Source organism: Micromonospora terminaliae (assembly GCF_009671205.1).
GTDB lineage: Bacteria > Actinomycetota > Actinomycetes > Mycobacteriales > Micromonosporaceae > Micromonospora > Micromonospora terminaliae.
In genome coordinates, this window is the sequence record NZ_CP045309.1 from 2,723,998 (window position 1) to 2,839,340 (window position 115,343).

94 protein-coding genes and 1 riboswitch (2 of these 95 only partly in view) are annotated in these 115,343 nt (G+C 74.1%); of the genes, 55 read left to right on the plus strand and 39 right to left on the minus strand.

The window, feature by feature from the left end; translation table 11 throughout:
* Both GCE86_RS12265 and GCE86_RS12270 read left to right on the plus strand, forming a co-directional pair.
* Positions 1–1,183: the 3' portion of an acyl-CoA dehydrogenase family protein gene (locus GCE86_RS12265; RefSeq protein WP_154227069.1), read on the plus strand. Its footprint begins 446 nt before the window's first position; the window shows 1,183 of its 1,629 coding nt (coding positions 447–1,629); its start codon lies off the left edge, out of view; it ends in the stop codon at positions 1,181–1,183.
* Positions 1,184–1,262: 79 nt separating this feature from the next.
* Positions 1,263–2,078, plus strand: coding sequence for a hypothetical protein (locus GCE86_RS12270; RefSeq protein WP_154227070.1), 816 nt, complete (start codon positions 1,263–1,265; stop codon positions 2,076–2,078).
* Here the strand turns inward: GCE86_RS12270 and GCE86_RS12275 are convergent.
* Entirely contained in the window at positions 2,055–2,672 is a 618-nt protein-coding gene (locus GCE86_RS12275; RefSeq protein ID WP_244317277.1) for a TetR/AcrR family transcriptional regulator, read from the minus strand. The two genes, GCE86_RS12270 and GCE86_RS12275, sit on opposite strands and share 24 nt — an antisense overlap.
* A gap of 147 nt (positions 2,673–2,819) precedes the next feature.
* Between GCE86_RS12275 and GCE86_RS12280 the strand changes: the two genes are divergently transcribed.
* From GCE86_RS12280 to GCE86_RS12315, 8 genes are read left to right on the plus strand one after another with little or no spacing between them, the layout of a single operon-like run.
* On the plus strand, positions 2,820–3,584 hold the full coding sequence (locus GCE86_RS12280) for an SDR family oxidoreductase (RefSeq protein WP_154227072.1): 765 nt from the start codon (positions 2,820–2,822) through the stop codon (positions 3,582–3,584).
* Positions 3,584–4,363 carry an SDR family NAD(P)-dependent oxidoreductase gene (locus GCE86_RS12285; RefSeq protein ID WP_154227073.1) on the plus strand — a complete coding sequence of 260 codons (780 nt, stop codon included), beginning with the start codon at positions 3,584–3,586 and terminating at the stop codon, positions 4,361–4,363. Before GCE86_RS12280 ends, GCE86_RS12285 begins: the two co-directional genes overlap by 1 nt.
* On the plus strand, positions 4,360–5,343 hold the full coding sequence (locus tag GCE86_RS12290; protein ID WP_154227074.1) for an NADPH:quinone oxidoreductase family protein: 984 nt from the start codon (positions 4,360–4,362) through the stop codon (positions 5,341–5,343). Before GCE86_RS12285 ends, GCE86_RS12290 begins: the two co-directional genes overlap by 4 nt.
* Before the next feature lie 44 nt (positions 5,344–5,387).
* The gene (fabG, locus tag GCE86_RS12295; RefSeq protein WP_154227075.1) at positions 5,388–6,143 is read left to right on the plus strand and encodes a 3-oxoacyl-ACP reductase FabG; all 756 of its coding nucleotides are present in this window, start codon (positions 5,388–5,390) and stop codon (positions 6,141–6,143) included.
* 15 nt (positions 6,144–6,158) lie between these two features.
* Positions 6,159–6,611, plus strand: a complete 453-nt coding sequence (locus GCE86_RS12300; protein ID WP_154227076.1) for a MaoC family dehydratase — start codon at positions 6,159–6,161, stop codon at positions 6,609–6,611.
* Positions 6,608–7,636 (plus strand): phosphotransferase family protein, encoded by a 1,029-nt coding sequence (locus tag GCE86_RS12305; RefSeq protein WP_154227077.1) that lies wholly within the window; start codon positions 6,608–6,610, stop codon positions 7,634–7,636. Before GCE86_RS12300 ends, GCE86_RS12305 begins: the two co-directional genes overlap by 4 nt.
* On the plus strand, positions 7,636–8,886 hold the full coding sequence (locus GCE86_RS12310) for an acyl-CoA dehydrogenase family protein (RefSeq protein ID WP_154227078.1): 1,251 nt from the start codon (positions 7,636–7,638) through the stop codon (positions 8,884–8,886). The genes GCE86_RS12305 and GCE86_RS12310 overlap by 1 nt, the downstream gene beginning before the upstream one ends.
* Before the next feature lie 10 nt (positions 8,887–8,896).
* Complete coding sequence (locus GCE86_RS12315; protein ID WP_154227079.1) at positions 8,897–10,129, plus strand: MalY/PatB family protein; 1,233 nt, start codon at positions 8,897–8,899, stop codon at positions 10,127–10,129.
* Positions 10,130–10,286: 157 nt separating this feature from the next.
* On the opposite strand, the gene GCE86_RS12320 is transcribed toward GCE86_RS12315, so the two are convergent.
* Positions 10,287–10,649: an STAS domain-containing protein gene (locus GCE86_RS12320; RefSeq protein ID WP_154227080.1), complete on the minus strand. Its 363-nt coding sequence runs from the start codon at positions 10,647–10,649 to the stop codon at positions 10,287–10,289.
* Positions 10,650–10,872: 223 nt separating this feature from the next.
* Here GCE86_RS12320 and GCE86_RS12325 point away from each other — a divergent pair, with 223 nt between their 5' ends.
* On the plus strand, positions 10,873–11,625 hold the full coding sequence (locus GCE86_RS12325) for a GAF and ANTAR domain-containing protein (protein WP_154227081.1): 753 nt from the start codon (positions 10,873–10,875) through the stop codon (positions 11,623–11,625).
* A gap of 66 nt (positions 11,626–11,691) precedes the next feature.
* Here the strand turns inward: GCE86_RS12325 and GCE86_RS12330 are convergent, their stop codons facing one another.
* The gene (locus GCE86_RS12330; RefSeq protein ID WP_154227082.1) at positions 11,692–12,252 is read right to left on the minus strand and encodes an NADPH-dependent FMN reductase; all 561 of its coding nucleotides are present in this window, start codon (positions 12,250–12,252) and stop codon (positions 11,692–11,694) included.
* 138 nt (positions 12,253–12,390) lie between these two features.
* Between GCE86_RS12330 and GCE86_RS12335 the strand changes: the two genes are divergently transcribed.
* Positions 12,391–12,852 (plus strand): MarR family winged helix-turn-helix transcriptional regulator, encoded by a 462-nt coding sequence (locus tag GCE86_RS12335; protein ID WP_154227083.1) that lies wholly within the window; start codon positions 12,391–12,393, stop codon positions 12,850–12,852.
* Positions 12,853–12,921: 69 nt separating this feature from the next.
* Here GCE86_RS12335 and GCE86_RS12340 read toward each other — a convergent pair whose 3' ends face one another.
* Together GCE86_RS12340 and GCE86_RS12345 are read right to left on the minus strand one after the other, a co-directional pair.
* Complete coding sequence (locus GCE86_RS12340) at positions 12,922–13,992, minus strand: LLM class flavin-dependent oxidoreductase (RefSeq protein WP_154227084.1); 1,071 nt, start codon at positions 13,990–13,992, stop codon at positions 12,922–12,924.
* Positions 13,989–14,705, minus strand: coding sequence for an NADPH-dependent F420 reductase (locus GCE86_RS12345; protein WP_154227085.1), 717 nt, complete (start codon positions 14,703–14,705; stop codon positions 13,989–13,991). The genes GCE86_RS12340 and GCE86_RS12345 overlap by 4 nt, the downstream gene beginning before the upstream one ends.
* Before the next feature lie 274 nt (positions 14,706–14,979).
* Between GCE86_RS12345 and GCE86_RS12350 the strand changes: the two genes are divergently transcribed.
* Positions 14,980–20,439, plus strand: coding sequence for an ATP-binding protein (locus GCE86_RS12350; protein WP_154227086.1), 5,460 nt, complete (start codon positions 14,980–14,982; stop codon positions 20,437–20,439).
* A gap of 109 nt (positions 20,440–20,548) precedes the next feature.
* Here the strand turns inward: GCE86_RS12350 and GCE86_RS12355 are convergent, their stop codons facing one another.
* From GCE86_RS12355 to mmsA, 3 genes are read right to left on the minus strand one after another with little or no spacing between them, the layout of a single operon-like run.
* Entirely contained in the window at positions 20,549–21,658 is a 1,110-nt protein-coding gene (locus tag GCE86_RS12355; RefSeq protein WP_154227087.1) for a substrate-binding domain-containing protein, read from the minus strand.
* 54 nt (positions 21,659–21,712) lie between these two features.
* Positions 21,713–23,011, minus strand: a complete 1,299-nt coding sequence (gene mmsB, locus GCE86_RS12360) for a multiple monosaccharide ABC transporter permease (protein ID WP_154227088.1) — start codon at positions 23,009–23,011, stop codon at positions 21,713–21,715.
* A complete protein-coding gene (mmsA, locus tag GCE86_RS12365) occupies positions 23,008–24,555 on the minus strand; it encodes a multiple monosaccharide ABC transporter ATP-binding protein (protein ID WP_154227089.1) in 1,548 nt (515 codons plus the stop codon). The genes mmsB and mmsA overlap by 4 nt, the downstream gene beginning before the upstream one ends.
* A gap of 355 nt (positions 24,556–24,910) precedes the next feature.
* Between mmsA and GCE86_RS12370 the strand changes: the two genes are divergently transcribed.
* The 3 genes from GCE86_RS12370 to GCE86_RS12380 all read left to right on the plus strand — a co-directional run bounded on the left by GCE86_RS12370 (position 24,911) and on the right by GCE86_RS12380 (position 30,130).
* Positions 24,911–25,948, plus strand: coding sequence for a LacI family DNA-binding transcriptional regulator (locus GCE86_RS12370; RefSeq protein ID WP_154227090.1), 1,038 nt, complete (start codon positions 24,911–24,913; stop codon positions 25,946–25,948).
* Positions 25,949–26,141: 193 nt separating this feature from the next.
* Entirely contained in the window at positions 26,142–29,285 is a 3,144-nt protein-coding gene (locus GCE86_RS12375; protein ID WP_154227091.1) for a GH92 family glycosyl hydrolase, read from the plus strand.
* A gap of 101 nt (positions 29,286–29,386) precedes the next feature.
* A complete protein-coding gene (locus GCE86_RS12380; RefSeq protein ID WP_244317278.1) occupies positions 29,387–30,130 on the plus strand; it encodes an amidohydrolase family protein in 744 nt (247 codons plus the stop codon).
* 3 nt (positions 30,131–30,133) lie between these two features.
* Here the strand turns inward: GCE86_RS12380 and GCE86_RS12385 are convergent, their stop codons facing one another.
* Entirely contained in the window at positions 30,134–30,439 is a 306-nt protein-coding gene (locus GCE86_RS12385) for a DUF1330 domain-containing protein (protein ID WP_154227092.1), read from the minus strand.
* A 62-nt stretch (positions 30,440–30,501) separates the two neighbouring features.
* Positions 30,502–31,578 carry a DUF6081 family protein gene (locus GCE86_RS12390; protein ID WP_154227093.1) on the minus strand — a complete coding sequence of 359 codons (1,077 nt, stop codon included), beginning with the start codon at positions 31,576–31,578 and terminating at the stop codon, positions 30,502–30,504.
* 400 nt (positions 31,579–31,978) lie between these two features.
* On the opposite strand from GCE86_RS12390, the gene GCE86_RS12395 reads away from it, so the two are divergent.
* Both GCE86_RS12395 and GCE86_RS12400 read left to right on the plus strand, forming a co-directional pair.
* On the plus strand, positions 31,979–32,866 hold the full coding sequence (locus tag GCE86_RS12395; RefSeq protein WP_244317279.1) for a hypothetical protein: 888 nt from the start codon (positions 31,979–31,981) through the stop codon (positions 32,864–32,866).
* A 45-nt stretch (positions 32,867–32,911) separates the two neighbouring features.
* Positions 32,912–33,244: a putative quinol monooxygenase gene (locus GCE86_RS12400; protein ID WP_154227095.1), complete on the plus strand. Its 333-nt coding sequence runs from the start codon at positions 32,912–32,914 to the stop codon at positions 33,242–33,244.
* Between the two features lie 7 nt (positions 33,245–33,251).
* Here GCE86_RS12400 and GCE86_RS12405 read toward each other — a convergent pair whose 3' ends face one another.
* Positions 33,252–34,886, minus strand: coding sequence for an MFS transporter (locus GCE86_RS12405; RefSeq protein ID WP_244317280.1), 1,635 nt, complete (start codon positions 34,884–34,886; stop codon positions 33,252–33,254).
* Between the two features lie 181 nt (positions 34,887–35,067).
* On the opposite strand from GCE86_RS12405, the gene GCE86_RS12410 reads away from it, so the two are divergent.
* From GCE86_RS12410 to GCE86_RS12420, 3 genes are all read left to right on the plus strand, one after another.
* Positions 35,068–36,048: an SRPBCC family protein gene (locus GCE86_RS12410; protein WP_239542450.1), complete on the plus strand. Its 981-nt coding sequence runs from the start codon at positions 35,068–35,070 to the stop codon at positions 36,046–36,048.
* 9 nt (positions 36,049–36,057) lie between these two features.
* Positions 36,058–37,233 (plus strand): zinc-dependent alcohol dehydrogenase, encoded by a 1,176-nt coding sequence (locus GCE86_RS12415; protein ID WP_154227097.1) that lies wholly within the window; start codon positions 36,058–36,060, stop codon positions 37,231–37,233.
* 465 nt (positions 37,234–37,698) lie between these two features.
* Positions 37,699–39,111 (plus strand): glycoside hydrolase family 10 protein, encoded by a 1,413-nt coding sequence (locus GCE86_RS12420; protein WP_154227098.1) that lies wholly within the window; start codon positions 37,699–37,701, stop codon positions 39,109–39,111.
* Between the two features lie 62 nt (positions 39,112–39,173).
* On the opposite strand, the gene GCE86_RS12425 is transcribed toward GCE86_RS12420, so the two are convergent.
* Complete coding sequence (locus tag GCE86_RS12425; RefSeq protein ID WP_244317281.1) at positions 39,174–40,748, minus strand: Na+/H+ antiporter; 1,575 nt, start codon at positions 40,746–40,748, stop codon at positions 39,174–39,176.
* A 76-nt stretch (positions 40,749–40,824) separates the two neighbouring features.
* Complete coding sequence (locus tag GCE86_RS12430; RefSeq protein WP_154227099.1) at positions 40,825–41,445, minus strand: L-threonylcarbamoyladenylate synthase; 621 nt, start codon at positions 41,443–41,445, stop codon at positions 40,825–40,827.
* A gap of 117 nt (positions 41,446–41,562) precedes the next feature.
* Between GCE86_RS12430 and GCE86_RS32030 the strand changes: the two genes are divergently transcribed.
* Together GCE86_RS32030 and GCE86_RS12440 are read left to right on the plus strand one after the other, a co-directional pair.
* A complete protein-coding gene (locus GCE86_RS32030) occupies positions 41,563–41,907 on the plus strand; it encodes a hypothetical protein (RefSeq protein ID WP_239542448.1) in 345 nt (114 codons plus the stop codon).
* 187 nt (positions 41,908–42,094) lie between these two features.
* A complete protein-coding gene (locus GCE86_RS12440; RefSeq protein ID WP_154227100.1) occupies positions 42,095–43,204 on the plus strand; it encodes a carboxylate-amine ligase in 1,110 nt (369 codons plus the stop codon).
* Between the two features lie 13 nt (positions 43,205–43,217).
* Here GCE86_RS12440 and GCE86_RS12445 read toward each other — a convergent pair whose 3' ends face one another.
* From GCE86_RS12445 to GCE86_RS12455, 3 genes are read right to left on the minus strand one after another with little or no spacing between them, the layout of a single operon-like run.
* The gene (locus tag GCE86_RS12445) at positions 43,218–43,502 is read right to left on the minus strand and encodes a YegP family protein (RefSeq protein WP_154227101.1); all 285 of its coding nucleotides are present in this window, start codon (positions 43,500–43,502) and stop codon (positions 43,218–43,220) included.
* A 43-nt stretch (positions 43,503–43,545) separates the two neighbouring features.
* Positions 43,546–43,926, minus strand: coding sequence for a VOC family protein (locus GCE86_RS12450; protein ID WP_154227102.1), 381 nt, complete (start codon positions 43,924–43,926; stop codon positions 43,546–43,548).
* 37 nt (positions 43,927–43,963) lie between these two features.
* A complete protein-coding gene (locus tag GCE86_RS12455) occupies positions 43,964–44,590 on the minus strand; it encodes an SGNH/GDSL hydrolase family protein (RefSeq protein ID WP_154227103.1) in 627 nt (208 codons plus the stop codon).
* 266 nt (positions 44,591–44,856) lie between these two features.
* Between GCE86_RS12455 and GCE86_RS32350 the strand changes: the two genes are divergently transcribed.
* Genes GCE86_RS32350 through GCE86_RS12480 form a run of 5 tightly spaced genes read left to right on the plus strand, consistent with a single transcriptional unit; the run spans position 44,857 to position 48,647 of the window.
* Positions 44,857–45,996 carry a sensor histidine kinase gene (locus GCE86_RS32350; RefSeq protein ID WP_154227104.1) on the plus strand — a complete coding sequence of 380 codons (1,140 nt, stop codon included), beginning with the start codon at positions 44,857–44,859 and terminating at the stop codon, positions 45,994–45,996.
* Positions 45,996–46,445, plus strand: a complete 450-nt coding sequence (locus GCE86_RS12465; protein ID WP_154227105.1) for a roadblock/LC7 domain-containing protein — start codon at positions 45,996–45,998, stop codon at positions 46,443–46,445. The genes GCE86_RS32350 and GCE86_RS12465 overlap by 1 nt, the downstream gene beginning before the upstream one ends.
* A 20-nt stretch (positions 46,446–46,465) precedes the next feature.
* Positions 46,466–46,807: a DUF742 domain-containing protein gene (locus GCE86_RS12470; protein WP_154227106.1), complete on the plus strand. Its 342-nt coding sequence runs from the start codon at positions 46,466–46,468 to the stop codon at positions 46,805–46,807.
* Positions 46,785–47,390, plus strand: coding sequence for an ATP/GTP-binding protein (locus GCE86_RS12475; RefSeq protein ID WP_204341998.1), 606 nt, complete (start codon positions 46,785–46,787; stop codon positions 47,388–47,390). Before GCE86_RS12470 ends, GCE86_RS12475 begins: the two co-directional genes overlap by 23 nt.
* A gap of 18 nt (positions 47,391–47,408) precedes the next feature.
* Entirely contained in the window at positions 47,409–48,647 is a 1,239-nt protein-coding gene (locus tag GCE86_RS12480) for a styrene monooxygenase/indole monooxygenase family protein (protein ID WP_154227107.1), read from the plus strand.
* An 80-nt stretch (positions 48,648–48,727) separates the two neighbouring features.
* Here GCE86_RS12480 and GCE86_RS12485 read toward each other — a convergent pair whose 3' ends face one another.
* From GCE86_RS12485 to GCE86_RS12500, 4 genes are all read right to left on the minus strand, one after another.
* Positions 48,728–49,594, minus strand: coding sequence for an SDR family NAD(P)-dependent oxidoreductase (locus GCE86_RS12485; RefSeq protein WP_154227108.1), 867 nt, complete (start codon positions 49,592–49,594; stop codon positions 48,728–48,730).
* Between the two features lie 217 nt (positions 49,595–49,811).
* A complete protein-coding gene (locus tag GCE86_RS12490) occupies positions 49,812–50,843 on the minus strand; it encodes a nitronate monooxygenase (protein ID WP_244317282.1) in 1,032 nt (343 codons plus the stop codon).
* A 32-nt stretch (positions 50,844–50,875) separates the two neighbouring features.
* A complete protein-coding gene (locus tag GCE86_RS12495; RefSeq protein ID WP_244317283.1) occupies positions 50,876–51,298 on the minus strand; it encodes a glutaredoxin domain-containing protein in 423 nt (140 codons plus the stop codon).
* 24 nt (positions 51,299–51,322) lie between these two features.
* Positions 51,323–54,115: an FAD-binding and (Fe-S)-binding domain-containing protein gene (locus GCE86_RS12500; protein WP_154227109.1), complete on the minus strand. Its 2,793-nt coding sequence runs from the start codon at positions 54,113–54,115 to the stop codon at positions 51,323–51,325.
* Between the two features lie 189 nt (positions 54,116–54,304).
* Here GCE86_RS12500 and GCE86_RS12505 point away from each other — a divergent pair, with 189 nt between their 5' ends.
* The 6 genes from GCE86_RS12505 to GCE86_RS12530 all read left to right on the plus strand — a co-directional run bounded on the left by GCE86_RS12505 (position 54,305) and on the right by GCE86_RS12530 (position 61,897).
* On the plus strand, positions 54,305–55,162 hold the full coding sequence (locus tag GCE86_RS12505) for a S1 family peptidase (RefSeq protein WP_154227110.1): 858 nt from the start codon (positions 54,305–54,307) through the stop codon (positions 55,160–55,162).
* A 265-nt stretch (positions 55,163–55,427) separates the two neighbouring features.
* Positions 55,428–58,010 carry a class III lanthionine synthetase LanKC gene (gene lanKC, locus GCE86_RS12510; protein WP_154227111.1) on the plus strand — a complete coding sequence of 861 codons (2,583 nt, stop codon included), beginning with the start codon at positions 55,428–55,430 and terminating at the stop codon, positions 58,008–58,010.
* 73 nt (positions 58,011–58,083) lie between these two features.
* Positions 58,084–58,203, plus strand: a complete 120-nt coding sequence (locus GCE86_RS12515; RefSeq protein WP_088961894.1) for a SapB/AmfS family lanthipeptide — start codon at positions 58,084–58,086, stop codon at positions 58,201–58,203.
* Between the two features lie 62 nt (positions 58,204–58,265).
* Positions 58,266–58,385 carry a SapB/AmfS family lanthipeptide gene (locus GCE86_RS12520; protein ID WP_091258469.1) on the plus strand — a complete coding sequence of 40 codons (120 nt, stop codon included), beginning with the start codon at positions 58,266–58,268 and terminating at the stop codon, positions 58,383–58,385.
* Between the two features lie 63 nt (positions 58,386–58,448).
* Positions 58,449–60,116, plus strand: a complete 1,668-nt coding sequence (locus GCE86_RS12525; protein WP_154227112.1) for an ABC transporter ATP-binding protein — start codon at positions 58,449–58,451, stop codon at positions 60,114–60,116.
* Positions 60,113–61,897 (plus strand): ATP-binding cassette domain-containing protein, encoded by a 1,785-nt coding sequence (locus GCE86_RS12530; protein ID WP_154227113.1) that lies wholly within the window; start codon positions 60,113–60,115, stop codon positions 61,895–61,897. The genes GCE86_RS12525 and GCE86_RS12530 overlap by 4 nt, the downstream gene beginning before the upstream one ends.
* Here GCE86_RS12530 and GCE86_RS12535 read toward each other — a convergent pair.
* From GCE86_RS12535 to GCE86_RS12555, 5 genes are all read right to left on the minus strand, one after another.
* Positions 61,827–62,438, minus strand: coding sequence for a response regulator transcription factor (locus GCE86_RS12535; RefSeq protein ID WP_154227114.1), 612 nt, complete (start codon positions 62,436–62,438; stop codon positions 61,827–61,829). The genes GCE86_RS12530 and GCE86_RS12535 overlap by 71 nt on opposite strands.
* A 116-nt stretch (positions 62,439–62,554) precedes the next feature.
* Positions 62,555–63,181, minus strand: a complete 627-nt coding sequence (locus tag GCE86_RS12540; RefSeq protein WP_163636733.1) for a response regulator transcription factor — start codon at positions 63,179–63,181, stop codon at positions 62,555–62,557.
* 102 nt (positions 63,182–63,283) lie between these two features.
* Positions 63,284–64,375 (minus strand): glycoside hydrolase family 18 protein, encoded by a 1,092-nt coding sequence (locus GCE86_RS12545; protein WP_239542444.1) that lies wholly within the window; start codon positions 64,373–64,375, stop codon positions 63,284–63,286.
* Between the two features lie 55 nt (positions 64,376–64,430).
* The gene (locus tag GCE86_RS12550) at positions 64,431–65,204 is read right to left on the minus strand and encodes a nucleotidyltransferase domain-containing protein (protein WP_154227116.1); all 774 of its coding nucleotides are present in this window, start codon (positions 65,202–65,204) and stop codon (positions 64,431–64,433) included.
* A gap of 43 nt (positions 65,205–65,247) precedes the next feature.
* Complete coding sequence (locus GCE86_RS12555) at positions 65,248–66,183, minus strand: diacylglycerol/lipid kinase family protein (RefSeq protein WP_154227117.1); 936 nt, start codon at positions 66,181–66,183, stop codon at positions 65,248–65,250.
* 153 nt (positions 66,184–66,336) lie between these two features.
* On the opposite strand from GCE86_RS12555, the gene GCE86_RS12560 reads away from it, so the two are divergent.
* Entirely contained in the window at positions 66,337–67,533 is a 1,197-nt protein-coding gene (locus GCE86_RS12560) for a hypothetical protein (protein WP_154227118.1), read from the plus strand.
* A 148-nt stretch (positions 67,534–67,681) separates the two neighbouring features.
* Positions 67,682–68,362, plus strand: coding sequence for a hypothetical protein (locus GCE86_RS12565; protein WP_154227119.1), 681 nt, complete (start codon positions 67,682–67,684; stop codon positions 68,360–68,362).
* Between the two features lie 48 nt (positions 68,363–68,410).
* On the opposite strand, the gene GCE86_RS12570 is transcribed toward GCE86_RS12565, so the two are convergent.
* On the minus strand, positions 68,411–69,670 hold the full coding sequence (locus GCE86_RS12570) for a glycoside hydrolase family 6 protein (protein WP_420846457.1): 1,260 nt from the start codon (positions 69,668–69,670) through the stop codon (positions 68,411–68,413).
* Between the two features lie 223 nt (positions 69,671–69,893).
* Here GCE86_RS12570 and GCE86_RS12575 point away from each other — a divergent pair, with 223 nt between their 5' ends.
* Both GCE86_RS12575 and GCE86_RS12580 read left to right on the plus strand, forming a co-directional pair.
* Entirely contained in the window at positions 69,894–72,206 is a 2,313-nt protein-coding gene (locus tag GCE86_RS12575; protein ID WP_154227120.1) for a transglycosylase domain-containing protein, read from the plus strand.
* A 40-nt stretch (positions 72,207–72,246) separates the two neighbouring features.
* Positions 72,247–73,650, plus strand: coding sequence for a CoA transferase (locus GCE86_RS12580; RefSeq protein ID WP_204341997.1), 1,404 nt, complete (start codon positions 72,247–72,249; stop codon positions 73,648–73,650).
* A gap of 57 nt (positions 73,651–73,707) precedes the next feature.
* Here GCE86_RS12580 and GCE86_RS12585 read toward each other — a convergent pair whose 3' ends face one another.
* The 4 genes from GCE86_RS12585 to GCE86_RS12600 all read right to left on the minus strand — a co-directional run bounded on the left by GCE86_RS12585 (position 73,708) and on the right by GCE86_RS12600 (position 77,924).
* Positions 73,708–74,301 (minus strand): TlpA family protein disulfide reductase, encoded by a 594-nt coding sequence (locus GCE86_RS12585; RefSeq protein ID WP_154227121.1) that lies wholly within the window; start codon positions 74,299–74,301, stop codon positions 73,708–73,710.
* Positions 74,298–74,729: a hypothetical protein gene (locus tag GCE86_RS12590; protein WP_154227122.1), complete on the minus strand. Its 432-nt coding sequence runs from the start codon at positions 74,727–74,729 to the stop codon at positions 74,298–74,300. The genes GCE86_RS12585 and GCE86_RS12590 overlap by 4 nt, the downstream gene beginning before the upstream one ends.
* 71 nt (positions 74,730–74,800) lie before the next feature.
* Positions 74,801–76,858: a M6 family metalloprotease domain-containing protein gene (locus GCE86_RS12595; protein ID WP_154227123.1), complete on the minus strand. Its 2,058-nt coding sequence runs from the start codon at positions 76,856–76,858 to the stop codon at positions 74,801–74,803.
* A 163-nt stretch (positions 76,859–77,021) separates the two neighbouring features.
* The gene (locus tag GCE86_RS12600; protein WP_154227124.1) at positions 77,022–77,924 is read right to left on the minus strand and encodes a dihydrodipicolinate synthase family protein; all 903 of its coding nucleotides are present in this window, start codon (positions 77,922–77,924) and stop codon (positions 77,022–77,024) included.
* A gap of 236 nt (positions 77,925–78,160) precedes the next feature.
* On the opposite strand from GCE86_RS12600, the gene GCE86_RS12605 reads away from it, so the two are divergent.
* On the plus strand, positions 78,161–79,387 hold the full coding sequence (locus GCE86_RS12605; protein ID WP_154227125.1) for a PucR family transcriptional regulator: 1,227 nt from the start codon (positions 78,161–78,163) through the stop codon (positions 79,385–79,387).
* 36 nt (positions 79,388–79,423) lie between these two features.
* Here the strand turns inward: GCE86_RS12605 and GCE86_RS12610 are convergent, their stop codons facing one another.
* Positions 79,424–81,340: a Xaa-Pro dipeptidyl-peptidase gene (locus GCE86_RS12610; protein ID WP_154227126.1), complete on the minus strand. Its 1,917-nt coding sequence runs from the start codon at positions 81,338–81,340 to the stop codon at positions 79,424–79,426.
* Between the two features lie 536 nt (positions 81,341–81,876).
* Here GCE86_RS12610 and GCE86_RS12615 point away from each other — a divergent pair.
* On the plus strand, positions 81,877–83,940 hold the full coding sequence (locus tag GCE86_RS12615; protein WP_154227127.1) for a M4 family metallopeptidase: 2,064 nt from the start codon (positions 81,877–81,879) through the stop codon (positions 83,938–83,940).
* A gap of 194 nt (positions 83,941–84,134) precedes the next feature.
* On the opposite strand, the gene GCE86_RS12620 is transcribed toward GCE86_RS12615, so the two are convergent.
* From GCE86_RS12620 to GCE86_RS12630, 3 genes are all read right to left on the minus strand, one after another.
* Complete coding sequence (locus tag GCE86_RS12620; protein ID WP_154227128.1) at positions 84,135–84,593, minus strand: YbaB/EbfC family nucleoid-associated protein; 459 nt, start codon at positions 84,591–84,593, stop codon at positions 84,135–84,137.
* A gap of 117 nt (positions 84,594–84,710) precedes the next feature.
* Positions 84,711–85,367 carry a LysM peptidoglycan-binding domain-containing protein gene (locus tag GCE86_RS12625; RefSeq protein ID WP_154227129.1) on the minus strand — a complete coding sequence of 219 codons (657 nt, stop codon included), beginning with the start codon at positions 85,365–85,367 and terminating at the stop codon, positions 84,711–84,713.
* Between the two features lies 1 nt (position 85,368).
* Positions 85,369–85,538, minus strand: a riboswitch (cyclic di-AMP (ydaO/yuaA leader).
* 144 nt (positions 85,539–85,682) lie between these two features.
* Positions 85,683–87,515, minus strand: a complete 1,833-nt coding sequence (locus GCE86_RS12630) for a glycoside hydrolase family 3 protein (protein WP_244317284.1) — start codon at positions 87,513–87,515, stop codon at positions 85,683–85,685.
* Positions 87,516–87,679: 164 nt separating this feature from the next.
* Between GCE86_RS12630 and GCE86_RS12635 the strand changes: the two genes are divergently transcribed.
* The 4 genes from GCE86_RS12635 to GCE86_RS12650 all read left to right on the plus strand — a co-directional run bounded on the left by GCE86_RS12635 (position 87,680) and on the right by GCE86_RS12650 (position 90,918).
* Positions 87,680–89,248: an LLM class flavin-dependent oxidoreductase gene (locus tag GCE86_RS12635; protein ID WP_154227131.1), complete on the plus strand. Its 1,569-nt coding sequence runs from the start codon at positions 87,680–87,682 to the stop codon at positions 89,246–89,248.
* 75 nt (positions 89,249–89,323) lie between these two features.
* A complete protein-coding gene (locus GCE86_RS12640; protein ID WP_154227132.1) occupies positions 89,324–89,794 on the plus strand; it encodes a winged helix-turn-helix transcriptional regulator in 471 nt (156 codons plus the stop codon).
* 35 nt (positions 89,795–89,829) lie between these two features.
* Positions 89,830–90,528, plus strand: coding sequence for an SDR family oxidoreductase (locus tag GCE86_RS12645; protein WP_154227133.1), 699 nt, complete (start codon positions 89,830–89,832; stop codon positions 90,526–90,528).
* A 30-nt stretch (positions 90,529–90,558) separates the two neighbouring features.
* Positions 90,559–90,918, plus strand: coding sequence for a hypothetical protein (locus GCE86_RS12650; RefSeq protein WP_154227134.1), 360 nt, complete (start codon positions 90,559–90,561; stop codon positions 90,916–90,918).
* Positions 90,919–90,987: 69 nt separating this feature from the next.
* Here GCE86_RS12650 and htpG read toward each other — a convergent pair whose 3' ends face one another.
* Complete coding sequence (htpG, locus tag GCE86_RS12655; RefSeq protein WP_204342111.1) at positions 90,988–92,820, minus strand: molecular chaperone HtpG; 1,833 nt, start codon at positions 92,818–92,820, stop codon at positions 90,988–90,990.
* Between the two features lie 193 nt (positions 92,821–93,013).
* On the opposite strand from htpG, the gene GCE86_RS12660 reads away from it, so the two are divergent.
* From GCE86_RS12660 to GCE86_RS12675, 4 genes are read left to right on the plus strand one after another with little or no spacing between them, the layout of a single operon-like run.
* Complete coding sequence (locus GCE86_RS12660; protein ID WP_154227136.1) at positions 93,014–93,739, plus strand: FadR/GntR family transcriptional regulator; 726 nt, start codon at positions 93,014–93,016, stop codon at positions 93,737–93,739.
* On the plus strand, positions 93,736–94,563 hold the full coding sequence (locus GCE86_RS12665; RefSeq protein ID WP_154227137.1) for a sterol desaturase family protein: 828 nt from the start codon (positions 93,736–93,738) through the stop codon (positions 94,561–94,563). The genes GCE86_RS12660 and GCE86_RS12665 overlap by 4 nt, the downstream gene beginning before the upstream one ends.
* On the plus strand, positions 94,560–95,216 hold the full coding sequence (locus GCE86_RS12670) for a lysoplasmalogenase (RefSeq protein ID WP_154227138.1): 657 nt from the start codon (positions 94,560–94,562) through the stop codon (positions 95,214–95,216). Before GCE86_RS12665 ends, GCE86_RS12670 begins: the two co-directional genes overlap by 4 nt.
* A gap of 40 nt (positions 95,217–95,256) precedes the next feature.
* Complete coding sequence (locus GCE86_RS12675; RefSeq protein ID WP_154227139.1) at positions 95,257–96,498, plus strand: vanadium-dependent haloperoxidase; 1,242 nt, start codon at positions 95,257–95,259, stop codon at positions 96,496–96,498.
* Positions 96,499–96,503: 5 nt separating this feature from the next.
* Here the strand turns inward: GCE86_RS12675 and GCE86_RS12680 are convergent, their stop codons facing one another.
* A complete protein-coding gene (locus GCE86_RS12680) occupies positions 96,504–97,376 on the minus strand; it encodes an NAD(P)-dependent oxidoreductase (protein WP_163636731.1) in 873 nt (290 codons plus the stop codon).
* Positions 97,377–97,557: 181 nt separating this feature from the next.
* Here GCE86_RS12680 and GCE86_RS12685 point away from each other — a divergent pair, with 181 nt between their 5' ends.
* The gene (locus tag GCE86_RS12685) at positions 97,558–99,717 is read left to right on the plus strand and encodes an FUSC family protein (protein ID WP_154227141.1); all 2,160 of its coding nucleotides are present in this window, start codon (positions 97,558–97,560) and stop codon (positions 99,715–99,717) included.
* Here GCE86_RS12685 and GCE86_RS12690 read toward each other — a convergent pair.
* Positions 99,692–100,495: a hypothetical protein gene (locus tag GCE86_RS12690; RefSeq protein ID WP_154227142.1), complete on the minus strand. Its 804-nt coding sequence runs from the start codon at positions 100,493–100,495 to the stop codon at positions 99,692–99,694. The genes GCE86_RS12685 and GCE86_RS12690 overlap by 26 nt on opposite strands.
* A gap of 111 nt (positions 100,496–100,606) precedes the next feature.
* Here GCE86_RS12690 and smpB point away from each other — a divergent pair, with 111 nt between their 5' ends.
* The 3 genes from smpB to GCE86_RS12705 all read left to right on the plus strand — a co-directional run bounded on the left by smpB (position 100,607) and on the right by GCE86_RS12705 (position 103,026).
* Positions 100,607–101,089, plus strand: coding sequence for an SsrA-binding protein SmpB (gene smpB, locus GCE86_RS12695; RefSeq protein WP_154227143.1), 483 nt, complete (start codon positions 100,607–100,609; stop codon positions 101,087–101,089).
* Positions 101,090–101,176: 87 nt separating this feature from the next.
* The gene (locus tag GCE86_RS12700) at positions 101,177–101,752 is read left to right on the plus strand and encodes a winged helix-turn-helix domain-containing protein (protein WP_154227144.1); all 576 of its coding nucleotides are present in this window, start codon (positions 101,177–101,179) and stop codon (positions 101,750–101,752) included.
* The gene (locus GCE86_RS12705) at positions 101,749–103,026 is read left to right on the plus strand and encodes an MFS transporter (RefSeq protein ID WP_154227145.1); all 1,278 of its coding nucleotides are present in this window, start codon (positions 101,749–101,751) and stop codon (positions 103,024–103,026) included. The genes GCE86_RS12700 and GCE86_RS12705 overlap by 4 nt, the downstream gene beginning before the upstream one ends.
* A 258-nt stretch (positions 103,027–103,284) precedes the next feature.
* On the opposite strand, the gene GCE86_RS12710 is transcribed toward GCE86_RS12705, so the two are convergent.
* Positions 103,285–105,921, minus strand: a complete 2,637-nt coding sequence (locus tag GCE86_RS12710) for a glycoside hydrolase family 3 N-terminal domain-containing protein (protein WP_239542442.1) — start codon at positions 105,919–105,921, stop codon at positions 103,285–103,287.
* Positions 105,922–106,144: 223 nt separating this feature from the next.
* On the opposite strand from GCE86_RS12710, the gene GCE86_RS12715 reads away from it, so the two are divergent.
* From GCE86_RS12715 to GCE86_RS12725, 3 genes are all read left to right on the plus strand, one after another.
* The gene (locus GCE86_RS12715; RefSeq protein WP_154227147.1) at positions 106,145–107,389 is read left to right on the plus strand and encodes a glycoside hydrolase family 16 protein; all 1,245 of its coding nucleotides are present in this window, start codon (positions 106,145–106,147) and stop codon (positions 107,387–107,389) included.
* A gap of 163 nt (positions 107,390–107,552) precedes the next feature.
* Positions 107,553–107,981, plus strand: a complete 429-nt coding sequence (locus GCE86_RS12720) for a GNAT family N-acetyltransferase (RefSeq protein WP_239542439.1) — start codon at positions 107,553–107,555, stop codon at positions 107,979–107,981.
* Between the two features lie 16 nt (positions 107,982–107,997).
* Positions 107,998–108,837, plus strand: coding sequence for a PhzF family phenazine biosynthesis protein (locus tag GCE86_RS12725; protein ID WP_154227149.1), 840 nt, complete (start codon positions 107,998–108,000; stop codon positions 108,835–108,837).
* Positions 108,838–108,890: 53 nt separating this feature from the next.
* Here the strand turns inward: GCE86_RS12725 and GCE86_RS12730 are convergent, their stop codons facing one another.
* Positions 108,891–115,343, minus strand: partial view of a calcium-binding protein gene (locus tag GCE86_RS12730; RefSeq protein ID WP_154227150.1) — the 3' portion only. It continues 3,213 nt past the right edge of the window; only the last 6,453 of its 9,666 coding nucleotides appear in the window; the start codon falls outside the window, past its right edge — the gene reads right to left on this strand; the stop codon is at positions 108,891–108,893.

A 115,343-nucleotide genomic window follows, 5' to 3' on the forward strand; every position in this document is an offset into this window, starting at 1 on the left:
GTACGAGCCGCTGCTCGCCGCGAGGGAGTACGACTTCGGCCTGCGCGCGCCGCTCACCAAGCGGGGCCTGCTGGCCGGCATGTCCATGACGGAGAAGCAGGGCGGGTCGGACGTGCGGGCCAACACCACGATCGCCCGGCCCGATCCGGACGGCACCTACCGGCTCGTCGGGCACAAGTGGTTCACCTCGGCGCCGATGTGCGACGTCTTCCTCACCCTCGCCCAGGCGCCGGGCGGGCTCACCTGCTTCCTCGTCCCGCGGGTCCTGCCGGACGGCACGCGCAACCCGCTGCGGCTCATGCGCCTCAAGGACAAGCTCGGCAACCGGTCCAACGCCTCGGCCGAGATCGAGTACGAGCACGCCGTCGCCTGGCGCGTCGGCGACGAGGGCCGCGGCGTGCGCACCATCATCGACATGGTCAACCTGACCCGCCTCGACTGCGTCATCGGAGCGGCGGCCGGGATGCGCCAGGGGCTGATCACCGCCGCCCACCACGCCACCCACCGGCGCACCTTCGGCCGCTACCTCGTCGACCAGCCGCTCATGCGCAACGTGCTCGCCGACCTCGCCGTCGAGTCGGAGGCCGCCACCGTCCTCATGATGCGCCTCGCCGGAGCGACCGACCGGTCCGCGCGCGGCGACGCCGCCGAGACCGCGTTCAAGCGGCTCGCCCTCGCCGTGGGCAAGTACTGGGTGTGCAAGCGCTGGCCGGCGCACTCCGCCGAGGCCCTGGAGTGCCTGGGCGGCAACGGCTACGTCGAGGAGTCGGGCATGCCGCGGCTGTTCCGCGAGTCGCCGCTGAACTCGATCTGGGAGGGTTCCGGCAACGTCGCCGCGCTGGACGTGCTGCGCGCGGTCGCCCGGGAACCCGAGGTCGTGGAGGCGTTCCGGGCCGAGGTGAGCGCCGCCGCCGGCGCCGATCCGCGGCTCGACGCCGCCGTACGCCAGGTGCAGGCCGACCTGTCCGACCACGACGACCTCGAGCTGCGGGCCCGCCGGGTGGTCGAGCGGCTCGCCCTGGTCCTGCAGGGCGCGCTGCTGGTGCGGCACGGGCACCCGGCCGTCGCCGACGCCTTCTGCGCCTCCCGCCTCGGCGGCGACCACGGCCAGGCGTTCGGCACGCTGCCGAGCGGGGTCGACTTCGCGGCGATCATCGCCCGCTCCGTGCCGAAGGTGGGCTGACCGGATCCATCGAAGAACATTACCAGATCGACCTACGACGATGTAGGTTTCCGCCAGGATCCGAGCGGAGGAGCGGCGGATGGCTCGCTGGCGTGGCACGACCCGGTCCGCGATCGTGCTGGCCGCTGTCCTGGCGGTGACCGCCCTGATCGCACCGTCCCCCGCCGCCGCCTGGGGATACGGCGTCAATCGGGTCCAGACGGCGGCCGAGGACTCGTGGGCGCAGACCGGCATGGGCCCGGGCTGGGTGCTGCTGAGCTACAAGGCCAACGGGCCGATGGTCGGCTATCTCTTCGCCCGTGACTTCGTCTTCGCCGACGGCGTCGTCAAGTCCAGCTTCGACCACATGGACATCCGCGACACCGGCGACGCCGCCGCCGGCAACACCGAGGGCATCACGCGCTGGCCGTGGGGCTACGCCGGGGGCAGCTTCGACGGGTGCGCCTACGCCTACGGCACGCGCAAGTTCGCCATCGAGCGCACCGGGTTCATGTCGTCGAGCTGCGCCGGCGGCCCCAACGTCGCCGGCTCCAGCAACGCCGACGGATCCCCGGACCAGCTGCGCTGGTGGCACTCCGAGCAGGTCTTCTGCACCGCCACCGCCGTCGACCCGCTGTGCAGCCTGTACGGCGTGTGGAGCGAGAACAAGGGCGGCGGGCTCAAGGCCACCACCGCCCGCACGGCCTGCAGCGCGTTCGGCAACATCGGGGCCGCCGCGGCGTACGGGTCCGGAGCGGCAATCCCGGTCCACCCGCTCGGCACGGCCCCCGCCGGCGCACAGATCGACATCCGCTACGTCACGAAGGACCGTCAGTGGATCATGGCGAAGTGGCGGGGGAACCGCTTCGCCGCCGGCATCGCCTGGGCGTTCCTACCCCGTTCCTGCGTCTGGTGACCCGGCGCCGACGATCCGCAGCGCCATCTCGGCGTACCGGGCGGCGATGTACTCGGGGCTGAGGTCGCCACCGTCCCGGTACCACCGGCCCACGTCCACGCCGAGGGACAGCAGGGCGGCGGCCGCCATCCGGGGGTCCGGGGTCTGGAACACCCCGGCGCGGACGCCGGCCTCGACGAGCTGCCGGATCGCCTGCTCGATGTGGTGGCGGATCTCGCGGATCTCGGCCAGGTGGGCGGGGCTGAGCGCGGCCAGCTCGTAGTTCACCACCCGGGTGGTGGTGTGGTCGCGGGCGTGGGTCACGACGAAGTCGTGGACGACCCGCAGCAGCGCCGCGGCCGGGTCGGCGGACGACGCGACCGCCTCCCGCACCAGCGCCAGCACGTGCTCGTGCCCGGACCGCGAGATCAGGTAGAGCAGCTCCTCCTTGGAGCGGTGGTGCACGTAGAGCGCGGCGGGGCTCAGCCCGGCCGCGGCCGCGATGTCGCGCGTCGTCGTGCCGTGGAAGCCGCGCTCCGCGAACGCGGTGACGGCGGCGTCGAGCAGCCGGGCGCGCGTCGCGTCGGCGCGGGACTGCTCGGCACTGTCGGCCACCACGTCCATCCTTCCCCCTCCTGACCCTCGGCCGGCATTGATACCACAACCGGCCCGGGCGGACCTGTTGACGACGCCCCGCACGCTGTCGCACACTCGCTCGGACACATTCTAAGCAAGCGCTTAGTAAGTTCGAAGGAGGTGGCCGTGTCGGAGGCCCCGTCGAGCAGGTTCGCCGGCCGGACGGCGATCGTCACCGGCGCCAGCCGCGGCATCGGCCTGGCCGTCGCCCAGCGGCTGGTCGCCGAGGGCGCCCGGGTCGTGGTCACGGGACGGAAGCGGGAGGCGCTGGACGAGGCGGTCGCACGGCTGGGCGAGGGCCACGCGCTCGGCGTCGCCGGCCACGCCGACGACCCCGACCACCAGGCCGAGGTGGTGACCCGGGCGGTCGAGACCTTCGGCAGCGCCGACTTCCTGGTCAACAACACCGGCATCAACCCGGCGTACGGACCGCTGGTCGAGCTGGACCTGGCCGCGGCCCGGAAGGTCTTCGAGGTCAACTGCCTCGCGGCGCTGTCCTGGGTGCAGCAGGTCCACCGCGCCTGGATGGGCGGGCACGGGGGCGCGGTCGTCAACGTCTCCTCGGTGGCCGGTGTCCGGCCCGCGTCCGGCATCGGCTTCTACGGCGCCAGCAAGGCGATGCTCACCCACCTCACCCAGCAGCTCGCCGTGGAACTGGGCCCGGACATCCGGGTGAACGCGGTCGCACCGGCCGTGGTGAAGACGACGTTCGCCACCGCCCTCTACGAGGGCCGCGAGGAGCAGGTCGCCGCCGCGTACCCGCTCCGGCGGCTCGGCGTCCCCACCGACGTCGGCGGCGCCGTCGCGTTCCTGCTCTCCGCGGACGCCGCCTGGATCACCGGCCAGCTGCTCGTCGTCGACGGCGGCCTCACCCTGACCGGAGGTGTCTGATGCCGGTGCGGGACAGGGGCGTCGTCGTCACCGGCGCCGGGCACGGCATCGGCCGCGCGCTGGCCACCCGGCTCGCCGCCGAGGGCGCCAGGGTCGTCGTCAACGACCTCGACGCCGAGGCGGCCGAGCGGGTGGCCGAGGCGATCGGCGGCTTCGCGGCTCCCGGCGACGCCGCCGGCGAGCAGGGCGTCGCCGCGCTGGTCGAGACCGCCCGGGGCCACCTGGGCGACGTCGACATCTGGTTCGGCAACGCCGGCGTCGACCGCGGGCGAGGGCTGGACGCCGGCGAGACCGACTGGGCCGCCAGCCACGAGGTGAACGTCATGGCCCACGTCCGGGCCGCGCGTCTGCTGGTGCCCGCCTGGGTCGAGCGCGGGGCGGGCCGCTTCGTGGTGACCGCGTCGGCGGCCGGGCTGCTCACGACGCTCGGCAACCCGGCGTACGCGGTCAGCAAGCACGGCTGCGTCGCGTTCGCCGAGTGGCTGTCGGCGACCTACCGGCACCGGGGCGTCGTGGTGCAGGCCATCTGCCCCCAGGGCGTACGGACCCGGATGCTCGCCGGGACCGGGCCGCTGCGGGACCTGATCAGCCGCGACGGGGCGCTCACCCCGGAGGACGTGGCCGACGCGACGTGGCAGGCCCTGCACGACGACCGGTTCCTGGTCCTGCCGCACCCGCGGGTGGCCGACTACTACCGGCACCGGGCCACCGACACCGACCGCTGGCTGGACGGCATGAACCGGTTCCAGCGCCAGCTCGAGGACCAGGAGGCCCGGTGAAGGCATGGCAGGTTGCCGCGCTCGGTGAGCCCGTCGACGTGTTGCGGCTCGTCGACGTGGCCGACCCGGAGCCCGGCGCCGGGCAGCTCGTGGTGCGGGTGCTGGCCAGTCCGGCCAACTTCCCCGACGTCCTCATGTGCCGGGGGGAATACCAGGTCCGGCCGGAGCTTCCCTTCACCCCCGGGGTCGAGCTGTGCGGCGAGGTCGTCGCGCTCGGCGCCGGTGTGGACGGGTTCGCCGTCGGCGACCGGGTGCTCGGCGGCGCGGCGCTGCCGCACGGCGGGTTCGCCGAGTTCGCGGTGCTGGACGCGGCGACCACGTTCCCCGCGCCGGCGGCGCTCGACGACGCCGAGGCGGCCGCCCTCTACATCGGCTACCAGACCGGCTGGTTCGGCCTGCACCGGCGGGCCGGGCTGCGGGCCGGCGAGACGCTGCTGGTGCACGCCGCCGCCGGCGGGGTCGGCAGCGCGGCGGTCCAGCTCGGCCGGGCCGCCGGCGCCCGGGTGATCGGCGTGGTGGGCGGCCCGGAGAAGGCGGCGGTGGCGCGCACCCTCGGCGCCGACGTGGTGGTGGACCGGCGCGCCGAGGACTTCGTCGAGGTGGTGAAGACCGAGACCGGTGGCCGGGGCGCCGACGTCGTCTACGACCCGGTGGGCGGGGAGACCTACCAGCGGTCGACGAAGTGTGTCGCCTTCGAGGGCCGGATCCTCGTGGTCGGCTTCGCCGGTGGCCGGATCCAGTCCGCCGCGCTCAACCACGCCCTGGTGAAGAACTACTCGATCGTCGGCCTGCACTGGGGCCTCTACCACCGCCACGACCCGGCCGCCGTCGCCGAGTGCCACCGCGCCCTCACGGCGCTGGCCACCGAGGGCGCCGTACGGCCTCTGGTCAGCGAGCGCCTGCCACTCGGCGAGGTGGCCGACGGGGTGCAGCGGCTCGCCGACGGCTCCACCGTCGGCCGGGTGGTGTACGTCCCGTGACCGTCCACCTGCCCCATCCGTACCCAGCGAGGAGTTGACCTGCCATGACCACCACCCGCACGGCCGTCGTCACCGGAGCGGCCCGCGGCATCGGGGCCGGCGTCGCGAAGCGGCTGGCCCGCGACGGCTTCGCCGTCGCCGTCGTCGACCTGGACGAGGGCGCCGGTGAGCCGGTCGCCGACGAGATCCGGGCCGCCGGGGGCCGGGCCCTGGCCGTGGGCGCCGACGTGGCCGACGAGCCGGCGGTGCGGGCGGCCGTCGACCGGATCGCCGGGGAGCTGGGCGAGCCCACGGTGCTGGTCAACAACGCCGGCATCACCCGGGACAACCTGCTGTTCAAGATGACCGCCGACGACTGGGACGCGGTCGTCAACGTGCACCTGCGGGGCTCGTTCCTCATGACGCGGGCCGTGCAGGGCTTCATGACGGGGGCCGGTTGGGGGCGGATCGTCAACCTGTCCAGCACCTCCGCCCTGGGCAACCGGGGCCAGGCCAACTACGCCGCCGCGAAGGCGGGGCTGCAGGGCTTCACCAAGACCCTCGCCCTCGAACTCGGCAAGTTCGGGGTCACGGCGAACGCGATCGCCCCGGGGTTCATCGAGACCGAGATGACCGCCGCCACCGCGGCCCGGCTCGCCGTGCCGTTCGAGGAGTTCAAGCGGGCCGCCGCGGCGCAGATCCCGGTCGCCCGTACCGGCACGCCGGAGGACATCGCGCACGCCGTGTCGTTCCTGGTCAGCGAGGGCGCCGGCTTCGTGTCGGGCCAGGTGCTGTACGTGGCCGGCGGGCCGAAGGACTGAGTGGAGGGTACGACGATGAAGGTCTTCCAGGGCATCGCGGAGCTGGAGCGGGCGGTCGGCACCCACCTCGGGTACTCGGGCTGGCACCGGATCACCCAGCAGCAGATCGACGCCTTCGCCGACGCCACCGGTGACCACCAGTGGATCCACGTCGACCCGGCGCGGGCGGCGCGGAGCCCGTTCGGCGGCACCATCGCCCACGGCTACCTCACGCTGTCGCTGGTGCCCATGCTGGTCTGGCAGGTCTACCGGGTCGACGGGGTGCGCATGGGGGTGAACTACGGCGCCAACAAGCTGCGTTTCCCCGTCCCGGTCCCCGTCGACTCGGAGGTGCGGGCGGGCGTGGAGCTGCTGTCGCTGGCGCCCGGCGGCGGTGGCCACCAGCTGACCGCGAAGGTGACCGTCGAGGTGGCCGGCGCCGCGAAGCCGGCCTGCGTCGTCGAGACCGTCAGCGTCCTGGTCCCGTGAGCGCCCCCGCACCGGCCGACCCGCCGGGCCTCGACCTGGCCCGGCTCGGCGACTGGTTCGCCGCCAGGGTGCCCGGGGCGGCGCGGCTGACCACCGCCCGCCTGGTCACCGGCGGGAAGTCCAACCTCACCTACGAGGTCGGCGACGGGCGGAGCACCTGGATCGTGCGGCGTCCCCCGCTGGGGCACGTGCTGTCGACGGCCCACGACATGGCCCGGGAGTACCGCGTCATGTCGGCGCTGCGCGCCACCGCCGTGCCGGTGCCGGTGACCTGGGCGCACTGCGCGGACGACGCCGTGCTGGGCGCGCCGTTCTACGTGATGGAGCGGGTCCCCGGCACGGCGTACCGGCACGCGGCCGAGCTGGAACCGCTCGGCCCGGACCGCACCCGGGCCATCGCGACCCGGCTGGTCGACACCCTGGCCACGCTGCACGCGGTCGACCCGGCGGCCGTGGGCCTGGCCGACTTCGGCCGGCCCGCCGGCTTCCTGGGCCGGCAGGTGCGGCGGTGGCGCACGCAGCTCGACGCCTCGTACTGCCGGGAGCTGCCCGCCGCCGACGAGCTGCACGCCCGGCTCGCGGCCGCCGTGCCGGCGGATTCGGCGCCGGGCATCGTGCACGGCGACTACCGGCTGGACAACGTCCTGGTCGACGAGCACGACCGGCTCACCGCCGTGGTCGACTGGGAGATGGCCACCCTCGGCGACCCGCTCACCGATCTGGCGCTGCTGGTGCTCTACCAGCGTCTCGGCCGGCTGGTCGGCCCGGCGGTGGCCGAGGCGTCGTCGGCGCCCGGTTTCCTGACCGAGGACGAGATCCTCGACCGGTACGCGGCGGCGAGCGGCCGCGCCCTGCCGCCGCTGGGCTTCCACCTCGGACTGGCGGCCTTCAAGCTGGCCACCATCCTCGAGGGCATCCACGTCCGCCACCTGCGTGGGCAGACCGTCGGCGCCGGCTTCGACCAGCTCGGCGAGGTCACCGAGCTGCTCCTCGACGCCGGCCTGACCTACCTGAAGGAGCACTGATGGACTTCGCCCTGGACCCGCGGACCGAGGGGCTGCGCGACAACCTGCTGGACTTCATGGACCGGCAGATCCACCCGGCCGAGCCGGTCTTCCACGAGCAGCTCGGTCAGCTCGGCGACCGCTGGGCGTGGGACTCGGTGCCGGTGCTCGCGCGGCTGCGCACGGAGGCCCGGAAGCGGGGGCTGTGGAACCTCTTCCTGCCCGGCGAGCACGGCGCCGGGCTGACCAACCTGCAGTACGCCCCGCTCGCGGAGATCACCGGCCGCAGCCACCTGGCGCCGGCCGTGCTGAACTGCGCCGCCCCGGACACCGGCAACATGGAGGTGCTGGCGATGTTCGGCACCGCGCAGCAGCGCAAGCAGTGGCTGGAACCGCTGCTGGACGGCGAGATCCGGTCGTCGTTCGCCATGACCGAGCCGGACGTGGCCTCGTCGGACGCCACGAACATCGCCACCCGGATCGAGCGGGACGGCGACCACTACGTGATCAACGGCCGGAAGTGGTGGATCACCGGCGCCATGAACCCGAACGCCCGGATCCTCATCGTCATGGGCCGGACCGATCCGCACGCCGAACGGCACCGCCAGCAGTCCATGGTGCTGGTCCCGCGGGACACCCCCGGCCTGGAGGTCGTCCGCGGCATGGCGGTGTTCGGATACGACGACCACGACCACGGCGGGCACGCCGAGCTGGCGTTCCACGACGTCCGCGTGCCGGTGGAGAACCTCATCGGCGGCGAGGGCGACGGCTTCGCCATCGCGCAGGCCCGGCTCGGCCCGGGCCGCATCCACCACTGCATGCGCTCGATCGGCCTGGCCGAGCGGGCCGTCGAGCTGATGTGCGCCCGCGCCGAGCAGCGGGTCGCGTTCGGCCGCCCGCTGGCCGAGCAGGGCGTCATCCGGGAGTGGATCGCCGAGTCCCGGGTGCGGATCGAGCAGCTGCGCCTGCTCGTGCTCAAGACGGCCTGGCTCATGGACACGGTCGGCAACAAGGGCGCGCACACCGAGATCCAGGCCATCAAGATCGCCACCCCGGCGACCGTGCAGTGGATCCTCGACAAGGCCATCCAGGTGCACGGCGCCGCCGGGCTGTCCCAGGACTTCCCGCTGGCGGCCGCGTACGCCGGCATCCGCACGCTGCGGTTCGCCGACGGGCCCGACGAGGTGCACCGCAACGCCCTGGCCCGGCACGAGCTGCGGCGGCAGGCCGCCGCGCGGCAGCGGGTCGGCGGCGAGCGCCCGACGATCTAGGGTGGTGGGCATGGCAGGCCCCACCCCCTCCGCCGCCCGGAATCCGCTCACCGTGCTCACGCTGGACGAGCTGCGGCGGCGCAGCAGCGTGAAGTGGCGGATGCACCCGCCGGACGTGCTTCCCCTCTGGGTCGCCGAGCAGGACGTCCCGCTCGCTCCCCCGGTGGCCGACGTGCTGCGCCGCGCGGTCGACCTCGGCGACACCGGCTACCCGCACGGGACGGCGTACGCCGAGGCGCTCGGCGAGTTCGCCGCCGACCGCTGGGACTGGCCCGGCTTCCGGGTCGACCACACCGCCGTCGTGCCCGACGTGATGATGGGTATCGTCGAGGTGCTCCGGCTGGTGACCGGTCCCGGCGACGCCGTGGTCGTCTGCCCTCCCGTCTACCCGCCCTTCTACGCCTTCGTGAGCCACGCCGACCGGCGGGTGATCGAGGCGCCGCTCGGGCCGGACCTGCGGCTGGACCACGCCGCCCTGGACGAGGCGTTCCGCCGGGCCCGGGCGCTCGGCCGCCGGCCCGCGTTCCTGCTGTGCAACCCGCACAACCCGACCGGCGTGGTCCACCGCCGCGACGAACTCGAGGCCGTCGCCGGCCTGGCCGCCCGGCACGGCGTACGGGTCGTCTCCGACGAGATCCACGCCCCGCTGGCCCTGCCCGGGGCGCGGTTCACCCCGTACCTCACGGTGGCCGGCGCCGAGGACGCGTTCGCCCTGACCTCGGCCTCCAAGGCGTGGAACCTCGCCGGCCTCAAGGCCGCGCTCGCGGTCGCCGGGCCGCGGGCCGCCGCCGACCTGCGTCGCATGCCGGAGGAGGTCAGCCACGGTCCCAGCCACCTGGGCGTTCTCGCGCACACCGCCGCGTTCCGGGCCGGCGGGCCGTGGCTCGACCTCCTCCTCGACGGTCTCGACGCCAACCGCACCCTCCTGGAGAGCCTGCTGGCGAAGCACCTCCCGGCCGTCACCCACCGCCGTCCCGAGGGCACCTACCTGGCCTGGCTGGACTGCACGGCGCTGGGCATCCCCACCGAGGCGCCGGGCGGCGAGCCCGGAGTGGCCAGCGACCTCGCCGGGCCCGCGAGGTTCTTCCTCGACCGGGCGCGCGTCGCGCTCAGCTCGGGGCACGTCTTCGGCACCGGCGGAGCCGGCTTCGTACGCCTCAACTTCGCCACCTCCCCCGCGATCCTCACCGAGGCCGTCACCCGCCTGGGCCGGGCCGTCGACGCGCGCCGCCCGCAGGACTGAACCCCGTTCCGGTCCGGCGGCGAGCGCTGCCGGTGGCCGGGCTCACGGGTGTAGTGCCGTTTCGCGCCGATCCGGGTCGGGTATCTCGGCGCATGCCGGCGGGCCGGAGTCCGATGTGACCGGCGCCGTCCGTCGACAGGCATGAGGGAAAGGCAGGTCACTCGGTGGTGAATTCGTCCGTGAGGCCGACGATGTCGAGGACCGTGACGGTGATCCGGGAGGGCCTGCGCAGCACCAGGGCGCACCCGGCCGAGCCGGCTCGCCGGCGGACCGTCAGCAGCGCGTTGACGCCGGCGGCGCAGAAGAAGCTCACCCGGCTCAGGTCGAGCACCAGCACGGGCGGCGGCTGGCCGGACAGCAGCCGGTTCACGAGGGCCACGAGCGGGTCGACGGTCGACAGGTCGACCGCGCCCCCGACCTCCACCACGACCGCCGGGCCTTCCCGGGCGAGCGCGAGGGACAGTGCGGGTGGCCGGACGGTCTCCCGTGCCGACGGGTGCTGCGCCTGATCGACGGACATGAGCTGCTCCTCGGGGCGAGGGGTTGCCGGACCGGGTCGATGCCCCGGGCTCGCCGTCGGCGGCCCGGCACTGGTCCTGGGCTCATGTCCGAACCCACCTCGACCCTAGCCCCGTTCCGCCCGATTGGCACCCTGCCGAGCGCGGGAAATGTGTGCTCCTTGACAAGGAAAGCCGGTCAGCGCTCCCCCGGGAGGGCCGGCGACTGGACTTCAGGAGGTAGCGGTGTCCGATGCTGCTGACCCCCATCTGGGCTCGGCCTCGGGCCGGCTGCTCACGCTGCTGGCCGACTCGCGTCACGTGGACGTGTTCCTGGACGACATCGTCCGGGTCGCGACCGAGGTGGTCACCCCCGCCGTGGCCTGCGGGCTGACGGTGCGCCGGGACGGCGGGGCCTTCACCGTCGCGAGCAGCGGCCACCTGGCCGCGCAGGGCGACGAGATCCAGTACGGGGCCGACGAGGGCCCCTGTCTCGAGGCGCTCCGCCAGGGGGAGGTCGTCGAGGTGCTGGACCTGCGCGACGACGGGCGGTGGAGCCGCTACCGGGAACACGCGCTCCGCCTGGGCATCATCAGCTCGCTGTCGCTCCCGATGACCGTGGACGGCGAGACCGTCGGGGCGTTGAACCTCTACGCCACGGAGCCGCGCGCGTTCAACGGCCCGGTACGCCGGCAGGCCCTGGCGTTCTGCGACCACGGGTCGGCGGCGCTGGGCGTCATCCTCCGCCAGGCCGACCAGGCTCTCCTGCACGAGCAACTCACCCACGCGATGGCGTCCCGCGGCATCATCGACCAGGCCCTCGGGGTGATCATGGGCCAGCAGCGGTGCACCGCCAGTGAGGCGTTCGCCCTGCTCCGGCGCGCGTCGCAGAACCGCAACCGCAAGCTGCGGGACGTGGCCGCCGAGATCATCACCCAGGTCACCGGCGAGTCACCGGAGCCGGGCTCCGGATTCGTGGCGCCCCGCCAGCAGCCCTGAGCTGGCCGGGACACGGAGACGGCCGCGGAGGATGCCGCGGCCGTCTCCGATGTCCCGGGAGGGTGTTCAGCGGTTGCGCAGCGGGGCGAGCGCCTCGCTCCAGGCCACCACCTGGTCCAGAGTGGCGTTGAGCGCGTCGGCCTGGAACTGGCCGGGCTTGAAGACGCTGAAGTTCTCGAAGTCGGTGAAGAGCGACAGCGCCACCTGCGACCGCACGTCGGCCATCTGCAGCTCGCCGGCGATCAGCCGCAGGTGCTCGACGGCGCGGGCGCCGCCCACGGAACCGTAGCTGACGAACCCGACGGCCTTGTTGTTCCACTCCGCGTAGAGGTAGTCGATGGCGTTCTTCAGGGCACCCGAGGTGGAGTGGTTGTACTCCGGGGTGACCATCACGAAGCCGTCGAACGACGCGATGGTGCTGGCCCAGCGCAGCGTGTGCGGCTGGGTGTACTGGCCCATCGACGGCGGGTACGCCTCGTCCAGGTGCGGCAGCTGGTAGTCGAGGAGGTCGATGAGCTCGTACTGGGCGTCGCCGCGCTGCTTGGCGACGTCGTGCACCCAGCGGGCGACCGCCTCGCCGTTGCGGCCCGGGCGGGTGCTGCCGAGGATGATGCCGATCCTGGTCATGTCGTGGTGCCCTTCCGAAGTACTTGCTCGGTCAAGCACACGCTAGCCAGTTCTTGCTTCGTCAAGCAAACTCCTGCGCTGTGGCGACCACCACCGCGCCGAACCGTCGTTGCTCGGTCAAGCAAGTAGGATGGAGGCATGTCCGCCGCATCGAAACCGCTGCGCCCCCTCGACGCCGAGGAGGAGGCGCTGGTCCGCTCGCTGGGCCGGATCATGCACGTGCTGCCCCGGGCGATCGACGCCGACATGGTGGGCGACCACCAGCTGCCGCTCACCGAGTACACCGCGCTCATGCACCTCTCGGAGGCGCCGGAGCGGCGGATGCGGATGAGCGACCTCGCCTCGGCGTGCCAGCTCTCCCTCAGCGGGATGACGCGCACCATCGCCCGGCTGGAGACGCAGGGTCTCGCCGAGCGGGTCAAGTGCGCCGAGGACGCGCGCGGATGGAACGCCGTCCTCACCGACGCCGGCCTCACCCGGCTCCAGGAGTCCTGGCCGAGCCACCTGGCCAGCGTGCGGCGCCGGTTCCTCGACCACTTCGAGGGCATCGACCTGGTCCAGCTGGCCCGCGCGTTCCAGCGCGTCGGCACGGCCGACTGAGCCGGGCGCGGCCGGAACGACGCGCCGGTCCGGCCGCGCGGGCGGGCGGCCGGCCGGACCGGGAGCGGGTCAGCTCAGCAGTTCCCGGACGCGCGGGATGACCTGCGTGCCGTACAGCTCGATGGCCGACATGAGGGCCCCGTGCGACAGGCCGCCCATCCCGTACTTCATCTCGAAGCGGTTCGCGCCGAGCAGCGGGAGGTTCGCGGCGATCTTCCGGGCGACGGTCTCGGGCGACCCGACGTAGAGCGCGCCGTGCGGCCCGACCTCCCGCAGGAAGGACTCCCGCGTGGGTACGGCGAAGCCGCGGGTGCGGGCCACCCGGCGGATGACCTCCTGGTATCGGGGGAAGAACTCCGCACGGGCCTGCTCGTCGGTGGCGGCGACGTGGCCGGGCGAGTGCACGCCGATGGGCAGGGGATCCCGGCCGAGCTGCGTGCGCGCCTGGTGGAACAGGCGGGAGAACGGGGCGAAGCGGGCCGGTGACCCGCCGATGATCGCGAGCATCAGGGCGTAGTCGTACCGGGCGGCGCGGATCACCGACTGCGGGTTGCCGCCGACGCCGATCCAGGCGGGGAACGGCCCCGACTCGGTGTGCGGCACGACGTCCTGCTCGTGCAGCGGCGCCCGCATCGTGCCCTTCCAGGTCACCGGCCCGCCCTTGCGCAGCTCGGCGAAGAGCTGGGCCTTCTCCTCGAAGAGCTGCTCGTAGTCGGCCAGGTCGTAGCCGAACAGCGGGAAGGAGTCGACGCTGGACCCCCGGCCGAGGATCACCTCGGCCCGGCCGCCGGAGACCGCGTCCAGGGTGGAGTAGCGCTGGAAGACGCGTACCGGGTCGTCGGAGCTGAGGACCGTGACGGCCGACCCGAGGCGGATCCGGCTGGTGCGGGCGGCGATCGCCCCCAGCACGACGTCGGCGGCGGAGAGCGGGAAGTCGTCGGTGTGGTGCTCACCGATGCCGAAGAAGTCCACGCCGACCTGCTCCGCGAGGACGCCCTGCTCGACGATGTCGCGGATCGTGCGGGCGTGCGAGACCGGACGGTCGTCGGCGTCGTGGGTGACGTCGCCGAAGGTGTCCAGGCCGAGCACGAGGGGGAAGGCGGCCGGGCGTACCGGGTCCGCCGACGGTGCTGACGTCATGATGAGCCTCTGTCCGTGTGGTGGGTGCGGGCCAGCGCCCGCGTGAACTCGGTCCGGCCCAGCGGCACGCCGAAGACCGGGCCGCCGGGTTGCAGGAGGCGGCCGGCCCGCAGGCTGTCCAGCCGCACCGCGTCGTAGCCGACGCGCTCGATCAGGTCCGCCACGGTGCCCACCGCGGCCGGGTCGTCGCCGGCGACGCCCAGCGCGCGGCGGTCCGGCGCGCCGGCCGGGCGGCGGTCGTCCTCCAGGTCGTGGTAGCCGATGTGGTTCAACGTCTTCACGACCGTCGACCGGGCGAGCCGGCGCTGGACCATCTCGCTGCTGCCGTGGCGGGGGTCGTCGAACAGCTCCTGGACGCCGTCCACGGGCGGCCAGTAGTTCATGGTGTCCACCACGAGCTTGCCGGCGAGCAGGGCGGGATCGAGGTCCGGGAACCGGTGCAGCGGTATCGCCAGCACGACGATCCCGGCGTCCGCGACGGCGTCGGGCGCCCAGCGCGCCTGCGCACCGGGGGCCAGCACCTCGGTGATGAGGGCGATGTTCGCCGGGTCGCCGGAGGCCGCGATGCTCACCGGATACCCGGCGGCCAGCGCTACCCGGGCGATCACCGGCCCGGTGTGCCCGGCGCCCAGCACGGCCGTCCGCGGCCGGGGCGACAGGGTCCTCGTCGCGGCCGGGGCGTCGGCGCCTGCGGTGCCGTCGTCGTCACCCATTCCTGCCACCCCATTTCCTTGACCGGTCAAGCATATCCCGCCTGCTTGACTGATCAAGGATTGCGCCGGTCACACTCTCGGGATGTGATGGGGTGGAGCCGCGAGGGCCCGGGCGGGGCCGCCAAAAAGTTTTGTGAGTTTCCTACAACCGGCGCCGCTCAGGGTTCGGCGGTTACGACATGGCGCGGGTCGCCGGCAGCGGGAAAGGTGATCACTGCCGGGGGCTCTCGCCTCGCGGCGCGTACATCGTGGGTCCAACGGAGGGGTCGGTCGGGTGTTCAGCCGTATCGCCATCGTCAACCGTGGGGAGGCCGCGATGCGGCTCATCCACGCCGTCCGGGAGCTGGCCGCGGAGACCGGGACCCGGATCGAGACCGTCGCCCTGCACACCGACGTCGACCGCGACGCCACCTTCGTGCGGGAGGCCGACGTCGCCTACGATCTCGGTCCCGCGTCCGCCCGCCCGTACCTGAACCTGGCGGTGCTCGAGCGCGCGCTGGTGGAGACCCGGGCCGACGCGGCCTGGGTCGGCTGGGGCTTCGTGGCCGAGGACCCGGCGTTCGCCGAGCTGTGCGAGAAGATCGCGGTCACCTTCGTCGGGCCGAGCCCCGACGCCATGCGCCAGCTCGGTGACAAGATCGGCGCGAAGCTGATCGCCGAGGAGGTCGGCGTGCCGGTCGCGCCGTGGAGCCGCGGCGCCGTCGAGACCCTGGAGGCCGCCCGGACGGCGGCGGCCCGGATCGGCTACCCGCTGATGTTGAAGGCCACGGCCGGCGGCGGCGGGCGCGGCATCCGCGTGATCACGAACGAGGCCGAGCTGGACGACGCGTACGAGCGCACCAGCCAGGAGGCCGCGCGGGCGTTCGGCAGCGGCATCGTGTTCCTGGAGCGCCTGGTCACCGGCGCCCGGCATGTCGAGGTCCAGGTGATCGCCGACGGCCAGGGCACGGCGTGGGCCCTCGGGGTCCGGGACTGCTCGGTGCAGCGGCGCAACCAGAAGGTGATCGAGGAGTCGGCCTCGCCGGTGCTGAGCCCGGAGCAGGCCGCCGAGCTCAAGGCGTCGGCCGAGCGGCTGGCCGTCGCGGTCGGCTACCGCGGCGCCGCGACCGTCGAGTTCCTCTACCACCCCGGCGACCGGCTGTTCGCGTTCCTCGAGGTCAACACGCGCCTGCAGGTGGAGCACCCGATCACCGAGTCGACCACCGGGTTCGACCTGGTGAAGGCGCAGCTGCACGTGGCCTCGGGTGGCCGCCTCGTCGGCGAGCCGCCGGTGGAGCGGGGGCACGCCATCGAGGCCCGGCTGAACGCCGAGGACCCGGACCGCGACTTCGCGCCCTCCCCCGGTCGCATCGCCCGGCTGGACCTGCCCGCCGGGCCGGGCATCCGGGTGGACACCGGCGTCAGCGAGGGCGACACCATCCCCGCCGACTTCGACTCGATGATCGCGAAGATCATCGCCTACGGCCGCGACCGCGACGAGGCCCTCGGCCGGCTGCGCCGGGCCATGGCCAACACCACGGTGATCATCGAGGGCGGCGCCACGAACAAGAGCTTCGTGCTCGACCTGCTCGACCAGCCCGAGGTGATCGACGCCAGCGCCGACACCGGCTGGATCGACCGGGTCCGCGGCGAGGGCCGCCTCGTCGCGCACCGGCACTCCGCCGTCGCGCTGGCGGCCGCGGCCATCGAGGCGTACGAGGAGGAGGAGCGCGTCGAGCGGCAGCGGCTGCTGTCGACGGCGTTCGGCGGGCGCCCGCAGGTGCAGCACTCCAGCGGCGGGCCGCTGGACCTCAAGCTGCGGGGCGTCGGCTACCGGATGCGCGTGGCGCGGATCGGCGCCGACCGGTTCCGGGTCGGCATCGAGACGGCCGGTGGTGTCCGCACCGCCGACGTCGAGCTGGACCGCTTCGACCGGCACACCGGGCAGATCGTCGTCAACGGCGTCCGGTACCGCCTGCTCACCGACACGTACGGGCCGATCCACCTGGTCGAGGTGGACGGCGTGACCCACCGGGTCAGCCGGGACGAGGGCGGCGTGCTCCGCTCCCCCATGCCCGCCCTGGTCGTCGCCACGCCGCTCGCGGTCGGCGCCGAGGTCGAGGCGGGCGCGCCGGTGCTGGTGCTGGAGGCCATGAAGATGGAGACGGTGCTGCGGGCGCCGTTCCGGGCGCGGCTGAAGGAGTGTGCCGTCTCCGTGGGCAGCCAGGTGGAGGCCGGCGCCCCGCTGCTGCGGCTCGAGCCGGTCGCCGACGAGGGCGCCGAGGCAGCCGACGGCCCGCCCGCGGCCGCCGTCGAGCTGGACCTGCCCGCCGAGCCCGGCGAGGTCCCGGCGCGCACGCGGGTCCGGCGCGGCCAGGAGGACCTGCGCGGCCTGCTGCTGGGCTTCGACGTCGACCCGCACGACGACAGCCGGGTGCTCGACGACTACCTCGCCGCCCGCCGGGCGGCCACCGAGGAGGGGCACCGGCCGCTGGCCGAGGAGCTCGACCTCCTGAACGTCTTCGCCGATCTCGCCGAGCTGAGCCGCAACCGGCCGACGGGCGAGGACGGCGACGGCCACGTCCCGAGCGCCCGCGAGTACTTCCACACCTACCTGCAGAGCCTCGACATCGAGCGGGCCGGACTGCCGGCCGCGTTCCAGGCCAAGCTCGCCAAGGCGCTCGGCCACTACGGTGTCACCGACCTGGAGCGCTCCCCCGCGCTCGAAGCGGCCGTGTTCCGCATCTTCCTGGCCCAGCAGCGGGCCTCCGCCGACGCCGCGGTCGTCGCGACGCTGCTGCGCTCCTGGCTGCGGGAGCCGCCGCCGGACGAGACCCTGCGCGAGCCCGTGGGCCTCGGCCTGGAGCGGCTGGTCGCCGCGACCCAGGTCCGCTTCCCGGTGGTCGCCGACCTGGCCCGCGGCGTGGTGTTCGCGTGGTTCGCCCAGCCGCTGCTGCGCCGCAACCGCGCACGCGTCTACGCCGAGGTCCGCGGCCACCTGCGTCACCTCGACGCGCACCCGGACGCACCGGACCGCGCCGAGCGCGTCGCGGCGATGGTGCGCAGCACCGAACCCCTCGTCCGGCTGCTCGGCCAGCGGCTGGTGCGCGACCACCTCGACAACGCCGTGATGCTGGAGGTGCTGACCCGGCGGTACTACGGGAACAAGGGCCTCACCGGCGTCCACACCCGCGAGGTCGCGGGCTGCACGTTCGTGGTCGCCGAACGCGCGGAGTCGAGCGTGGTCTCCGCCGCGGTGCGCTTCGACGCGCTCGGCGGCGCGCTGGACGGGCTCGCCGAGCTGGCCGGCGGCGCGGACGCCATCGACGCCGACATCTACCTCGCCTGGGAGGACCAGCCCGAGGACTTCGACGCGATGGCCGCCGCGCTGCACGAGGTCGTCCGGGCGCACCCGCTGCCTCCGCAGGTCCGCCGCGTCACCACCACGGTGGCGGGCCGGGCCGGCGCGGTGATGCACCACCACTTCACCTTCCGCCCGTCCGGTGCCGGCATGGCCGAGGAACGGCTGATCCGCGGCCTGCATCCGTACATCGCCCAGCGGATGCAGCTGGAGCGGCTGCACAAGTTCGACCTGACCCGGCTCCCGTCGGCGGACGAGGAGGTCTACCTCTTCCAGTGCGTGGCCCGGGAGAACCCGTCAGACCAGCGCCTGGTGGCGTTCGCGCAGGTGCGCGACCTCACCGAGCTGCGCGAGCACGACGGGCGGCTGGTCGCGCTGCCGACGACCGAGGACACCGTGGCGGCCTGCCTCGACTCGATCCGCCGGGCGCAGTCGCGGCGGCCGGCGAAGACGCGGTTCCAGACCAACCGGATCGTGATCTACGTCTGGCCGCCGAGCGAGCTGACCCGCGAGGAGATGGAGATGATCGCCGGGCGGGTGCGCCCGACGACCGCGGGCGCCGGGCTGGAGGAGATCCTCTTCATCGCGCGCCAGCGCGACCGGCGGACCGGCGAGCTGACCAAGATCGCTGTACGGATCTCGTTCACCGCCACCGGAGTCGCCGAGCTGAGCGTCGGCGAGCCGCCGGTCGAGCCGATCGAACCGCTGGACGACTACCGGCTGAAGGTGCTGCGCGCGAGCAGCCGCAACACGGTCTACCCGTACGAGCTGACCGGGCTGCTCGGCGACTTCGTCGAGCACGACCTCGACGACAAGCACGCGCTGGTGCCCGTCGACCGGCCCCGGGGACGCAACACCGCGGCGATCGTCGCGGGCGTGGTCACCACGCCGACCCCGCGGCACCCGCAGGGAGTCACCCGGGTCGTGCTCCTCGGCGACCCCACGAAGTCGCTCGGCGCGCTGTCGGAGCCGGAGTGCCGCCGCGTGATCGGCGCGCTGGACCTGGCCGAGCGGATGCGGGTGCCGCTGGAGTGGTACGCGCTGTCCGCCGGCGCCCGGATCTCCATGACGTCCGGCACCGAGAACATGGACTGGGTGGCGGCCGCGCTCAAGCGGATCGTGGAGTTCACCCAGGACGGCGGTGAGATCAACATCGTGGTGGCGGGCATCAACGTCGGGGCGCAGCCCTACTGGAACGCCGAGGCGACGATGCTCATGCACACGCGGGGCGTCCTGGTCATGACGCCGGAGTCGGCGATGGTGCTCACCGGCAAGCAGTCGCTCGACTTCTCCGGCGGCGTGTCGGCCGAGGACAACTTCGGCATCGGCGGCTACGACCGGGTCATGGGGCCGAACGGGCAGGCGCAGTACTGGGCGCCGAACCTCCCGGCCGCCCGGGACGTGCTGATGGCGCACTACGAGCACACGTACGTGGCGCCCGGCGAGTCGGCGCCGCGACGGGCCACGACGACCGACCCGGCCGACCGGGACATCTCGTCGTTCCCGCACACCGTGGCCGGCAGCGACTTCACCACCGTCGGCGAGATCTTCTCCGCCACCGCCAACCCGGACCGGAAGAAGCCGTTCGACATCCGTACCGTCATGCGGGCGCTGGCCGACCAGGACCACCCGGTGCTGGAGCGCTGGGCGGGCATGGCCGACGCGGAGACCGCGGTGGTGCAGGACGTGCACCTCGGCGGCATCCCGGTGTGCCTGCTCGGCATCGAGTCCCGGTCGGTGCCGCGCCGCGGCTTCCCGCCCACCGACGGCCCGGACACCTACACGGCGGGCACGCTGTTCCCGCGCTCGTCGAAGAAGGCCGCGCGGGCGATCAACGCGGCCAGCGGCAACCGGCCGCTGGTGGTGCTGGCCAACCTGTCGGGCTTCGACGGCTCGCCCGAGTCGATGCGCAAGCTGCAACTGGAGTACGGCGCCGAGATCGGCCGGGCCATCGTGAACTTCCGCGGGCCCATCGTGTTCTGCGTGATCTCGCGCTACCACGGCGGCGCGTTCGTGGTGTTCTCCAAGGCGCTGAACCCCGACATGACCGTGCTGGCGCTGGAGGGTTCCTTCGCGTCGGTGCTGGGCGGCGCCCCGGCCGCCGCGGTGGTCTTCTCCGGTGACGTCAACGCCCGCACGGCGGCCGACCCGCGGGTACGCGACCTGGAGGCCCGCGTGGCGGCCGCCTCCGGCGCCGACCGGGCCGCGCTGACCGCCGAACTGGACGAGCTGCGCTCGTCGGTGCGCGCGGAGAAGCTGGGCGAGGTGGCCACGGAGTTCGACCGCGTGCACTCCATCCAGCGGGCCGTCGAGGTGGGCTCCGTCGACGCGGTCATCCGCGCGGCGGAACTCCGCCCGCGCGTCATCGAGGCGATCGAGTCCCACCTGCGGTGACCGGCCGGCGCGGCCGGGACGCTCGTCCCGGCCGCGCCGCGACCGATCCACCCGGCACATAGCGAAGGGCCCCGGAGCGAACTCCGGGGCCCTTCGTGGTGCGCGGGGATTACTTGGTGAGCGGGGACAGCTTCGGGTCGTTGGCGTACGCCTCGGCCGCGTTGGCCTTGGTGACGGCCACCGGCGGGAGCAGGTAGGTGTCCACGACCTTGACGCCGTTGTTGTACGACTTGGTGTCGTTCACCTCGGGGGTGTCACCGGCCTGCAGGGACTTCACCATGGCGATGGTCTGCTTGACCAGGTTGCGGGTGTCCTTGTTGATCGTCATGTACTGCTCGCCAGCCATGATCGACTTGACCGACTCGACCTCGGAGTCCTGACCGGTGACGACCGGGACCTTCTTGCCGGCGCCCTTGATCGAGGTGATGATCGCGCGGGCCAGGGTGTCGTTCGGGGAGAGGACGCCGTCCAGCTCCTTGTTGCCGTAGGTCGAAGTCAGCAGCTGGTCCATGCGGGCCTGCGCACCCTCGGCCTTCCAGCCCTGGATGGCGGTCTGCTTCACGTCGGTCTGCTTCGAGGCGACGACGACGTTGCCCTTGTCGATCTCCGGCTTGAGCACGCTCATGGCGCCGTTGAAGAAGACACCGGCGTTGTTGTCGTCCGGCGAGCCGGAGAACAGCTCGATGTTGTACGGGCCGTTCGGCTTCTTGGCCTTCATGCCGTCCAGCAGGGCCTGGCCCTGGAGCTGGCCGACCTTGAAGTTGTCGAACGCGACGTAGTAGTCGAGGTCCGGCGTGTTGGTGATCAGGCGGTCGTACGCGATGACCTTCGCGCCGGCGGCGTGCGCCGCGGCGACCTGGGTCGACAGCTGCGCGGCGTCGGTCGCGCCGATGACGATGACCTTGGCGCCCTTGGTCACCATGGCGGTGATCTGGGCCTGCTGGTCGGCCACGGTGGTCGACGCGCCGGCGTACTGCACGTCGCTCTTGAAGCCGGCCTCCTTGAGGCCGTTGGTGAACAGGTCGCCGGCGAGGACCCAGTTCTCCGAGGTCTTGGACGGCAGGGCGACGCCGATCAGGGAGTCGGCCGCGAAGCCCTTGGTGTCGCCGCCCTTGGCGCCGCCGGTGTCGCCGTCGCGGCCGGAGCCGCAGGCGGTGGCGGTCAGGGCCAGCGCGGCGATGGCGCCGATGGCCATCGACTTGCCGATCAGTTTACGCATGGCTGGTGGTGCCCTTCTGGAGAGGTGATACGGGGTGTGAGGCGGGGTGGAACGTCAGCTCGGCACGGCCGTGCGGGCGGTCTCCCGGTCCGCGTCGGGTGGTGCCGTGGGCGTAGTGGGCGTGTCGCGGCGGAACGAGCGGGTGAGGCTCCCGATGATCGAGAACTTGCCCTGCTTCTTGTTGTAGACGTCGAGCGCGACGGCCAGCAGCAGCACCAGGCCCTTGATGATCTGGACCCGGTCGGTGCCGACGCCGAGCAGCTGCAGGCCGTTGTTCAGCACGGCCATGACCAGACCGCCGACGATCGAGCCGCTGATGGTGCCGATGCCGCCGGAGACGGCCGCGCCACCGATGAAGACCGCCGCGATGGCGTCGAGCTCCCAGCCGTTGCCGTCCTGCGGCCCGGAGGCCGCCGAGCGGGCCACGAAGATCATGCCGGCCAGGGAGGCCAGGACGGCCATGTTCATCATGACGAAGAAGTTGACCCGCTTGAGCTTCACGCCGGAGAGCTCCGCGGCGCGGGAGTTGCCACCGACGGCGTAGATGTGCCGGCCCGCGGCGGTGTTGCGGGTGTAGAAGGAGTACGCCAGCACCAGCGCCACCAGGATGATGCCGGAGACCGGGAAGCTGGTACCGACCCGGCCGCTGGCGAACCGCAGCGACGCGAAGACGATCACGCCGACCATGACGGCCATCCGCAGCACCGAGATCCACATCGGGGCCGGCTCGGCGTCCATCTCGCGGCGGGTCTTGCGGGCCTGGAGCTCGCGCCACACCACGGCCACACAGGCGGCCAGGCCGAGCAGGAGCGTCAGGTTGTTGTAGCCGGTGTTCGGGCCGACCTCGGGCAGGAAGCCCGAGCCGATCACCCGGAAGCCCTCCGGCACGGCGATCGTGTTCGCGTTGCCGATGAACTGGTTGCCGCCCCGGAAGAGCAGCATGCCGGCCAGGGTGACGATGAACGCCGGAACCCCGATGTAGGCGACCCAGAAGCCCTGCCAGGCGCCGATGATCGCGCCGATGGCCAGGCCGAACAGGATGGCGACGGGCCAGGGCAGCGACCACTCCGCCATCGACTTGGCCACCAGGATGCCGGTGAAGGCGGCGATCGAGCCGACCGACAGGTCGATGTGCCCGGCGACGATCACCATCAGCATGCCGATGGCCAGGATGAGGATGTAGGAGTTCTGGTTGAACAGCGCGATCAGGTTGTCCGACCGCAGGGTCAGGCCGTCCGTGAGGATCTGGAACAGGACGACGATCGCCACCAGGGTGAAGATCATCCCGAACTGGCGGGCGTTGGACGTGGTCCCTCCGAAGAGGTTCTTCTGCAGGTCCTTGATTCGGCTCATCGTGTCTGCATCTTCTTCGTCGAGGTCATCTGCTTCATGAGGGTTTCCGGGTCCGCGTCCTCCCGGGCGATCTCCCCGGTGATGGTGCCTTCGAACACGGTGTAGATGCGGTCGCAGAGCCCGATCAGCTCGGGCAGCTCCGAGGAGATGACGACGACGCCCTTCCCCTGGTCGGCGAGCCGCTGGATGATGCCGTAGATCTCGTACTTGGCGCCCACGTCGATGCCGCGGGTCGGCTCGTCGAGGATCAGGAGGTCCGGGTCCGTGAACATCCACTTCGCCAGGACGACCTTCTGCTGGTTGCCGCCCGAGAGCTTCGAGACGCCCTCGTCGACCGTCGGCGCCTTGGTGCGCAGCTCACGGCGGTAGGACTCGGCCGCCTTGTACTCCGCGACCTCGTCGAGGACCCCGTGGCGCGAGATCTTCGACAGCTTGGCGGCGACCGTCGAGGTCTTGATGTCGTCGAGCAGGTTCAGGCCGATCGCCTTGCGGTCCTCGCTGACGTAGGCGAGCCCGTGGGCGATCGCGTCCGCCACCGACTTCAGGACGATCTCCTTGCCGTCCTTGATGATCGTGCCGGACTCGTACACCCCGTAGGAGCGGCCGAAGACGCTCATGGCCAGCTCGGTGCGGCCGGCGCCCATGAGGCCGGCGAAGCCGACGATCTCGCCGCGCCGTACGGTGAAGCTCTCGTTCTTGCAGACCTGCCGCTCGGCGGAGATCGGGTGCCGGACGTTCCAGTTCCGGACCTCGAAGAAGACCTCGCCGATCTTCGGGGTGTGGTCCGGGAACCGGCTGTGCAGCTCCCGGCCGACCATGCCGCGCACGATCCGGTCCTCGTCGACGCCGTCCGCCTTGACGTTCAGCGTCTCGACGGTGCGGCCGTCCCGGATGATCGTGATCTGGTCGGCGATCGCCTCGATCTCGTTGAGCTTGTGCGAGATCATGATCGAGGTGATGCCCCGCGAGCGGAAACCGCGCAGCAGGTCCAGCAGGTGCTGGGAGTCGGCCTCGTTGAGGGCGGCCGTGGGCTCGTCCAGGATGAGCAGCTTGACGTCCTTGGCGAACGCCTTGGCGATCTCCACGAGCTGCTGCTTGCCGACGCCGATGTCCTTGACCAGGGTGTCCGGGTCCTCCCGCAGGCCGACCCGGGCCATCAGGTCCAGCGCCATCCGGTTCGCGGCCTTCCAGTCGATCGCCCCCCGCTTGCGCGGCTCGTTGCCGAGGAAGATGTTCTCGGCGATCGACATGCCCGGGATGAGCGCGAGCTCCTGGTGGATGATCACGATGCCGGCGTTCTCGCTCGCCCGGATGTCGGAGAAGCGGGTCTCGGCGCCCTGGTAGATGATCTGCCCGTCGTAGCTGCCGTACGGGTAGACCCCGCTGAGCACCTTCATGAGCGTCGACTTGCCGGCGCCGTTCTCGCCGACGATGGCGTGGATCTCACCGGCGCGGACCACCAGGTTGACGTCGGCCAGGGCCTTGACGCCGGGGAACTCCTTGGTGATGGAGCGCATCTCCAGGAGGACGGGCAGATCGCTCATCGCTCCCACCTTGCCAACGTCATGGCCGCCTCCGCGGGTTATGACCTTCGCTCACTTTTCGTTGTCGTGGGCAAGGAAATCTCGTCGGAGGCGCTTCCGCAAGTGCCCAGGTCGCTCTTTTGCGTAACAAGTCGGTAATATCGACCGCCACGCTCAGTGACCTTCGCGACGCCCCCACGGCTTGCCGGGAAGCATGGCGAGGGTGCTAGCGACCAACCCATGACAACGTTGACGCCGCATCCTATACCGCTGTTCGCGAACCGCCCTCGTGACTCGGGCGGGACCGGCGCCGCGGCGCCGCGACCACCGGCCCGAGCCTGCGATCTTCCGGCCTCCGGGTGTCATAATTCCCGCCATGACCGCTGACCGGAAGGCTGGTCGACCGAGCCTGGCCCAGGTCGCGGCGCTCTCCGGCGTGTCGGTCAAGACGGCCTCGCGGGCCCTCGGGGGCGAGCCCCGGGTGGCGCCGGAGACCCGGTCGCGGGTGCGTGACGCCGCCGACCAGCTCGGCTACCGGCTGAACGGAGTGGCCCGGGAGCTGCGCCGCGGCGCGAGCACCTCCACGCTGGTCGGCCTGCTCATCGGGGATCTGGCGAACCCGTTCTACTCCCGGCTGGCCGGGGGCCTGGAGCGGGACCTGCGCATGCGGGGCCTCCAGCTGATCACCGCGAGCACCGACGAGGACCCGGAGTGGGAGCGGCGGCTCGCCGACGCCCTGCTGGAACGGCGGGTGCGAGGGCTGGTGATCGCCTCGACCGCGACCGCGCACGCCCACTTCGCGGCCGAACACCGCCACGGCATCCCGTTCGTCTTCGTGGACCGGCCGCCCGTCGAGCTCGCCGCGGACACCGTCCTGCTGGACAACCACCACGGCGCCCGGCAGGCCGGCGCCCACCTGACCGCGGCCGGCCACCGGCGCATCGGGGTGGTGGGCGACCTCTCCCGCCTGAGCACGCACCGTGACCGGCTGGACGGCTTCGCCGCGGCCATGCGCGCGGCCGGCGTGGCGAACTGGGCGGACTACCTGGTCGAGAACGCCCACGACGTCGCGGCCGCCGAACGGGCCGTGCTCGGCCTGCTGGGCCGCACGGCACCGCCGACCGCCCTGTTCACCATGAACAACCGGATCACCCTGGGCGCCCTGCGGGCCCTGCGGGGGCACCCCGCGCCGCCCGCGCTGGTCGGCTTCGACGAGGTGGACCTCGGCGACGTCCTGGGCGTGAGCGTCGTGGCGCACGACCCGGAGGACATGGGCCGGCGGGCCGCCGAACTGCTGCTCGACCGGATCGACGGCCACCGCGGACCGGCCCGGCAGGTGGTCATCCCCACCCGGCTGCTGGCCCGGGGCTCCGGCGAACGGCCGCCACCCCCCGCCGCTACGGCCGGCTCCTAGCGCGGGGCGTCGAGCCGCGTCACGAGCGAGAGGACCGCGCCGGGGCCGTCCTCGGCACCGACCCGCCGCCGTGCACGGTATGCCGGACGCGGTCCCATTGACACGCACCGCCGCGGCCTCTACACAGGACGGTGACACTCGTCGATGACAACGATGTCACGAAGTGTCGTCCGCGCCTAAGGAGGATCGCCTCATGCTCCGATCAGGCCCGTCCCGTCTGCTCGCCCTGGTGGCCACCGTCGTCACCGGAGCGTCCACGCTCGTCGCGGTCGCCTCGCCCGCCGTGGCGGCACCGCTCACCCTCACCCCGTACGTGAACCCGTTCATCGGCACCGACGACAGCAACGCGCCGAACCCCGTCGGCGGGGGCGCCGGCGGCAGCACCGTCCCCGGCCCGGTGCAGCCCTTCGGCATGGTGCAGCTGAGCCCGGACACCCCCACCGCCTCACCGTCCGGCTACCGCTTCAGCGACACCCAGATCGAGGAGTTCAGCCTCACCCACTTCAACGGCGCCGGCTGCCCCAACAACGAGGACCTCGGGATCCTGCCGGTCACCGGCGCGCTCGGCGCCTCACCGGGAACCTCGTGGACCACCTACCGGGCCACCCAGGACAAGGCCCAGGAACAGGCCCGGCCGGGTTTCTACCGGGCGGTGCTCAGCAACTACGGCAACACCCGCGTCGAGGCGTCGGCCACCCGGCGCAGCGCCATCCTGCGGCTGACCTACCCCGCCACCAGCACGGCGCGGGTGCTCGTCAACACCAGTCGCAGCGCCACCGGCAGCCGCGCCGGCTCGATCCAGATCAGCGGCTCGACCGTGACCGGCAGCGTCACGGGCGGTGGTTTCTGCGGCAACAGCCGGACCTACCAGATCTTCTACCGGATGGAGTTCGACCGCGCCCCGAGCGGCGTCGGCACCTGGCTCGGCGGCACCGTCACGGCCGGCTCCACGAGCGCCGGCGGCACCAACTCCGGCGGCTACCTGACCTTCGACACCTCCACCAACCCCGTGGTGCAGGTCAAGGTGGGCATCTCCTTCGTGAGCGCGGCCGGCGCGCAGGCCAACCTCGCCGCCGAGCAGTCGGGCTTCGCCTTCGACACCGTACGCGCCGACGCCGACGCGCAGTGGAACGCGATCCTCAACCGCGTGCAGGTCACCGGCGGCTCGGCCGCCGACCTCCAGAAGTTCTACACCGCGCTGTACCGCGTGTTCATCAACCCCAACCTGGCCAACGACGTCGACGGGCAGTACCGCGGCTTCGACAACGCCGTCCACACCGCGTCCCACCCGGTCTACCAGAACTACTCCGGCTGGGACATCTACCGGTCCTGGGCCGCGCTGATCGCCTTCCTGGCGCCCGCCGAGGCCACCGACATCGCCCGGTCCATGGTGCTCGACGGCCAGCAGGGCGGCCTGCTGCCGAAGTGGTCGCACAACACCAACGAGGCCTTCGTCATGACCGGCGACCCCGGCCCCATCGTCGTCGACAGCCTGTACCAGTTCGGCGCCCGCGGCTTCGACACGGCGGCGGCGCTGGCCCTCATGAAGAAGAGCTCCGCCGGAGGCACCACCCAGGGCAGCCCGATCCGCGGGCGGCAGAGCGGCTACGTCCAACGTCACTACATCGACGGCGACCCGTCCGACTCGCTGGAGTACTCCGCCAGCGACTTCGCCGTGGCCCAGTTCGCCCGGGCCCTGGGCGACACCGCCACGTACGACACGCACATGGCGCGGGCGCAGTGGTGGCGCAACACGTTCAACCCCGAGTCGGGCTACGTCCACCCGCGCAACGCCGACGGCACCTGGCCGTGGCCGCTGGACCCGGCCAGCCAGTCGAACTACGTGGAGGGCAACGCCTCGCAGTACACCTGGATGGTCCCCTACAACCTCGGCGCCCTCATCGACCTCATGGGCGGGCGGCAGACCGCCGTCCAGCGGCTCGACCACCACTTCACCCAGACCAACGGCGGGCAGTCGCAGCCGTACTTCTACATCGGCAACGAGCCGGAGCACGGCGTCCCGTGGGCGTACCACTTCGCGGCGGCCCCGGCCGGCACGAGCGCGGCGGTGCGGCGGATCATGAACGAGTCCTTCACCACCGGCCCCGGCGGCCTGCCCGGCAACGACGACCTGGGCGCCACCTCCGCCTGGTACGTCTGGTCGGCCCTCGGCATGTACCCGCCCACCCCGGGCGCGGACACCCTCGCCCTGCACGGCCCGATCTTCCCGTCGATCCTCGTGGACCGGCCGGCCGGTGACGTCCAGATCACCGCCGCCAACGCCGGCCAGGGCAACCAGTACGTGCAGAGCCTCGCCGTGAACGGGACGGCCAGCCGGCGCACCTGGCTGCGCTACGGCGACCTCGCGGGCGGCGCCACCCTGTCGTACACGATGGGTGGCACGCCGTCAGCGTGGGGCACCGATCCGGCCGACGTGCCGCCGTCGTTCACCGACGGGGCGAGCCCGCCGGCCGCCGCACCGGACCTCGGCGCCAACCTGGCGGCCGGCAGGCCGGCCACCGGATCCGCCGCGTGCAACGCCGCGGAGGGGCCGGAGAAGGCGTTCGACGGACGCCTCGGCAGCGCCAGCAAGTGGTGCTCGCTCGCCTCCGGCACGACGTTCCTCCAGGTCGACCTCGGGGCGAACCGGACCGTCGGTTCCGTCGTCGTCAAGCACGCCGGGCTCGGTGGGGAGAACACCGGCTGGAACACCGGCGCCTTCACCGTCCAGACCAGCACCGACGGCAGCACCTGGACGACCCGCGCCACCGTCTCGGGCAACCGCGCGAGCCGCACCTACCACCCCGTCCCGGCCACCACGGCCCGGTACGTCCGGCTCAGCATCACCACGCCCACCAACAACGGCAACACCGCCGCCCGGATCGACGAGTTCGAGGTGTACGGGACCGCCGGCCCGACGAACCTGGCGCTGAACCGGCCCGCCACCGCCGACTCGCAGTGCGCGAGCACGGAGGGGCCCGAGAAGGCCGTCAACGGCAGCACCTCCGGGGGCAACTCCGACAAGTGGTGCGCGACCGGCGGCACGAGGTCGCTCCGCATCGACCTGGGCGCCACCCACCACCTCCAGTCGATCACCGTGCACCACGCCGCCGCCGGCGGCGAGGATCCGGCCTGGAACACGCGGGACTTCGACCTGCAGGTCTCCGCCGACGGGTCGGCGTGGACGACGGTCGCCCAGGTGCGCGGCAACACGGCGGGAGTGACCAGCCATCCGGTGTCCGCCGACGGCCGGTACGTGCTGGTGAAGGTGCTCACCCCCACCCAGACCACCGATCCGGCCGCCCGGCTCTACGAGGTGGAGGTGTTCGGCACCTGACCGCGGCGTCTCCGGCGTCGGCCGCTGCCCGCGGGCAGCGGCCGACGCCGGAGCGGAAAAGAACATGCGCGCCGGGTGGTGACCGCTCTACCGTGCCCGGCGTGAACCTGGACATCGTGAGCCTGGCCGAGCGCCCCGACCTGGCGCCGCTGCTCGACACCGACTTCGACGGCGCCTGGCCGCAGTTCATGCTGTGGGACCCGATGGGCTCGGTCTACTACAGCGTGGCCCACGACCTCTACCCCGAGTTCGTCTTCGCCGCCGTCGACCCGGCCGAGCCGGGCCGCGCCGTCGCCCGGGCGTACGCCGTGCCGCTGCGCTGGACGGAGGACGAGCTGCCGGACGGCGGCTGGGACCGGATGATCCAGCGGGCCGCGGTCAACCGGCTCACCGGCGCCACCCCGAACCTGGTCTCCGCCCTGGAGATCTGCGTGCGGCCGGACCGGCGCGGGGGCGGGGTGTCCGGGCTGATGCTCGCGGCGATGCGCAGGGCCGTCGCCCAGCACGGCTTCGACACCCTGGTGGCGCCCGTGCGCCCGAACGGCAAGGCCGCCCTCCCCGACCTGCCGATGACCGAGTACGCGGCCCGGGTGCGCCCCGACGGTCTGCCGGTCGACCCGTGGCTGCGGGTGCACGTGCGGGCCGGCGGCGTGATCGAGCGGGTCGCGCCCCGGTCGATGGCGGTCACCGGCACCCTGGCCGACTGGCGGCGGTGGACCGGGCTGCCGTTCGACACCAGCGGGCCGGTGCACGTTCCGGGCGCGCTGGCGCCGGTGCTGGTCGACACGGCCCACGACCACGCCGCCTACGTCGAACCGAACGTCTGGGTGCGGCACCGGCTGTAGCGGTCAGGCCGGCCAGGCGTGACCGATCCCGTCGAGCAGGATGACGACCCCCTCGGTGGCCGCCTCCCGGTCCCGGGAGATCTCCCGGTATTCCGGCGAGGTGGACCACCGCTCGAAGTCCTCCCGGTTGTCGAAGGACATGAGCACGGCCTTCTCGTGCGGCCAGCTCCCCTCGATCACGCGCGGGGACGCGTCGGCGGCGAGCAGCCGCCCGCCGTGCCGGGCCAGGACGGGCAGGAAGGCGGCGACGTACCGGTCGTAGCGCTGCCGGTCGTGGACGGTGATCTGCGCGAGGGCGTAGACGGTCACCGGCCAAGGCTACGCACCGGTACGCGCCGCCGGTGTCCCCCGGCCCGGCAGTGGCGGGCGGCCTACCGGCCGACCGTGCGGACGGTGAAGTTGCGGAACGAGCCGACTGCACCCTGGCCGAAGGCCCGTTCCGCGGGCGGGATGGAGACGCTGTAGGGCGCGTACCGCGGGTCGCAGGCGCCCGGGCCGGTGGCGTCCGGCGGGGTGCAGCCGTACTGGAACGGGAAGGCGTCGAGCAGGCTGAACAGGCCGTGCGCCATCGAGAACGACCGGATCTTCCCGGCGAGCGGTTCGCCGGGGCCCAGGGACGGGTACGTGCCGGTCCAGGCGACACCCTGCCGGTCCAGCGGCACGCCCACCTGGCCGACCCGGGCGACCACGACGCCATCCAGCAGGTACGTCACGCTCGCGTGCCCGCCCGCCTCGCGGTAGCGGATCGCGGCCCGGTGCGGCACTCCGGGAGTGATCGGCACCTCGCGGACGATCTGCGTGTACGCCCGGTCCAGGCCGACCTCGGTGGCGCCCGGGCAGTCCGGGTTGGTGGTGTTGCCGGTGACCGTGCTCGGCAGCCGCTCGATCAGCGGGAAGGCGCGGGTGCCGGAGACGAACCAGTCGAACAGCTGCCCGGTGCAGAAGTCGATCATGTTGAGCACGACGGCCGCCTGCTGTCCCTCCAGGACCGGGCCGGCGTAGGGGCGGGCGGCCGGGCCGGCGACGGCCGCCGAGCCGGGCGGGCCGTACCGCCCGTGCACCACGTGCCCGCCGGTCGCGCCGGGGGTGCGGGCGGTGATGTCCACGGCGAACTCGACCGACCCCTGCCGGGGCACCGGGAAGGTGCGGGTGCTGACCGCCATGTACTTGAGGTGGTCGTAGACGCTGTAGTCCACGCCGGTCTTGAACGGCACGTCGGTCACGGTGAGCACCCCGTCGTCGACGGCGCGGGTCGCGTTGTCCAGCGGGCCGTAGATGTTCGACCACTTCCGCTCGTACTCGGCCAGGTCCGCCGAGTCGTAGTGCACCACCTCGGGCCGCGACCCCGGCGCCGCCGCGGCGGCCGGCGACGCCACTCCCGGACACCCGACCACGACCACCGCCGTCGCCGCGCCCATCACCCGGCGGAACCTGTTCCGTCTGCGCACATCGTCCTCCATGCCTGGTGCCGGGAGCCGCGCGGGCGGTGGCGGCTCCGCCTCGAACCATCGTCGGAGGTGGATGCCGCCGGGACATCCGCCGCACGGCGCGGCCAGCCGACCTGGACGGCGGGCCGCCCTGCCGGTGCGGCCCGGGCCGGGCGACGGCAGGATCCACCATCGTGGACCGTCGGGTCGCGATGCGGCCCGGCGCGGGAGCTGTCAACTACCCGAACCGCCCTGGCCTTCTTGCTCCTGACCTGCGGATACTGGATCCCATGGGCCAGCGGCCGGCTGGGCCGGTTGGGGGGCAGCCAGCATGATCGACGAGCAGACCCAACCCGGGAGCACACCGCAGACCCCGCCTCCGGCACCACCCGCCGGGAGCGGCGGGAGCGGCGGGTCCACGGTGCCCACCGCCGTGTGGCAGGTGCGGGTGCGCACCAAGCTCGACGACCTGCACCAGCAGCTCCGCGGCCTGGCGGCGCGCGACGCCGCGACCGCCGCCCGCGTCCCAGCGCTGCACGCCCAGCTGTCCGGCGTGGAGGCCGTGCTCGGCCGCAGCGGCGTGGTCGAATGGCTGCGCGGCGGCCGGCTGGAGTACGCCTGGCAGACCATCCACGCGGTGGAACGGGCCATGGTGGAGCTGCGGACGCCGGAGGAACTGCTCGGCCTGCTGCCGGCGTACCAGAGCGCGGCCGCGCAGTTCCTGAAGGCCGACGACAAGGTGCTCACCGACTTCGACGCGACGGCCGATGCCAACGCGCCGGCGCGGTTCCGGGCCAAGGCGCAGGCGCTGCTGCTGCGCTACCACTCGGCGTCGGACGAGTTCCACGAGTCGGTGCGCCGGCTGCGCAACCGGATGCTGGGCCTGTCGGTCTTCGCGCTGGTCGCCGAGGCGCTGATGGTGCTCGTGCAGTGGCGCAGCCGGGACGTGCAGCTGCTCAAGCCGCCGACCGACGCGGGCGGCGTGCCGGCCTGGCGGCTGCTCTTCTTCGTGCTCATCGCCGGGGCGCTCGGGGCGTTCATCAGCGCCCTGCCCTCGATGATCACCTCGCGCTCCGGCGGCCTGCCCTACAAGCTGCCCTTCCAGCAGGGCCTGCTGAAGCTGGCGATCGGTCCGCTCGTCGCGGTCGTCGGGATCATGCTGGTGATCGGCGGCCTGGTGGAGACCACGGTGAACAGCACGGCCGCCCTGCTGGGCGTCGCCATCGTCTTCGGCGCCGGCCAGCAGGCGGTCACCGCGTTCGCCGACCGCCGCGCGTCGGAGCTGCTCACCCCGGTCACCAAGGACTGAGCGGCGACGGCCGCACGGCGCCGGAACGTGGGTAGCCTGAAGCGCATGATCTTCATTACCGCGAAGTTCCGGGTCCGGCCCGAGGACGCCGACCGCTGGCCGCAGATCGCCGCCGAGTTCACCGAGGCCACCCGGGCCGAGCCCGGCTGCCTCTGGTTCGACTGGTCCCGCAGCCTGGACGACCCGACCGAGTACGTGCTGGTCGAGGCGTTCCGCGACGACGAGGCCGGCGCGGCGCACGTGCAGTCCGCGCACTTCCGCGAGGCGCAGCGCACCCTCCCGCCGCACCTGGCCGAGACGCCCCGGATCGTCAACGCGACCGTGCCGCAGCAGGACTGGTCGCGGCTCGGCGAGATGGCCGTCCCCGAGGGCGACTGACGCCCCCTCAGCACACCTGCTCGCCGGCCGCCTCGGCCCGGCCGACGTCCGCCGGCAGCAGGTGGCGCACCGCCGGCGTGCCGTCGGACAGTTCCCGCACCCGGTCCTCCGCCTGCCGGTCGGCCTCGGTGAGCCGGCCACCGTGCTGGCGCAGGTGCTCGTCCCAGGACGGCACGAGGTAGACCTCGCTGAACTGGTCCGGCGTCTCGCCGGCGCGGAACAGCCCCCACCGCATCGCCCCGGTTCGCTGCCGCGACCCGCGGACGTTGTTCATGGCGGCCAGGAACTCCGCCTGCCGGTCGGGCCGGACCGTGTAGGTGACCGTCACCAGCACCGGCCCCACCCGGGGATCCGGCTGCAGCGCGAGGGCCAGGGGCGGCCGGTAGGCGGTCGGGTCCCGGGTCAGCCCGCGGAGGTCGGGCAGCGGCCAGATCTGCGAGGTCACCGCGCCGACCAGCATGAGGACGGCCGCGACCCAGAAGGCGGCGACCAGGCCGGCGAGGTCGGCCACCACGCCCCAGAGCAGCGCGCCGACGGCCTGCCCGCCGCCCTGGACCACCTGGTAGACGGCCAGGCCGCGGGCGCGTACCCAGCCGGGGAGGAAGAGCTGGATCTCGGCGTTGACGTTGGAGAGCACGGTCACCCAGGCCACCCCGGCCGGCAGCAGGGCGACCAGGACCACGGGGACGCTCCGGACCGTGCCCACGAGGATCAGCGTCACCCCGTACACCGCGCCGGCCAGCAGCAGGAACTGGTTGGGCTTCATCGCGTTGCGGGTCCACGACAGCAGCAGCCCGCCCAGGATGGCGCCCACCCCCAGGGCGGCCAGCAGCAGGCCGTACCCGCCGGAGCCCAGGCCCAGCCGGCGGTTGGCCACCAGCGGCAGCAGGGCCCACAGGGCGCTGGCGGGGATGATGAACACCAGCGCCCGGCGCAGCAGCCGGCGCACCGTCGGTGAGTGCCGCACGTACCGGCCGCCGGCCCGCAGCGCGGCGGTGAACCGCTCGGGCACCTCGACGGCCCGGGCGCCGCCGGGACGCCAGCGGAATAGCGCCAACGCGAAGATCAGGTACGCCACCGCGTTGAGTCCGAAGACCGGGGCCACGCCCGCCCGGGCGATCAGCACACCGGCCGCGGCCGGCCCGACGGCACGGGCCGCGTTGACGCTGATCGCCCCGAGCGCGGAGGCCGCCCGGAGCTGCTCGCGGGGCACCAGCTCGGGAATGATCGAGGCCCAGGCCGGCAGGGTCAGCGCCTGCCCGACGCCGAAGGCGAAGGTGAGGGTGAGCAGCAGCGCCGGCGGCATGTGCCCGGCCGCCGTGAGCAGCGTCAGCGCCACGGCCACCGCCACCAGGAACAGCTGCACGGAGATCAGCAGGTGCCGGCGGTCGAACGTGTCCGCGAGCGCACCCGACGGCAGCGCGAGCAGCAGCATCGGCAGCAGGCTGGCGGTCTGCACCAGGGCGACCAGGGTGGAGGCGTTGGACTGGTGCACCAGCAGCCACTGCGCGCCGACCGTCTGCATCCACGTGCCGATGTTCGCCGCCAGCAGGGCGAGCCAGAGGTTGCGGTAGACCGCCGTGCGCAGCGGCGACCAGGCCGAGAACGACTGCTCGGCCGTGGCGTCCGTGGTGGCGGTCACCGTCCCATGCCTCTCCCCCGTGTCGCCGCGGGGTTCCCACCGGCGCCGGTTCCACACTCCGGCGGACTGCCCGCGTGTGCGGCCGGGATTAGCGGGAAAGGCATGCCGGCCTGTCGGTACCCGACCTCCCACTCGAGCGGGGACGGTCACCGACACCTTCTCGAACACGGGGTGACGACGTATGACACGAGAGACGACCATGGGGGTCCGCTCGGTGACCGACAATCTCGGGATCCAGCGGGCGACCAAGGACCAGAGGTCGGAGGGTCTGGCCCGCTTCCTGGGCTGGTTCAGCCTCGGCCTCGGCGTGACCGCGCTCGCGGCGGGGTCCCGGGTGGCCCGGGCAGCCGGCGTGGACGACTCGCGCACGGCCCGCACGGTGTTGCGCGCCGCCGGGGTCCGGGAGATCGGCCACGCCGGGGTGCTGCTGGTGCCGCGGCGGGCGGGGCTGGGGACCTGGACCCGGGTGGCGGGCGACGTGCTGGACCTGGTCGCCACCGGCCGCGCGTACCGCAACCGGCGCGGCGAGCGGCGCCGGCGGGCCGGTCTCACCCTCGCCGCCCTCGGTGGGATCACCGCCGTCGACCTCTACGCCTCGGTGCGCGCCACGCGGAACCGGCGGGGCAACCCGGAGGGCTTCGCGCACGGCTCCGTGACGGTCAACCGCACGCGCGAGGAGGTCTACCGCTTCTGGCACGACTTCGAGAACCTGCCGCGGTTCATGTACCACCTGCAGTCGGTGATCACCACCGGCCCCCGGCGATCCCGCTGGTCGGCGAAGGCGCCGGCCGGCCGGACCGTCGAGTGGGAGGCGGAGATCGTGGACGAGCGCCCCAACGAGCTCATCCGCTGGCGCTCCGTCGACGGTTCCCGGGTGCCCAACTCGGGCACCGTCCGGTTCACGCCGGCGGCCGGCGGCAACGGCACCGAGGTGCGGGTGGAACTGGAGTACGCGGTGCCGGGCCGCCGGGTGGGCTCGCTGGTCGCGAAGGCGTTCGGCGAGAACCCGCAGCAGCAGATCTGCGATGACCTGCGGCGGTTCAAGCAGGTCATCGAGACCGGCGAGATCACACGGTCGGACGGGACACCCGACGGCACGAGCATCCAGACCCAGGCGAAGCAGCGTCCGGCCCGCCCGCTGGCGGCCCACCGGACCGCGTGAGGAGGCACCGTGAAGGCCAACTGCTGGATGGCACCGAACCGGGTGGCCGTGGAGGAGGTACCGGACCCGACGGTCCTCAACCCCCGCGACGCGGTCGTCAAGGTCAGCTCGGCGGCGATCTGCGGATCCGACCTGCACCTGCTCGACGGGTTCATCCCGGCCATGAAGCGCGGCGACGTGCTGGGCCACGAGTTCATGGGCGAGATCGTCGAGCTGGGCTCCGGGGCGCGGGACGGGCTGCGCGTCGGCGACCGGGTGGTCGTCGGCTTCCCCATCGCCTGCGGGGACTGCGCCTCGTGCCAACGCGGCCTCTACTCGGTCTGCGAGAACTCCAACCCGAACGCGGCGATCGCGGAGACCGCCATGGGACACGCGCCCGCCGGCATCTTCGGCTACTCGCATCTCCTGGGCGGGTATGCGGGCGGGCAGGCCGAGTACGTCCGGGTTCCGTACGCCGACGTCGGCGCCCTCAAGATCGAAGACGACCTGCCGGACGAGCAGGTGCTGTTCCTGTCCGACGTGCTGCCCACCGGTTACATGGCCGCCGAGATGGGCGACATCAAGCCCGGCGACGTCGTGGCGATCTGGGGCGCGGGCCCGGTCGGCCAGTTCGCCACGGTGAGCGCCTTCCTGCTCGGAGCCGAGCAGGTGGTGGTCATCGACCGGTTCCCGTACCGGCTGCGGATCGCGCGGGACCGGGCCGGCGCGGACACCATCAACTACGAGGAGACCGACGTCCTGGACACGCTGCGCGAGATGACCGCCGGTCGCGGGCCGGACGTCTGCATCGACGCCGTCGGCATGGAGGGGCACCACGCCTCGGCGGCGCTGCACGCGTACGACCGGGCGAAGCAGGCCGTGAAGGCGGAGACCGACCGGCCGCACGCGCTGCGCGAGGCGATCCTGGCCTGCCGCAACGGCGGCACCGTCTCGGCGATCGGGGCGTACGGCGGGTTCATCGACAAGTTCCCGATGGGCTCGTTCATGAACCGGTCGCTGACCCTGCGCTCCGGGCAGGCCCACGTGCAGCGCTACATGCGCCCGCTGCTGGAACGCATCCGCAAGGGCGAGATCGACCCGAGCTTCATCATCACCCACACCATGCGGCTCGACGACACGCCGCACGGCTACGACATCTTCAAGAACAAGCAGGACGACTGCCTGAAGGTGGTGCTCAAGCCCTGAGAATTTCCGCCAATCGATGCCCATCGTATTGAAGATTGACCTGCGCCGGCTGACCGGACGGGCCGGGCGGGGGTGGCGTGCGCACCCCCGCCCGGCGCGTGTCACGGGACGGCGAGCGATCGACGCATCCGCGATGCCTCCTCTATCGTTGTTTGTCGATGCCGGTCCAGCATCCCCGCCGGCCGTCGCCGGTTCAACGTGCCCGGAAGTTTCGGCACCGCCGTCCGGGTCCAGTAGGCACGTCACCGAGCCCCCGCGAACGCGTCACTCGCACATCGACGCGGTTAAGTTTTCGGAACCGTTCCGGTAGTCTCGCCCCAGAGATTCGCTTCGATCAACTCACGGTGGCGGGGAGCATCCTCCCCACCCCGCGCGGCCTCCGGGCGGCCGCGCACGAGCCGACCACCGTGGCGGGCAGTGATCGGGGCGGCCGTCCACACCGAAACGGCTAGGAGAGGCTTCCAGATGGACAAGATGCTCGCCCGCGGCAGCGGGAGCGCGGTGGCCCGGTCGCGCCCGCGTACCGCGGTGGTGTCGATGTTGGCCGGCGTGGCGATGGTGGCCGCGACGGTGGCGCTGGCGACCGGCGCCAGCGCCGGAACGACGCTCGGGGCGTCGGCGGCGGAGAAGGGCCGCTACTTCGGCGCCGCGGTGGCCGCGAACAAGCTGTCGGACGCCACGTACGTCGGCATCCTGAACCGCGAGTTCAACATGGTCACGCCCGAGAACGAGATGAAGTGGGACGCCACCGAGCCGTCCCAGGGCCAGTTCAACTACACCAACGCCGACCGGATCGTCAGCCACGCCCAGGCCAACGGCATGCGGGTCCGTGGCCACGCGCTGGCCTGGCACTCGCAGCAGCCGGGCTGGGCGCAGAACCTGTCCGGCACCGCTCTGCGCCAGGCCATGGTCAACCACATCACCCAGGTCGCCACCCACTACAGGGGCAAGATCTACGCCTGGGACGTGGTGAACGAGGCGTTCGCCGACAGCGGCGGCGGCCGGCGGGACTCCAACCTCCAGCGCACCGGCAACGACTGGATCGAGGTGGCCTTCCGCACCGCCCGGGCCGCCGACCCGGCCGCCAAGCTCTGCTACAACGACTACAACACCGACAACTGGACCTGGGAAAAGACGCAGGCCGTGTACAACATGGTCAAGGACTTCAAGGCACGTGGCGTGCCGATCGACTGCGTCGGCCTGCAGTCGCATTTCAACAGCGGCTCGCCGTACCCGGGCAACTACCGCACCACCCTGCAGAACTTCGCCGCCCTCGGCGTCGACGTGCAGATCACCGAGCTGGACATCGAGGGGTCCGGCACCACCCAGGCCACCACCTACGGCAACGTCGTCAAGGACTGCCTGGCCGTGTCCCGCTGCACCGGCATCACCGTGTGGGGCATCCGGGACAGCGACTCGTGGCGGGCCAGCGGCACCCCGCTGCTCTTCGACGGCAACGGCAACAAGAAGCCGGCGTACACGGCGGTGCTCGACGCGCTGAACTCGGGCGGCACCACCCCGCCGCCCACCACCCCGACGAGCACGCCGCCCACCAGCAACCCGCCGACCACGCCGCCGCCGTCGGGCAACGGCTGCACCGCGTCGTTCACCACCAACCAGTGGCAGGGCGGCTTCGTCACCACCGTCCGGGTCACCGCCGGCGCCTCCCCGCTCAACGGGTGGGCGGTCGGGCTGACGCTGCCGGCCGGCGCGAGCCTGGTCAACACCTGGAACGCCCAGCCGAGCGGCACCAGCGGCGCGCTGACCTTCCGTAACGTCGCCTACAACGGCCAGGTCGGCGCGGGCGGCAGCACCGAGTTCGGTTTCCAGGGTTCGGGCACCGCCCCCTCCGGCGCCCCCACCTGCACCGCGGGCTGACCGGCGCAGGGCCCGGCGCGGCTGCGGCCGCGCCGGGCCACCGCCGCTTCGGCGGCCGGTGTTCAGTCCTCCGGCTCCGGGCCGAGCAGCCGGATCTCCTCGATGTCGATGGCCGCCTGGAGCTGTCGCAGCACCGCGTCGTCGATCTGGTTGCTGTTGCGCAGCCGGGTGATTTCCCGCCGCTTGCGGTCCAGCACGCCGAGCCGCAGCCGCCGGGTCATGTCGCGCTCCTCGTCGGCCTGGTCGGTGCGCGGGGAGCGGACGTCGGCCAGGTGGTCCTGGTAGTCGGCGCGGAGCCGTTCGACGGTGTCCGTGTCGGCGCCCAGTTCGGCGGCGACCTCGGGCAGCGCGTCCAGGGCGGCCTCGGTGGCCCGGATGCGGGCCCAGCGCACCTCGTCCTCCCGCTCCCGATCCCCGGTGAGGCGGGCCCAGCTGACCACGGCCGGCAGGGTGGTGCCCTGCACCAGCATGATCAGCACGATCACCACCACGGTGACGAAGATGATCAGGTCGCGTTCGTGCACCGGGGATCCGTCGTGCGCGGTGACCGGCACGGCCAGCGCGGCGGCGAGCGAGACCGCGCCCCGGAACCCGGCCCAGCCGGCGGCGGTGCGGACCCGGGCGTCGAAGCGGCGGGCGCGGCGGGACTCCCGACGGTCCAGGGCCTGCAACCCGCCCACCGACAGGTGCACCCAGATCATGCGGGTGGCGGCCACGACCAGGACGATCAGCACCGCGATGCCGAACGACTCCAGCGGCGAGTGGCTGGTGATGCTGCGCAGCGACCGGGGCACCTGCGTGCCCAGCAGCACGAAGAGGCTGCCGTTGATCATGAAGGTGGAGAGGTCCCAGAACGCGTACGCGGTGACCCGGGAACGGGCCCGGATCACCCGGGGCCCCGCGTAGGAGAGCACCAGGCCGGCGACCACGACCCCGAGCACCCCGCTCGCGTGCACCGCGTCGGCGAGCAGGAAGGCGACGAACGGGGTGAGAATGCTCAGCCCGCCCTCGCGCATCGGGTCGTCGACGTGCTTGCGGATCAGGACGACCACGACACCGACGAGCAGGCCCGCCAGGACCCCGCCGAGCGCCTTGCCGACGAACTGGCCGCTCAGCTCGAGCGCGTTGGGCACCGCCCCGCCGGCGATCACCCCGACGGCCACCGCGAAGAGGACCAGCGCCGTGCCGTCGTTGACTAGGCTCTCCGTGCGCAGCGTGGTGAGGATGCCGCGGGGCATCCGCTTGGCCAGGCCGGCCACGGCGGCCGCGTCGGTGGGCGCGAGCACCGCGCCGAGCACCCAGGCGGCGGCCGGCTCGACGCCGAGCGCCTGCGCCGTGTACGCGACGGCGACCATCGTGATGATCACCAGTGCGACGGCGAGCAGGGAGATCGCGAGGAGGTTGGCCCGGATCTCGCGGAGGCTGACGACCAGGCTCTCCCGGTAGAGGATCGCCGGGAGGAAGAGCAGCAGCACCACCTCGGGTTCGAGGATCAGGTGGTCGAACATCGGCAGGAGGCCGAGCCCCGCGCCCATGGCGATGAGCAGCACGGGCGGGGCGACGCTGTACCGGCCGCCGATGGTGGTGCCGACGAGCACGGTGGCGCCGAGCACCGTGATCAGCACGAGTGCGCTCACGCCGTACCCCCGTCACCGTTCGCCGGATCCCACGGTGCCGCACGGCCGGGCCGTGGCGGGGTGGAACGGCCGATCGCTACTCGAAGCGGGACAGGTCGCCGGCGCCGCGGCGCAGGATCTCCGGTTCCGGCCCGGACAGGTCGACCACGGTGGTCGGCTCCAGGCCGCAGTCCCCGGCGTCGACCACGGCGTCGACGAGGTGGTCGAGCCGCTCCTTGATCTCCCAGCCCTGGGTCAGCGGCTCCTCCTCCCCGGGGAGAAGCAGGGTGCTGGAGAGCAGCGGCTCGCCGAGTTCGGCCAGCAGCGCCTGGGTCACCGTGTGCTTCGGTACGCGGACCCCGACGGCCCGCCGCCGCGGGTCCTGCAGGCGCCGGGGCACCTCGGGGGTGGCCGGCAGGATGAACGTGTAACTGCCCGGGATGGCGGCCTTCACCTGCCGGAAGACCGCGTTGCTGAGCTTGACGAACTGGCCGAGCTGGGCGAAGTCGCGGCACACCAGGGTGAACGGGTGCCGATCGTCGAGCCGGCGGAGCTCCCGGATCCGCTCGACCCCGGCGCGGTTGCCGAGCTGGCAGCCGAGGGCGTAGCAGGAGTCCGTCGGGTAGGCGATGAGGCCGTCGGCGCGCAGCAGGTCCACGACCTGCCGGAGCACCCGGGGCTGCGGATTGTCGGGGTGCAGGTCGTAGTACCTCGCCACGCCGGTCAGCCTATGCCGCCGGCCGGGCCGGAGGGAATGAGAAAGATCCCCGTGACCAGGTTTGGCGTACGGGCGTTCTGGAAACAGTGGGGCGGCTCGAAGAGGGGGGACCTGATCATGTCCGAAACCAGCACAGACCGCGCCGACCGTCCGGCCGAGGTGACCGATCCGCTGTTGTGGGGGCTGTCCGCGGCGGTCGCCGACGCCCACCAGCCCGACGAGGACCAGATCTGCGTGAGCCCGAGTTGTGTCGGAGCGGCCTGGCCGTGCGCCGCGTGGAACAACGCCCAGGAGGGGCTGCGCGCCGCCCAGGGGGGCCGCACGGCTCCGTCGGCCGGCTCGGCGACCCCGGAGCCGGCCGGGACGACCGCGGAGTCAGGGCGGGACGACCCGTTGACCGGGTGGTCGACGGCCCTGGTGCCCGCCGACCGCGCGGAGCGGCTCGCCGTCACCGCCGCCTGACGGGCCTCCCGGGCCGCGGCTCACCCGGCGGCGGCCAGGAAAAACTGCCACCGGCCGCCCGGACGGGCCGTACCGTCGAAGGGAGGCGGCAGGCGCACCCCGCGGTGCGCCGGTGCCCGTCCTGCCCGAGCGGTACGCCGTGACGCGTCCACCGCGTCGCGTGCCCGCCGCACCCGGAGGTGAGCCCGTGGCGCCCGTCCCGGCGGTCTGCACGCTCGGCGTGGAGGAGGAGTACCTGCTCCTGGACCCCATCACCGGGCAGAGCCTGCCCGTGGCCGACCGGGTGCTCGCCGCGCTGTCCGGCCCCAGCCGGGAACAGAGCCGGCAGGAGTTCCGGCACAGCATGGTCGAGATGGTGACGCCGATCTGCGCCGACCTGGCGGAGCTGCGCGAGCACCTCGTGGTGCTCCGCCGGGCCGCGGCCGAGGCGGCCGGGGCGGCGGGGGCACGGCTCGTGGCGGTCGCGGCGACGCCGGTGTGCGAACCGCACCGCTCCGTGCCGGACAAGGACCGCTACCGCGCCATGTCGCACCGGTTCGGCCCGGTGGCGCACGACCCGGCGGTCTGCGGCTGTCACGTCCACGTCGGGGTGCCGGACCGGGAACTCGCCGTGCAGGTCTGCAACCACCTGCGGCCGTGGCTGCCGGTGGTGCAGGCGCTCACCGCCAACTCTCCCCTGCACGACGGGCGGGACACCGGGCACGCGAGCTGGCGCGCCATCCAGTTCGACCGGTGGCCGAGCGTCGGTCCGACCCCGCACTTCGAGTCCGCCGACGACTACGACCGGACGGTCCGGGACCTCGTCGACGCCGGCATCATGCTGGACCCGCAGATGGTCTACTGGTACGCCCGCCCGTCCGTCGCCTACCCGACCGTGGAAATCCGCGTGGGCGACGTCTGCCCGACGGTGGACGACACCGTGCTGGTCGCCGGCCTGCTGCGGGCGCTGGTCGCCACGGCCGCCGAGGACGTGCGGGCCGGCCGGTCCGCGCCGCGGATCCGGGACTGCCTGGTGGCGGCGGCGCACTGGCGCGCCGCGCACGACGGGGTGGACGGGGACCTGGTCGACCTGCGCGCGGGCGGGTCCCGGCCCGCCTGGGAGCTGATCGACGAGCTGGTCGCCACCGTGGCCCCCGCGCTGGCCGGCTACGGCGACCTGGATCTGGTGACCCACCAGCTCGACCGGCTGCGCCGCGACGGTAACGGGGCGACCCGGCAGCGGCGGATCCTCACCGACACCGACGGGGACGTCCGGGCGGTCCTGGACGAACTGGCCGCCCGGACCCTCGACGCCTGAGCGACCCGGGCGGTCAGACGGGCGGGATGCCCGACCGCCCGATCCGGGCCAGGTCGGGTTCCCCGCGGACCGTCCGGCTGGGCGGCGTCCCGCCCTGCCCGGTCGGCGCAGCCGGTTCGGCCGGCTCGGCGCGCTCCTCGATCTCGGCGCTGCCGATCTCCCGCATCATGTCCGCGACGACGGCGAGCGCGGCGGCCTTGTCGGGGTACTGCCGGCCGGTGGCGATGACCTGGCCCTCGTCGTCCAGCAGGGTGAACCCGTAGGTGCCGGTGTCGGCGGCGGCGATGAGGAACTTCATCCCGGGCGCTTACCCGGAGGACGGGCGGCGACACCGGGCCGGGTCAGTCCCAGCGGGTCGCCGTCGCGGCGAACAGCTCCGGATCGCTGGCCACCGGGATCACGCAGAGCAGGTGACCGCCCGGCGCCCGCAGCACGTGGCAGTCGAGCCAGCGGGAGACCGGGGTGGCGCCGAGGCCGACCAGCCGCGCCACCTCGGCGGCCACGTCGTCGGTCTCGATGTCCAGGTGGTGGCGGGGCGCGTCGTCCACCGACTGCACCGCGGTGACCAGCCCCGGCACCACGTCGACCAGGTCGGTGAACTGGGGCTCGGCCGGGTCGGTGCGGGTCGGCACGCCGAGCGCCGCGGACCAGAACCCGGTCGCCGAGGCGGCGGCGTCGCGGGGCGCGTCGAGGATGAGGGCGTAGAGCCGGGAGCGGTGCATCCGCCGAGCTTAGCCACGACGGGCGTCGATGGCAGGGTCAGGCCGAGGGGCGGACCGCGCGCAGCCAGGCCTGGGCGATCAGGGCGTGGCCGAACGGGGTCGGGTGCACGCCGTCGCGGGTCCACACCCGGCCGTCCACACCGGCGGCCTGGAACAGCTCGTCGACCGCCACCAGGGTCGCCCCGAACTCGGCGGCGAGTTCGCGGACCACCGCGACCTTCGGGCCGAGGTCCTCCCGCCACGCGTGCTGCGCGTCGTCCAGCGGGACGACGAAGGGCTCGACGAGGACCAGCCGGGCGTCCAGCGGCCGGGTGGCCTCGAGCACGTGCCGGTAGTCGCGGGCGAAGTCGGCGGCGCTGGTCGGGTCGTCGCGGGTGTAGCGCCGCCAGGTGTCGTTGATGCCGATCAGCACCGACACCACCTGCGGGGCGAGGGCCAGGCAGTCCGGCTCCCAGCGGGCCCGCAGGTCGCGTACCCGGTCGCCGCTGATCCCGCGGTTGAGGAAGGTCGCCCCGTGGCGGGGGTGGCGGGCCGTGAACCAGGCGGAGGCCATCATGGCGTACCCGGTGCCGAGGTCGTCGCCGCAGGACCGGTCCCGGCCGGCGTCGGTGATGCTGTCGCCGATGAAGAGCACCCGGCCGCCGCGCGGCACCTCCACGGTCATCCGCCCGTCCCCCTCCCCCGTGCCGGATCCTCCGTGATCATGCCGCACGCCGGTCGCGGCCCGAACGGCGGCCGACCCGCCGGGAAGAATCCGCCGTCCGGCTGTTGCGTTTCGCGGCCCGGAACCGATCACACATCCGTGGCAACGCGGCGACCGAGGTGTGACAACCTCACCAAGTTGGCCTGCAACGTTGCAATCGGCGCACAAGCGGTGGTTGACTGCTGCACCATGCCAGAGCCGAAGATCACGGACAGGCCGGTTTTTTCGTGAGAAGCACGGACATCACGCGGCGGACCACCTGGCGGCAGCGGGCGGCCCGCTGGCTGGATCCCACCGTCGCCCGCTGGGACGTCGCGCCGCCGGAGACGCCCGAACCGCCACCGCGGGAGGAGCCCGGGCCGGGCCCGTGGCCCGCTATCTGCGACCAGTTCGCCCTGCGGATCCTGGCCGCGGCGTACCAGATGGGCAGTCACCTGGAGGCCGTCGAGGCCGACGAGCAGGACCCGGAACGCCTGGAGCGGCTCTACCGCATCGACCACGCGAACACCCGGATCCGGCGGCACGCCGAGAACCTCCAGGTGCTGCTGGGCCGCCGGGTCGAGGACGCCGACCCGCAGACCGTCCCCCTGGTCGACGTCGTCCGGGCCGCCGCCTCCGCCGTCGAGCACTACCCGCGCATCCGGGTGGGCCACGTCGTCGAGCTGGCGGTGGTCGAATTCGCGGCCGACGACGTGATCCGGGTGCTCACCGAACTGCTCGACAACGCCACCCGGTTCTCCCCACCCACGGCGGCCGTGACCGTGTCGGCGTTCGTCACCGAGGACGGTGGCGTCCTGCTGCGGGTCGAGGACGCCGGGGTGGGCCTGCACCCCGACCACCTCACCCAGCTCAACGCGCTGCTCAGCGGCCGGCCGGCCACCCCCGTCACCCTCGACCCCGCGGCCCACCTCGGGCTCGCCGTGGTGGCCCACCTGGCCGGCGCCCACCAGCTGCGCGTCGCGCTCACCACCCGGCCCTCCGGTGGGACCACCGCGACCGTCGCCGTACCCGCCGGGCTGCTGTGCGAGATCCCCGCCGCGGCCGCGCCCGCACCGCCGCCGCCGGCCTGGCCACCCGCCCGGACCGGGACCGACCCCTGGAGTACGCCGTTGGCCGCACCCCATGGCGCGGACGGGCCCACCGTCCGGCTCACCACCATCGACGGGCCGGCCGGCGACCCGCCGCCGCCCACCACCGGCCTGCCCCGACGGGTGCCCGGGAGCGTCCGCGACCAGGCCCCGGCGCCCCGGCCCCCGGCCGACCCCGGCGCGGGCTCCCCGCCCGAGGCGTGGCCGGACGAGACGGCGGCCTTCGCGGCCGGCGTCAGCGACGCCCGCACCCCCACCGAGCACGAAGGACGGCAGTGATGACCCACGCGTACCCGGGAAGCGGCACGAGCAACGGGCTGCCCGACTGCGCCTGGCTGATCCGGCAGTTCGTCGAGGACGTGCCCGGGGTCAACCACGCGATGCTGGTGTCGCTGGACGGCCTCCAGCTGGCCGCCTCGCGCGGCGTCGGCCGCGACCTGGGCGACCAGCTCGCCGCGCTGACCGCCGGCCTGCTCAGCATGGCCGACCGCAGCGCCGCCCTGCTGGAGCTGGGCTCCGCCGAGTACCTGACCGTCCGGCTGCCCCGCGGGCACCTGCTGTTCATGCGGGTGGGCGACTCGGCCGGCCTGGCCGTGGCCGCCGCGCCCGGCTGCGACCTGCGGGTCGTGTCCTACCGGATGACGCAGTTCGTGGGAGCCGTGTGGCACGCCCTCACGCCGGCCGTGCGGCACGAGCTGCACCGCATGACGGCCGCCCAGGCCCGCTGACCGGCCGGAGGACGACGATCATGCCGCTGAGGTACTGGAAGGTCCGGCCGTACGTGCTGACCGCCGGCCGCACCCGCACCCGGCAACCGCTGCTGGTGCACACCCTGGTGTCGGTGCCCTACTACGACGCCGTGTTCGCCGCCGGGCTGCTGCCCGAGGCCCGTTCCCTGTACGAGAACGCCCGCCGGGCGGCGCGCTCGGTGGCCGAACTCTCCGCGGTGTGCGGGATCTCGCTGGGGGTCACCCGGGTCGTCGTCGACGACCTGGCCGCCACCGACCGGCTGCTGGTCCACGGCGACCACGACAACGTCGACTTCCGCCTCCTGGAGAGACTGCGCGATGGCCTCCGCAAACTTGCCTGACAGCCCGCTGCTGACCTCGGCGAAGATCGTCATCGCGGGCGGTTTCGGGGTCGGCAAGACCACCTGCGTCGGGGCGATCTCGGAGATCCCGCCGGTCAACACCGAGGCGTGGATGACGGCGGCCAGCGAGACCGTCGACCGGCTCGACCCTGGCATCGACAAGACGACCACGACGGTGGCCATGGACTTCGGCCGGCTCACCATCGGCCCCGACCTGGTGCTCTACCTGTTCGGCACGCCGGGCCAGCCCCGGTTCTGGCCGATGTGGGACGACCTGTGCCGGGGCGCCGTCGGCGCGCTGGTGCTCGCCGACACCCGCGACCTGGCGGCCTCGTTCCCGGCGGTCAACTACTTCGAGCAGGACAGCGACGTGCCGTTCGTCGTCTGCGTGAACCTCTTCGACGGGGTGCTGCACCACCCGCTCGACGACGTCCGCGCCGCGCTCGCGCTGCCGGCCCGCGTACCCCTGACCGCCTGCGACGCCCGCGACCCGTCGTCGGTGGCGCGGGCGTTGCTCACGGTCGTCGAACACGCCATGTCCCGCACCCCCCGGCCCACCGCGGGCGCGCTCGCGGCGCGGTAGCTCAACCCTGGAGGAACCATGCGCAGAATCCTGATCGTCGGGGCCGGACAGTCCGGGCTCCAGCTCGCCCTGAGCCTGCAGGCCGAAGGGTACGACGTCACGGTGATGTCGGCCCGCACGCCCGACGAGATCCGCCGGGGCTGGGTGATGAGCACCCAGGCCATGTTCGGCCCCGCGCTGGCCACCGAGCGCCGGTACGGCCTGGACCGGTGGCAGGACCGGGCGCCCCGGATCGAGGGGCTGCACGTCTCGCTGTCCGCGCCGCCCGGCGAGCGGGCGCTGCGCATCCCCTGCCCCCTGGACGAGCCGGCGCAGAGCACCGACCAGCGGATCAAGATGGCCGACTGGCTGGAACTGTTCGAGCAGCGCGGCGGGACGGTGCTCTACCAGACCGTGACGACCAGCGACCTCGACGGCCTGGCCCGGCTCGGCCGCTACGACCTGACCGTGGTGGCCGCCGGCAAGGGCGATCTGGTCGGCGTCTTCGACCGCGACCCGGCCCGCTCGGTGTACGACGCGCCGCAGCGCGGCCTGGCCGTGGCGTACGTGCACGGGATGACCCCGGACCCGCTGCTGCCCGTGCCGCACGTCAGCTTCAACGCGGTGCCCGGGCTGGGCGAGCTGTTCGTCATCCCCGCCCTGACCCACTCCGGTCCCTGCGAGATCCTGTTCTGGGAGGCGGTGCCCGGTGGGCCCCTGGACCTGTGGACCGAGCGGCGCGACCCGGCCGAGCACCTGAAGCTCACCCTGGACCTGGTCCGCCGCTACACGCCGTGGATCTACGAGCGGTGCGCCGAGGTGGAGCTGACCGACGGGCGCGCCACCCTGTCCGGGCGGTACACCCCGACGGTGCGCCACGCGGTCGCCGAACTGCCCTCGGGCGGGCTGGTGCTGGGCATGGCCGACGTGGTGGTGGCCAACGACCCGATCACCGGCCAGGGCAGCAACACGGCCGCCAAGTGCGCGTACGCGTACCTCGGCGCGATCCTGGAGCACGGCGACGGGCCCTTCGACCGGGACTGGATGACGCGGACCTTCGAGCGCTTCTGGGCCGGGACCGGGGAGGCCGTGACCGGCTGGACGAACGCCATGCTGCAACCGCTGCCGCCGCACGTGCAGCAGGTGCTCGGAGCGGCCGCCGGCAACCCGGCGGTGGCCCGCCGGTTCGCCAACGGGTTCGGCGACCCGAACGACTTCCGGGACTGGTTCCTCACCCCGGAGGCGGCCGAGCGCTACCTGGCCTCGGTCGCCGGCTGACCACATCGTGGCCGGGAGCCGCCGCCCTCGGGGGTGGCTTCCGGCCGCCGCAGCCTCGCCGGACGGGCGTCGAGGGCCGGTCAGGCGGTCACGTGGGCGCTGTCGCCCGCCGTGGCGGCGAACGAGGTCCCGCTGACCATCCGGGCGCCGTCCGACGCGAGGAACACCACGAGCGGCGCGACGTCCTCCGGCTGCACCCACGGCACGCCCAACGGGGTCTTCGCCCGCTGCGCCTCGACCGCGCTCCGCTCGTCGGCGGCCGGATCCCCGGACGGCGTCTTCCCGGCCTCGACGAGGGCCTGCGCGTAGCGGTCCTGGTGCCGGGTCAGGGCGGTGTCGACCAGGCCGGGGATGACCGCGTTCACGGTGATCCCGTGCGCACCCAGTTCCAGCGCCGCCGACTTGACCAGCCCGATGAGGCCCCACTTCGACGCCGAGTAGGCGGCACCGTTCGTCGTGCCGTGCTGTCCCTGCGTGGACGAGGTCACCACGATCCGGCCGCCGCCGCGGCGGACCAGCAACGGGGCGAAGACCCGCAGCACGTTCGCGGTGCCGGTCAGGTTGACGTCGATCTGGTCGTGCCAGTCCGCGTCGGCCATCTCCAGCAGGGGCTTGAACGCCTGGATGCCGGCGTTGGCGAACAGCACGTCGACGCCGCCGTGCTCGCGCTCGACCGCCGCCGCCACCGCGCGCACCGCGGTGATGTCCCGCTGGTCGGCCTGGTGCGCGGACCAGCGCGCCCCGGCCGCGGTGACCCGCCGGCCGGTCTCGGCCAGGTCGTCGGGGCTCGCCGGCGGGAAGTCGAGGATCGGGCTCACCGGCCCGGCCACGTCCATGCCGGCCACGTCCGCGCCGGCCTCGGCGAGCGCCACAGCGGCGGCCCGGCCGATCCCGCGCGCCGCGCCGGTGACCACGGCGACCCGCCCGGACAGCGGCGCTGTGGTCATCGCGCCCACCCCCTGCTCTGCCGGCTCCTCCACTCGCACCGTAGACGGGTCCCACCCCGCCCCGCCGGGGATCGCCGCCTCGGCCGCCTCCCGACCCCGCGAGCTGGGCACACGGCGAGACTGACGCCGGCTCGGCGAGGTGGCGGTTTCCGCGGGGCCCGGACACCGCCACCTCCCGCGAGCTGGTGTTGATCTCGGTCGCGCGACGGTGGCGTGGTCAGAGGGTGCGGGTCAGGTCGGTGAGGATGTCGGCGACCGGCGCGTCCCGGGCGCCGCGCCAGCCGGTGCCCGCCCACAGGTGCAGCCGGTCGGCGTCGCCCGCCTGGGCGGCGGCGACGCGCAGCGGCCGGGTCAGGTGGTGCAGCGCCGGGTAGCCGAGCGGGGCGGCCGCCTCGTGCCGGTCGACGAAGTCGTTGTGCAGCCCGCGTGCCGGTCGGCCGGTGAAGGCGCGGGTGACGACGGTCCGGTCCCGGCCCGGGTCGGCCAGCGCGTCGCGGTGGGTGCGGCCGGTGCCGGCTTCGTCGGCGCGCAGCAGCAGCGTGCCGACCAGGACGCCGGTGGCGCCGGCGGCCAGCGCCGCCCGGACGTCCTGGGGACCGCCGATCCCGCCCGCACCGAGCAGGGGCAGCCCGGTGCGGCCGGCCAGCGACGCGAGCAGGTCGGGCAGCGGGCGCAGCGGCGGCGGGGCGTCCGGGGTGAAGGTGCCCAGGTGCCCGCCGGCGGTGCCGCTCTGCGCCACCAGCCCGTCGACCCCGAGGTCGGCCGCGGCCGCCGCCTCGGCCGGGTCCGTCACCGTGACCAGGACCCGGCTGCCGGCCCGCCGCAGGTCCCGGACCACCGGCGCCGGCGGCAGGCCGAACGTGAAGCTGACGACCGGCACGGGGTCGCCGCGCAGCAGGTCGAGCTTCGCCGCCCAGTGGTCGTCGTCCTCGGTGCGCGCGGCGGCGGCCAGGTCGAGCCCGTAGGCCGTGCCCTCGGGCGCGATCCGGCTCGCGTAGCGGCGGAAGTCCGCCTCCGTCACCGGCACCGGGGTGGGTACGAAGACGTTCACCCCGAACGGCCGCCCGGCGGCGCGCAGCTCGGCGATCTCCCCCGCGACCGCCTCCGGCGTCTTGTAGCCGGCGGCCAGGAACGCGAACGCCCCGGCCGCGCCCACCGCCGTCGCCAGCCCCGTGGTGGTCGGCCCGCCGGCCATCGGCGCCGCGACCACCGGCACGTCCACCCCGAGCAGTTCCCGCAACCCGTCCACGTCCCCAGTCTGCCCGGCCGCAGCCGGCTCCGTCAGGACCGCAGGCGCTCGCGCAGCCAGGCCGGCTCCGGGTTCACCACGGCCTCGTCGCCCAGCACCACGGTCGGGACCGTCTCGTCGCCGTCGGTGACCGCTCGGACCGCCGCCGCCCCGTCCGGGTCGCGCCAAATGTTCACCCAGTGCGCCCGCCCGGCACGGCGACCCAGCCGCAGGCGCAGGCGCAGGCAGTAGCGGCAGCCGGGCCGCCAGTAGACCACCGGCCGCCCGTCGCGCGCGCTGCGCTCGCGCGCCTCGGCGGCGGTCAGCGACCGCGGGAACACCAGCGGCGAGAAGAGCGCCGCCAGGACCGCGAAGACCAGGAGCTCGACGGCAGCCACCACCGGGTGGTACGCCCGGACCGCGGCGACCACCCCGACCACCAGCATGAGGCCGGCCATCCACCAACTACGCAGCACGTCGCGGGATGCTACCCGTCCCGCTCAGGCGGTCGCGTCGGCCAGCAGTTCGAGCAGGTGCCGGTACGGCTGCCCGGTGGCCCGGGCCATGCCGATCTCGCAGGTGCGGTTCACCGAGGCGTACCCGTCGAAGGAACGTCCCGCGACGGCGGCGGCCTCGGCGCGGGTGGCCGACGCGGTCAGCTCCGGATGCAGCAGGCCCCGGTCACCGGCGAACCCGCAGCACTGCCAGCCCTCGGGCACCACCACCTCGTCGGCGACGGCGCGGGCCACGGCGAGCAGCGCGTCGTCCAGGCCGAGCCGGGTCGACGAGCAGGTGGGGTGCAGCGCGAGGGAGCCGAGCCGGCGGCGCACGGTGAGCCGGGGCAGCAGCTCGGTGGCCGCGTACGCGACGGCGTCGACCACCCGCACGTCGCCGGCCTCGGCGAGCAGCTTCGCGAAGCCCTCGGTGCAGGAGGCGGCGTCGCTGACCACGGGCAGGACGCCGTCGCGGCTGGCCGCCCGCAGCGCCGGCGGCACCCGGTCGCGCACCGCCCGGTAGCCGTCGGTGAGGCCCTTGGAGGACCAGGGCGTGCCACAGCACATGCTGCCGATCCCCTCGGGCACGAGCAGGCGTACGCCGGCCCGGTCGGCGAGGGTGAGCAGGGCGGCGGCCACGCCGGAGCCGCCCTGCGCCGGGGCGAAGAGCGTGCCGAGGCAGGACGGGACGAAGACGGCGTCGGGCTCGCCGACCGGGCGGGGCCGGCGCGGGTGGCCGCCCCGGGGCAGGTCCCGCTGCCACTGCGGGACCCGTTCGGCGCCGAGGACGGCGCGGGCGGCCCGGGTGGCCGCCTCGGGCAGCGCGGGCGGCAGGGCGCCGGCCAGGTCCAGCCCACGGGACATGCCCCGGGTGGTGGCGCCCCAGCGGCGCGCGGCGCCCCGCCAGCCGGCCTGCGCGACCCCGCCGTTGCGGCCGGCCCGCAGCCGCTTCACCAGGTCGCCCGTGTTGATGAGGACCGGGCAGGCGGTGGCGCACATGCCGTCCACGGCGCAGGTGTCCACCGCGTCGTAGTCGTAGGCGCGCTCCAGTTCCCCGGCGAGGGCCGGGTCCCCGGCGGCGCGGGCGGCGGCGATCTCCCGGCGCAGCACGATCCGCTGCCGGGGGGTGGTGGTGAGGTCGCGGCTCGGGCAGACCGGCTCGCAGTAGCCGCACTCGACGCAGCGGTCGACCTCCTCCTCCACGGTCGGCACGGTCTTCAGGTGCCGCATGTGGATCTCGGGGTCGTCGCTGAGCAGCACACCCGGGTTGAGCACGCCGTCCGGGTCGCAAAGCGTCTTGACCTCGCGCATCACGGCGTACAGCTCGTCGCCGAACTGGCGGCGCACGTAGGGGGCCATGACCCGGCCGGTGCCGTGCTCCGCCTTCAGCGTGCCGCCGTGGCCGAGCACCAGGTCGACCATCTCCTCGGTGAAGTCCGCGTAGCGGGCCGGGGCGGCGCCGCCGGCGAACCGCTCGTTGAGCATGAAGTGCAGGTTGCCGTCCTTGGCGTGGCCGAAGATGACGCTCTCCTCGTACCGGTGCCGGTCGAAGAGGTCGGCGAGGGCCGCGCAGGTGGCGGCGAGGGCGTCGACCGGGACGGCGACGTCCTCCAGCAGCGCGGTGGTGCCGGACGGGCGGGCGCCGGCCACGGCGGCGTACAGGCCCTTGCGGATGTGCCACAGCGCGGCGCGGGCGGCGGCCTCGCCGCTGAGCCGGGCCGGGGTGGTCAGCGGCAGGTCGGCCAGCACCGGCCGGGCGGCCGCGACGCGCTCGGCCAGCGCCTCCGGGTCGGACTCCTGCCACTCGACCAGCAGCGCCGCGTGGTCGCGGACGGCCAGGCCGCGCAGCGCGGCGTCCGCCCGCGGGTCCCGCTGGGCGACCCGCAGGGCGGCGGCGTCGAGCAGCTCGACCGCCGCCGGCCCGGCGGCCACCAGCGCCGGCATGGCGGCCATCGCCGCGCCCAGGGTGTCGAAGACCAGCAGGCCGGTCGCGGCGTGCCGGTGCACGGGTACGGTGCGGAACGTCGCCGCCGCGACGAAGGCGAGGGTGCCCTCGCTGCCCACCACCAGCCGGGTCAGCAGGTCGGCGGGCTCGTCGTGGTCGAGGAACGCGTTCACGCCGTACCCCATGGTGTTCTTCATGGCGTACTGGGCGCGGATGCGGCGCACCGAGTCGGGGTTGCCCCGGACCCGGTCGCGCAGCCGCAGCAGGCCGGCGTGCAGGTCCGGCTCGGCGGCGCGCAGCCGGGCGTCGGCGTCCGGGGCGCCGGTGTCGAGCACGATGCCGCTGGGCAGTACCAGCAGCAGCGACTCCAGCGTGCGGTAGGTGTTGAACTCGGTGCCGCAGGTCATCCCGCTCGAGTTGTTGGCGACCACCCCGCCGACGGTGCAGGCGGACTCGCTGGCCGGGTCCGGGCCCAGCTTGCGGCCGTAGGGGGCGAGCCGGGCGTTGACCTGCCGCAGCACCACCCCGGGCTGGACCCGCACCCGCCGGCCCTCGTCGAGGACGTCGAGGTCGCGGAAGTGCCGCCGGGTGTCCACGAGCAGCCGGTCGGTGACCGCCTGGCCGCTGAGGCTCGTCCCGCCGGAGCGGAAGGTCAGCGGGGTGCCGGAGCGGCGGCTGTACCGCAGCAGGGCGGCGACCTGGTCGGCGTCGCCCGGGGTGACCACGGCGCTCGGGTGCAGCAGGTAGTGCGACGCGTCGTGAGCCAGCCGGAGCCGGTCCGCCGCCCGGGTGGCCACCCCGCCGGGCACCACCGCCTCCAGTCCCGCCTGCGCGTCGCCGCTCAGCTCCACCATGGTCGCCGCACCTCCCCGAGCCCACCCTAGTCAGAACCGGGCGACGCGCCGCCGGCCCCTTGTCTCCGCATCGATCCGGGTGGATACTCGCCGCTACAGCGTTCGCCGAGGTCACACCCCGAGTCGACCCCGGCGACCCGGCATGGACGCCGACGCAACCGGCGGCCTTCACCGTCCGAGGAGAAGACCGTGAGAATCCGCCGAAGCCGACTCACCCCCCTGCTCGCCGCGACCGTCGGCCTCGTGGCCGCCGGCGCCTTCGCCGTTCCCGGCGCCGCCTCCGCCGCGCCGGGCTTCACCGCCGACCAACTGGCCCGCGCCGACGCCGCCGTCGCGGCCTCCGGCGTGCAGGGCATCGCCTGGCGTGTGGACGCTGGTTCCGGCCGCGTCGTGGTGACCGCGGACGACAGCGTCTCCGCCGCCGAGGTGGCCGCGGTCAAGAAGAGCGCCGGCACCGCGGCGGGCGCCATCCGGATCGACCGGGCCCGGGGCACCTTCCGTCCGCTGCTGTCGGCCGGCAACGCCATCTACGGCGGCGGCTACCGCTGCTCGCTCGGGTTCAACGTGGTGAAGTCCGGGGTCTACTACTTCCTCACTGCCGGGCACTGCGGCAACGTCGCCAAGACCTGGTACACCGACTCGGGGCTCAAGACCCTGATCGGCCCGACCATCAGCTCCAGCTTCCCGGGCAACGACTACGCCCTGGTCCGCTACGACAACGCCGCGCTCAGCCACCCGGGCGGCTACACCGCCGCGAACGCCGTGGTGGGTGAGTCGGTGAAGCGGACCGGGTCGACCACCGGCACCCACAGCGGCACGGTGACCGCGTTGAACGTGACCGTCCGCTACCAGGGCGGCGGCACGGTCCGAGGCATGATCCAGACCACCGTCTGCGCCGAGCCGGGCGACTCGGGCGGCCCGCTCTACGACGGCACCAAGGCGCTGGGCATCACCTCCGGCGGCAGCGGTGACTGCCGCTCCGGCGGCACCACCTTCTACCAGCCGGTCACCGAGGCGGCGAGCGCGTACGGCGTGACTGTCTACTGAGAACGACGCGGCCGGCAGTCGCCGGCCGCACCGGCGACACCAGAGGACCCGCACCGGCTCGGCCGGTGCGGGTCCTCGCTCGTTCCGGCAGGCACCGGCGGCACACACCCGCACTGCTGGCGCGGCATTCGTGATTTCAAACTCCGCCGTTGTCACGATTTCGGGGTGCGAAAATCACGCGCCGGTCATGACTCATCACACTTTGCCCACCCCTCCGCCGTCCGCAGGATTGACCTCACCCGATCAGCCGGTGGAGGCAGACGACATGGACGAACGGTACGACTCGTACTGCGCGGTCGATCCGCTGTTCTACGACTCGCTCGCCAGCTCGGACGTCGAGGCCCCCGGCTACGCGGCGGACCGCCCGCCGGCGCCCGGCTGGGAGCGCGAGGTCAAGGACGACTGGCTGGTCCACGGTCCGGTCGCCGGTTCGCTCCCCTCGCAGGGCTGGAAGATCCACGTCTCGGCCCGGCTGGACAACGCCGAGCGGGTGCTGACCCGGGTGATGGACTACTGCGAGCCCCGCGGCATCCCGTTCAAGCACCTGCGCGGCCCGCGGATGCTGCTCATGCGCAACAGCAAGTACGCCCGCCGGGCCGCCAGCGGCAAGTTCGTCACCGTCTACCCCCGCGACGACGCGGAGCTGGAGCTGACCGCCAAGGAACTGGCCGCGCTGCTCGACGGCGAGACCGGGCCGTACATCCTGAGCGACCTGCGGTACGGCGACGGCCCGGTGTACCTGCGCTACGGCGGATTCGCCGCCCGGTACTGCCTCTCGCCGGAGGGCCAGGTGGTGCCGGCCATCGAGGACCCCACCGGCACGCTGGTGCCCGACCGGCGCGACCCGGTCTTCCACGTGCCCGACTGGGTCACCCTGCCCGACTTCCTCGCCCCGCACCTGGCCGCCCGGAACGCCGCGACCACCACCGACCTGCCCTACCGGATCGAGAAGGTCATCCACTTCTCCAACGGCGGCGGTCTCTACGAGGCGCGGGACACCCGCACCGGGGACCGGGTGGTGCTGAAGGAGGCCCGCCCGCACGCCGGGCTGGACGCCACCGGCGCGGACGCGGTGACCCGGCTGCGCCGGGAGGCCGAGACGCTGCGCCGGCTCGCCGGGGTGCCGCACCTGGTACGCGTGCACGACGAGTTCAGCTTCGGCGGCCACGAGTTCCTGGCGCTGCCGTTCGTCGACGGCCGCCCCCTGAACAAGCTGGTGGTGGAGCGCTACCCGCTGGTCCACCTCGACGCCGACCGGGAGGCGTACACCCGGTGGGCACTGGACCTGCACCGGCAGGTCGCCGAGGCGGTGGACGCCATCCACGCCCACGGCGTGGTCTACGGCGACCTGCACATGTTCAACATCATGGTGGGCGACGACGGGACCGTCACGCTCGTCGACTTCGAGGTCGCGACCCCCGCCGCGGCGGCCGCCCGGCCGGCACTGCGCAACCAGGCCTTCGCCGCGCCCCGCGACCGGACCGGCTTCGACGTGGACCGGTACGCCCTGGCCTGCCTGCGCCTGGCCCTCTTCCTGCCGCTGACCGCGATGCTCCGGCTGGCGCCCGAGAAGGCCGCCCACCTGGCCGAGGTGGTGGCGGAGCACTTCCCCGTCCCCCGCGAGCTGCTCGACGAGTCGGTCGCCGTGATCCTCGGCGAGGCCGCGACCGGGACCGGCCACACGCCCGGCCACCCGGTCGGGCCGCGGACCGACCCGGAGGACTGGCCGGCACTGCGGGACCGGCTCGCCGCCGCGATCGGCGCGAGCGCCACCCCGCACCGCGACGACCGGCTCTTCCCCGGCGACATCCGGCAGTTCGCCGGCGCCGACGGCGGGCTGAACCTGGCCCACGGCGCGGCCGGGGTGCTCTGGGCGCTGCACACCAGCGGCGCCGGCACCGACCCCGGGCACGAGCGATGGCTGATCGACCGGGTGCGGGAACCCGCGTCGGGCAGCCGGCTCGGCTTCTACGACGGGCTGCACGGCGTCGCGTACGTGCTGGACCTGCTCGGGCACCGCGCCGAGGCGCTGCGGCTGCTGGACCGCTGCCTCGACGAGCCGTGGACCGAGCTGGGCGACGACCTGATGAGCGGCCTGTCCGGTGTCGCGCTCAACCTGGCTTACTTCGCCGGGCGCACCGGCGACCGGCGGTACGCCGACGCCGCCCGGCGAGCGGCCGCCGTGGTCGTCGGTCGGCTCGGCGACGTGGAATCGGTCGCCGAGGTCAGCGGCGGCCGCCACCCGTACGCGGGACTGCTCCGGGGTGGCGCCGGCACCGCGCTGATGCTGCTGCGGATGTACGAACTGGACCACGACGAGAGCCTCCTCGACCACGCCGCGACGGCGCTGCGGCAGGACCTGCGCCGGTGCGTCCGGCGCGAGGCCGGCCACCTGGAGGTCAACGAGGGCTGGCGGACCATGCCCTACCTCGCCGAGGGCAGCGTGGGCATCGGCCTGGTGCTCGACCAGTACCTGCGCCACCGCGGCGACGAGGATTTCCGCGGCGCGGCCGAGGACATCCGCCGCTGCGCCGACTTTCCGTTCTACGCCCAGTCCGGGCTGTTCGCCGGCCGCGCCGGGATCGTGACGTACCTGGCCGGACGAGGTGAGCGGGAACCGGCTCGCCGGCAGGCCCGGCTGCTGAGCTGGCACGCCCTGCCCTACCGGGACGGGATCGCCTTCCCCGGCGAGCAGCTGCTGCGGCTGTCCATGGACCTTGCCACCGGCACCGCCGGAGTGCTGAGCGCCCTCGCGGCGACCCGGCCGGCGAGCCCGGGCCGGCTGCCGTTCCTCACGCCACTGCCCGGCGCGGCACCCGCCCGGCCCACCCCACCGGCCGGCGACTGACCGGCCCCACCAGCTCCCCGGGGGCAACCCCGGGGTGGTCCGACCCGACGCGCACCGAAGGAGGTGACACGACATGGCCCTGCTCGACCTCCAGGGGATGGAGCTGCCGGCCGCCGAGCGTACCGGCGGGGGCAGCCAGGCGAGCCTGCTGCTCTGCGGCGACAGCTCGCTGAGCATCACCACCTGCAAGTGACCCGGCCGTCCACCCACGACGGCCACCACCGACACATCCGTCACGACAGAAGGAGAAGGATCATGGCTCTGCTCGACCTCCAGGCGATGGAACTGCCGACGACCGAGAACCACGGCGGGGGCAGCCAGGCGAGCCTGCTGCTCTGCGGCGACAGCTCGCTGAGCGTCACCACCTGCAACTGACGGACAGTTCGCCTGGCCCCGGGCCGGCTCACGCCGGTCCGGGGCCGCGCCCGTGGAGGTGCCATGACCCCGGCCGACCGGCTCCTGTGGCGCGCCGTCGGGTCCGCCGGCTGGTGGACCCCGGTGCTGCTCGGGGCCACCGTGGCCGGGGCGGCGGCCGAGCTGGCGCTGCCCGCGGCGCTGGGCCGCGCGGTCGACGCCGCCGTAGGCGCCACCGCCGGGGAGTCCGCCGGTCGCTGGCTCGCCGCGGTTGGCGCACTGGTCGTCCTCCTGGTCGGCGCGGGCGTGGTGCGGGACTACGGCACCGGCGCGGCGAGCGCCCGTTCCGTCGCCGGCCTGCGCCACACGCTGATCCGCCACATCCTCGCGCTCGATCCCCGCACGGCGGCCCGCCACCCGGTGGGTGACCTGGTCGGTCGCCTGGTGGGCCAGGTGGCCGACGCCGGGCAGGCCGCACCGACCCTCGTGCTGGCCGGCACCGTCCTGCTGCCGCCGGTGGGCAGCCTGGTGGCCCTCACCATGATCGATCCATGGCTCGGCGCGACGTTCGTCGTCGGGCTGGTGCTGCTGGGCGTGCTGTTGCGCGGGTTCGTCGCCGACGCGTCCGCCGCGGTCGCCGGCTACCAGCGGGCCCAGGGGCACCTCGCCGGGCTGATGGTGGAGGCGCTGGCCGGCGCGCGGACCATCGCCGCCGCCGGCACCGCCGGGCGGGAGGTCGACCGCGTCCTGACCCCGGTCCCGGAGCTGCGGCGGCACGGCACGCGGACGTGGACGGTGCTGGCCGGGGCCGCGACCCGGGGCGCCGTGCTCAGTCCGATGCTGCAACTGGCCGTGGTGACCGTGGGCGGGCTCTCCCTGGCCGCCGGGCGGCTGACTCCGGGAGACCTGCTGGCCGCCCTCCAGTACGCCGCGCTCGGCGCCGGCCTCGGCACCGTGGTCAGCGCCCTCAACAAGGCCGTGCGGGTACGCGCCGGCTGCCGTCGCGCGGCCGAGGTGCTCACCGAACCGGTCCGCCGGTACGGCGACCGGACCCTGCCGCCCGGCCCCGGCTGCCTGGAGCTGCGCGGGGTCAGTGTCCGGGCCGACGACGGCCGGCCGCTGCTCGACGGGGTGGACCTGCGGGTGCCGGGGGGCGCCCTGCTCGCCGTCGTCGGCCCGTCCGGCGCCGGCAAGTCCCTGCTCGCCGCCGTCGCCGGCCGGCTGCGCGACCCGGACGCCGGGGAGGTGCGGCTGGACGGGACGCCGCTGCCGGATCTGTCCGCGGCGGCGCTGCACGCGGCGGTCGGCTACGGGTTCGAACGGCCCGTACTGGTCGGCGAGACGGTGGGCGCCGCCGTCGGGTGCGGCGCCGACCCGGTGCCGGTGGCCCGGGCCGCGGCCATCCACGACTTCGTCGAGCGGCTGCCCGACCGGTACGGCACGCCGCTGGCCGAGGTCGCCATGTCGGGCGGGGAACGCCAGCGGCTCGGCCTGGCCCGCGCGCTGCGGGCCGAGCGGCTGCTCGTCCTCGACGACGCCACGTCCAGCCTGGACACGGTGACCGAGTACCGGGTGAACCGCGCGCTGACCGACCGGGCGGACCGGCGTACCCGGGTGGTGGTGAGCCACCGGGTCGGCACGGCCGCCCGGGCCGACCTGGTGGCCTGGGTGGCGGCCGGACGGATCCGCGCGGTCGGCCCGCACGCCGTGCTCTGGGACGACCCCGCCTACCGGGCGGTGTTCCGCTCGTGACCACGGTCGGTGCGGTGACCCGGGCCGCGCTGCGGGTACGGCGGGCCGCGCTGGTGCGGCTGGCCGCGTGGTCGGCGGCCGAGGCGCTGCCGGCGGCGCTCACCGGGCTGTTGACCGCGCGGGCCGTGGACGCCGGCTTCCTGGCCGGGCGCCCGGATGTCGGGCTGCTCTGGCTGGGGCTGCTGGCCGCCGCCGTGCTGGTCGGCGCCGTGGGCACCAACCGGGCGTACGCGTGCCTCGGCGACGTGGTCGAGCCGTTCCGCGACGACCTGCTACGCCGGGTGGTGGCCGGCGCGCTGGCGGGCGCGACGGACGGCCGGGTCGACGACGCGGCGGTGGGCCGCCTGACCCACCAGGTGGAGATCGTCCGGGACACCTGGGCCGGCCTCCTGACGGTGGTCCGCGGCTTCCTGTTCGCCGCGTGCGCCGCGATCGTCGGGCTGTTCTCCCTCGCCGCCCCGGTCGCCCTGCTGGTCACCGTGCCGGTGCTGGCCGGTCTCGGCCTGTTCGCGGCCGCCGTACCTGCGATGATCGCCCGCCAGCGGGAGTACGTGCTCGCCGACGAACGCCTCAGCCGGGTCGCGGTCACCGCGATCGCCGGCCACCGCGACGTGTCGGTGAGCGGCGCGCGCGAGCAGGTCACGCGCTGGGTGGGCCGGCACGTCGACGCGCAGGCGCGGGTGGAACGGCGGCTCGCCGCCATGGCGGTCACCCGTGGCCTGAGCCTGGCCGTCGGTGGCTGGCTGCCGGTGCCGGTGGTCGTGCTCGCCACCCCGTGGCTGGTCCGGCAGGGCCTCGGACCGGGCGCGGTGCTGGGCGCCCTGGTCTACGTCGTCCGGGGGGTGCAACCCGCCCTGCACACCCTCGTCCAGGGCGTGGCCGCCGGGGGGCTGCGGTTCACCGTCACCCTGGACCGGCTCCTGCGGACGGCCGTCCCGGCGCCCGGCGAGGCCGCGCCGGCCGGCGGGGCGCGGCCCGCGCCGCCGGGCCCGCCGGCGCTGTCCCTGCGGGGCGTGACGTTCCGGTACGGGCCGCACGCCGACCCGGTGCTCGACGGCCTCGACCTCGACGTGCCCGACGGCGACCACCTCGTGGTGGTGGGAGCCAGCGGGATCGGCAAGTCCACCCTGGCCGCGGTGATCGCCGGGGTGCTGCCTCCGCAGGCCGGCACGGTCGAGGTGGGCGGGACCCCGGTGGCCGGCGCGACGGCCGCCGAGCTGGCGCGGCGGCGGGTGCTGATCCCGCAGGAGGCGTACGTCTTCACCGGCAGCGTCCGGGACAACCTCCGCTACCTGCGGCCCGACCTGGCGGACCTGGAGATCGCCCGGGCGGCGGCCCGGCTGGGCCTGTCCGAGCTGGTGGACCGGCTCGGCGGGCTGGACGCGACGCTGCGCCCGGCCGGCCTGTCCGCCGGGGAGCGCCAGCAGGTGGCCCTGCTGCGCGCCTGGCTCTCCCCCGCGCCCCTGGTGATCCTGGACGAGGCCACCTGCCACCTCGACCCGGCCACCGAGGCGCGGCTGGAGACCGCGTTCGCCGAGCGGCCCGGCACGCTCGTGGTGATCGCGCACCGGGTCAGTTCGGCGCTGCGCGCCCGCCGGGTGCTGCTGCTCGACGGCGGGCGCGCGCTGCTCGACAGCCACCCGGGGCTGCTGGCCCGGTCGGCCGCGTACCGGGAGCTGGTGGGTTACTGGGAGGCCGGCGCGGAGCCGCTCAGATCCAGCCCGACTCCCGGGCGATCCGCACCGCTTCCAACCGGGTCCGTGCGCCGGTCTTCGCCATGATCCGGGAGAGGTGGTTGCGTACCGTCCCGGCCGACACCGCCAGCTTCTCGGCGATGTCCCGGACCGGATGCCCCTCAGCCGCCACGTCGAGCACCTCCCGCTCGCGGGGCGTCAGCGGGCTGTCGGCCACCTCCAGCGCCGCGACCACCAGCTCGGGATCGAGCACCACCTGACCACGGGCGAGCAGCCGCACGCCCTCGGCGATCCGCTGCGGGGGCACCTCCCGGCTGAGGAAGCCGACCCGTCGCCCGTGCTCGGCGAGCACTGGACGGACCCGGGCGGCGCGGCGCCGTTCCACCAGGACCAGCAGCCGCCCGCCGCCGTCGGGGTCGCCCCCGGCGGCGATCCGGGCGAGCTGGTGCAGGGGTACGAGGTCGGCGTCGACGACGGCGACGTCCGGACGGTCGTCCCGCAACGCCTCACGCAGGGCGTGCGCCGTGGCCGCCTCGCCGACGACATCGATGTCGCCCTCGGCGTCGAGCAGATGGGCGAGGGCCCCCCGAACCAGTCGACCCTTGAGCGCGAGCAGCGTGCGGACCATGGCGACTCCCGGACATGACCCCCCGATCCTGACTTGGCGTGTGCGGCTGATGACGCACCGTCAGGGAATTTAATCGAAGATGACCGTTACGCAACACCCCTGTGATCCGCGTGTCGTCAGATCCAGCACGCGTCCCTGGCCCGCTCGACCGCCTCCCAGCGGTTCCGCGCGCCGGTCTTGCGCAACAGGCTGGACACGTGGTTGCGCACGGTGCCCGGCGCGAGGTGGAGCCGCTTCGCGATCTCCGCGGTCCGGAGCCCCTCCGCCGCCGCCGCGGCCACCTCGCGCTCCCGTTCGCTGAGCGGGTTCACCGCGGCGTCGAGGGCGGCGAGCGCCGTCAACGGGTCGATCATGCGCTGCCCGCGGGCCACCGCCCGCAGCATCTCGACCAGCTCCTCCGGCGGCACGTCCGTGGCGACCACCCCGCGGACCCGGGCGCCGAGGGCCCGGCGCAGCGCCCGGGCGGTGCGGCGGGCGGTCAGCACGACGACGGCGCACCCGTCGGCGTCCGGTCCGGTGACCACAGCGGGGTCGTCCACCGCGTCGAGATCCACCAGCAGCAGGTCGGGACGGCAGGCGGCGAGCAGCGCCGGCACGCTCCCGGCCGGCTCCGTGTCGCCGACCACCGCGAAGCCCGGCGTGGCGGCGAGGACCGCGACCACGGCGGTCCGCAGCAGGCCCGGCTCCGCGACCACCGCCACCCGCACCGGCGCGGAGACCGTCCCGTCCCGTACGTCGCCCACCTGGACCACTGTGCCGGAAGGACCCGCGGATAGTCGAGTTCGCTCGAGGTTGTCCAACATAGGGCGGTCCCGGCGGCACCTGCGGACGTCGGGTTCCGCCGGTCAGCCCTGCCGCAGCGCCGGCATCGGGACCGGCACGGCGAGCGCGGTGGCCCCGGCGCCCGCGCCCTTCTCACACGTGTTCGGCGGCACGGTGCCGATGCCCCGCGTGGCGGGGCGTTCCGCCGCCCAGAACATGAAGCCCAGCATGCCGGCCGTGCTGCCCGCGCCGTGCGGCGCGACGCTCTGCACGTACGGGGCGGCCGCCTTCTGCACGGAGGTGGCGTAGTCGACGCACTCGGGGAGCGGCTTGCCGCCGTAGGCCAGGTAGACCGCGCCGGTGAACTTGGCCGGGGCGAGCGGGGGCACCGGCGGGTTGTACTGCGCCTTGCCGTCGACGTGCTCCTGCCAGTTCGCCTGCGCGGTGCCGGCGGCGACCGGCCGGGCCGTGACCATGGCGTTGGCGTAGTCGAGCACCGGGGCGTCGGTGCGCAGCCAATCCGCGGTGGCCTTGCGGTTGAGGTCGATCAGCCAGCGGTCGCCGGCGGCCACGTCGATGGTGAGCCGGGCCGGCGCGCGGGCGCCCGTGGCGTCGTACGGGTGGACGGCCCGGTAGGCGTCGATGAAGGACTGGAGGCCGGCCAGGTTCGGGCCGGTGTTCTGCTCGTAGTCGATCTCGATGCCGACGCCGAGCCGGGTGGCCACCGCGGCGGCCCGCTGCCCGAGCAGGGTGGGATTCTCCGCGAGCGCCGCGTCCCAGTCGTCGGTGTAGGTGATGCCGCCGATCGAGAGCATCACCCGGACGCCGCGGCTCGTGAAGTACTGCACGATCTCGCTGGTCATGCCGCGCGGCACCCCGTCGAGGGTGGTGGCGTCGGTGGTCTGGCGCAGCAGGTCGAGCGGGTTGACGAAGCTCAGCACCACGAGGTTGACCGAGGGCCGGCCGTCGCCGCGGTCGACCAGCCAGTGGTTCTGACTGTCGAACTGGGTGACGGTGCGGGCCGTGCCCCAGGTGCAGAAGTCGTCGCCGCAGTGCCAGGCGCCGTAGACCTGGACGGGGGCGGCCGCCAGCGGCACGGGCGCGGGCGCGGCGACGGCCGGGCCGGTGGTGGCGAGGACGAGCAGCAGAGCGGCAAGAAGTACCGAGCGTCGCATGGGGACCTCCCCGACTGTTCAGTACGCCTTGTTTACAGTAGGGCGACGACCTGCGTCAATGCGTCGCGGCGATCCGGTCCAGCACGCGTCGCTGGAAGGCGCGGGCCTCCGGGCCGGCCGGCGGGAGGCCGCCCCGGCGGGCCGCGATCGACCGGCGGATCAGCTCGCCGTCCGGGTCGTCGGCCTCGATCCGCCGTCCGGCGTCCACCTTCCCCAGCCAGACGCCGTCGCGGCAGCGGACCAGCGCGCGGCAGGCGCCGAGCACCGCGTCCTCCGCGCCGGGAGCGGGGGCGTCGCCGGCCGGGGTGGGCAGCGCCAGCCACCAGCGCAGCGCCTCGACCAGCAGCCGCCGCAGCTCCGCGGGCCCCGGGTCGGCGAAGACGTCGGCGGCGGGCGGGCCGAGCAGGACCAGCCCGGACTGGCGCAGGATGCTGCGGTCCAGCGCGTACCAGAACCGCCCGTCGGCGGCGGGCCGGTCGGCCGGGTCGTAGGTGGCCCGGAACGGCATGGTGGCGCCCGTGTTCAGCTCGACCTCGAAGCCCGGCTCGGGGGTGCCGGAGGCGGCCACGTCCCGCCGGTAGACCACGAGTTCGAGGCCGCGCGCGGGGCAGGGCAGCGCCTCGTGCCGCAGCCGGTCCACCAGCGCCCGCTTCGCCGGCCCGTCGACCGGCCGGGCGACCACGAGCGCCACGTCCACGTCGCTGCGCCCCGGCTGGTAGACGCCCAGCCCGACCGAGCCCGCCGCGTACGCGCCGACCAGGTCGTCGCCGAGCACGGCCCGGGCCCGCCCGACCAGCTCGTCGAGGTAGCGCCGCACGTCGTCGTCCATGCCGGCATCCTGCCGGTCGGCGCCGCGGCGGTGCGGGGCGGGGTCAGTCCGGCGGGTCGGGGCAGCAGACGGTGAGCGCGCCGGGAACCGTCTTCACCTTCAGCTTCTTCGCCGTGCCCCGCGCACCGCCGTCCAGCTCGTACGTCTTCGGCTCGGCGAAGCGGACGGTGACCCTGCGTCCCCGGGTGATCCGCACGAACGGCGACTCGTCGGAGCGGCCGGCGGCCATCCGGCCCAGCGTGCGGGCCCAGTCCACGGCACCACTGGCGGTGGAGACGCCGATCTCCAGCGCGCCGTCGTCGGGGCGGGCGTCGTCGAAGGCGGGGATGCCGCCGGTGATGGTGCCGACGTTGCCGAAGAGCACGCAGCTCGCCTCGCCGTCGAACCAGTCCGCGCCGTCGACCCGGATCCGGGTCCGTACGCACTCGCCGCGGACGTGCCGCAGCCCGGTCCAGACGTACGCGATCCGGCCGAGCCGGCCCTTCAGCTTGCGGTCGGCGTCGCGGATCAGGTCGCCGTCGAAGCCGGCGCCGGCCATCACCGCGAAGTGCTCCCCGTTGAGCCGGCCCAGGTCCAGCTCCCGCCGCCGGCCGTGCAGGGCGATCCGGAGCGCCTCGGGCAGGTCGGCGGGGATGCCGAGGTTGGTGGCGAAGAGGCTGGCGGTGCCGGCGGGCAGGATGCCCATGGGCACGTCCGATCCGGCCAGGGTGTCGGCACAGCGCTGCACCATGCCGTCGCCGCCCCAGACCAGGACCAGCTCGGCGCCCTTGCCGAGCGCCTTGCGGACCTTCTTCGGCGCCTTGCGGCTCTTCGGCACCTCGTACCAGAGGAGCCGCCCGACCCCGGCGGCGACGAGGCCGGCGCGCAGCTCGTCGAGACCGCCGCCGAAGGTCTTCTTCCGGTGGGCGACGACCGCCACCACGCCGGCCGGCGGTACGCCGGTGTCGGTCGCGGGACGGTCGGCCGTGCTCGTGCTCATGACTCCCGTGGGTACCCCGCCGCCAGTTCTCCCACGCCTGCCGGGCGGGCGACGCGCCCGATTCGGATCAGCCGCATACTGTGATCGACCGACCTCGTTCGGTAGAGTACGGGCGATCGTCGGCGCGGTCCGGCGATCGGAGGGGTGCCCGGGATGACTCGACGCGGCGGACGGCTGACGCGAGCCGCGCTGCGTCTCGGCCTGCTGCTCGGCGGGGTCGCCGTGGCGTGGGGCGCCCACGAGATCGCCAACGCGGCCGCCGCCCACGCCGCCGAGCGCCCGCCCGCCGTCGACCGGCTCACCGACGTGTTGAACCCGGTCCTCGACAGGGTGAAACCGCTCCTCTCGCCCGGTCGGGCCGTCGCCGACCCGCACAGGGCCGGCAGTGCGCCCGCGCCGACCGGACGCGCCGACCGGCCGCGCGAGCGCTCCCGCCCCGACCACCGGGCCGACACCCGACGGGCCGACCGGCGCGCCGCCACACCGCGCGAGCGGTCCCGCCCCCGACCCGGCCACCGGGCCGACCCCCGTAAGGGCGGCCACCGCGCCGCCCCGGCCGCCCGGCCCGGATCGGGCCGGGACGACGGGCGACGGGCCGGGCCGGAGCGCGATCGCGGCGCGCCGCCGGGCGTGGTGGTCACGCCGGTGCGCGCCCGGGTGCTCGAGCCGGTGACGGGCGCCCTCCGACCCGTCATCGGCCGGCTGCGGCACGGGGAGCCCGCCCCCGCCGCCGGCGATGCCCGCCCGGTCGGTCCCGGCGTGCTCACCCCGGTCGGCAGGGTGCTCGCCCCGATCAGCAAGCGGCTTCCCCCGGGGCTCGACCCGGTGTGGCAGGCCCTGAAGCGATTGGGCGAGCCGCTGGGCCACGCGCTGGAGGCGATCAAGCCGGCCAAACCGTCCAAACCGGTGACCGGTGTGCCCGACCCGCCCGCCGGACCGGTGACGGCACCGCCGGCCGCGACGCCTTCGCCGCCCGCCGCCGAGCGGACCACCCCGGACGAGCCGACCGGCCCCGTCGACGAACCTGGACGCACCTGGGCAGGCGCGGTCGGGGCAGACGCGCACGGGTCGGCGGTCCGCCGCCCGGCGGACGCCACCGCCGTGGCGTCGCCCGAGCCGGCCGGCGCCGAGCGACCGCGCCTGCCGCGGCCGGACCGGGACCGCGCGCCGGCCACACCGGTCCCGGCGGGCAACGGCGGGGTCGGGTCGTCCGGTGCCGCCCACGGCGATACCGCCGCCACAAGCGCCACCGTCTGGGTCCCGCCGATCCTGACGGGCCGGCGCTGCCACGCGGCCGACGGTCCGGCGCGGGCCTCCCACTCGCCCCGCCCGGGCACCCGGCCCGCCTGACCGCCCGCGGTAGCGGCGACCGCCCGCACCGCGCCCCGGCTCCCTCCCTCGCCCGACAGTTGCGCGGCCACTCACGGCCGGCGCCGGCCAAGGACCATCCCGGCGCCCTGCGACTTCCGCGATCACTCTGGTGACCAGGAGTTCCCTCATGAGCACAGCCACACCCGTCGTCCGGGCCCGGTGGTGCGACATCGGCCGGATCGCCGATCTCGTCGCCGACGCACTCTCCCCCACCGCCCTCGCGGCGTGGCTCGTCCCCGACACGCAACGCCGCACCGCCGTGCTGGCGGCCGTGGCCCGGATCTGGACCGAACACGCGATGTTGTTCGGCGACGCGTTCCTGCTCCACGACGGCACGGCGGCGACCGTCTGGTTCCATCGCTACCGGCCCATCCCGTCGCCGAGCCGGTACGCCGACCGCCTGGCCGCGGCCGCCGGCCCCGACGAGGAGCGCTTCCTGCGGCTCGACGAGGCGCTCGCTGCCCGCCGACCGGCGGAGGCGCACAACCACCTCGCGCTGCTCGCCGCGCCCGGCCCGGCGGCCGCCCGGCGCGCCGCCGCGGTGCTGGCCGGGGCGCAACGGTGGATGGACACGCTGAGCCTGCCGACCTACGCCGAGGCGTTCACGGAGACCGACCGGGACCTGTTCCGGCGGCACGGGTACGCCGACCGGGAAGCCTTCACCGGGCCGGGCGACACCACCACCCACCCGATGTGGCGCCTCTCGCCGCTCTGGGCCGGCCGGTCCGGGGGCAACGGGCGCTGGCCGGTGCGCCGGATCGGCAGCCCGACCAGCAACGGCCGGGCCACCGGGTGGGCCCTGCGCTGAGCAGGATCCGGGCCGGGGCGGCGGTCATCCGCCCCGGCCCGGGTCGGCTCAGCGCAGCGGCGGGTTGGCGTACCGCACCAGTTCGAGAGCCTGCTGGTCGAACCACGCGCCGGCGGCCGGGTCGGCCATGCCGCCGCGCGCCGGGTCCCGCCCGGTGCCGGTGCCCCGGTCGCACTGCCCGTCGGACTGGCCGGGCGTCTTCACCCAGAGGAACGCGTCGGCGAGCGGGTCACCGGTGGCCGTGGTGGGGCGCAGGCCGAGCCCACGGTCGGGCGGGTTGCACCAGGTCTGCGGGTCCGGCCAGGTCACCCCTGCCGGCGCCGTCCACGGACCCTGCCCGTTGCGGCTGGTGTCCACCACGAAGTGGGCCAGCTGGTCGGCCGGCACGTCGCCGACGTTCTCGGCGTACCAGGCGTCGGTGCGGCCCCAGGTGCTGAAGTCGGCCGGGTCGGCCGGGTAGTACTGGCTGGCGCACCACTCGAAGTGGCCGCGTGCCCACTCGGGGCCCTCGGTGCCGTAGTACACGCACCTGGCGATCCAGTTGCCGTACTTGAGCTGCCGCTCGGTGGTCTCGTAGTTGGAGACGTTCAGGAAGAAACCGTCGGCCCGGCCGACACCGGCCTTGACCAGCCGGTCGGCGGCATCGCCGACGCCCAGCCAGGCGCTGTGCGTCCCGTCGAGGTAGACGCTCGTGCGGGGCAGGGCGGCGAGCTTGTCGACGGCGTAGTTCAGCATGGCGAACCGGTCGGCGGCGGCCGTCGCCGGGTCCGCCTCGGCCGGGCGGCACCAGTCCTGGGTGCCGTTGATCGTGGTGTACCAGGGGATGATGCCGAGGCCGTCGGGCTCCAGCATGACGGCCACCTCGTGGCCGCCGATGCCGCGGGCGAAGGCGTCGATCCACTGCTCGTACTCGGCCACCGAGGTGGCGCCGCCGGCCGAGTACTGCGCGCAGTCGCGGAACGGGATGTTGTAGGCCACCAGCACGGGCACGGTCTTCTTGCCGGCCGCCCGGCGTACCTCGGCGTTCACGGTCCGGGTCACCGCGGCGGCGGAGCCGCCGGTCACCCACACCGCCTGCGGCGTGTGGACCATGGCGCGCACTCCGGCGGCCTCCCGGTAGCGGCCGGCGGCGGTCAGCTCGGCGATCTGGGCCACCGCGCCGTGGTCGGGCCGGGGGGTGTAGAAGCGCACGCCGTCGCGGAGTTCCGCGCCGGCCGGCGCGGGCGAGAAGGGCACGGCCGCGGCGAGGGTCGCGGCGACGGCGGCCAGACCGGTGAGGGTACGCCGCCGGAAGGAAGTCAGGGCCACGTCATTGCTCCTGAAGGGGACGGGGGAACGGGTGATGGGAGCGTTCCCGCAGCTCGTCCGAGCCTGCCCGGCGCAGCCGCGACTGTCAATGTCCCACGCCCGCGGGGACCACCACCGCCGCACCGGATGACGCGGGAGGCCGGTGCCGTCGTCGCAGCTCCGCTAGCCTGCGAGCCGGGCAGGGACACGATTCGGGCGAGGAGTCGGAGGGTAACGAGTGCGGATGCATCAGACCGGTGACTACGACGACGCTTCCGCGACCCCCACTCCGGGGCGCAAGCGCCGACGGCATCGCCTGCTGGTCTTCCTGGCGGTGTTCGCGCTGCTGGCGGGCTCGGGCCTGGTGGCCGGCGGCTACTACTTCGACAGCGTGCCGACCCCCACCGACCTCAAGCTGCCGGAGTCGACCACCGTCTACTACGCCGACGGGCGCACCCCCATGGCGAAGCTGGGCGCGGAGAACCGCACCATCGTCCCGTACGACCAGATGAACGACTCGGCCAAGCAGGCCATCGTGGCGGCCGAGGACCGCACCTTCTGGACCAACAAGGGCGTGGACTTCAAGGGCGTGCTCCGGGCGGCCTGGGCGAACGTCACCGGCGGGCAGCGGCAGGGCGCCTCCACCCTCACCCAGCAGTACGCGCGGGTCGCCGCCGACCTGCGCGGGGTGACCTACTCGCGGAAGCTGCGCGAGGCGGTCGTCGCCTGGAAGCTCGACGACACCTACAGCAAGGAGGAGATCCTCGGCTTCTACCTGAACACCGTCCCGTTCGGGCGGGGCGCCTACGGGATCGAGGCCGCCGCACAGACCTTCTTCGGCAAGACGGTGCGCCGGGACGCCCCGCCGCAGCAGCAGCTCACCCCGGCCGAGGCGATGGTGCTCTGCGCCATGGTGAAGCAGCCGGAGGCGGACCCGGCCGACCCCGAGGGCTCGCCCGGCTACGACCCCCGCCGCAACGCACTCGCCAGGCAGAACTCGATCGACCGCTGGAACTACATCCGCGACGGCATGGTGAAGCTCGGTTACCTCACGCCGGAGCAGGCGGCGAACCTGGCGTACCCGGACTCGGTGCGGCCCATCGACCCGAACGCGGGCCGCTCGGGCCTGGACCGGCCGACCGGCCTGGTGGTCAACCACGTGCTCAGCGAGCTGCGGGAGACCGAGGCGTTCCGCGGCAAGCCCGACGAGGTGATCCGAGACGGCGGCTACAAGATCGTCACCACCATCGACAAGCGGGTGCAGGACGCCGCGGAGGCCGCCGCCGACATCCGCCGGGACAGCGCACCGGAGGCGGTCCGCGGCCAGCCGAAGAACTGGCAGGCCGCGCTCGTCGCCGTGGAGCCCGGCACCGGCCGGGTGCTCGGCTACTACGGCGGCAACAGCGGCTCCGGCGCCGACTACGCCGGCTGGTACCGCGACGAGAACGGCCAGGCCCGCGGGTTCGGCCAGCACCCGCCGGGCTCGTCGTTCAAGGTGTACGACCTGGCCGCCGCCGTCGAGAACGACATCTCCGTGAAGCAGCGGTTCGACTCGCCCGACACCAAGGAGTTCCCGGAGTCGGGCCGGACCAAGGGCAGCGCGGCCGGCCCGATCCGCAACGCCGAGCACGCGCCCTGCCAGCCGAACTGCGCGCTCTGGGAGGCGACCGTCGCCTCGCTGAACGTCACCTACTTCGAGCTGACCGAGAAGCTCGGCACCGCCAAGGTCATCGACATGGCGAAGCGGGCCGGGGTCGAGTCGATGTGGGAGACGGTCAAGGGCAACCCGCAGCCGCAACGTGTGGACCTGCGGAGCGAGCCCGCCGACGAGGTGGCCCGGCGGTTCTCCACCGAGGTCGGCATCGGCCAGTACGGCATCAGCGTCCAGGACCACGCCAACGGGATGGCCACGTTCGCGGCCGGCGGCAAGCGGGCCGACGCGCACTTCGTCCGGTCGGTGACCAAGGGCGACGAGAAGGTCTACGGCGAGCAGCTCAGGACGACCGACCTGGGCCTCGGCCAGGAGGCGCTCAACCAGCTCGACTGGACGCTGCGCCGGGTCAAGGCGGCCAAGCTGGACAACGACTGGGACTCCGCCGGCAAGACCGGCACCTGGCAGGCCGGGCAGAGCACCACCCAGAACGTGCACACGTGGATGGTCGGCTGGACCGGGGCGCTCGCCTCCGCCGTCTGGCTGGGCACCACCGACGGCAAGCCGCTCAAGACGAAGGACGGCAGCTACGAGGTCTACGGCTCCACCGGGCCCGGGCCGATCTGGCGGCAGTTCATGACGGACGCGACCGCGGCGTTGAAGCTCGACCCGGACAAGTACCGGTTCGCCGAGCCGGCGTTCCCGGACGACGCCCCGGAGACCCCGGCCCCGACGACCCCACCGGCGTCCGCCTCGCCCACCCCGTCGGCGTCGCCGACGCCGAGCCCGACCCCGTCGCGCCCGAGCCCCAGCCCGACTGAGCGGCCGACCTCCCGGCCGACCATCTCGCCCTCGCTCACCCCGCTGCCGACCCTGTCACCGTCGAAGACCCGGCGACCCCGGTGACCGCGGGTCGGCCGTGGGCGACGGGTGCGATGATCGGCCGGTGGTGAACCCGACGACGCAGGCGATCCGGTCGGCCTGGGCGGCGCTGGGCGGGGACCCGGCCGCCGCCGCGGCGGTCCGGACGGCCGGTCCCGCCGGGGCGCTGCCGGCCCGGCTGCCGGTCACCGACCTGGCCGTGGCCTGCGTCGCCGCCGCCGGGCTGGCCGGCCTGGAGCTGGCCCGGGCCCGCGGGGCCGCGACGGACGGCCCGCTGACCGTCGACAGCCGTGCGGTGGCGGTCTCCTTCACCAGCGATCGGCACCTGCGGGTGGACGGGCAGGCGTTCAGCGGTTTTGCCCCGCTGTCCCGGTTCTGGCCGACCGCCGACGGCTGGGTGCGTACCCACGCCAACTACCCGCACCACCGGCGGCGGCTGCTGGCCGCGCTCGACCTCGACCCGGCGCGGCCCGACGACGAGGTGCTCGTGGCGGCCGTGGGCGAGCGGATCGGCGCCCGCCCGGCCGTCGAGGTCGAACAGCGGGTCACGGCGGCCCGCGGGCTCGCCATCGCGGCCCGCAGCCCGGAGGAGTGGGACGCCCACCCGCAGGCCGTGGCCGTCGCGGCGGAACCCCTGGTCCGGCTGCGGGCCGACGCGCCGGCGGCGGCCCGTCCGGCGCCACCCGCGCCGCCCGGCCTGCCCGCCACCGGGGTACGCGTGCTCGACCTGACCCGGGTCATCGCCGGCCCGGTGGCCACCCGCTTCCTGGCCCTGCTCGGCGCCGACGTGCTGCGCGTCGACTCCCCCGGGCTGCCCGAGCTGGAGCCGCAGCACCTGGACACCGACGCCGGCAAGCGCTCCACCCTGCTCGACCTGGGCCGGGACGCCGATCGGGCCCGGTTCGCGGCGCTGCTCGCCGACGCCGACGTGGTGGTCACCGGCTACCGGCCGGGAGCGCTGGACCGGTGGGGCCTCTCCCCCGAGGCGCTGCGCCGCCACCACCCCGACCTGGTGGTGGCGCGGCTGTCGGCCTGGGGCGGCGGCCCGTGGGCCGGGCGGCGCAGCTTCGACAGCCTGGTGCAGGCCGCCACCGGGATCGCCGACATCGAGCGGCGGCCGGACGGCGCACCCGGTGTGCTGCCCGCCCAGGCGCTCGACCACGGCACCGGCTACCTGCTCGCGGCTGCGGTGCTGCGGGCGCTGGCCCGGCGCGCCGTCGACGGGGGCGCGTGGACGGCCGAGTTGTCGCTGGCGCGTACCGCCCGGTGGCTGCGGCAGGAGCTGCCGGCCGGGCCGGTCCCGGACGCCGCGCCGCCCGACCCCGACCCCTGGTGCGCCGAGCGGGACTCGCCCGCGGGCCGCCTCCGGTACGCGCTGCCGCCGGTCACCCTGCCCGGCGGCCGGCGGGACTGGGCTAGCCCGCCGACGCGGTGGGGCGGCGACCCGCCGGCCTGGCCGGCCCGCTGAGCGCGGAGCCGCCGCCGGGCGGGACCGGCTCGCCGCCCACCGCCGGACGGACCCGGGTCAGGGGGCGAGCACGAGCCGCCGCAGCTCGCCGTCGAGGGTGGCCGCGTCCACACCGCCCGGCCAGCCGCGCAGCAGCGCGCCACCCTTGGCCACGACCACCACGGCCGGGGGCTCGCGGACCGCGTACGACCGCCAGATCGTGCCGTCGGCGTCGAGCACGACCGGGTAGTCGACGCGGTGTTCCCGCAGGTAGCGCTGGACGTCCTCGGGCCGGTCCTCGGTGGCCACGCCGACGAGGACCACCTCGTCGGAGTGGCGGCGGGCCAGCTCGCTCAGGGCCGCCTGGCGGTCGGCGCAGAGCGTGCACCAGGAGGTGAAGAAGACGAGCACGACCGGACGGTCGGCCCACAGGTCGGCGAGGGCGACCGGGCTGCCGTCGGTGAGCGCGCCGGTGACGGCGGGCGCGCCGGGCGCCCCGGACGGCCCCGGGCGCAGCGCGAGGCCCGCCGGAGGGGGGCCGGGCAACGCGGCGGCCCCACCGGCGACCGGCGCCGGCCGGGCGGGCGGCTCGTCCCCGCCGGAGCAGCCGGTCACGCCGAGCGTCGCGGCCACGGCCACGGCGGCCAGGCGGGCGCCGTACCCCCGGGTCATGACGGCACCACGGCGACCAGCGCCGGCCCCTCGGTGTCGTTCGGGGTGAGGTCGACCGGCGGGTGGCCGTCCACGACCAGCCGGTAGGCGTCCCGCGCGGCCAGGTCGACCGGCACGGCGAACTCGCAGTACGTCGGCACGCGCGTGACCTCCAGGTCCTCGGCGAAGGTCGCCACCGACCGGCCCGGGGACAGCGCGCCCTCGGCGAGGGTCCGGCCCGCGGCGTCGACCACCTGGAACGGCGACCGGTTGTGGAAGTGCGTGTACGGGCCGGTGCCGGCGCACTCGACGCCCGCCGGCCGGATGTTGATGTCCCGGACGAGCACCCGCACGGTCATCGCCGTCCGGGCCTCCTCGGCGTCACCGCACGCGGTGAGCGCGCCGGTGAGCAGCGACGGCAGCACCAGCGCTGCCAGCAGGCGACGCATCGGTCCTCCTGGTCGTCGGGGCGGGTCCGGGGCGGCGCGGCCACGCGGGCCGCACCGCCCCGGTCTCGCGGTCAGCCGAGCTGCGCCCGGGGCCGTTCGACCCGGCACTGGCTGGTCACGGTCCGGCTCGGGTCGCTCTCCGAGGTGGCCGTGAGCGTCACCAGGGTGGTCGCGCTCGCGCCGGAGCCGGCGCCGACCGAGACGGCGACCGGGGTGCTGGCCCCGAACTCGGCCGTGGCCAGCTCGTTCGGCAGTTCCACCCGCCAGCCCTGGCCGCCGACGCTGGCCGAGAGCCGGTAGACGTCGGAGCGCAGGTACGCCCCGGCGTCCTCCGGGTGCGGCTGCCCGCCGGCCACGTACGTCCCGGTGTTGGTCAGGTCGAACGTGCAGGTGGCGCCCTTGCCGGTGGGCTCGCCCCGGGTCACCAGGTGACCCTTGGACAGCGCCACCCCGTGCGTGCTCGGCCCGGCGCCGTCCAGCGACCGGACGGCCACCGTGTACGACAGCACCCCGTCGCCGTCCCGGCGCAGGTTGAGCACGTAGAAGTGCAGCCGGTTGGCCTCGTCCACGTACTCGTACTCGCTGCCGGAGTTGGCCCCGGCGTGGAACAGCGCGTCGGACAGCTGGCGGTAGTCGCCCATGGTGATCTTCTGCGGGGTGCCGTTCGGCTGGTAGAAGTCGACCATGTCGATGTCCTGCGGGTTGGCGTCGACCACCCACACGAACGGCGCGCTGTCGGTGTTCTTGGTCTTGCTGATGAGCACGCCGTTGTCCGGGGTGAACGAGTCCGCGCCCAGCCGGTCGACGACCTCGACGGTGTAGTTGTTGTACCGGCCGCCGTCGCAGAGCGGGTCGGTCGTGACGGTGCACGCCGGCGAGCGGTCGGTGTTCATGGCGATGTTGAGGCCGGTGAGCCCGCCGGGCCCGGCGTCCACGGCCCGGGCCGTCACGTCGGCGACCACCATCCCGGAGGTGGCCAGACCCTCGCGGGACAGCCGCAGCACGTGCTCCTCACCGAGCAGACCGATCTTCAGCTTGTCCCGCAGCATGTGCAGCGAGCCCATCGACCCGCCGTTGACCGGTGGGATCTGCCAGCGGGTGTGCGGCCCGCCCGGCCCGTTGAACGACCCGCGCGACATCATGCTCCAGATGCCGGTGTACGCGCGGCGCAACGGCGTGCCGTACGGGTTGTTGTAGTTGTCCCCGATGCTCAGCAGGTGGCTCAGCTCGTGGGCGTACACGCCCTGGCCGGAGCTCTCCGCCTGGGTGGAGGAGCCACCGCCGGCGTTCGGCCAGATGGTCGCGGCCGCCTTCCACGAGGTCCACTCGACGTACCGGGTCTTCGCGTAGTTGGGCAGGGCGGGGTCGGGCGGGCCCCACGCGTCCGGCACGTCCTCCTTGGTCTGGAACATCATCTGGCCGAACTCCTGCCAGGTCGACGACTCGTCCTGGCCGGCCGAGAGGATGAAGACCAGCTCGAAGCTGTCGGCCACCGCGTCGCCGACGGCCGCGCGCCAGGCGCCCAGCCCGTCGGTGCGGATGTTCTTCGCGCACGCGTCCCCGGCGGGGCAGGCGCCGGGGTTGAAGCCGTTGTCGATGCCGTACTGGTAGGACTTCGCGGGCATCCGGTACGGGCCGAAGCCGCTGAGGTCCACGCCGTACCGGCCGTTGGAGTCCTGCATCCAGTACTCGTGCAGGGTGTGTCCCCGGTTGAGGTCGCCCGGCTTGTTGAGGAAGTCGGTGTAGAACCCCGCGACCCGGTCGCGGGGCACGTTGGCGGCGGTCGCCTGAGGGTTGCCGAAGACCGTCGAGCCGGCGGGCTGCGTGATGACGAACGGCTGGTCCACGTAGTCCAGCGTGACCAGCGCGATGTTGAAGTTGCGGACGGAGCCGCGCACGGTCGGGTCCGCCCAGTTCCGCCCCGGCACCGGCCGGTAGTCGTCCCAGGTCATCGTGTCGGGGTTCTGCCAGCGCTGGGGGTCGAGCGGCTGGAACGGGGCGGGCCCGGCCGGCGGGTCGCCCGGTGCGGCGAGGGCCGGTCCGGCGGAGCCGGTCGCGACCAGAACGGTCGTGACGGCGGCCGCCAGCACCGAGCGCCAGACCGCACGCCTGGTGGGCAGAAGGCGCATCGAGTCACCTCTCAGGTCGGGAGCGGGTGGGGGCGGGGCGATCAGGAGGCACTCGCCGCCCGCATTGATCACGCCCGATACCGACCCTAGGAGCCGGCCGCCGGGGCGGTCACCGTGCAGATGTCGGCAGGTGGACCGGCGACTTCCGACACGTGCAGGACGGTCATGTCGCGGGCACCGGCCCGGTGTCGGCCCCCTCGGCCCGCCGCAGGTCCCGGCACAGCCGCTCCTGCAGATCGGGCGGCAGCGCGGCACGGGGCGGGCGGCACGGACCGCCGTACCGGCCGGCCAGGCCCATGGCCAGCTTCACCGCCTGCACCCCTTCGGTGCGGGCGCCCCAGCCGAGCAGGGGGTGCAACCGGGCGTAGAGCGGCAGCGCGGCGGCCAGGTCGCGGGCCGCGCAGAGCCGGTGCAGGCGCAGGCAGAGCCGGGGCAGGGCGTTGGGGCAGCGCGCGAGCCACCCGGTCGCGCCGCACACGGTCAGCTCCAGCAGCACGTCGTCGGCGCCGGCCAGCACGTCGAGGTGCGGGCAGAGGTCGCGTACCCGGTGCAGCCGGCGGACGTCGTCCTCCCGTACCGCCACCACGCCGTCGGTCTCGGCGATCCGGGCCAGCAGGTCCGGCGTGAGGTCCACGGTGGCCTCGGCCGGATCGCGGCACACCACCACGGGCAGCCCGACGGCGGCCACCTCGCGGTAGTGGGCCACCACCTCGGCGGGGCCCCCCGGGTAGCCGACCGGCGGCGGGGCGAGCACCGCCCCCGCCCCGGCGGCCCGCGCCTGCTCGGCCCACTGGCAGGCCTGCCGGCTGCCGTACCCCCCGACGGCCGGCAGCACCGCGCAGCCCGGCGGCGCGGCCTCCACGGCGGCGCGGACCACGTCGGCGCGCTCCCCTTCGGACAGGGCGGCGTACTCCCCCAGCGGGCCGCACGGCGCCACACCCCGGCAGCCGGCGTCGCCGAGCCACCGCACGTGCTCCTGGAGCCGGTCGTAGTCGACGGAGAGGTCGTTCCGGAACGGCGTGGGGAGGGCGACGACGACACCCTGCCACGGCGTGGTTGCGGCCACGTCGGTGTTCCCTTCTCGGCGGAACCGGCCCCGCACACGTTAGGGGCGTCCCGGCCCGCGGTCTTCCGACAGATGCCGGAAAAGCTCACTGTTACCTGGCACGGCCACCGCGGGTATTGCGCGCCCGGCCAACATCATCGGAGGGTAGGCCCAGGGGTCCGTACCAGCACACATGCGGCCCGCCCCGTGCGGTGACCCCGCCGGGACCCGGGCCGGTCCGGGGGAAGCGCATGCGCATGGAGCTGCAACGCATCGTCGACCGGGTCGCGGCGCGGGTGAAGCGTCCGGCACTCATCGAGGACCGGCGCCAGCGGGTCGTGGTCTACAGCGAACACACCGGGGTGATCGACGGGGTACGCCGCAGCGCGATCCTGCGCCGGCACAACACCCCGGAGGTGATCGCCTGGGCCCGGGAGATCGGCGTCATGGAAGCCCGGCAGCCGGTGCGTACCCCGGCCTGCCCCGACCTGGACCTGCTGCCCCGGGTCTGCGTGCCCATCCGGCACCAAGACCTGCTGCTGGGTTTCGTGTGGTTCATCGACGCGGCGGAGGGAATGTCCGACGAGGACATCTCGGTGGTGACCGAGGCGATGCCGGACCTGTCGCTGGCCCTCTACCGGGAGAACCTGCTCGGCGAGCTGACCTCGCAGCGGGAGGCGGAGGCGACCCGTACGCTCCTCGTGGAGTCCCCCGAGGCCCGGCGGGAGGCGGTACGGTCGCTGCTCACCGACGGCGTGGTGGCCCGCGACGGCCAGGTCACCGCCCTGGTCGCCCAGCTCGCGGCGACCCGGGACGACGTGCTCGACGACAAGGCCCGCATCGCCCTGGAGCACGCGCTGGTGGCCACCCGGCAGTGGGTGGGGTCGCGCGAGACCCTGCACCTGGTCCGGCACGACCACGGGGTGCTGCTGCTGTGCGGCGGGCGGGCCACCGGCCGGGTGGCGGCCGAGGACGCCGCCGCGCACCTCGACCAGGCGCTGCGGGCCGCGACCCGGGGGCTGGCGTCGGTGAGCCGGACGGTGCTGGGCGTCGGTGACGGCCGGCCCCGGCTCTACGACAGCCTGCTGTCCTACCAGGAGGCGTTCCAGGCCGCCCGGGTGGGCGTGCAACTGCCCGCCCTGGGCCCGGTCGTGCCCTGGGCCGACCTGGGCATCTACCGCCTGCTGTCCGGCGTGGACACCCGGCACCTGGACGTCGCGCGGGTCCACCCGGGGCTGGGCCGGCTGCTCGGCGACGAGGCGCACCAGGTGCTGCTGGAGACCCTGGAGGTCTACCTGGACCTGGCCGGCAACGCCCATGCCACCGCCGAACGGCTGCGCCTGCACCGGACCACCCTGTACTACCGGCTCCAGCGGGTGGAGCTGCTCGCCGGCACCGACCTCAAGGACGGCAACGAGCGGCTGTGCCTGCACCTGGCGCTGAAACTGGGCCGGCTCACCGGCGGGTACCAGCCGGGCCGGTGACCGGGGCGGGACGATTACGCCCCGCCCCGGTGTCCCCTAGAGGCCCGCGGCCTCGGCCGCGGTCCGGCCGCCGACGATCGGCAGGGTGAGCCGGCTGCGGTCGAAGTGCACGGTGATGTGCGCCCGGTTCTGCTTGGCCCGGCTGCTGTAGCCCGAGTACGACCCGAGCAGCACCACGCCGATCTGGTGGCCGGCGGCGAAGACGTAGTCCTCGGGGAGCAGGTTCAGGTCGACCGCGGTCTTCTGCCCGGGCACGAGCGGCGTGGACACCGACGGCGAGTCGAGGTTGAGGCCGTCGATGACGCCCTTGGTGACCAGCTCCTGCGGGTTGGTCGCGACGGTCTTCTCCGTCTTCCGGTAGCAGGCGTTCTCGGCGAAGCCGCCCCAGGTCGCCGTCTCGCCCCAGCAGTCCTCCTCGGTCAGCGTGCGGATGCCGTCACCGCTGGTGCTGAACCGCGCGCGGGTGCCGTAGTCGACGAGGAGCCCCGCGAAGCTGGTGTCCTCGCCGTCGACGGTCGCGTTGATCTTCACGACCGGCGTGCCCGAGACGTGCAGCGGCGCCGTCAGCGGCGCGGACAGGAACACCAGGCGGTTCTCGGTGTTGGCCGCCGGGTCCGACGGGTGCCGGATGGCGTTGGCGGCGCTCATCGTGGGGGTGTCCTGGAAGGTCGCCGACCCGTTGCCGGGGCCGGAGCGGACGGCGAGCCCGCCGACGTTCCCGGCCTCCGGCGCCCGGAGGAACACCTGCGTCGGCCGGGCGTCCGGCAGCGGCCAGGTGCGGGCGGTCTCCCAGACGTCCGGCGCCCGCTCGATGTCGACGGCCGGCTCCCGCATGATCCCGGTGTCGAGGCCCTGGAGCCACTGGTCGAACCAGCGGTGCAGGGTGTCCACCCAGGCACCCCGCCGGAAGTCGAACGGGTCGACGTGGCCGGTGCCGGTCAGCCAGAGCTTGCGCGGCACGCCCTGCTCGCCGAGCGCCGTCCACCACTTGCTGAAGTGGTCCGGCCGGACGTTGTCGTCGTTGATGCCGTGCACCACGAAGACGCTGGCCCGGACCCGGTCGGCGTGCGGCACGTAGTCCCGCTCGGCCCAGAAATCGTTGTAGTCGCCGGTGACGTCGTCGCCGCCCTGTCCGAGGGCGGTACGCACCGCCGCGCAGTGCGCCCGGCGGGCCGGGTTGGTGACCGTGTTGGCGAGGCTCCCCGAGTAGTTGTTCGCCCGGGTGACGAGGCCGTTGCTGCGGGAGTAGTCGTACCAGCTGGAGATCGCCGAGATCGGCACGATGGTGGTCAGCCCCGCCACCCCGTCGGCCGCCGCGGCGTTGGCCAGCGTGCCGTCGTACGACTTGCCGATCATGCCGGTGCGGCCGTTGTGCCAGTCCGCCACGACGGGCCGGCCGGTGGCGTCGACGCCGGGCCGACGCCCGTTGAGCCAGTCGATGGCCGTCGGCGCGCTGATGTTGTCCGCCCGGCCGCCGGTGACCGGGCAGCCGGTCGAGTTGTTGGTGCCGATCATGTCGAGCAGGACCACCGCGTAGCCGCGCGGGACGAAGTAGTTGTCGTAGAACAGCGGCCAGGTGTCGTTGAGCCCGTCGCCGTCCACGTCGGCCTTGCACTCGCTCTCGTTGCCCCGGCAGACCGTCGAGTAGTACGGGCTGGCGTCCATCACCACCGGCACCTTGAGCCCGTTCTCGCTGGCCCGGGGCCGGATGATGTCCATGGCCACGACGTCGCGCGCGCCGTCGTCGTCGGTGTCCACGTCCGAGGTGACGAAGATCCGCTCCCGGACCGCGTCGGCGTACCCGAACACCGGTTGGGTGACGCCGCCCTCCACCACCAGCCGGGCGGGCTCGTCGGCGCCCGGCTGGGCCAGGGCGCCGGTCGCCGGCAGCCCCGTGACGGCGACCACCAGGGCCACCACCGAGGCCCGCCAGGCTCGTCTTCCGCTTCGCATCCGCGTGCTCTCCTCCCCCCGCCGGCCTGGCGACGTGCACAGGGGACACGCCGCCGCGACGGTCGCCCCGAACCTACGGATCGACGGACGTGGCGGTCATCGGACAGCTGTGGGAGATGGCCACCCCCTGCTCCTACGCCTGTCGCACCCGCCGGGAGCCCTCGCCTACGTCAACGGGTATCAATGTGCGCCATCCGCCTACTGCGGCAATCGACGCGGATCGGACCCGGCACCGTCGACCGCCGGGAACATTCACCCTGATCAGGGGCTATTGAAGATCATGGCTTCCTGAATTCCGGGTGACGGCGCCGCGACCGGGCGGAGCCGGTTGCCCGGGTCACCCATTGCTCCCGGCCCGGGCCCGTGTGATTGTGCCCCCAGCGAGTCGCCGACCCCCGGCGGCTCACGATGGTCGATCTGTCGAACCGGGGCCACGCCGGCAGCCTCGGAGGTCGGCCGTCACCCGCCTCGCCACACCGCGCCGCCCGTCCCTACCGGGCTCCGTGCGGCGCGCCTAGGAACAGGAGCGAACCCCCTTGAAGCTCTCACCTCGCCTCGTCGCGCTCTCCGGCGCGGCGGCGGCCGGTCTGATCGCCGCCGGCACCGCCGCGGCCGTGCAGGCCGCGCCACCCGGCCCCGCCGCCCCCGACGCCGCACAGGCCCGCGCGATCGCCGCCGACTCGGCCCGCGCGCTGGTCGCCAACCGGCCCGCCTACCTGCACGCCAGCGCGGACGACGCGTTCGTGCAGAAGGCCGTCATCTCCTCCGAGGGCACCCAGTACGTGCCCTACGAGCGCACCTACAAGGGCCTGCCCGTGGTCGGCGGCGACTTCGTGCTGGCCACCGACGCGGCCGGCAACCTGAAGTACGCCTCCGTCGCCCAGCAGCAGGCCATCGGCAGCCTCGCCACCACCCCGAAGCTGACCTCGGCCGCCGCCGCGAAGACCGCGCGCGCCCAGCTCAGGAAGGTCACCACGGTCGAGGGCACCAGCCTGGTCGTCTACACCCTCGGCGCCAAGCCGGCGCTGGCCTGGGAGACCACGGTGCGCGGCACCGGCGCCGAGGGCCCGAGCCGGCTCACGGTCGACGTCGACGCCGTCAGCGGCGCGGTGCTGCGGACGCAGGAGCACGTCGTGCACGGCACCGGCACCGGCGCGTGGAACGGGCCCAGCCCGCTGACCTTGAACACCACCCAGTCCGGCTCCACGTACTCCATGAAGGACCCGACCGTCACCAACCTGAGCTGCCAGGACGCCGCGACCAACACCACGTTCAGCGGCTCCGACGACGTCTGGGGCAACGGCACCGCCACCAACCGGGAGACCGGCTGCGTCGACGCGCTGTTCGCCGCGCAGACCGAGCACAAGATGCTCGCCCAGTGGCTGGGCCGCAACGGCGCCGACGGCAACGGCGGCTACTGGCCGATCCGCGTGGGCCTGAACGACCAGAACGCCTACTACGACGGCACCCAGGTCCAGATCGGCAAGAACACCGCGGGCCAGTGGATCGGCTCGCTCGACGTGGTGGCCCACGAGATCGGCCACGGCATCGACGACCACACCCCGGGTGGCATCTCGGGCGGCGGCACCCAGGAGTTCGTCGCCGACACCTTCGGCGCGGCCACCGAGTGGTTCGCCAACGAGCCGTCCAGCTACGACGCTCCCGACTTCCTGGTCGGCGAGAAGGTCAACCTGGTGGGCAGCGGGCCGATCCGCAACATGTACAACCCGTCGGCGCTCGGCGACCCGAACTGCTACTCCAGCAGCATCCCCGGCACCGAGGTGCACGCCGCGGCCGGCCCCGGCAACCACTGGTTCTACCTGCTGGCCAACGGCAGCAGCCCGACCAACGGGCAGCCGGCCAGCTCCACCTGCAACGGCAGCAGCGTCACCGGCCTCGGCATCCAGAAGGCCATGAAGATCATGTACAACGCCATGCTGCTAAAGACCTCGTCCTCCTCGTACCTGAAGTACCGGGTCTGGACGCTGCAGGCGGCGAAGAACCTCTACCCGACCAGCTGCACCGAGTTCAACGCGGTCAAGGCCGCCTGGAACGCGATCAGCGTGCCGGCGCAGACCGGTGAGGCGACCTGCACGGGCGGCACCCCGACGCCCACCCCGACCACCACGACCACCCCGCCCTCGGGCAGCTGCACCGGCCAGAAGCTGGCCAACCCCGGCTTCGAGTCGGGCAACGTGAGCTGGACCGCCTCCTCCGGCGTCATCACCAACTCCACCAGCCAGGCGGCGCACGGCGGCTCCTACAAGGCATGGCTCGACGGCTACGGCACGACCCACACCGACACGCTCAGCCAGTCGGTGACGATCCCGGCGGGCTGCCGCGCGACGCTGAGCTTCTGGCTGCACATCGACAGCGCGGAGTCGACCACGACCACCGCCTACGACAAGCTGACCGTGAAGGCGGGCAGCACCACCCTGGCCACCTACTCCAACCTCAACAAGGCCACCGGCTACGTGCAGCGGTCCTTCGACATCTCGTCGCTGGCCGGCACCACCGCCACCATCTCGTTCAGCGGCGTGGAGGACAGCTCCCTGCAGACCTCCTTCGTCGTCGACGACACCGCGGTCACCCTGAGCTGACCACACCGGAGCGGCCGGCCGTCGTCCTCCCGACGGCCGGCCGCTTCGTCGTTCCCGAGACAGGCCGGCGGCTTCGTCGTTCCCGAGGCGGCCGGCCGCTTCGTCGTTCCCGAGACAGGCCGGCGGCTTCGTCGTTCCCGAGGCGGCCGGCCGCTTCGTCGTTCCCGAGACACGCCGGCGCGGGCGCGGCGCGGTCAGGCCGGGCGGCCCGCGCCGGATCCGGCGCCGTCGCGGCGGATCCGGGCCGCCACGCCCTCCATGGCCCGGCTGAACCGCTCCATGTCCCGTGCGGACTGCTCCGGCAGGGCACCGAGCCGCGCCGCGAGGGCGTCCACGTCGGCCCGGGCCGAGGCGCTCACCCGGGCGTCCAGCTCGGTGAGGGCCGCGTTCACGGCCGTCACGACGTGCCCGCACAGGGCGTCCAGGGGTTCCCCGGCCAGCTCCGGGTCGACGGTGACGGACTCCAGCCGGCCACCCTGGACGGCGACGGCACGGACCCGGCCGCCGGCCGCGCCGCCCTCGGCCCGGAGCAGCTCGCCCGGCGCGCCGTCGGCGTGCTCGGCGGCCCGGGACCGCATGGCGGACAGCGCCTGCTGCGTCCTGGTCAGCAGCTCGTCGAGGCTCGCGGCCGCGGAGAACGAATCGTTGGTCATATCCGCGCTTTCTTCACGTCTTTCCGAGCACCGTGACGATAGCAACCGGCCCCGACGCCGAACGCCCGGCCGGGAACCCCGGCCGGGCGTTTCGTGGTGCGGCGCACCGGTATGGCGTCAGCGCAGGCGCAGCCGCTGGCCCGGGAAGATGAGGCCCGGGTTGTCGCCGACCACGGTCCGGTTGCGCTCGTACAGGCCGTGCCAACCCCCGGCGACGTGCTTCGCGGCGGCGATCCCGGAGAGGGTGTCCCCGGGCCGGACCAGGTAGCTTCCGGCACCGCCGGTGCTCGGCGCGACGCGCCGCTCGCCGCGGGTGGTCGGCCGGTAGCTGTGCGAGGACCGCTCCGAGGTGGCCTTCTTCGTGGACTTCTTCGCGCCCGAGTCCTTGCTGGCGTACTTCTTGGTGGAGCCGCCCTTCTTGCCGCAGACCGGCCAGGCGCCGATGCCCTGCCCGTCGAGGACCTTCTCGGCGATGGCGATCTGCTCGCTCCGGCTGGCCAGGTCGGCCCGGCTGGCGTACTTCTGGCCGCCGTAGCCGTTCCAGGTGCTCCGGGAGAACTGGAGCCCGCCGTAGTAGCCGTTGCCGGTGTTGATGTGCCAGTTGCCGCCGGACTCGCACTGGGCGACGGCGTCCCAGTTCACGCCCGCGGCGCTGGCCGGGGCGGCCGGGCCGAGAAGGGCGGCGGCGCCGGTGGCCGCGCCGACGACGAGCGCTCCGACGGTGGTGCGACGTTGCGCGGTCCGGCGGTGACGGGCGACGTGATCAGTTGCCATGTGAGTTTTCCTCCACGCCGACGAGGTGAGCTGTCGGGTTCGGGCCGAGGAGCCCGGCCGCCGGTGGCGGCTTCACCCCGAGGTGTCGTGCACCGAGGAACGTGGGTCCCCCGCTCCCGCCCGAGGTCCAGGTACCACCGGGCCGGCGGCGGGATTAGGCGTTGCCGGCCCGTGGTGTCCGCGATCGCGAACGGAAACGACGTTAGGAACGTTTTGCGCCGAACGCCCACTTCTTGTGAAGTTCTTCACCCGGCCGAGCGAAGGTCGGCCCATTCGAGTTGCGGACCGTCCGAAGGGGGCTTATTGAGGGGCGGCTCAGTAGGTCCGGCCGTATCCCTGCGGGAAGAGCGGGACCTTGCCGTCGCCTGCGTTGATGGGCTGCTGGCTGACCGAGTTCATCCAGGTCATCGGCAGTTTGCCGGTCGGCGCGTACCCGCCGAAGAGGACGTCGGCCACGCCGCCGCCCTCCGTGCCGGGCAGCCAGGCGGCCAGCAGCGCGTTCCACCGTGGCAGCTCGGCGGCCACGTCCAGCGGCCGGCCGCTGACCAGCACCACGATCACCGGCACGCCCGAGTTGCGCAGCGTCGTGATGGTACGTAGGTCCTCGCGGTCCAGGCTCATGCTGCCGGTGCGGTCGCCCTGGCCCTCGGCGTACGGCGTCTCGCCGACCACCGCGATCGCCGCCCGGTAGGTCTTGTCGATGCCGGTGCCGCGCTGGTTGTACGTGACCGTCGTGGTCGGACCGGCCGCCGCGCGGATGCCCTGGAGGATGGTGGTGCCCGGGGTGACGGCGCCGGACGAGCCCTGCCAGGAGATCGTCCACCCGCCGCTCTGGTTGCCGATGTTGTCGGCGTTCTTCCCCGCCACGAAGATCTTGTTGTTGTCGCGGGCCAGCGGCAGCACGCCGCCGTCGTTCTTGAGCAGCACCTGGGACTGGCGGACGGCCTGGCGGGCCAGCGCGCGGTGCGCGGCGCCGCCCACCGTCGAGGTCCAGCTCCGATCCGTGTACGGCCGCTCGAAGAGGCCCAGCTCGAACTTCTTCGTGAGGATGCGGCGGTTGGCGTCGTCGATCCGGCTCATCGGCACGTGTCCGTTCTGCACCTCGGCCCGCAGGGTGCTGAGGAAGCTCTTCCAGGCCGTCGGCACCATCACCATGTCGATGCCGGCGTTGACGGCGGCGCTGACCTCGGCGGCGGTGAAGCCGGTGGCGCCGTCGATCTGGTCGATGCCGTTCCAGTCGGAGACCACGAAGCCGGAGAAGCCCAGCTCCCCCTTGAGGACGTCGGTGATCAGGTAACGGTGGCCGTGCAGCTTGACCCCGTTCCAGCTGCTGTAGGAGATCATCACCGAGCCGACGCCGCGCTGGACCGCGGCCTGGAACGGGGGCAGGTGGATGGCGCGCAGGTCGGCCTCGCTGAGCTGGGTGTCGCCCTGGTCGTCGCCGCCGGTGGTGCCGCCGTCGCCGAGGTAGTGCTTGGCGGTGGCGAGCACCGACGTGGGCCCGCCGAGGTTGGCACCCTGGAGGCCGGTGACCAGGGTGGACATGCTCGCCGGCAGGTCCGGGGTCTCGCCGAACGACTCGTAGGTGCGGCCCCACCGGTCGTTGCGGGCCACGCAGAGGCAGGGAGCGAAGTTCCAGTCCACACCGGTGCCCGTGATCTCCTCGGCGACGGCCTGGCCGATCTGCTGGACCAGCGCGGGGTCGCGGGTCGCGCCGAGGCCGATGTTGTGCGGGAAGATGGTCGCCCCGTACACGTTGTTGTGCCCGTGCACGGCGTCGACGCCGTAGATCATCGGGATGCCGAGCGGGGTGGCCAGGGCGGCGCGCTGGAAGCCGTCGTACATGTCGGCCCAGGACGTGGCGGTGTTCGGCGCGGGCGCGGAGCCGCCGCCGGAGAGGACCGAGCCGAGCCGGTACGTGGTGAGGTCGCTCGCGGTGACCGCGCCGCGCTCCGCCTGGGTCATCTGGCCCAGCTTCTCGTCGAGGTTCATTCGGGCGAGCAGGTCGGCGACGCGGGTGGCGACGGGCAACGTCGGGTCCTGGTACGGCAGGCCGGCCGCGGTGGCCGGGGCGGGCGCGGCCAGGGCGGTGACCGCGACGAGCAGGACGGCGAGACCGAGGGGACGGGGGTGGCGGTGAGGGATCACGGGTCGCTCCTTCCGGAGGAACGCTGGGGCCGTGCACCCGCACCATATGCCCACGGGCATCGACTGTGAACAATCCGTGCCGGTTCCGGAACCGCCGGGCGGGCGGGCGGCGGCGCGGGCTACGGTGGCAGGGTTCGCGCAAGATCGGGACGAGGCGGCGAGGCATGAGCGACCACGGACACGAACTGGCCTTCGGCGGCTTCCTCACCCCGAGCGCCGGGCGGCCCGAGCAGGTGGTGGCGCGGGCCAAGCTCTGCGAGCAGGCCGGCCTGGACCTGGTGACCTTCCAGGACCACCCGTACCAGCCCGGCTTCCTGGACACCTGGACGCTGATGTCCTTCGTGGCCGCCGCCACCAGCCGGATCACGCTCGCCGGCAACGTGCTCAACCTGCCGCTGCGCCAGCCCGTGGTGCTGGCCCGCAGCGTGGCCAGCCTGGACCTGCTCACCGGCGGCCGGGTCGAGCTCGGGCTGGGCGCCGGCGCCTTCTGGGACGCGATCGAGGCGGTCGGCGGCCGGCGGCTCTCCCCCGGCGCGGCCGTGGACGCCCTCGACGAGGCGATCCGGGTGATCCGCGAGGTCTGGGACACCGACCGGCGCGGGATGGTCCGCGTCGAGGGCGAGCACTACCGGGTGGTCGGGGCGAAGCGCGGGCCGGCCCCGGCGCATCCGGTGCGGGTGTGGGTCGGCGCGTACAAGCCGCGCATGCTGCGGCTGGTCGGCCGCGCGGCGGACGGCTGGCTGCCCTCGCTGGCGTACCTGCCCAAGGGGCCGGCGGAGCTGCCGGCCCTGAACGCGGTGATCGACGACGCCGCCGCCGAGGCCGGACGGGACCCGGCCGCGGTGCGCCGCCTGCTCAACGTCACGGGCACCTTCTCCCGGACGTCGGGCGGCTTCCTGGACGGCCCGCCCGAGCAGTGGGTGGAGGAGCTGGCCGGGCTGGCCCTGGACCACGGCATCGCCACGTTCATCCTCGGCAGTGACGAGCCGCGCGCCGTGCAGCTCTTCGCCCAGGAGGTGGCGCCCGCGGTGCGCGAGCTCGTCGCCGCCGAGCGCACCACGCCGGGCAGCCGCGCCCACGCCGTCGAGGAGCAGCAGGCCGCCGTCGGGGCCGGCGGGTCGACCGCCCTCGCGGTCACCCCGACACCCGATCCGGGGGTACGGCTGAGCCCGCGCCGGCCCTGGGACGAGTCCACCCGGCCCGTGGCGCCGCCGGCACCGGCCGGGCAGGTCTACACGCCCCGCGGGCAGGCCGCCGGGCAGCACCTCGTGGACGTGCACGACCACCTGCGCCAGGAGCTCGCCCAGGTACGTGACCTACTGGAACAGGTGAAGCGCGGCGCCGTCGCGCCGGGCGCGGCCCGGGCCGTGCTGAACGAGATGACCATGCGGCAGAACAACTGGACGCTCGGGGCCTACTGCGCGGCGTACTGCACCGTGGTGACCCAGCACCACGGCCTCGAGGACAACTCGATCTTCCCGCACCTGCGCCGGGCGGACGCCGGGCTCGCGGCGGTGCTGGACCGCCTCGAGGAGGAGCACGTGGTGATCCACGGGGTGGTGGAGAGCGTGGACCGCGCGCTGGTGGACCTCATCCGCGAGCCGGGCGACTTCACCGCCCTCCAGGCCGCCGTGGACCTGCTCACCGACACCCTGCTGTCGCACCTGTCGTACGAGGAGCGGGAGATCGTCGAGCCGCTCGCGCGGCACGGCTTCTACGCCGGCCAGCTCTGAGCGCGGATATTCCCGGATCCGGCGTGAGACAGCTGGCTTTGGCTTTCCTAAGTCAGCAGGTGTAGCGTCGTCCCCATGACGGACTTCCTCGCGCAGCGCGACTCCTGGTCCACGGCCAACTGCTCGATCGCCGGGGCGCTCGACGTGGTCGGCAACCGCACCACGCTGCTCCTGCTGCGCGAGGCGTCGTTCGGCACCCGGCGCTTCGACGACTTCGCCCGCCGGGTCGGCGTCAGCGAGCCGGTGGCCGCCGCCCGACTGAAGCGGCTCGTCGCCGACGGGCTGCTCGACCGGCGGCCCTACCGGGAGCCGGGCCAGCGCACCCGCGACGAGTACGTGCTCACCGCCAAGGGCCGGGACCTGCTGCCCGTGCTCGCCGCCCTGCGCGAGTGGGGCGACACGTACGCCGTCGAGGCGCCGTCGGTCCGGCTGGCCCACCACGACTGCGGCGCCGCGGTGCACGTGGCGCTGCGCTGTGCGGCCGGCCACGACGTGCCGGCCGACCAGGTGGACCTGCTGCCCGGGCCCGGCCTGCTGCCGTCCTGAACGATCCACCCCTTCCCACCCTCAGGAGCACCACCATGAAGATCGCTGGAAGCACCGCGCTCGTCACCGGGGCCAACCGGGGCTTCGGCCGGCACCTCGCCGCCGAGCTGCTGGCCCGGGGCGCCACCGTCTACGCCGGCGCCCGCAACCCGGACAGCGTCGACCTGCCGGGCGCCGTCCCGGTGCGGCTCGACATCACCGACCCGGCCTCGGTGGCCGCCGCCGCGGAGCTGGCCGGCGACGTCACCCTGCTGGTCAACAACGCCGGTGTGAGCACCGGCGCGGACCTGCTCGACGGCGACCTGGCGGAGATCCGGCGGGAGCTGGAGACCCACTACCTCGGCACGCTGTCCGTGGTGCGGGCCTTCGCGCCGAGGATCGCCGCCAACGGCGGCGGGACCGTGCTGAACATCCTCTCCGCCCTGTCCTGGATCACGTTCCCGCAGGTGGGCGCCTACGGCGCGGCCAAGGCGGCCGAGTGGTCGATGACCAACGCGCTGCGCACGCAGCTCGCCGACCGGGGCGTCCGCGTCGCCGGCCTGCACGTCGGCTACATGGACACCGACATGGCGGCGCACGTCACCACGCCGAAGTCCGACCCGGCCGAGATCGCCCGGATCGCCGTCGACGGGATCGAGGCGGACCGGTACGAGATCGTCGCCGACGAGACCTCCCGCCAGGTCCTCGCCGGCCTCTCCGGCGGCGTCGCCGCCCTCTACCCGGCCCTGCCGTGATCCGGCGCCGCCGCGCGCCACAATGACGGGATGCGACACGGGTACGCCCACCACGCCGTCCTGGCCCTGGCGCCGGACGCCGACGCCGGCGCGCCCGGCGCGGCGGTCACGGTGGCGCTCTGCGGGCACTGGGAGCACGAGCCGCCCTGCCCGGTGGCGGCCCACCACACCGGTGTGGAGCGGGTCGGCGACGAGCTGCACCTGCGCATCCTCTTCGCCACCGAGCCGCACCTCGAAACGCGGGTGCGGGGGGACATCGACCGGGCGTTGGAGCACGGTGAACTCACCGGCCCGGACGGTGCGACGACCCGGTGGCGGCTGCTCCGCAGCGGGCTGCGCGAGCCGTCGCCGGACGAGGCGGCACACCTGGACCGGCTGATCCGCGGCTGACCGGCCGCCGGGGCGTGGCTGTCCTGCCACGACCCGGCCGCCGGTCCCGTCGGGGCCCGCCGGCGTCCGCTAGAGGTTCCGGGCGAGCCGGTCGGCGAGGATCCGGGTGAACCGGGCCGGGTCGGCCAGTTCCCCGCCCTCGGCGAGCAACGCCATGCCGTACAGCAGCTCGGCGGTCTCGGTCAGCGCGGTGCCGTCGCCGCCCTGCTCGTGGGCCTTGCGCAGCCCGGTGACGAGCGGGTGGGCCGGGTTCAGCTCCAGGATGCGCTTGACCTGGGGCACCTCCTGCCCCATGGCCCGGTACATCTTCTCCAGCGTGGGCGTCATGTCGTGCGCGTCGCCCACGACGCAGGCCGGGGAGGTGGTGAGCCGGGTGGAGAGCCGGACCTCCTTGACGCTGTCGGCCAGGGCGCCGCTCATCCAGGTGAGCAGGTCCGCGTACTCCTGCCGCTCGGCCTCGGCCTTCTCCCGCTCCTCGTCGGTCTCCAGGTCCACCTGGCCCTTGGCGACCGAGCGCAGGGGCTTCCCGTCGTACGCGCCGACCCGCTCGACCCACACCTCGTCGACCGGGTCGGTGAGGATCAGCACCTCGTAGCCCTTGGCCCGGAACGCCTCCAGGTGCGGAGAGTTCTCGATGGTGGCCCGGTTCTCGCCGGTGGCGTAGTAGATCTCGGTCTGGCCGTCGCGCATGCGCTCCACGTAGTCGCGCAGCGTGGTCAGCTCGGCCGGGTCGTGGGTGCTGGCCGCCCGGACCAGGTCGAGCAGGGCCTCGGTGTTGTCCGGGTCCTCCAGCAGACCCTCCTTGACCACCGCGCCGAACTCGCCCCAGAAGGTGCGGTACGACTCGGCGGAGAGGTCCTTCAGCGTGGCGAGGACCTTCTTGACCAGGCGGCGGCGGACGGCGCGGATCTGCCGGTCCTGCTGGAGGATCTCCCGGGAGATGTTCAGCGACAGGTCGTGCGCGTCCACGACGCCCTTGACGAAGCGCAGGTAGTTGGGCATCAGCGCGTCGCAGTCGTCCATGATGAACACGCGCTTGACGTAGAGCTGCACGCCCCGGCGGCCCTGGGGGGCGAAGAGGTCGAGCGGGGCGTGCGACGGCAGGAAGAGCAGCGCCTCGTACTCGAAGGTGCCCTCGCCGCGCATGTGGATGGACTCGAGCGGGTCGGCCCAGTCGTGCGCGACGTGCCGGTAGAACTCCTTGTACTCGGCCTCGTCGACCTCGTCCCGGGCGCGGGCCCAGAGCGCCTTCATCGAGTTGAGCGTCTGCTCCTCGCGGGTGGTGGCGCCGTCCTCACCGGGCTTCTCCACGGTCATCCGGATCGGCCAGGCGATGAAGTCGGAGTAGCGCTTCACGATCTCGCGGATCGTCCACTCGGCCGTGTAGTCGTGCAGGTTGTCCTCGGCGTCGGCCGGCTTGAGGTGCAGGGTGACCGAGGTGCCCTGGGGCGCGTCGTCGACCGTCTCGACCGAGTAGGTGCCCTCGCCGGTGGACTCCCAACGGGTGCCGCTGGTCTGCCCGGCGCGGCGGGTGAGCAGGGTGACCCGGTCGGCGACCATGAACGTGGCGTAGAAGCCGACGCCGAACTGCCCGATCAGCTCCTGCGAGGCGGCGGCGTCCTTCGACTCGCGCAGGGAGCGCAACAGCTCGGCGGTGCCGGACTTGGCGATCGTGCCGATGAGGCGGACCACCTCGTCGCGGGACATGCCGATGCCGTTGTCCCGCACGGTCAGCGTGCGGGCCTCCCGGTCGACCTCGATCCCGATGTGCAGGTCGGTGGTGTCGACCTGGAGCTCCTTGTCGACCAGCGACTCCAGGCGCACCTTGTCCAGCGCGTCGGAGGCGTTCGAGATCAGTTCGCGCAGGAAGACGTCCTTGTTCGAGTAGATCGAGTGCACCATCAGCTGGAGCAGCTGACGGGCCTCGGCCTGGAACTCCAACGTCTCGACCCGATCGCTCACACCGACTCCTTCCACTTCGTGGGCTTCCGGCGGAAAGGATACGAGGCGTACGCGTGCGGCCACCGCAGGGTGGCGGATTCCATCTGGTCCAACCAGTTGACGGGTTGATGTGTGCGGGGCCACACTGCTGCCCATGGCCTTCGCCCCCGTCCCCCGCGCCTCGGTCTCCGACCACGTCTTCGGCCAGCTCCGCGACGCGATCGTCAGCGGCCACTACCGACCCGAGGACACGCTGCCCGGCGAGCGGGAGCTGGCCGCGACGTTCGCGGTGAACCGGCACGCTGTCCGCGAGGCGCTGCGCCGGCTCCAGCAACTCGGTCTGGTGCGGGTCAGCCAGGGCGGCGCCACCCGGGTGCTGGACTGGCGGGTGCACGCCGGGCTGGACCTGGCGCTGTCGCTGGCCCGCTCGGCTGACGTACTCCCGGTCGAGACCCTGGTCCGCGACATGCTGGAGATGCGGGCCTGCGTCGGGATCGACGCGGCCCGGCTCTGCGCCGAGCGCGGCGACCCGGAGGTCACGGCCGCGCTGGTCCGCGCCACCGAGGAGTACGGCTCCCTCGCCCCCGACCTGGACGCGATGAACGAGGCCAACATCGCGATCTGGTGGCTGATCGTCCGGGGTAGCGGCAACACCGCCTACCTGCTGGCGTTCAACAGCCTGGTGGCCGGCACCTTCGCCGTGGGCGACGTCCCCCCGGACGCCCGGGCCGCCGAGCTGCTCGACGTGGCCGGCCACCGCCGGCTCGCCGCCGCCGTCGCGGCCGGCCAGGGTACGGCGGCCGCCCGGCACGCCCGGGCCCTGCTGACCGCCCCGGTCACCACCCCCACCCCCGTCACCGGAAGGGAAAGCCGAGCATGATCCCCGCCGTGCTCTACGCCGTCCCGGCGTTCCTCCTCCTGATCATCATCGAGGCGGTGTCCTACCGCTTCCTCCCCGACGACGACGAACGCGGCTACGAGCTGCGCGACACCACCACCAGCCTCTCCATGGGGCTCGGCAGCCAGATCATCGGCTTCCCCTGGAAGCTGCTCACCGTCGGCCTCTACGCCGCCCTGTGGGTGGTCGCGCCCGTGCACCTCTCCCCCGGCGACTGGTGGACCTGGGTGATCGTCTTCTTCGCCGACGACATCGCCTACTACTGGTTCCACCGCCTGCATCACGAGGTGCGTGTGCTGTGGGCCAGCCACGTGGTGCACCACTCCAGCGTCTACTACAACCTCTCCACCGCCCTGCGGCAGAGCTGGACGCCGATGACCTCGCTGCCGTTCTGGCTGCCCCTGGCGCTGCTCGGCATCCCGCCGTGGATGATCTTCCTGCAGCAGTCGATCAGCCTGCTCTACCAGTTCTTCCTGCACACCGAGCGGGTGGGCGTGCTGCCGCGGCCCATCGAGTTCATCTTCAACACGCCGTCGCACCACCGGGTGCACCACGGCTCGAACGCCGAGTACCTGGACCGCAACTACGGCGGCATCCTCATCGTGTGGGACCGGCTGTTCGGCTCCTTCGAGCCCGAGCGCGCCCCGGCCCGCTACGGGCTCACCACGAACATCCAGACCTACAACCCGCTGCGGGTGGCCACCCACGAGTTTGCCGCGATCTGGTCCGACGTCCGGCAGGCCACCTCGTGGCGGTCCCGGCTCGGCTACGTCTTCGGCCGCCCCGGCTGGCAGCCGGCCCGGTGAGGCGCCCCTGGCTGGTCCTGTTCGGGGTCGCCGCCCTCGTCGAGCTGGCGGGGGTGGCGCTCGACTCGACGCCGGCGCAGTGGCTGGCCAAGCCGCTGCTGGCGCCGCTGCTGCTGGCGTACCTGTGGGACCGGCGCCGCCGGACGGACCCGGTGGCCGTGGGCCTTGTCGCCGCCACCGCCGGGGACGTGGCCCTGCTCGTGCCGGGAGACACCGCGTTCCTGGCCGGCATGGGCTGCTTCCTGGTGACCCAGCTCGCCTTCCTGACCGCCTTCCTGCGCCACCGCCGCCCGCCGGTGGCGGCGGTGGCCGGTTACCTGCTCGCCTGGGCCGGCGCGAACGCGCTGCTCTGGAGCGCGCTGGGCCCGCTGCGGCTGCCGGTGCTCGGCTACAGCCTGGCACTGTCCCTCATGGCCGCCGCAGCGACCGGGGTGTCCCGGCGCACGGCGGCCGGCGGGGCGCTCTTCCTCGTCTCCGACCTGTTGATCGGCGTGGGCGCGGCGGGCGGCGACTTCCCCGGGCGGGACCTCCTGGTCATGACCACGTACGCGGCGGCCCTCCTGCTGATCACCGCCGGCTGGGCCGCCGCCCACGCCGGTCCCACGCGCCCGGTTCAGAGATACCCTATTGAGTCGGTAGGTTTACTGGGTTAAGCTCTGGCGGCCCCTTCCCCGTCGCATTCCGGGAGCCCGCATGCCGTCCGCGCGTCCGTATCTCCGGCCCACCCGCCGAACCCTGCTCATCGGTGCCGGCGCCGGCGCGGCCGCCGTGGCCGCACCCGGTCTGACCGGTGTGGCCGCCGCCCGCGGCTCCGACGTGGACACCGTGCTCGAGTGGTACGACGTCACCGCGGCGACGATCGGGGTGATCACCGGGCCGCTCCAGGTCAACAGCAGCCGTACCTGGGCGATCGCCTGGATCGCCGCCTGGCGGGCGGTGACCCGGGCCCGGGGCGGCGCCCCCGCCGACGCCGCCCTCGCCGGGGCAGTGCACGAGGCCCTCGCCACGCTGGTGCCGGCGCGCACGGCCGAGCTGGACGCGGCCCTCGCCGCCACGCTCGACCGGCTGGGTCCGGCCGCGGCCGTCGGGGCCGCGGTCGAGAGCGGCCGGGCGGCCGCCCGCGACGTGCTCACCGAGCGGGCCGGTGACGGGCTCGACCTCGCCTCGGTCAACCGGCCGTTCACCCCGCCGGCGCCGGCGCCCGGCGTCTGGCAGCCGACCCCGCCCGGCTTCGCCGCGGCCGTGCAGGCCGGCCAGGGTGACGGCCGGCCGTTCCTGATCGACGACGTGCGCGCGTACCTGCCCGGGCCGCCGCCGGCGCTGGACAGCGCGCGCTACGCCCGGGACCTCGCCGAGAGCCGGGCGGTCGGTGCGGTGGAGAGCAGCCGCCGCACGGACCGGCAGACCGACGTGGCCCGGTTCTGGGCGCAGACCTCGCTGAACGGCTACACCGGAGCGCTGCGCGCCGCCGTCACCTCCGGCGCGCGGGTCCGCCGGGTCGCGCTCGTCGCGCTCTTCCACGCGGCCACCGTCGACGCCCAGATCGTCACGTACGCGGCCAAGTACCGTGACCTGCGCTGGCGCCCGGTCACGGCGATCCGGACCGAGACCATCGCGCCCGATCCGGCGTGGACGCCGTTGATCACCACGCCCGCCCATCCCGAATATCCGAGCGGGCACACCACCTACGCCGGAGCCGCCGAGACCGCCCTGCGGACGCTCGCCGGGCCGCCGGCCGGGCCGGTGGCGCTGACCAGCCCCACCGCCGCCGGCGTCACCCTGACCTACCGGGACTGGCGCGAGCTGACCCGGGACAACATCGACGCCCGGGTGTGGTCCGGCATCCACTTCCGGCACACCGACGAGGTCGGCGCGGCGGTCGGCCGCCGGGTGGCAGCCGCCGGACTCGCCCACTGGGACGGCCGGCCGCTGTAGCCCGGCTAGTCCGTTCCCTCCCGGGCGAGGGCCCGCGTCACCACCGTGAGGTCGTCGCCGCCGAGGCCCTGCTCGACCGCGTGCCGCCACTCGCCGGCCAGGGCCTCGGCGGCCGGGAACCGGCCCGCCGGCACCTCGCGCAGCGCGAGGTCCACGTCCTTGAGGGCCAGGGCCAGGGAGTACTGCGTCGTGTAGTCGTCCCCGGCGATCCGGTCCAGCTTCTCGGCCGCCCAGGGGGACACCAGCGGGCTGCCCCGCAGCGCCTCGTGCACGGTGCCGCGATCCAGGCCGAGCGCGTCGCCGAGGGCGACCGCCGCGGCGAGCCCCTCGTTCACGAACGCGAGCAGCAGGTTGTTGACGAGCTTCAGCCGTGATCCGGCGCCGACCGGCCCCACCCAGACGGTCCGCTGCCCGACCGCGTCGAAGACCGGCGCCACCCGGTCCCGCGCCTGCTCCGGTCCGGAGGCGAGGACGACGAGGCGGCCCTGTTCGGCCGGGCCGCGGCTGCCGGCCACCGGCGCGTCCACCAGGGTCACCCCGGGACGCTCGGCGCCGACCAGCTCGGCCAGGCGCGCGGTCTCGGTCACCCCGATGGTGCTCATCTGCGCCCAGACGGCCCCCTCGGGCAACGCGGCCAGCATGCCCTGGTCGACGGCGATCGCCCGGACCGCGGCCGCGTCGGTCACCATGGTCACCGCCACGTCGGCCCCGCGTACCGCCTCGGCCGGGTCGGCGGCGACCTCGGCGCCCCGGTCGCCGAGCGCGCGGGCCGGCTCCGGGTGCCGGTTCCACACCACCGTCGTGAGGCCGGCCCGGACGAGGTTCGCCGCCATCGGCGTGCCCATGCCGCCGAGCCCGAGCACCGCCACCCGCGTCATCCGCCACTCCCCCGCCTCGCCTACCGGGCAGCCTAGGCGTACGCGGTCCGGGCGGCATCCCGATCGCGAACACTTCCGACCGGCACGGCCGGCGACCGGATAGAGTCCCGGTGAGCAGCCGGCACGGCCGGAGCAGACGGCCCGCCGCCCCCGGGACGACCTGGTGGGGAGCGGTGTGGGCATGCGTCGACGGCCCGGTGGGGAGCTGCGGGACCGGCTGCGTCAACGGGACCCGGGCTTTCGCCTCGTCCGCCGGGCGGCCCGGCTGACCGTCGTCGCCTCGCTCGTCTTCTACGGCTGCCGCTACGGCCTGGGCAACGTCACCCTCGCCACCTACGCGCTGTTCGGCACGGTGGCCACGGGCAGCTTCGCCCAGCTGCCCGGTCCGGCCGCGGTGCGGGCGCGCACCCTGCTGGCGGCCGTACCGGTGGCCTGGGCGCTCGTGGCCGTCGGCACGGTACTGGCGGTCAGCACGGCGGCCGCGTCCGCCGGGATGCTCGTCATCGGGTTCGCCGTGGCGTTCGCGGGAGTCGGCGGGCCCCGCCTGGTCGGGCTGGCCAACGCGCTCCAGCTCTTCTACATCCTCGCCTGCTTCCCGCCGTACCAGCCCGAGACGCTCCCGGCCCGGCTGGGCGGCGTCACCCTGGGCGTGGCCCTGGTCGCGCTCGCCGAGGTGACGCTCTGGCCGGATCCGGCGCCGGTCTCCTTCGCCCGGCGCCTCGCCGCGGCGGCGGCCGGCCTCGCGGACCTCGTCGACGCACTGGCGGACGTGCTGGTCGCGCGGCCGGGCGCGGCGGAGGACGCGGCCCACCGGCACGACCGGGCGGCACAACTGCTCGACGAGGTGCGGATGGCGCGGCTGCCGGTGACGGCCCGCCCCATCTCGGCCGGCCGCCGCGACCGGGCCTGGCGGGACGCGGCGGGAGCCGCCCAGGAGGTGCTCGCGGTCGCCGAGTCCCTCGCGTCCCGGCCGGACGTCACGGGCAGCGGCGACGCCGACCTGGCGGCGGCGCTCCGGCGGAGCGCGGCCTCGCTGCGGCGCTCCGCCGAGGTCGCGGTGCGGCGGCCGGGCACACCGGCCGGGGACGGACCGGAGCCGGTCCGCCCGCTGCCACCGTCCTGGCGGGCCGCCGATCCGGCCCGGCTGCGCGTGGAGGCGGCGGTGCGGGCCCTCGCCGACCAGGTCTGGACGCACGCGACGGCCGTCGGCATCGCCACGGGTCCGCGCGGTCGCCGCGCCGCGCGACCACCCGAGGCCGGTGCGGACCGGTTCTGGTACGCCGGGCGCAGCGCCTGGTCGCTGTACCGGCAGCAGTTCCGGGCGCACCTGACCCCGCGCTCGGTGTACCTGGAGGGAGCGGTCCGGCTCGCGGTGGCCCTGGCCGCCGCGCGGGTGATCGCCGGGGTGGTCAACCTGCAACACGGGTTCTGGGTGCTCCTGGCGACGCTCAGCCTGATGCGGGCCTCCGCGTCGGACACCCGGACCACGCTGCGGCCCGCGTTGGTCGGCACCCTGGCCGGGGGCGCCGCCGGCGGGCTGCTGCTGCTCGTCTCGCCGGAACGGCAGGCGTACGCCGCTCTGCTGCCGCTGGCCCTGGTGCTGGCCTTCGGCGTCGGGCCGCTGCTGGGCCTGGGCTGGGCCCAGGCGCTGCTCACCCTGCTGCTCATCGTGGTGTTCGCCCAGCTCAACCCGTCGTCCTGGCAACTTGCCGGCGCGCGGGTGGTGGACGTGGCGATCGGCGCCGTGGTGGGCGTCCTCGCCGGCCTGCTGCTCTGGCCGCGGGGCAGCGGGAGCGACCTGCGCCGCAACGCCGGCGCCTACCTGGCGGCGAGCGGGCGGGCCGCCGAGCGGATCGTCGAGGCGCTCGCGGGCCGGGCGGACGCCCGTCCCGCGGTTGCCGCGGCCCGCCGCGCGGAGGCCCTCGCCACGTCGTCCTTCGTCCAGTACCACGCGGAACGCGACGACCCGCGGCTGTCGCACGTCGAGTGGGACCGGGTCCTGGCGGCCGGCCACCGCGCCGGCTACGGCGGGCAGGCGCTGCTCGCCGACCGCCGGCCCGGGGCGCTGGCCCCCTGGCCCGGCCCGGCGGCCGCGCTCGTGGCGCGGGCCACCCGGCTGTCGGACGGCTACGCCGACGTCGGCCGCCAGGTGACGCGGGGCCGGGTCGACCGGGCACCCCCGCCCGCGGAGCCCGACGGTGACATCGCCCGGCAGGTGCACGCCATGGTGCGCGACGGCGAGGACCGGCCGGAGGTGCTGTCCCTGGTGGAGGTCGACGGGTGGCTCACCGACCTGGACCGGCACCTGCGCGGCGTCAGCGGATCCGGCCCCCCGCGGTGACCAGCCACTCGCCGGTCTCCCAGTCCGACGGGCCGTCCGCCACCCGGTAGCACAGGTCGAACCGGATCCCGAGCTCCGGCCACCACGGGTGGCGGACGGGGACCACGCGGAAGATGTCCTCGAGCCCGGGAAAGGTGATCCCCTCGGGGAACAGCCGCTCCAGTTCGGTCCGTGTCAGGTCGGTCCAGAGGGCGAACTGCCACTCGGTGCGGCTGCGCCACGGGTCGTGGACCAGCTCGAACCGCGGTTCCCGGCCGACCACGAAGGTCCGGATGTCGTCGCGCAGCTCGGCCGGGGTGCACGGGAGCACGAACGGCCACTCCTCGCCGGTCGGGTAGCGGTACAGGGCCGCCGTGGCGGCGACCGCCCGGAGCAGGCCGCGCCACGCCGGGGCCGGCGTCGCGCCGGCGGGCAGATTCACGCCGGTGTGGTCGACCCGCCGTACGTGCCCGGCGAGGCGGCGCGCCAGTTCCCCCACGTCGACCGTGGGCGCGGGCCCGGCGGGCGGCTCGGCGCCCTGGACGCGCAGCGACGGTCCGGGTGCGAACTCGACCACCGGCGCGGCCACGTCGGCCAGCCCGACGGAGGTGACCGGTCGGGCGCCGTCCGGCCGCGGCGGGGTCAGGACCAGGCGTTCCACCGGCCCGTCGACGGCCCCCGGCGGGCGGACCGGCTCGGCGTACGGCACGTCGGCGAGCAGCGTGCGGAGCTGGTCGAGGAAGGACTGCGCGGCGGGCGTCCGGGGCAGGCGGAAGGCGATCTCGCCGAGTCGGTCCATGCCCTCGACGCTAGGGGCCGCCGCGCCGGCCCGACACCCGCGGCCGACCGGAATTTCGCACCGTGACCCCGGGGTATCCTGCTCGGCGTCGACCGGTGAGGAGGTGAGGGCGTGGCCAGGGAGACCGGCCGCAAGCTCGTCGCCTCCAACAAGAAGGCGCGGCACGACTACACGATCCTGAAGACGTACGAGGCCGGGATCGTGCTGGCCGGCACCGAGGTGAAGTCGCTGCGCGAGGGGCGCGTGTCACTGGTCGACGCGTTCGCCCAGGAGCGCGACGGCGAAATCATGCTGTACGGGCTGCACATCGCCGAGTACGGCTTCGGCACCTGGACCAACCACCAGCCCCGGCGCACCCGCAAGCTGCTGCTCAATCGGGTCGAGATCGCCCGGATCCTGGAGAAGCTGCGCGACGGCGGGATCACGCTGGTGCCGCTGTCGATGTACTTCTCCAACGGCTGGGCCAAGGTCGAGCTGGGCCTGGCCCGGGGCCGCAGGTCGTACGACAAGCGGCAGGCCCTCGCCGAGCGCGACGCCAACCGGGAGATCGCCCGCGAGCTGGGCCGCCGCCTCAAGGGCCGCCGCCCGGCCTGATCCACTTCCCCACCCTTCGGTCGGCTGCCCGCGCCCCCAACTACAAGACTTCTTGTACATCATTCGTTGTGGGTCTAGCCTGAGGGCATGGCGGACGAGCCGAGCACCCTGCACCTCACCGATCCCCGGGCCATGCGCGCGCTGGCCCACCAGACGCGGATCCGGCTCCTCGGCGAGCTGCGCATCCGGGGCCCGCAGACCGTGGGCATGCTGAGCGACGTCACCGGCGAGGCGGTCGGCTCGGTCAGCTACCACCTGGGCAAGCTGGCCGAGCACGGCTTCGTACGGGAGGCGCCCGAGCTGGCGCGCAACCGCCGGGAGCGGTGGTGGCGGGCCGCGCACGCGCGCACCAACTGGGAGCCGGTGGAGCTGCTCGACGACCCGGAGCGGCGGCTCGCCTCCGACCTGCTGCGCCGGGCCTTCCTCCAGCGCTACGTGGCCCGGTTCGAGGCCTACCTCGACGCCGAGGCGTCCCTCGACCCGGCGTGGGTTCGCGGCACCACGAGCAGCGACAGCTTCCTCCACCTGACCCCCGACGAGCTGGTGGAGCTGCGCCGCGAGTTGTCCGAGCTGGGTGAGCGCTGGCAGGCGCGCAGCAACCCCGACCGGCCGGACGCGCGCACCGTGACGCTGATCTGGCAGGCCTACCGGGGGCCGCAGTGAGTCGCCGGTGGACGCCCCTGGCCGGGCTGCTGACGGCGCACACCGTCTCGCTGACCGGCAACATGCTCACGCTGATCGCGCTGCCGCTCTACGTGCTGGCGGAGACGGGCTCCCCCGCCGCCACCGGTCTGGCCGGCGCGTTCGCCACCGCCCCCGTCGTGCTCGGTGGCGCCTTCGGCGGCGTCCTGGTGGACCGGATCGGCTACCGGCGGGCGAGCGTGCTGGCCGACCTGGTCTCCGGGGTGACGGTCGCCGCCGTGCCGGTGCTGCACGCCACCGTGGGGCTGCCGTTCCCCGTCCTGCTCGGGCTGGTCTTCGTGAGCGGCCTGCTCGACACCCCGGGCCAGACCGCGCGGACGGCGCTGCTGCCCGAGGCGGCGACCGCCGCCGGGGTGCCGATCGAGCGGGCCATCGGCTGGTTCGAGGCCACCGAGCGCGGCGCCCGCCTGATCGGCGCGCCGGTGGCCGGCCTGCTGGTGAGCGCACTCGGCGCGCTGCCGGTGCTGGCCGTCGACGCGGCCACGTTCGCCGTCTCGGCCCTGGCGGTGGCGGTGCTGGTGCCGGCGAGCCTGCGGCCGTCCGCCGGGCACGAAACTCCGTCGGCCGGTTACTGGCGGGACCTCGCCGCCGGGCTGCGCTTCCTGGCCCGCGAGCCGCTGCTGCGCGCCGTGGTGCTGCTGGTGCTGGTCACCAACCTCTTCGACGCCACCAAGAGCAACGTGCTGATGCCGGTCGTCGCCGCGCGGGAGCTCGGCGGGGCGGCCGCGTTCGGCCTGCTGGTCGGCGCCATGGGCGGCGGCGCGCTGGTCGGCTCGCTGTTGTTCAGCGCCGTCGGGCACCGGCTGCCCCGCCGGGCCACCTTCGTCACCGCCTTCGCCGTCGCCGGGGCACCGCCGTTCTGGGCTCTCGCGGCCGCCCCGCCGCTGCCGGTGATCGCCGGGGTCTGCGCGGTCGCGGGCCTCGCCGCCGGTGCGATCAACCCGCTGATCGGCGCCGTGAAGCTGGAACGCGTCCCGGCGACCATGCGGGCCCGCGTCTACGGGGTCATCGGGGCGGGCGCCTGGGCGGCCATGCCGGTGGGCGCGTTCGGCGCCGGCCTTGCCGCCGACCGGTTCGGCACCACGGCGACCCTGGTCACCGTCGGCACCTGCTACCTGCTCGTGGTGCTCACCCCGCTGCTCGGTGGCCCGTGGCGGGACCTGCGCCGGCCGGCGCCCGCGGAGCGGCCGCAGCCCGGCCGCTCCCGCACGCCCGCCGCCGCCACGACGGACTGACCCGCCGCGCCGTGACCCGGCCACGCCGCCGCACCGCGCCCGACCGCACCGCCACCCGGCCACGCGCGCCCGGCCGCACCCCGACCCGGCCACGCCGCCGCAATGCCACCCGGCCACGCCGCCGCAATGCCACCCGGCCACGCCGCCGACACCGCCAGCCGGCCGCGTAGCCGCCCGGGACCACGCGGCCGGCCCGACACGCCGGAGCAACGCCGGTCTCCCCGATGACCGCGCACGCGGGGAGACCGGCGTGGCCGCTCAGATCGCGGCGCGGGCCAGCAGCGTGAACGCCCGGACCGGGTCGCCGGTGAGCTGGGCGTGGTCCGCGTCGGCGATCAGCGTCGCCCAGTTCTCCGGCGCGCTCCCCCGCACCACGGCCGCCTGGGCGGCGTCGCGGGCCACCCCGAGGATGGCCTCGGCCAGCGCGGCGTCCCGGTGCTCGGCGCGGAGCTGCCGGCCGAGCCGGTCCAGCACCCCGGGCGCGTCGCGCAGCGAGCCGTCGGCGTTCCACCCGGCCGGTGCGAGGGCCGCGCGCACCTGCGGCCGGTCGGCGGCCACCGCGGCGAGCCCGTCCCGGCCCTGCCCGGTGCGCAGGCCCCAGCCGAACGGGAACAGCGGCCGGTAGTCGGCGTCGCCGACGTTGACCGGCACCTGCGCCTCGTCGCGCGGCCAGCTCACCGGCAGCCGGCCGGTGAACGGCCGGCGGCCGAAGAGGACGTCGGCCACGCCCGCGCCCTCGCTGCCGGGCAGCCAGGACGCCACCAGGGCGTCGATCTCACCGAGCTGGTCGGTGAGCACCTGCGGGCGGCCGGAGACCACCAGCACCACGCAGGTCGGCAGGGTCGAGCAGACCTTGTCGACCACCGCCCGGTCGCCGGGCTGGAGCCGCAGCGACTTCTCCTCCTGCTGCGGCACGCTGCACCAGCCGCACTCCGGACCGCCGACGTCGCCGTAGCCCTCGGCGTACGGGGTCTCGCCGACCACCACGACGCCGACCTGGGCGCCGTCGGTGGGGGCCGAGGCGTCGGCGCTGTAGGTGATCCGGGCGCCGGGGGCGACCTGGCGGATGCCGTCCAGGATGGACGTGCCCGGTACGGCGTCGGCGCCCGAGACGCCCTGCCAGGTGACGGTCCAGCCGCCGGCCTGGTTGCCGAGGTCGTCGGCGTTGCGCCCGGCCACGTAGAGGGAGGCGTCCCGGCGCAGCGGCAGGGCGTGCCCGGCGTTCTTGAGCAGCACCTGCGATTTCGCCACGGCCTCCCGGCCGACGGCCCGGTGCGCCGCGCTGCCGACCTGGTCGACGCCGTCCGCCGAAGCGTACGGGTGCTCGAAGAGGCCCAGCTCGAACTTCTTCGTGAGGATCCGCCGGACGGCGTCGTCGATCCGGGCGGTGGGCACCCGGCCGGCGGTCGCCTCGGCGAGCAGCAGCTGCTCGAACTGCTCGGCGCTGTTCGGCTCCATGAACATGTCGGTGCCGGCGTTGACCCCGACCCGGACCTTGTACGCGGTCAGCCCCGCGTTGGTCGGCTCGGCGGGGTCGGGGATCTGGTGGATGCCCTCCCAGTCGGAGATCAGGAACCCGTCGAAGCCCAGCCGGCCCTTGAGCACGTCGGTGATCAGCTCGCGGTGGGCGTGCATCTTGGTCGGGTTGCCGAGCCCGTCCTCGGTCCAGTCCACGCTGGAGAAGGAGGGCATCACGCTGCCCACCTTGTGGGCCCGCACGGCGGGCAGGTAGGGAGCCAGGTCGATGCGGGCGAAGCGCGCCCGGTCGGTGACCGTGACCCCCTGGTCGATGGGGTACTTCTGCTCCCACCAGGGCTTGCCCTCGTTCGCGGCGGCCACGGCCTCGTCGTAGTCGGTGTCGCCGTCGCCCGCGTAGTGCTTGGCGGTGGCGAGCACCCGGTCGGTGTCGCCGAGCCGGCCCTGGAGGCCGTCGATGATCGTCTCCATCGACACCACGAGCGCCGGATCCTCGCCGAAGCTCTCGTAGCTGCGGCCCCACCGCTCGTCCCGGGACACGCAGAGGCAGGGCGCGAAGTTCCACGGGATGCCGGTGGCGCGTACCTCCGCAGCGGTGGCCTGGCCGACCCGCTCGACCAGCCGGGGGTCGCGGGTGGCGCCGAGGCCGACGTTGTGCGGGAAGACGGTGGCGCCGACGACGTTGCCGTGGCCGTGCACGGCGTCGATGCCGTAGATCAGCGGGATCTGGAGCCGCGTGCTCAGCGCCTGCGCCTGGAGGCCGTTGACCATCTCCACCCAGGCCGCCGGGGTGTTGCTGGCCGGGGTCGAGCCGCCGCCGGACAGCACCGAGCCGAGCTGCCAGCGGGCCACCGCGCTGGGATCGTCGGCGACGGCCGCCCGCTCGGCCTGGGTCATCTGGCCGATCTTCTCGGCGAGCGTCATCCGGCCCAGCAGGTCGGCGACGCGTCGCCGCACCGGCAGCCGCCGGTCGAGGTACGGCAGCCCGTGCGCGGCGACCACCACGGTGGGCCGGGTCGTGACGGTCGCGCCGTCGGCGGCGAGGGTCAGCGGCACGGTCTCGGCGGTCTCCGCCGCGCCGTCCGCCCGCAGGGTCACCGGGACCGTTCGGGTGGCCCCGGACGGGCTGCCCGCCGGGAAGGTGAGCGTGCCGGAGGCGGCGGTGTAGTCGGCGCCGGGGGTGGCCGTGCCGGAGCCGGTGGCCCAGCGCACGGTGACCGCCGCGGCGAGGGGCCGCCCGTCCGAGGTGGACACCGAGAGGTCCACGGGCACCCGAGTCCCCTCGGCCGCCGCGTACAGCGACCGGCCGGCCGCCACGGTGACCGCGCCGGTGTCCGCGGCCGCGGCGGCCGGGGCCGGCAGCAGGGCCACCACCAGGGCGCCGACCGCACCGAGCGTGGCGTGTCTGGGCAGTCTCATGTCGCGCCTCCCCACGGGACCGGTCGCCCGGTGCCCCGTCGGCCCGGGTCCGTCCACGTCCCGGTTCCGGATCCTCCCGAACTGCATCGCATTACGTCAATGTTTCCGGCCGGTTCCGGAACTGTTCGTCGCCCTCGGGGAACGCTCTCTTGACAGCTCCACACTTCGTTCGTAGCTTCATCGAAGTCTATCTTTATGGTTTGTTAACAGCAGGGAGGGATCCGTGCGCAGGATCCGCACCATCGCCGCCGTGGCCCTCGTGGCCGTGGGCCTCACGGCCGCGCTCACCACCGTCACCGCATCCCCCGCCGTGGCCGCCCCCGGCGCGGTGACCTGGTCCGACGACTTCAACGGCGCGGCCGGAACACCGCCGGACGGCAGCCGCTGGCGGTACGACATCGGGGGCAGCGGCTGGGGCAACAACGAGTTGCAGTACTACACCAACAGCACCCGCAACGCTGCCCTCGACGGCAACGGCAACCTGGTCATCACGGCCCGCCGGGAGAACCCGTCCGGCTTCTCCTGCTGGTACGGGAGCTGCCAGTACACCTCGGCCCGGCTGCTCACCAACGGCACCTTCAGCCAGGCGTACGGCCGGTTCGAGGCGCGCATCAAGATCCCCCGCGGTCAGGGGATCTGGCCCGCGTTCTGGATGCTCGGCAACGACATCGCCACCAACCCGTGGCCGAACAGCGGCGAGATCGACATCATGGAGAACATCGGCCGCGAACCGTCCACCGTGCACGGCAGCCTGCACGGGCCGGGCTACTCCGGCGGCAACCCGCTCACCGGCCAGACCTCGCTCCCCGGCGGCCAGGCGCTCGCCGACGCGTTCCACACCTACACGGTCGACTGGGCGCCCGACTCGATCACCTGGTACCTGGACGGCGTGCAGTACTCCCGCAAGACCCCGGCCGACGCGGGCAGCAACCGGTGGGTCTTCGACCACCCGTTCTTCATGATCATGAACGTGGCGGTCGGCGGCAACTGGCCCGGCTCGCCGGACGGCAGCACCACCTTTCCGCAGACCATGACGATCGACTACGTCCGGGTCCAGGCCTGGGACAACGGCGGCGGCGGGGGCGGCGGCACCGGCGGGCAGATCGTCGGGTACGGCAACAAGTGCGTGGACGTGTCCGGCGCCAACACCGCCAACGGCACCCCGGTCCAGCTCTGGACCTGCAACGGCACCGCCGCCCAGCGGTGGACCTGGAACGCCGACGGCTCGGTCCGCGCCCTGGGCAAGTGCCTCGACGTCAGCAGCGGGTCGACCGCCAACGGGGCGAAGGTGCAGCTCTGGGACTGCAACGGCACCGGCGCCCAGCGCTGGGTCTTCAACGCCAACGGTGACATCGTGAACCCGCAGGCCAACAAGTGCCTGGACGCCACGGGCGCCAGCTCCGCCGACGGCACCCGCCTGCAGATCTGGGACTGCACCGGCGGCGCCAACCAGAAGTGGCGCCGCTGACCCCACCCCTGCCCCGCCGATCATGAGGTTGGCGCCCTGGAATGCGCTTGCCGGTGGCGCTAACTTCATGATCGACGCAGACGAGTCTGGGGTGGGTATGGGCGGGACTGTTCGCACGGCACGGTTGGACCTTGTACCCCTGGGCGTTGCGCATGCCGAGGAGATGGCGGTCGTGCTGGGTGATCCGGCACTGCACGCGTTCATCGGTGGCGCCCCCGCCGACGCGGCGGCCCTGCGCGCCCGTTACGAACGCCTCGTCGCCGGGTCGCCCGACCCGGCCGTCGCGTGGTGCAACTGGGTGATCCGGCTCCGCGACGAGGGGTGCCTCGTGGGCACCGTCCAGGCGACCGTCACCGAGCGCGTCGCGGAGATCGCCTGGGTGGTGGGCACGCCCTGGCAGGGGCGGGGCATCGCCACCGAGGCGGCCCGTGGGCTGGTGGGCCGGCTCGGGCGGCAGGGGGTGCGCACCGTCGTCGCCCACATCCACCCGGAGCACCGGGCCTCCGCCGCCGTCGCCACCGCCGCCGGCCTCACCCCCACCGACGTGATGCACGAGGGTGAGATCCGGTGGACGGGGCCCGCCGGCGGCTGACGCGTACGGTGGCGCCATGACGGAAGTCCTGCGGTACGCCGCCTTCACCACCGACCCGGCGGCGGGCAACCCCGCCGGCGTGGTCCTCGACGCCGGAGCGCTCACCGACCCGGACATGCAGGCCATCGCCGCCGACGTCGGATACTCCGAGACGGCGTTCCTCACCCCCACCGGCCCCGGCGAGTTCGACGTGCGCTACTTCAGCCCCCAGGCCGAGGTGCCGTTCTGCGGCCACGCGACCATCGCCTCCGCCGTGGCCGTCGCCGAGCGCGCCGGCACCGGCGATCTGCTCTTCCGCACCCCGGCCGGAGCGGTCCCGGTCGCCACCGCCCGGGACACCGACGGGCGGCCCACCGCCACGCTGACCAGCGTCGCACCCTCCGACGCGCCGGTCGCGCCGGACGACCTCGCCGAGGCGCTCGCCGCGCTGGCCTGGAACGCGGCCGAGCTGGACCCGTCGTTGCCGCCCCGCGTCGCGTACGCCGGGGCGCACCACCTGATCCTGGCCGCGGCCACCCGGGAGCGGCTGGCCGCGCTCGACTACGACTTCGACCGGTTGCGCGATCTGATGCGGCGGCGGGACTGGACCACCGTGGCGCTGGTCTGGCGCGCCTCGGGCACGCGCTTCGACGTCCGCAACCCGTTCCCCGTGGGCGGCGTCGTCGAGGACCCGGCGACCGGAGCCGCCGCCGCGGCGTTCGGCGGCTACCTGCGTACCCACGGGCTGGTCGAGCCACCGGCCACGCTGCACCTGCACCAGGGCGCGGACCTGGGCCGGCCGGGCCTGCTGGTGGTCGACGTGCCCGCCACCGGCGGTGTCCGGGTGACCGGCAACGCCGTGGTCATGCCGGGCTGAACACGCCGGGGCCCGGCTCCCCCGTGGGGAGAGCCGGGCCCCGGACGCCTCGCTCAGTCGGTGCAGGACGGCGTGTCGAAGTGCCCCGGTGTGCTCGGGAACGCCGCCCCCGCCCCCTGGTCCTTGTTGTCCCGCGGGTACACGTAGGACAGCTCCAGGAAGGCGGAGGTGCCCGCCGTGGTCACGTCGCCGGCGTCGCGCCCGGCCCCGGAGGCCCAGGCCAGCTGGGTCAGGAAGTCCTGCATGGCCGGGCTGTGCTGGCGGATGTCGTTGAACCCGCCGTACGCCGAGTTGCAGTGGGTGAACAGGTTGTAGGCGCCGTTCCAGTCGAACAGCCGGTCACCGTTGTTCGGCCCGTTCTGCGTCACGTCGCCCTGCAGCACGTCCCGGTCCCAGCCGCCGTAGATCCAGTCGGTGCCGTGGTGGTGCTGGTTGTCGGCGAGGACGTCGTTGTCCAGGTTGGTCGCCTCGAACCAGCGGCACGGGTCGACCGTGCCGGCGGCCAGGTCCACCGGCCAGGCGCCCGCCGCGCAGTTGTCCGGGTAGGAGCCGCGCGGCCGGAAGTCCAGCAGGTCGGACCCGAGCACCGCGGTGACCGCCGGGCCGCTGGTGGCGCCGGCGCCGCCGAACAGGTGGTCGACGTACTGGTCCTGGTCGCCCCGCGCGGCGGCGCTGAACACGCCGTTCACGAGGCACTGCGGGTTGGCCGCGTCGAGCGCCGGGTCGCAGCCCTTGCCGCCCCAGAGCACGTCCGAGCCCTCGCCGCCGAACACCTCGTCGCCGCCGCTGTCGCCGTTGGCCACGTCGTCGCCGAAGCCGCCGTGGATGTTGTCCGCGCCGGCACCGCCCCGGATGAGGTCGGCCGCCCCGGCGGTCAGCCCGGCGTACGGCATGGGCGCCGAGGTGGCGCTGCCGACCCAGGCGTCCCCGTCGGTGTCGTGCAGCAGGTCCACCCGGCGGTCGTAGCCGCCGGCCCGGAACCCGGTGAACGTCTCCTGCGGGACCGAGGAGAGCGTGGCCGTGAAGCCCAGCGCCGCCACGTCGTCGGCGTTCAGGTACTGGTTCACCACGCCGCCCCGGTCGCCGAGGATGGCGTCCCGGCCGTCCTCGCCGTAGAGGCTGTCCGCGCCCAGCTCACCGAAGAGGTCGTCGTCGCCGGCGCCGCCCCGGATCTGGTCGTCGCCGTCCTGACCCCAGGCGCCGTCGTTGCCGCCGTCGCCGTAGAGCTGGTCGTTGCCGTAGGCGCCGGCCGGCTCGCAGGTGGCCTGCGCCGTGGTGCAGAACCGGGTCGACGGGCCGGGCAGCGCCGGGTCGTGGGTCCGGGCCACCGTGGCGTCGGCCGGCACCGCGCCGGTCGGGTACCGCTCGGTGTAGACCCGCTCGGCCGGCTTCCCGTTCACCGTGGTCACCGTGCGCAGCAGCGATCCGTTGTCGCCGAGGAGCACGTCGTCGGCGCCGTTGCCCTCGACCACGTCGGCGGTGTCCCGGAACCCGGCGGCCGCGCTGCCGCCGATGAGGTCGTCCTGCCCGGCCGGCGCACCGGCGCCGAGCAGGTCGGCCGGGGCCGCCGGGTCGCCCGGCCAGCCCGGGTCGGGCAGCGGGGTCACCGTGGTCCGGCCCGCCGCGCCGAGGGCGGTGTCGCCGCGCAGCGCGTCCGCGCCGCCGTTGCCCTCCAGGTAGTCGCCGTCGCCGTCGCCGGTCAGCGCGTCGTCGCCGTCCTGACCCCAGAGGGTGTCGACGCCGTCGCCGCCGCTGATCCGGTCCGCGCCGAACCGGTTGGGGCTGACCGCCGCCCGGTCCAGCAGCACCACGATCCGCGGACCGAACGGGTTGCCGTCCGCCCCGAGCCGGACCGTCACGGCCGTGGGCTGCTCACCGGGGAGCGGGCGGAGCACCGCGCCGTTGTCCCCGATGACCGCGTCGGAGCCGGGTCCGCCGAACACGGCGTCCGCGGTGTCCGGCTGGCCCGTCGTGGTCGCCCCGCTCCCGTCGTACGCGGTGCTGGAGCCGCCGACCAGGTCGTCGTCGCCGGTGTCGCCCTCGACCCAGTCGGAGCCCGGGCCGCCCTCGGCGAAGTCCGCGCCCGCGTCGGCGTGCACCCGGTCGGGGCCGCCCTGCCCGAAGATCACATCGTCGGCGTCGCCGCCGGAGATGAGGTCGCCGCCGCTGGTGCCGGCCGCCGGGGTGAACCCGAGGTCGAGCAGGGTCACCTTGCGCGACGGCACGGCGCGGGCCTGGGTCACCCGGGTCGCGTCGGCCGTGGCCGGCGTGAACCGGGCGTTGTCCCCGGCGATCAGGTCGGCGTCGCCGTCCCCGAAGAGCTGGTCCCCGGTGTCCGGGCGGCCGGTGCCGGCGACGGGCTCCTGGCTGGAGCCGCCGACGATCTCGTCCTTCCCGAGGCCGCCGTGGACGAGGTCGGCGCCGTTGTTGCCCTCCAGCCGGTCGTCCCCGCCGTCGCCGTCGACCCGGTCGTCGCCGAGCCCGCCGTACGCGACGTCACCGTCCGGCCCGCCGGAGAGCACGTCCCCGGCGCCTGCCGCCGGCACGTCCCCGGCCAGGTCCAGCGGGTACGGCCCGACGTCGCCGATCCGCGGGGTGCCGTTGTCGCCGACGATCCGGTCCACGCCGTCCTCGCCGTAGACGAAGTCCCGGCCGTCGGCCACGCCGGCCACCCGCCCGCCGCCGTAGAGCACGTCGTCGTCCGGGCCACCGAGGACCTGGTCGTCGCCCTCGTTCCCCTCGGCGGTGTCCACGCCGGTGCCGCCGTAGAGGCCGTCGTCACCGGTGTTGCCGAAGAGCAGGTCGACGCCGTCGTCGCCGTGCAGCTGGTCGACGCCCGGCCCGCCCCAGGCCCGGTCGGCGCCGCCGCCCAGGTGCAGGGTGTCGTCGCCGAGCTGGCCGCAGGCCCGGTCGTCGCCGCCGCCGAGGTCGGCGCGGTCGTCGCCGCTGCCGGCGGTGACCACCTCGACCCCGGCGCCGCCGAGGATGAGGTCGGCCGAACCCTGGTCGGTCGGAGCCGGCTGGTCGCCGGCGAGGGTGCCGTCCGCGCAGGTCTCGGCGGTCAGCCGCTTGTCGCCGAAGACCGTGGACCCGCCGTCGCCGCCGATGACGTGGTCGCTGCCCAGGCCGCCGACGAGCAGCTTGGTCTGCGACTGGGTGCCGGCCGGCAGCGGCTGGTGGACCACCTGCCGGGCCGGTCCGTAACCGTCGGTCCCGTCGGGGTCGCCGACGCTGGACGGCTCGGCGATCACGTAGTCCTCGTCCGGGCCGCCGAACAGCTCGTCGGTGCCGTAGCCGCCGACCAGCACGTCGTCGCCGCCGTAGCCGTACAGGTGGCCGGTCTGGCCGTTGGCCGAGTGGGACACGACCAGGTCGGTGCCGGCGCTGCCGTGCACGGTGTCCTGGCCGGAGCCCGTGTCGACCTTGTTGACCAGCCCGGCGTCGCCGCTGCCGGCGGCGTCCGGGTCGGCCGGGACGGTGCTGCCGGCGGTGTGGACGGTGTCGTCGCCCTTGCCGCCGTTGAGGATGTCCGCGCCGGGGCCACCGATCAGGAGGTTCTTCCCGTTCGGCCGGTCGTCGAGGACCACGCCGACGACGTCGTCGCCGCCGTTGCCGTAGACCGTGCTGGCGCCGTGCCCGACGGTCACGTGGTCGTCCGCGCCGGTGGTCTCCTCGGTCGGTGCCGTGAGCTTCGTCCAGTCGACCAGGCCGGTGAGGCCCTTGTCCCCGACCGACGTGTGCACGGTGGTCGTGCCCGGCCGGTCCACGGCGCCGAGGTCGCTGTCGCCGGCCACCACGTCGTTGCCGTCGCCGGTGGTGACGGTGTCCCGGCCGGCGCCGCCGGCGACCCGGCTGACCTGGCCGGCCGCCTCCGCCGTGACGATCACGTCGTCGCCGCCGCGGCCGTCCACCCAGGCCGGACCGGTGCCGGTGCGGATCTGGTCCCGGCCGTCGGAGCCGATGACCACGGCCGCCTTGTCGAACGCGGAGGTCTTCGTGCCGTCGCCGCCGGTGTCACCGTCGCCGAGCAGCAGCACCGACAGGGACACCTTGTCCGCGTCGGCGACCTGGTAGCCCCGCCCGTCGACGACCACCCGGGTCAGGTTCGGGTCGAGGAACTCCTGCTTGCGCCCGAGCGCCTCCACCGCGAAGCCGTCGAAGTCGGCGTCGCTGTCGGCGTAGTGCACGGCGTACACCTTGATCACGTCACCGGCGTAGGTGCCGGCGCCGTTGTCCCAGGCCTTGTCCCCGCGCTGCTCCTTCTTGCCGAACTTGCCGGCGAAGACCACCAGGGTGTCCCCCACCGTGCCGCCCAGTTCGGGTGGCTCCGGTGTGCAGTCGGGTTGCGCGCGGAAGTCCAGCAGGGTGGCGTCGACCAGGGTGAAGTCGAACGTCTTGGAGAACAGGAACAGGTCGATGGTGATGTAGACCTTGAGGAACACCGAGAGCTGCCCGCTCGTGGTGAAGAGGCAGACGGGGTTCACCAGCAGCGCCTGGAGGAACTCGCTGGTACGGAACTTGCCGTCGTTGTTCGGGTCGTTCCAGCTGAACCCGACGGTGAGCCGGATGCCGCCCTCGATGCCCGCCTTGACGATGAGCACGCTGACCTCGGCCCCCGCGGCGATCTCGCCGCGCAGGGTGACCACCGGGACGGCCTTGCCGGTGCTGTCGGCGGTCTTGAAGTAGAGGCCGTCGAGGAGGCTGACCGCGTCGAGGTCGGTGCCGTCGGTGGCGGCCTCCACGGCGTGCCGGATGCCCGCGGTGTCCAGGCCGGCGATGAACCGGGCGGTCACCGAGGCGCTGCCGGAGAGGGTGACCAGCACCGGCGGCGGGGCGTACACCGGGCCGAAGGACTGCCGCCAGCTGAACCCGAGCGACAGCGGCCCGGAGTCGAAGCTCACCAGTTCGACGTCCTGCCCCATGAGCAGCCCGAACAGCGAACCCGGGTTGTCGAAGATCGGGAAGCTGAAGCCGGTCTTCTGGGCGTTGGACTTCCCGTCGGAGCCCGCGGCGAACAGCTTCTCCCCGTCGTCCCCGGCGGCGGTGTCCACCGCGGACTTCACCTCGTCGGCGTTCTTCGCCTTGGTGAACGGGTCGTCCCGCTTGATCAGGCTCTCCGCCGACGCCGGGGAGGCCTCGGTGGTGAGCGCCTTCGCCGGGTCGACCAGGAACTGGCCGAGCGGGATCGAACAGCCGGCGTCGCAGTCCGGTATCCGGTTCACGAAGGTGATCACGGCGCGGACGGTGTCGACGAAGTCGAGCTTCGGCCCGCCGGTGAGGGTGCTGAACGTCTTGGCCAGCCAGACCAGGGTGATGTCCGGTCCGCCGGTGGCCTTCGACAGGTCCGACAGCACCGGGATCGGGGCGTACAGGGTGTCGATGACCGGCTGGAGCGGGCCGGTGACCGCCTTGAGCTTCTCCACCACCGGCTTGAGGATCTTGCTGAAGAAGGCGCCGGCGTCCAGCGCGATGTCGGTGAACGTCACCTGGAGCGGGGTGGAGACCCCGCCGCCGGTCGCGCTCAGCCCGCCCTGCTTGTGCTCCAGGCCCCACTTCAGGCCGAAGCGGGCACTGATGCCGGGCAGCGCGGAGCCCACCTCGTCGCCGGTGTTGACCGCCGCCGCCAGCTTCCAGTCGATGTTCACCTGGGCGGTGAGGTCGGTGGCGAGCAGGGAGCCGAGGTCGGCGAACTCGGCCAGGGTCAGCTTCGCGTCGGCGTCGGCCGCGCAGTCCGCGGCGACGCCCGGGTCGAAGCAGCTCTTCTCCCCCGGCGAGCCCTTCAGGTCGACCCCGAAGTACGCCCGCACCAGCGGACCGGTTCCCTGCTTGGCGGCGTTCACCTGGATGAAGGCGAGCTGGGCGGCCAGGTCGCCGGTCATGTCGAAGTTGGCGCCGATCTGCACCTCGGGGGCGGTGTCCCCGTCGTGGGTGGGGACGTAGAAGCCCTCGTCCCGGTCGAGGACCAGGTCCAGGTGCAGCTTCCAGCCGAGCTTGGCCTGAATGCCGTCCGGCGCGCCCTTCTTCGCCTTCAGCGACAGGCCGGGGATGCCCAGGTCGAGCGGGACGTTCACGCCGAGGCAGGTGTCGCTGTCGCTCGCGTCGGTGCAGCCGGCCGCGGCCGAGGGCGCGCCGCGCGAGGCGGTCAGCTTGATCCGGATGGACTGGAAGTCCTCCGGCTGGCAGGGGGTGGCCACCCCGCTGCGGCAGCCGACCACCGCGCTCACGCCCGGGTCGAGGTCGGCCAGCACGTCGTTGAGGGCGGTCTGCATGCCGGCGCTGTCCAGCGTGGCGTTCGCCAGCACCGGGCCGATCGCCGCCTTGACGTCCGCGCGCAGTTGGGCCACGAACTTCTGGCCCTGCTGCAGGTCGTCGCCGACCAGCGGCAGCTTGCCGTCGAAGCTGGCCAGCCGCAGCGCCTCCTCCACCTTGGCCAGGTAGCCGTCGATGCCGACGTTGAAGTCGGTCAGCTGCAGCGACAGGTTCGCGAAGCAGGAGGTCAGGTCCGG

What these genes read in the sequence shown, in the direction of transcription:
- GCE86_RS12270 (WP_154227070.1), top strand. Translation starts at nt 1,263, where the DNA reads ATGGCTCGCTGGCGTGGCACGACCCGGTCCGCGATCGTGCTGGCCGCT.
- GCE86_RS12285 (WP_154227073.1), top strand. Translation starts at nt 3,584, where the DNA reads ATGCCGGTGCGGGACAGGGGCGTCGTCGTCACCGGCGCCGGGCACGGC.
- fabG (WP_154227075.1), top strand. Translation starts at nt 5,388, where the DNA reads ATGACCACCACCCGCACGGCCGTCGTCACCGGAGCGGCCCGCGGCATC.
- GCE86_RS12300 (WP_154227076.1), top strand. Translation starts at nt 6,159, where the DNA reads ATGAAGGTCTTCCAGGGCATCGCGGAGCTGGAGCGGGCGGTCGGCACC.
- GCE86_RS12310 (WP_154227078.1), top strand. Translation starts at nt 7,636, where the DNA reads ATGGACTTCGCCCTGGACCCGCGGACCGAGGGGCTGCGCGACAACCTG.
- GCE86_RS12315 (WP_154227079.1), top strand. Translation starts at nt 8,897, where the DNA reads ATGGCAGGCCCCACCCCCTCCGCCGCCCGGAATCCGCTCACCGTGCTC.
- GCE86_RS12320 (WP_154227080.1), bottom strand. Translation starts at nt 10,649, where the DNA reads ATGTCCGTCGATCAGGCGCAGCACCCGTCGGCACGGGAGACCGTCCGG.
- GCE86_RS12330 (WP_154227082.1), bottom strand. Translation starts at nt 12,252, where the DNA reads ATGACCAGGATCGGCATCATCCTCGGCAGCACCCGCCCGGGCCGCAAC.
- GCE86_RS12335 (WP_154227083.1), top strand. Translation starts at nt 12,391, where the DNA reads ATGTCCGCCGCATCGAAACCGCTGCGCCCCCTCGACGCCGAGGAGGAG.
- GCE86_RS12340 (WP_154227084.1), bottom strand. Translation starts at nt 13,992, where the DNA reads ATGACGTCAGCACCGTCGGCGGACCCGGTACGCCCGGCCGCCTTCCCC.
- GCE86_RS12345 (WP_154227085.1), bottom strand. Translation starts at nt 14,705, where the DNA reads ATGGGTGACGACGACGGCACCGCAGGCGCCGACGCCCCGGCCGCGACG.
- GCE86_RS12355 (WP_154227087.1), bottom strand. Translation starts at nt 21,658, where the DNA reads ATGCGTAAACTGATCGGCAAGTCGATGGCCATCGGCGCCATCGCCGCG.
- mmsB (WP_154227088.1), bottom strand. Translation starts at nt 23,011, where the DNA reads ATGAGCCGAATCAAGGACCTGCAGAAGAACCTCTTCGGAGGGACCACG.
- mmsA (WP_154227089.1), bottom strand. Translation starts at nt 24,555, where the DNA reads ATGAGCGATCTGCCCGTCCTCCTGGAGATGCGCTCCATCACCAAGGAG.
- GCE86_RS12370 (WP_154227090.1), top strand. Translation starts at nt 24,911, where the DNA reads ATGACCGCTGACCGGAAGGCTGGTCGACCGAGCCTGGCCCAGGTCGCG.
- GCE86_RS12375 (WP_154227091.1), top strand. Translation starts at nt 26,142, where the DNA reads ATGCTCCGATCAGGCCCGTCCCGTCTGCTCGCCCTGGTGGCCACCGTC.
- GCE86_RS12400 (WP_154227095.1), top strand. Translation starts at nt 32,912, where the DNA reads ATGATCTTCATTACCGCGAAGTTCCGGGTCCGGCCCGAGGACGCCGAC.
- GCE86_RS12410 (WP_239542450.1), top strand. Translation starts at nt 35,068, where the DNA reads ATGACACGAGAGACGACCATGGGGGTCCGCTCGGTGACCGACAATCTC.
- GCE86_RS12420 (WP_154227098.1), top strand. Translation starts at nt 37,699, where the DNA reads ATGGACAAGATGCTCGCCCGCGGCAGCGGGAGCGCGGTGGCCCGGTCG.
- GCE86_RS32030 (WP_239542448.1), top strand. Translation starts at nt 41,563, where the DNA reads ATGTCCGAAACCAGCACAGACCGCGCCGACCGTCCGGCCGAGGTGACC.
- GCE86_RS12445 (WP_154227101.1), bottom strand. Translation starts at nt 43,502, where the DNA reads ATGAAGTTCCTCATCGCCGCCGCCGACACCGGCACCTACGGGTTCACC.
- GCE86_RS12450 (WP_154227102.1), bottom strand. Translation starts at nt 43,926, where the DNA reads ATGCACCGCTCCCGGCTCTACGCCCTCATCCTCGACGCGCCCCGCGAC.
- GCE86_RS12455 (WP_154227103.1), bottom strand. Translation starts at nt 44,590, where the DNA reads ATGACCGTGGAGGTGCCGCGCGGCGGCCGGGTGCTCTTCATCGGCGAC.
- GCE86_RS12465 (WP_154227105.1), top strand. Translation starts at nt 45,996, where the DNA reads ATGACCCACGCGTACCCGGGAAGCGGCACGAGCAACGGGCTGCCCGAC.
- GCE86_RS12470 (WP_154227106.1), top strand. Translation starts at nt 46,466, where the DNA reads ATGCCGCTGAGGTACTGGAAGGTCCGGCCGTACGTGCTGACCGCCGGC.
- GCE86_RS12475 (WP_204341998.1), top strand. Translation starts at nt 46,785, where the DNA reads ATGGCCTCCGCAAACTTGCCTGACAGCCCGCTGCTGACCTCGGCGAAG.
- GCE86_RS12480 (WP_154227107.1), top strand. Translation starts at nt 47,409, where the DNA reads ATGCGCAGAATCCTGATCGTCGGGGCCGGACAGTCCGGGCTCCAGCTC.
- GCE86_RS12485 (WP_154227108.1), bottom strand. Translation starts at nt 49,594, where the DNA reads ATGACCACAGCGCCGCTGTCCGGGCGGGTCGCCGTGGTCACCGGCGCG.
- GCE86_RS12500 (WP_154227109.1), bottom strand. Translation starts at nt 54,115, where the DNA reads ATGGTGGAGCTGAGCGGCGACGCGCAGGCGGGACTGGAGGCGGTGGTG.
- lanKC (WP_154227111.1), top strand. Translation starts at nt 55,428, where the DNA reads ATGGACGAACGGTACGACTCGTACTGCGCGGTCGATCCGCTGTTCTAC.
- GCE86_RS12515 (WP_088961894.1), top strand. Translation starts at nt 58,084, where the DNA reads ATGGCCCTGCTCGACCTCCAGGGGATGGAGCTGCCGGCCGCCGAGCGT.
- GCE86_RS12520 (WP_091258469.1), top strand. Translation starts at nt 58,266, where the DNA reads ATGGCTCTGCTCGACCTCCAGGCGATGGAACTGCCGACGACCGAGAAC.
- GCE86_RS12525 (WP_154227112.1), top strand. Translation starts at nt 58,449, where the DNA reads ATGACCCCGGCCGACCGGCTCCTGTGGCGCGCCGTCGGGTCCGCCGGC.
- GCE86_RS12535 (WP_154227114.1), bottom strand. Translation starts at nt 62,438, where the DNA reads ATGGTCCGCACGCTGCTCGCGCTCAAGGGTCGACTGGTTCGGGGGGCC.
- GCE86_RS12545 (WP_239542444.1), bottom strand. Translation starts at nt 64,375, where the DNA reads ATGCGACGCTCGGTACTTCTTGCCGCTCTGCTGCTCGTCCTCGCCACC.
- GCE86_RS12550 (WP_154227116.1), bottom strand. Translation starts at nt 65,204, where the DNA reads ATGGACGACGACGTGCGGCGCTACCTCGACGAGCTGGTCGGGCGGGCC.
- GCE86_RS12555 (WP_154227117.1), bottom strand. Translation starts at nt 66,183, where the DNA reads ATGAGCACGAGCACGGCCGACCGTCCCGCGACCGACACCGGCGTACCG.
- GCE86_RS12560 (WP_154227118.1), top strand. Translation starts at nt 66,337, where the DNA reads ATGACTCGACGCGGCGGACGGCTGACGCGAGCCGCGCTGCGTCTCGGC.
- GCE86_RS12565 (WP_154227119.1), top strand. Translation starts at nt 67,682, where the DNA reads ATGAGCACAGCCACACCCGTCGTCCGGGCCCGGTGGTGCGACATCGGC.
- GCE86_RS12575 (WP_154227120.1), top strand. Translation starts at nt 69,894, where the DNA reads ATGCATCAGACCGGTGACTACGACGACGCTTCCGCGACCCCCACTCCG.
- GCE86_RS12585 (WP_154227121.1), bottom strand. Translation starts at nt 74,301, where the DNA reads ATGACCCGGGGGTACGGCGCCCGCCTGGCCGCCGTGGCCGTGGCCGCG.
- GCE86_RS12590 (WP_154227122.1), bottom strand. Translation starts at nt 74,729, where the DNA reads ATGCGTCGCCTGCTGGCAGCGCTGGTGCTGCCGTCGCTGCTCACCGGC.
- GCE86_RS12595 (WP_154227123.1), bottom strand. Translation starts at nt 76,858, where the DNA reads ATGCGCCTTCTGCCCACCAGGCGTGCGGTCTGGCGCTCGGTGCTGGCG.
- GCE86_RS12605 (WP_154227125.1), top strand. Translation starts at nt 78,161, where the DNA reads ATGGAGCTGCAACGCATCGTCGACCGGGTCGCGGCGCGGGTGAAGCGT.
- GCE86_RS12610 (WP_154227126.1), bottom strand. Translation starts at nt 81,340, where the DNA reads ATGCGAAGCGGAAGACGAGCCTGGCGGGCCTCGGTGGTGGCCCTGGTG.
- GCE86_RS12620 (WP_154227128.1), bottom strand. Translation starts at nt 84,593, where the DNA reads ATGACCAACGATTCGTTCTCCGCGGCCGCGAGCCTCGACGAGCTGCTG.
- GCE86_RS12625 (WP_154227129.1), bottom strand. Translation starts at nt 85,367, where the DNA reads ATGGCAACTGATCACGTCGCCCGTCACCGCCGGACCGCGCAACGTCGC.
- GCE86_RS12635 (WP_154227131.1), top strand. Translation starts at nt 87,680, where the DNA reads ATGAGCGACCACGGACACGAACTGGCCTTCGGCGGCTTCCTCACCCCG.
- GCE86_RS12640 (WP_154227132.1), top strand. Translation starts at nt 89,324, where the DNA reads ATGACGGACTTCCTCGCGCAGCGCGACTCCTGGTCCACGGCCAACTGC.
- GCE86_RS12645 (WP_154227133.1), top strand. Translation starts at nt 89,830, where the DNA reads ATGAAGATCGCTGGAAGCACCGCGCTCGTCACCGGGGCCAACCGGGGC.
- GCE86_RS12650 (WP_154227134.1), top strand. Translation starts at nt 90,559, where the DNA reads ATGCGACACGGGTACGCCCACCACGCCGTCCTGGCCCTGGCGCCGGAC.
- htpG (WP_204342111.1), bottom strand. Translation starts at nt 92,820, where the DNA reads ATGGTGCACTCGATCTACTCGAACAAGGACGTCTTCCTGCGCGAACTG.
- GCE86_RS12660 (WP_154227136.1), top strand. Translation starts at nt 93,014, where the DNA reads ATGGCCTTCGCCCCCGTCCCCCGCGCCTCGGTCTCCGACCACGTCTTC.
- GCE86_RS12665 (WP_154227137.1), top strand. Translation starts at nt 93,736, where the DNA reads ATGATCCCCGCCGTGCTCTACGCCGTCCCGGCGTTCCTCCTCCTGATC.
- GCE86_RS12675 (WP_154227139.1), top strand. Translation starts at nt 95,257, where the DNA reads ATGCCGTCCGCGCGTCCGTATCTCCGGCCCACCCGCCGAACCCTGCTC.
- GCE86_RS12680 (WP_163636731.1), bottom strand. Translation starts at nt 97,376, where the DNA reads ATGACGCGGGTGGCGGTGCTCGGGCTCGGCGGCATGGGCACGCCGATG.
- GCE86_RS12685 (WP_154227141.1), top strand. Translation starts at nt 97,558, where the DNA reads ATGCGTCGACGGCCCGGTGGGGAGCTGCGGGACCGGCTGCGTCAACGG.
- GCE86_RS12690 (WP_154227142.1), bottom strand. Translation starts at nt 100,495, where the DNA reads ATGGACCGACTCGGCGAGATCGCCTTCCGCCTGCCCCGGACGCCCGCC.
- GCE86_RS12700 (WP_154227144.1), top strand. Translation starts at nt 101,177, where the DNA reads ATGGCGGACGAGCCGAGCACCCTGCACCTCACCGATCCCCGGGCCATG.
- GCE86_RS12710 (WP_239542442.1), bottom strand. Translation starts at nt 105,921, where the DNA reads ATGAGACTGCCCAGACACGCCACGCTCGGTGCGGTCGGCGCCCTGGTG.
- GCE86_RS12720 (WP_239542439.1), top strand. Translation starts at nt 107,553, where the DNA reads ATGGCGGTCGTGCTGGGTGATCCGGCACTGCACGCGTTCATCGGTGGC.
- GCE86_RS12725 (WP_154227149.1), top strand. Translation starts at nt 107,998, where the DNA reads ATGACGGAAGTCCTGCGGTACGCCGCCTTCACCACCGACCCGGCGGCG.